The sequence below is a fragment of the Sphingobacterium lactis genome (assembly GCF_051951495.1).
GTDB classification, from domain to species: domain Bacteria; phylum Bacteroidota; class Bacteroidia; order Sphingobacteriales; family Sphingobacteriaceae; genus Sphingobacterium; species Sphingobacterium lactis_A.
Genome location: NZ_JBNHAS010000001.1, coordinates 57,672 through 173,014, shown reverse-complemented (window position 1 = coordinate 173,014; position 115,343 = coordinate 57,672). Strand labels below are relative to the sequence as shown.

Sequence of the window (115,343 nt, the reverse complement as noted above, 5' to 3'; positions counted from 1 at the left end):
ATGGCGATTCCTGAAGCAGATTTATTATCTAAAATAAAAATCACACCTATCACCTCAGAGGTTGACCCATACTACAACAGACTTGTTGGCTATTGGCCAGGTATGGAAGGTTCAGGAAAAACCCTTTCAGATGTTACAGGAAAATCTGCTCCATTTAATTTAATGGGAGCTATCAACTGGGCATCTTTCAGTGACATTTCACCGAACATTTCTCCTGCTATCTCTCCATCTGCATTTCGTGCAGTACCAAACAATGTTGATATCCCAACCATGATTTACTCATGGATGAATATCGCCATTCCACAGAATTGGGGATTAATGGGTAAATTTTATATTCCATCGATTACATTACCTAAAGATTAACCGACCATGAAAAAGAAAAATTATCTCTATAGCTTATTACTAATTACCTCGCTACTGGGTGTTTCCTCATGCGATAAATACGGTTATTTTGTTCCAGATGGTTATCCAGAATATGATGGTAATACGCCTGGCGGGGTCATAGACACCAATATGAAGCAAATTGACAAGTCCATGTATGCTAAAGCTCGTGTATTCCCTGGTTTAGTTGATCAATCTGAACCTCGTGTACAGAATGCTAAGTTTACCTTAGACTTGAATTTCACCAAACAGACCACACAAAACCTGAAAATTAATGTGGCTCCAGAGCCGCAATTTAGTACTGGTTATTACGCTGCACCGGGTGAATTAATTAAGATTGAAGTCCCTGAAGGTATTGAAGGATTAACCGTTCAGATCGGTGGACATACGGATAACTTAGGCGGAAAATACCCTCTATTGCGTGATCCAGTAATCTACATGCGTCAGCGTCTTTATGCCGGTGCAAACTATGTCAGAAACCTATATGGTGGTACCATCTATATTCGTGCAGATAGAGCATATGCAAACCCTGTAGAATTTACCATTACCAATGCCGTAGTATCCCCTGACTTTGTATTAGGTCAAAGTACAGATGCGGATTGGGTGGCTAAAGTAAAAGCATCAAAAGTTCCTTGGTTAGAATTACGAACAAAACGTGTGGTATTCCTTATCCCACGTGATCGTGTAATTAAAACGTTCAGTTCACAAGAACCTTTTACCAATCCAACTGCGGTCTTGACAAAATGGAATGATGTTTTTGATCATGACTTCAACGGATGGATGGGTCTATCTGATGATGCTGCAGACGAGAGAGATCGCAGTCCTCAAGGTGCTTGGCGTGGTGTATTGGATATTCAATTATCAGCAGGATATGGCCACAATGGTTTCCCATTTGTTGGTTTAAATGATGCAGAATGGTTTGGAGCTATGACAAGTTTGAATTCCATTACTTCTAGTAGAGGCATGTGGGGATCTTACCATGAGTTTGGACACAACTGTCAACAACCAAGTGTGTGGTCATGGAGTACTTTAGGCGAAACAACCAATAACCTTTTCAACTTCAAAGTAGCTAATCGTATTGGTGCAGATTACAAAGTAATGCACCCGGCGGTAACCAGCGGATTTCCACAAGCAATAGCTTATGCAAGTACAGTTGGTGGATCTAAAAACTTTGATGCCGATGCGGCTATGAATGACCCATTCAAACGAATGACTCCATTTGTACAGATCTTTGAAAAATTCGGATACGGTGCCATGACGCACTTATATACGGAAGCAAGACATGCACCTCGTGGAAATCCGAATGATATTACGAAGCATAATTGGGTCTATGAAAAGCTTTCTGACTATGCAAAAGTAGATTTATCACCATTCTTTGATGCTTGGGGAATCAGCTATAGTGATATCGTGGCTCAACGTGTAGCATCAAAATATCCGCTGTTGAAAAAAGCAATTTGGGAATATAACCCATTGACTAAAACTGGTGGAAATAATGATATCGTTTATAAAACCTCGGTAACCTATGTGAGCTGTCCAGCTCAGGAAGGTTCTGTCGCTAACTTAGTAGATGGAGATCCAAACACTTACTACCACTCCAAGTATAGTAATATCGGACCTACAGAGTCATATCCCTTCTCCTTTGTCTTGAATGCAGGTGCTAATATGCCAATCAAAGGGATATATTTTAATGCTCGCCCTGGAGGTAACAGACAAGGTGACGGTAAGGAGTTCGAGGTTTATTACAGTCGGAACAACATAGATTTCACCATGGTTGGAGCTGGTGTATTACCAAACAACAATAGTCGATTTGAATATATCTTCCCGAATGGTAATATCAATGCAAAATACTTCAAAATCATCGTGAAAAATGGTTATACCAACAACGCATATGTGGTATTTGGAGAAATGAATTTAATAAAACCATAAAAACTTGCATGAAGAGCTGTTGATTAATTTCATCGATCAGCAGCTCTATTTAAACAGCTATTCAAATGAAAATATATAATAAAATTCTAACCAGTATTTGTCTACTTTCCGCAATTGTAATTGCAAGCTGTACTAAGTATGACAATCCTCCTCCCGTGTTTGAGGAACTGAAAGATATGACAAAGGCTCAACGTAAGGTACTTTTGATCAGTATAGATGGGCTAAGCGGTCCAATGCTCGAAAAAATAGCACCCCCTCAGATTTCTGCCCTAAAGAAAAACTCCAAATATGCCTTCAATACCATTAGGACAGAAACTCCAGCAGCGGGTTGGGCATCTATATTAACGGGAACTGCCTTGGCAAAGCATCAAATTGTCAATAATGACTTTGAAAGAGATCAAAACGACGATAACCATGAACATGGAGATGTAACTTCCTACCGTAATGTATTGGACTATGTCACACAATACAAAACGGTAAAAACTGCTATGGTCTCGCCTTGGGATGAACTACGCAATTATGTTAAAGTGGCCGATTTTGCACCCGTTGTCAATACAGATCAAGCGGTTAAAGACAGTACAGTCGCACTAATTAAAAACAATAAAAATTTAGGAACCATCTATGTGAACCTAAGAGATGTTGTAAAAGCAGGCGATCAAGGCGGTTATTCAGAAGAGAACAGCAGTTTTAAAGCTGCAATATTAAAATCTGATGAATATGTTGGTGAAATCATCAATGCCATGAAAGCAAGGGAAAGCTATGCTAGTGAAGAGTGGCTAGTGATCTTGACTACGAATTTGGGTAAACATAATTCTGATATTGACGATGGATTTATTATGCTATATAATCCATTATTCAAAGAATTTAAATTAGAGAAGTCAGGTTTCAATCCAGTCCAATTCGACAATAAAACTGGACGAGCTACGCTACATGATCCAGATAAACGTTATGATGCAGGAGAAACGAAAAGTTTTACTGTACAAATGGATGTCAAATTCAACAACCCTGTTCCAAATGGTTATTCCAGTTTCTTTAGCAAGAGTACGAACTTAGGAGGTCAAAACATCACCGGATGGCAATGGAACTTCTACCCAAGTGCTGGTGAATGGGCGGCAACTGTCGGTGGTACGAGTAATGGTGGAAGTGGTAAACAACAGATCACTGCACCGAATAAACCGGGCACAGGTGTTTGGAGAAATCTAATTATGACAGTGGAATATGTGAATACCAGCACCAGAAACTTAAGTTTATACATGGATGGAGTACATCAGGTAACTGCAAACATCAGTTCGAGAAAGAGCTTAAGCAGTATAGAAGATCTTCGTATTGGACATCGCCCAGGGGATAATGATGTACCAACGAACTTTTCAGCAGCTAACTTAACGTACTATAATACGGCTTTATCGGCTGCAACAATCAAACAAAACTTTGGCCTTAAGGATATCAGTAAACACCCTAATTTTGCCAATATCATCGGTTATTGGCCAATGGATGAAGGTACTGGTAGTCAGTTCTTCACAGGTATCCCAGGAGCACCAAACTTATCCTTGTCAGGCAAATACAGCTGGCTAAATCTTGGAGAGAATTATCCTTCAGGAACTGTAAATCTTCCTGTAACATCCAATATTTCAATCCCTACTACAGTCAATGATATTGCTCCATTAACCCTTTATTGGATGCGAATTGATGTATTGAGTGATTTTGGTATGGACGGAAACTCCTACCTAAACAATTTTGAACTGGAATTCTTAAAAGATTAAGGGCTGTTTTATTAGTGGTTTAATGATTGTCCCAATTTTCTAATTTTTAGATTCCTTTTCAAGAGCCCCTCTGTTTTCAGTCAACCGAAACATTGGGGCTTATTTTATGCTATCCTATCCTTAATTAGGAATGGCTACTAAATATTCTGACATTCCTATTTACATCCATCAATCTCTATATTCCAAGAGGTCTCCCGGTTGACATTCTAAAACTTTACAAATTGCCTCTAAGGTGTCGAATCGAACCCCCTTGGACTTCCCTGTTTTCAAGATCGACAAATTGACTGTAGTTATTCCTAGTTTATCGGCTAAATCTTTACTTAACATCTTTCGCTTCGCAAGCATAACATCTAAATTGACAATTATTGGCATATATATTTTAAGATCTTGATTGATTTACAAATTTAAGCCTTGTAAATCCTAATCCAAAGGAAATAAATTAAATTTTATTAAAATTATTAATAAATTTTAAAACATTATTAAGCGTATAAGTTTCAAAATAACAACCCAAAATTAAAACAAGCATCAACACAATTCTGTATGACAAAGTCAATTTCCTAATTAACAGGATACAACAAATTCACACAGATAGCCAATTAATACGAGCAAGCAATTAGCCAATGAAATAAAAGAAGAAAAATACAATAAGACTAATTTTCAAAAATTAGCTCAAAATACAGTAGAATTATATCTACAATTTTTAAGGCTCTGCTAAAACGAATTGGGCCTTTCTATTAACATTTATTTTCCAAATAAGAATCCATATAGTAAATTAAAGTTAATTTAAACAAACAATAAAGAAAATACATTTAGTATTCTAATCCAAAAAAGTTACCTCATTTTAGGTATCAAGTTATTTAATTTGATAGCTTCAACCCTTCATTTTCTCTGAGTATTAAATCACAAAAATTATTTATTCTAATTCAATAGAATCTTCTCACAATCAGCCAAAAAATAACAACCTGATACCTTCAAAAACCCCAATTTTTCCCTATTTAATATGCCAATTATTATATCGATTACAGTTGAAAGTTAAAAATCTCATTAAATGAATTCCTTAATAATACTTCCAAAAGTTTATTCAAATATTAAATAAACATCCTCTCCTTTAAGAGTCTATTAATAACAATTTTTAATGAACTCAATATTACTGTAGATTAAAATATCCTAATAATTAATAATAAAAGTTTAAACTTACACTACAAATAGGAGACAAACAGCTACAAAAAGTGACAGTCCTCATTTTTAACGGTTAAAAATTACCGAAAATTGTATCAGTTAATCACACGTTAACAGCTATTATTTTAGAATACAATTTCATACTAACGATGAAAAAAATCAGTAATCAGGGGATTTATAAATCGCCGACCATTCAGATGATCAAGATCTATACAGAAGAAGGCTTTGCTGCTGGATCTGCAAAGGTTTACCCACAAGACAATAAAAACAAAGTATATGAAGAGTGGCAAGATCTACCGGATGACAATCGTAATATAGATTGGTAATTCCGCAATTATTATTTTTTAAACTCAAACAATCAATTCGATTACAGTCAATGAAAACGAATAAATTTAATTTTAATAAATACAGCCTCTTATTGGTTTTAGGCTTTATTTTCTTTAGTTCATGTAATAAAGACGTCGAAACTGCTGTTTCAAAAGGTGATAGCCAGGTAATGGTTTCATTGGCATCTTTTGAATTTGAAGATGAAGATGTTTCTAATGAAGGTGAAAAACAATCCAGAAGTAACGGATTATCTGCTAAGACACAAACATTAGCTTATGGAAAGGACATGAAAATGGAGGTTACCCTTGAAAGGGATAGCACTTCGATGTACAATGCCCCTAGACCTCGTGGGATGAAAGCTGCTGCTGTAACTAAACCACTTGAACCGGGTGTACAATATAAACTTTTGGTATATAATCAAGATGGAAGTTTTGTTGTAGAAAAGCTATATAGTTACGGTAATGAACAAACTGAAGCTCCTATTTTATTGGACGCAGGAAAAACCTATATTTTTGTCGCTTTTTCTATTAATGATAAGACTAAAGTGCCTGCAATTTCTGGGCAATCAAAGTTATCCACAGCTACCATTCCAAATGTCAATACAGCTCTAATGTATTTTTACAAAGAACTAAAATTAGTTGATGGAACCAATTTGTTAAATGTTGTATTAAAACATCAGTTCAGTGCAGTTACTACCAGTTTAAATATGAATCCGAATATGACAGGTGCAATTACGGAAATTACCTCACCGATGTTTACACCAACTAATTCAGCTGCTAGCTTAAAATTAAGCAATGGTGCATTGACTTATGGAGCACAAAACACGACAGCAATTACATTTCCTAAGCTTACAGGTGGTGGTCTCCGATATATTAAAAGTGAACAAACTTTTATTATCAGTCCAAACACAACTACTGCAAAGTTGAATTTCGGAAAATTAATTATAGATGATGAACCGAAAAGTAATTATTCAATTGAAAATATAAAATTCGTACCTGGAGCCCGCTATAACTTAAATATTACGTTCCAAGCTTGTACCCAGGATGTTTCTGGTGCACAAGGCTTAAATTGGGATTTTCCGTATAAAACAGATTGGTATGGAAGAACTTATATAGAAAAAGATGGTCAACGTTATTACCGTGGTGATGTTATTGATATGACTATTACTGCTCCAGCAGCTGATTATGGTTTTGTTTTTGACATGACTGAATTAGATAACTCCATGAACATGGAGCTGAATGGAATAAAGATGGCTACACAAGAGATTCAATTTGAAAAGGGGGCATCTTCAGCTCAAAACATACGATTCAAAGATGGAAGTTATTTCCAAGGAGTGAACGTTGAAGGTGGTACCGTTCCAGCAATTTACAATCTAAGAGGAGCACAAGCTACCCCTATAGTCAAAGTTGTGATCAGTAAACTGGGGGAAGTAAGATTGTTTGCATCCAAAGTAAACAATGGACCTCTTTACGAATTAGAATTATTCAATGGAAATACTTTTAACACATTCGTATGGAACAAAACTGGTCAAAATGTTGTGAAAATCACACAAAAAGTCGATCAAAAGACAGTTCTAAAAGGTTATGGATCGGGTAAAACTAAAATACCTTGTAATATATAAGTAACTAACTTTGTAAATACGATAAAAGTTTACTTTACATGTATTAAAAAATAGAGGGGCGATTATTTCGCTCCTCTATTTTTTTTAGTGCAATAATGCTTGCTCCCAAATTCCAATATCGTCTTATTTTCCGTTGATATTCCTTTGGTACACTTACGGAATTTATTAGGATTTCATATGCATCTTGTTCGGATCTCGTTCGGTCGGAACCGAACGAGATCCGAACAAGATCCGAAGGAGTTCCGAAGGAGATCCGAATAAGTGTCGAAGAAAACTATGGAGAAGACAGTTTGACAACAGAAAAAAGACAACAGAAAGGATGTTCGAAATAAAACAATGTGTAAAGAAAAAATACATGAATTCTTGTTTAAATTCTAGCTCTTTCTAGGCCCTTTTTATATCTTCCTCTTACTTATACACATCCCATTCAGCAACACTCAAGGTGTTATCCCCTCCTGCAATTTCAAGGGCTTCAACCTTTACATATCTAGCTTGAACATACTTACCAAATCGGAAGGTGCGTGTTGAGGGATCATTAATCAAATTGCCGAATTCAAAGATGCCAATGGTCTCCCAGTTCTTTCCATCCAGGCTTGAAAGTAATGTACCTTTCGCTAGCATGCCTTTTGTGTTTTGTTTTTGTGGGGTGTATGCAATAGCTGAAATCTGCTCCTTCTTACCTAGATCCAAAGTAAAGGAATGTGTATCTGTAGAAGGTAGAGATTTCCAATAGGTTTTATCATTCTCATCAAATAGAAATTCTCGCTTATATTTTGGGTCTTCAGAACTAACTTCCATTACCTTCCAGCCATTTTTAATCAATCCTAATTCCTTTTGACTTATTACTCCTCTATCACCATCGTTGGAAATGGCTATTGCCTTAATTTCCTTTACATCACTAGTAAATGGTCCGGTATATTTTGATGATTTTTCATTCGGAATTGAACCATCAGTGCTGTAATAGATATGATAGTTAATTTTCAGGTTTTCCAGACTATTTTGTCCATGGGGTTTCCATCCAAAATCATGTTGTTTTGGTGAAATGCTAATCAAACCTGCGGCATTACGATGAACACTTAATTCTGGTGGTCGGCTGTGCGCATAATAAGCTCCTATTTCGGCTAAAACAGGGATAGCACGGCTTTCTAATATTCTTAAGCGGAACTTCTTAGCCTGAATTTCTTGAAATCTTAAGATTCTTTTATACCCTACGTTACTGGAAAGTGCAATTTCCTTCCATTGCCCATCGACCCATGCATCCAGCACAAATCGTTCAATCCGCTCCCCATGTTTATCTATTGCTTCTTGAATGACAAATCGATTCGTCAAAATTGGTTTTGCGGCCTCTAAAATAATTTCACCTGTATTTTGCTTCAAGCTATAATGACTTGATAATTTACCATCAACTAAAGCAGAAGGTAATTTTCCTTTCAAAAGTAAATTCTTAGAATAGGTATTTCGAATTCGGTCACCGACTTCTTTTAAAACCCTTACATCCTCATCGGAGAATTTTCCTTCGCGATTTGCCGGTACATTTAGCAGAAAAATAGAGTTGCCTCCTACTGAACGCTCGTAAATATCAAACACGTCATCCGTACTTCTGACCTTCTGAAATTTGTCATCACGATAAAACCATCCTTCTCGAATGGAGGTATTTGTTTCTGCCGGTTGGTAATGAAGATATTTGGCATTTGCTAATTGCTTTCTACTGCCTAAATCCTCTTCGCGCATATCCTTATGCGCTGCTAAGCCATGCGGATCGGCTTGGAATGGAATAACATTCCATTCTGTTTGTCTTGTTGCTCCTGCCTCATTGCCGCACCATCTTAAATCTTCCTTGCCAAATATTATGGCCTTAGGCGCCAGGGTATGAATCAATTCACGCCAGGCAGGATAATTATATTGCTGGCCGCCTTTTGTTTTGGGATGAGCACCATCAAACCATACTTCATGGATTGGACCATATTCCGTCAGCAATTCAAATAATTGATTAAGAAAGTACTCATTATAATCATCCAGTTCGAACTGGAAAGTCTTTTTGTTAGCAAAAGGTCGACCTTCTATTTTGCGGGGTATGGTTCTTAATGTGGCTTTACTCAAGTTTCCATATAATCCTTCAGGATTTTCGATTTGGTAAAGATCAGCTGGAGATAGATATACACCTAATTTTAGTCCATATTTCTGACAAGATTTAGCAAGGTCTTTCATAATATCACCTTTCCCATCTTGAAATCCAGTAGACATGATTCCTTGTTTGGTGTATCGACTTTGCCAAAGTACAAAACCATCATGATGTTTTGCTGTGAATATCACTTTTGTAATCCCAGCAGTCTTCATGCTCGCGCACCATTGATCGGTATCTAAAGTTTTTAGATCAAATATTCGAGGATCTTCTTTCCCGTCTCCCCACTCCATTTTAGTAAAGGTGTTTGGCCCAAAATGAATAAAACTGATAAATTCATCTTGAAGAGCCTGATATTGAATAGCAGTTGGCACTACATGAGCAGCCTTTTCCAATAGTTTTTCAGGACTATCCTGCGAATCAATAGCATAAGTATTTTTTAACGGTAATGTATTTCCAGGAAGGATGTTTTGCGCATGTACAATAGGTAAGCCTATTCCTAATAAGGCAATTAAGGTTAAGCGAGATTTCATCGTATGATAATTAAACTAAGCATGAAAATAGGTAGATGGTTAGAAATCTACCTTATGAACCACAGCTCGATTCGACATTACACAGCAAATCCTAGAATTTGATTAGTCGAACAAGAGCACAACAAAAAGGAAAAAGGGTTTAGGTTGTTATGCTTTATTTTGAACTCATCATTGATGATGTGGTTCATAAGATAATTTCTAAGTGTAAAGCTAGAAAATAGCACTTTTAAAAAAGTACACTATTTTACCCATTTAATAAACTTTATTACCATGTCATACATAACAATATTTTAAACAATCTAGAAACAAGCGTCTAAAACAGTTAAAAAGAGTAGAATTAGCTCAAAAAAGATCGTTTAGAATGTTTTATTTCCTAATTTTAAAGAATATGTCTACAGAAATTGTACGCTTAGAAGCTGTAGAGAAGATCTACCAAACTGGGGATAATTACATCACTGCACTGGATAAAACCGATTTGGTATTCGAATCGAATAAGCTCACGCTAATTATGGGTCCTTCAGGATCTGGTAAAACGACGCTATTATCAATTGTTGGTTGTATCATCTATCCGACCAAGGGTAAAGTCTTTTATAAAGAAAAGGAAGTAACGAAACTGTCTGAAGATGAATTGGCGGATTTACGATTGCATGAAGTTGGATTTGTGTTTCAGCAATTCAACTTAATAGAACCATTGAATGCTTTGGAGAATGTAGCACAACCTTTAATACTACGTAATATTCCAAAAAAAGAAGCAAAAGAAAGAGCAGAAGGTGCTTTAAAAGCTGTTGGTTTAGAGGATCGAATGGGCAATTTGCCTAAGAAATTAAGTGGTGGTCAGAAGCAACGAGTAGCCATCGCACGGGCCTTAGTTGGTAATCCATCCATGATTCTCTGTGATGAGCCAACCGCATCATTGGATGCAAAGAGTGCAGGCATCATCATGCAAGAATTAAAAGAGTTAGCGGAGGAAGGCAAGGCCGTAATCATCGTCACTCATGACCTTCGATTAAGAAAATATGCAGATCGTGTAATTTATGTGGAAGAAGGTAAAGTTTCAAATACCATTAAAAATGAAGAAGATTATAAATAAACAATTCATATATATAGTAATACTACTTTTTACGTTTTCAGCTTGCAAAAACAAGGAGAAGGATAAGCTTCAAAAGAGTAATGAACAGATCCTAAAGGAAGTAAATGAGGTATTAGGTATTGGTAAAGTTGTTCCTGAGGCGGGCTGGCAACAAGTTTCCAGTACAGAATCTGGAACAATACAAGAGGTATTAGTAGAAGAAGGCGATTCAATTATAAAGAATCAAGTATTGATACGCCTGAAACCTAATTTAGAGAACCTTGATATCGAAGAGGCAAAGGCAGCTTTGAATCGAATAGTAGCCAGCAATCAAATTGATGTCAAAGATTTAGAGCGTGAGGAGATCAAATCAAAACAACTGAAAGAACATTACGATGTTTCTAAACGACTAGTAGAGAAAGGAGCCGAAACGCAGGAAGTATTAAATGACGACCTTCGGAATTGGCAAATTCAGGATAAACTTGTATCAGGACTGAAAGCTAAATTAAAGGCAAACCAGGCAAGCGAACAAGAACAAATCATCAACATTAAAAAAAGTAAAACCAACTTAGAGAACAGGCAGATTCTAGCCAGTGCATCGGGAATAATAACGGAATGGAATGCCGTACTTGGTGAATCCATTCAAGCAAATAGTATTTTAGGAAAAATAGCTGACCCAAGCCATTTAATTATAGAAGCAGAAGTAGATGAGCTGTTTGCTGACCGACTGGTATTAGGTCAACAGGTTAGATTGACTGTAGTAGGCGGCGGAAAGCAATTAGCTATGGGTAAAATAAGCTATTTAAGCCCTACACTTTCGAATAAGTCTATTCTCTTTGAGTCAGCAAATGAAGGTGAAGACCGTCGAGTAAGAAAAATAAAAATCAGCCCAGATCAGCTCAATAATTTGATTATTAATGCTAAAGTGGAGTGTCACATTAAACTATAAGAAACATGTTATTATTGGCATGGAAATTCATTCGGTTTGATCGAGCAAAAAGCATTGGTATTATTACAGCTATTGTAATAAGTATCTTTTTGATTGGTCAGCAATTGAGTTTACTATTCTTTTTAATGGGGCTAATGGGTAATCTAGTTGGCAATGCTCCAGCAGCAGATGATCAAGTTTGGGTCATTGAAGGTCAAAGTAGGAATATCAATTCGATAAATGCCATTGATGCCCGACTTGTACAAGAAATAGCCTCTTTGCCTGGAATAGCAAAGACAGAACCTATTGTCCTGGCTCCTGGACAAGCTACCTTCTTAGATGGTAAGACAGCAGGAATAACGTTAGTTGGAGCTTCAGCACCTGGATTCTTAATGGGCCCTATTGAAAGCCGGATTGAAGAAGGAAATATTGAAGATCTCATGCAGCCATATAGCGTTTCTGCCGAATATTTTAATGCGCAGACTTGGGAAACGGATTTGTTCATTGGGAAGCCTATAGAAATCAATGGAAAAAGTGCCAAAGTAAGTGTTATCACTATGAACGCACAAGCATTTGGTGCTTCATTTATGTATACAGACATCAAAAATGCCCGTCATTTTGGCAATGTTCCCAATTCGCAGGTCAGTATGATCATGGTAAAATTGAAAGATAAAAAGCAAAAAGAAGAAGTCATACAAACCATTAATCAGATATATCCTCATTTAAGGGCTTGGGATGTTCAGAAACTTAAGAACTCCACAGTAAAAGAAATATTAGTTTCTTCAAACATGGGGATGAGTTTTGGCACTTTAGTCGTTTTTGCAATGATATCTGGTTTCTTTATTATCGGTTTGACTTTATATTCTTCTGCATTGGACCGTATTAAGGATTATGGGACACTAAAAGCTATCGGAGCTAAGAAAGGCTATGTCAATAAACTTATTGTAGCACAAGCTTTCCTATATGCCTTCATCGGGTATGCCATTGCCATGATGCTTATTTATGGTTTTAAATTTGGCGTCGCACAAAGTGGATTACAAATTAATGTATCGTTTTTATTTGCTTTATTTTTACTCATACTAACGATGATTATATCTATCGGTGGTTCTCTATTTGCTGTTCGGAAAATAGCAAAGTTGGAACCAGCCTCAGTATTTTAAACATGAACAGAATTATTGTTTACATATTCGCAATTCTACTCATTCCAGGGTATAGTCTGGGGCAATCCTTAAGTATTGAAGAATTATGGCAGCAGGCTAAAACAAGTTTAAGCTCTCAGCAAAAGAGTGTAGAACTTGATGCGAAAAAACAAGAAGAACTTATTTTGCGCAATAATCGCATGCCATTAATCTATGGCGATGTTAATCTACAACGCAATATCATCATACCCACTACCCCTGTCCCTGCTATCGCTTTTGACCCGAATGCACAAGAAGGTGCAATACTTCCCTTAAAATTTGCTACAAAATGGAATTCCCGTGCAGGAGTACAATTGGAGTGGGATATTTTTAACCCGAGCAAAAATGCTGATTTAAATAAAGCTAAAATTGAAACGAAGCGAGCAATTTTGAATCAAGAACAAGCTTTAATCCAATGGAAGAAAGATGCTACATTAGCCTATAGTGCCAGTATTCTGGCCAGTGAGCAATATAAATTGGCTTTTGAAGATTCCCTGACACAAGCATCTTTGGTACAAATCATCCAAACACGTTTTGAAGAAGGCCGCGAAAAACAAACAGATTTATTCGCTGCCATTCAAGAAATGGAACGTAAGGTTATTCAAAGGCATGAAGCATGGGCAGTATTAATGGAAACAGACCTCGATCTAAGAAAGATGTTAGACAATCAAAACTTGACGCATTTAAGTTCTGATTTATCCAGTATTCAAAACCTCTTGGAAAAGGAAAGATTTCCTGATCAGCAATTAGAATTATTGCTGTTAGATCAACAATTAGCAGTATACGAAATTAAGGAGACCAAACTCTCCAAACTTCCCACTATTACGCTTAATGGCTTTTTTGGAGCTCAATTCTTTAGCAATGAATTTTCTCTATTTGAAAGAAATCATTGGTATGGAAACAGTTTCGCAAATGTAGGAGTCAAACTCCCTATATCGGCCTATTTCACCAATTCTGCTTCGGTTAAGAAATCGCAATTACAAGAACAATTAACGGTTTTGAAGATTAGGGAACAAGAAATTGAAGATGCGACTAAAGATAAAAAAACAGCATCTAAAATCTGGGCTGCAAAACAAAAGATTGCAGGTCTACAAAAAATTGTTGATCTAGCAGATAAAGAAAAAAACCTGCAACTTGAAGCTGTACAAATTGGTAGAACAATACCTAATGAATATTATCAAGCGAATCAAAAATGGAATGCAGCAAAGAAAGAATTGTGGCAGGCAGAATATGATTTGATACAGGTATTAGTGGAGAAATAACAACAATTCATAGAAATGGAAAAAGCTCAATATGTTGAGCTTTTTGTGTTTTGTGGAACAACTATTCTTCATAAAGTCGTTCTGCGCTAATCCCCATGTCTATCAATTGCTGGATTAGTGAAGCACCCAAAACATTAATTCCTCGAATGGATAATAAATATCCATCAATGTAAGGTGCAATCTGCCATTCATTAACATTATGGTATCCTTCCATAACATTTTTTACTTGCGCCAGCTGAGATTGGGTAGCGGTCATGATCTCGATTTTTAAGCTTTCCATGATAATATTCTCCTTTGTAATAAATAATAGTGGTCTTGTCTAATTGAGTAAACCGGATCCAAAACCAATCATACTCAACACCTTAGCGTACTTTAATTTATTAAAAAACCATCAAGCCCACAAGAAAGTGTGAAAAAAATTACAATTGTATGCAGATTCAGTTTTTTAAAATAATATGAACTAAAAGCGACCGAAGTGCATTCTACTATTGAAAACAAAAGGAGAATTATTATGGAATCATTAGATTTTAAAGGCAGATGGGATATCATCAAAGGCCGGATTAAAGAAGAACATCCTGATCTAACCGATGAAGATTTAACATACGAAGAAGGTAAAGAGGAAGACGTATATGGACGTTTTCAGCAACGTTTTGGTAAATCAAGAGAAGAAATTCAAGACTGGTTTAATAAGTTAGATAAACGTTAAAATTTAGGAGTAAGCTTGATGTGAAAGTTGCAAGGCTAGAAGATTCTTCTAGCCTTGTAATGTTATGTTAAAAAAGCTCATCCTTATCTTAGGACTGAACAGCCATTTTTACGGCTAAAATATGTTTACAAAGTCCTCTTTTACCTTGATGATTGGTAAACCAGTTGCAGGTACAGCGACTTTGATCTCCTTGTATGATAACCGTATGTTTTACACCTGTTCCTTCTACCCTAGCCTCTATATAATCTGGCGATTTTTTAATAAATTCTACAGCTTCCGTACTGAGTAATTTCTTGGCATTTTTTAATCTCGGATTTAAGGATAATATCCTTTCCATCTTGAAAGGCAATCGGCGGTAATAATGCTGATGTTGGGCTAAGTCATAACCTAATAAGCCAATAGATGAAAGTGAGCCAGTAAGTGTATCCATGCTGGCAAAATCAACATCATGCTCAATAGATAACATGGTTGGGTCAAACAGCTCATTGGATTTCAATAGGGAATTAACCGCCATTACCCATTCATCAGGCACTGCTTGAATCATATTTTCCAAGACATTACCTTCACCAGAGAATCCTCGATAACTATCAGGAGAAAGCGATAAGGTTAAGCGCATATTGCCAAATTCAGCTACAAAGGAACAGCTTTCACCATTCGTTTCTTGGTAGACAATTAGTTGTTGTATGTATGGTAAAATGCCTTCCAATAGGCGTAGTCGTTGAATGCCACCAATACGTACCGCATCTTTGCTAGCGATTGGCGAAAGAACAAATCGATTAGCGCGTTGAAGTAAGTAAAACTCCCCTTTGACATTCCCCTTGGGTAAAGCTTGAAATAGTTGAATAACCTGAATCTTATTCAATCGAAATTTCTCTTCCATCCCTGCTAGATATAATTGTACGGATGTTAAGCCTTTTATCCAACGAGGTGGCAAGGTTACTTTTTTCTCCTTTATCCTGCCTTTATCGGTACTAATGGAAACATCTTTACTACCCACACCTAAGACCATTTTCTCCGTTTTCTTTACAGCATTTAAGGCATTTAGCATGGGCTCATTGAAATCTACATTGGTAGTTCCGCTAGCTAAAAACTCGCCATCAATGGCATCCTCAAGCAAATCCAATCGAGCATATACGCCATTGCATGAGGAAAAACCCTCAAAGCGTATCTGATCAGTACCAGCTGAAACAATCGGATCACGAAGGCTTGCAGGTATAGGGCCAAAACTTGACCGTACAACTTTGGATAGCGTAAGTAGACATTTAGAACTGGTTAATGGATCCGTTAAATTCCCCCAAAAGAAACAAGGCACATTATTTATCTCCGTAATCTCTGCCTGATGTGCTAGAACCAATTGTTGAATACCAGACGTTTGTTGTAAGCTGGAGTGCTGTTTATAGGTTATATCAAGATCAACTGTTGCCATAGTAATTATTTTAATATTTTCTTAAGTAGACTGTTTAGTGATTTGTAAGCCTCAAACTTCTGAATACTGGCTTTTAGCTCATTAGTTAATGGATAACTTTCCTTCTGTTGCAGATCGAAGAAAATCTCTATCAATTTCTTGAAGTTGGTAGGCATAGTTTCTTTAACTTGTACACCTTCAAAGACTTGACTTAAGATCAATAGAAGGGCATGATTGTGTTTGCTGGAGATATCCTTTACTTGCGAAAGTACATCAGCAAAACGTCCTAAAGGTCCATAATCATTATTTAGTAAGGTAATTAAATGATCAGCAAAACTTTCATTCGGTAATCGATTGGACTCAATTATTTGAATCAAAGTTTCAACAGCGTGAGCCCTTACCTCCTTTTCTAATGCAAAACAACTACAAGCTAAAAACAGACAACTTTGTTTATCAATATTATAAAAAGGATAAAGCATCTCTCGAAGCATATACTTGGCATCTTTAAATCCCCAAGTCGACAAGGTATTATAGCAGGTATTATAAAACAAAGCCATAGCCTCTGCATTTAAGGGCATGACGCTATGAACAAATTGTGTATCCAACCCATGAATATAATAACCTATGACACCCTTCTCACCTCTGAAGTAAATATCCTTGCTATACAGAAAGGTATTAGGATATTTTTCATGCTTTGGAAACTCCAATGTTAATTTATAACCATCAATTGTCATTTCATTCTTTTTGGTTGAGTAGTTATACACCTGATGGTAGTCTGGTAGAAATTCTATCTTTGGACGGAATGGTTTAATTGCGAAGGGAGCCTTTGCCAATCGGTGACCTTGAAATTCTTCAAAGATACCTTCAGGATATTGACTTCTAGCCACCGTTGCCCACACACCTGACATAAACACATCGGCTTCGTCGCCCACAATATTCTTTAACCAGGATGATTTGTGAAGCTCCAAATCATCTGACAATCCAAAACTATATTGTAAAACAGCCTTTATTTGTTCATTCTTTATTTGCTCCAATTTATTGTTTAAGCCATCCACTTGTTCTCTTGGACATCTGCTCAGAGCAATTGCTAAATCTAATAAATCAATTGGCACAGCAGCCACTTGATAGGCTAAAACACGATCTACTAGGACCTCAGGGGCCACCCAAAAAGGGGCATGTGATGGCAAGCTCAATAAAGGTAAGCTTATCCCCTTAGCAATTCTATCTTGTATAAGAAAACCAAGGTCATTAAAGGAACCAACTACTTTAGAATAGTTGTAATATTGTTCTTGAAAATATTTAGGTGCATTTGGTTTATAATAGATTTGAACAAAATTCGATACGAATGCCTGAAAAACTGTAGATGAATTGTTATTGTTAGTCAACTGCTTGATAAATGGTTCAAGTTGCTTTTTATAGTCTTCTGGAAAGTTAGCATAATTCATCATCCATGCATTCATCAAGATTTCAATTTGAACAAAATCCACTGAATGAATGACTTCTCCTACCTTAAATAATATCTCATTCCAATCGGTAGGATAGTTTAACTCTTCCTGTAACCGAATAACAGGTTCAGGTGCAAAGGTATAAGTTTCCTTTTCTCCAGGATTCAATATTGCTAATAGCTCCTCTTCGGTATAAGAGGTATCATTAGACTGCATTAAGTCTTTTAAATCCGTGCTAATGGAACCCAGCATCTGTGAAGAATAGAGCATTAATTTTTCAGACAGCTCTGAAGATGCTTTTTTCTGATGTTTCAAGATAAACTTAGCGGCTCGATCTTGTAAACCTAAATCAGGTATCATAAAAGTATCAGCCACTAAATCGATGATAGATTCTGTATATTCTGGTCTAGTCTTTAATAGCTTATCAAATTGAATAATTAAGGTTTTCACCCCGGTTTTAATATCCGTCCGCATGAAGACTGGTTTTACCCAGTTTATGAATTCTTGCAAATCAAATTTTGGATGTGAAATAACCGGCTTGAGAAGATTAATCGCAAAGTTTATAGGGGCATTATGATCTGAATGGAATAGTGGAAAAACCTGATGTTGATGATTAATCACATCATCATCATTTTCTAACAATCGTTTAATCAAATCTCTATAGTAAGATTTTAAATTATTATTCCAATCCTTAGTCTGGATCTCTAGGGAAGATGAAATAATAAATGTTCGATCAATTTTGTTTTCGGCAAGTAATCTATCAAAGATCAGATCCCAAAATAAGATTTGTTTTTCTTTCTCATATTCATAGAGGTAATAACTATTTTGAATAGCACTTTCATAGTTAAATATCAATGGCACATCACGAGTATAAAAAGTCTCATCTGCTATTAGTCGGTCAAGGATGCTATCTAATACCTTTGGGTTATTGGATAAACGGAAATTCTCCATACTACGGACATAAATTTCTGGGTCATGTTGTAAATGACCAGTATCTTCCAACTCACGAAATCCATAATAGTCAAAACTTAACCATTCATTCTTTCGCATTTGGTCCTTCATATAGGCTGTAAGCCAATCAGGTTTGGCCCAATCCAGAATATCCTGAATATCCTTATCCTTGTAGGTTTTTATTATATCAAATATTTCTGTCCATGATCCAGTATCTGTTTGACTAAATGAGGCAAGAGCAATTGCTGCAATCCATCGTTGTTGTTCATCTGTACCACGTTGCCCCCAGGTATAGCGTTTATCTATTAAATATTGAGGTTCTGCCTTTAAATCTATATAACTCAAGTAAAAACGTTTTGCGGCTTTAATCTCTTTCTTGATAAATTCCATATTTCCCTTCCCGTACTCCTCCAAGAATGGGATGATATCTGCTATGATGGGACGTTTAATTAATTCATTAAACTTATTACGAACCTCTTCCTTACTATATTTCGAAGAACTAGCTTTATTGTTGGATTTAATGCTTGTGCTTTTCTTCTCCGTCAAATCAACAGTACCATCCTCAGAATAACCTTTTTTGGTTTTTTCAGCTATCAGTTTCTCCGCATCTTTAATACAAGCTTCTTCGGAATCAAAGCTTTTAGTTTTACTTTGACCATCAGTACCATTTCTTCCATAAGTAACGGTGTGCTGTACACCATCAGTTTGAATCTCCCAGAATTTATCGGAATTTCCATCAATGTATTTTAGATGCTTGAACATGTAATTGATTATTTGGTTTCTATACTACTAAAGATAACGAATTCACGCATCCTGAAAGTATTAAATCACAACTTTTTTTCCTTCAAATTAAGATTTGTTTAAAACAAAACTTTACAGAACATACTGAGCATAAAGTTGTTCTAACATTAATCACCTTAATAATTAAAACACATACGCATGAATAACAAAATCAACATGAAATATAGACCGAATAGTAAAATAGGATTAGGAGGCGTGGCTTTAGGAAATGGTTTTGCAGAACATAATGATCAAGATTGTTTAGCGGTTATGGAAGCCGCATGGGCTGCCGGAGTACGATATTTTGACACCTCTCCGTGGTATGGTTTAGGCATCAGCGAACACCGCATGGGCATGTTTCTGAAGGACAAAGCAAGGGATCAATTTGATCTTTCCACGAAAGTAGGTCGAATATTAGAACCACATGAGGACTTTACGAAAGAAGGACTGATGTGGAAGGGCAAAATGAACTTCACTTATCGATATGATTACACGGCAGAAGGAACTCGAAAAAGTGTAGAAGATAGCCTTCAAAGGATGGGGCTTTCATCTATTGATATGGTATTCATTCATGATTTATCTGAAGACAATCCCGATTTAGGTAAAAATTGGGAACATTATTTTGAAATTGCTCGGACAGGCGCCATGCCTGAATTAATCAAAATGCGAGAGGAAGGAATAATTAAAGGCTGGGGATTAGGTGTGAATACCATTGAGCCTATAATAAAAACAATGGAAGTTTCTGACCCGGATATTTTCCTTTCTGCTTGTCAATATTCATTAATCAAACATGAGGATGATTTACATCAGGTATTCCCTGAGGCAGCGAAAAAAGGGATTTCAATTGTTGTTGGAGCACCATTATGTGCGGGATTTTTAGCCGGCCAAGACCGCTATCTATACAATGGGGATTTCCCTGCTGGTGTTAAAGAAAAACTTGCCGCATTAACAGCAATTGCAAGTGAACATGATGTTGACTTGAGAACTGCTGCTTTACAATTTGCTGCAGCACATGATGTTGTTTCAGCAGTCATACCAGGAGCAAGTTCTGCAGATCAAGTGGAAGCGAATACGTCCTCCTTTCATATTAACATACCTGGTGAATTTTGGGACAAACTAAAAAGAGAAAAGTTAATTGATGAAAATGCCCCTACTCCTAAAAAGAAGTGAGGGCATAAAATTATTTAATTTTTTCAAGTTTACTTATTTATTTGCCTGAATCCTTCTTCTTCTCTTTGGGAAATACATTGGGTTCAGGCATTTCATTTAATTGATCTACTTGAGGATCAACTCCTGCTTCCGCATCTAAATCTTGCTTCTTATTCACTTTTTCAATTACAGATGTTAAAGCCTTTTGTTTCTTAGCACGGCTTTCCTTTTGTATTCCTACATCCTTATTTTCATTTTTGGTCGCCATAATTTTCTTCTCATTGATGTTCATGTAAATGAACAAGATTAAATCAGAATCGTTGAATCAAATTTATTTTTTATTACTTTCCTGATCTTGTAATAAGCTGGAAAGCAATTCATCCAAACAAATGGTCGCATAGGTTGATTCATGATCTGAATAGGCATACGGTAATATCAAATGATTATTATGGATGATCTGCCCGCACGAATAAAGCACATTAGGAACATAGCCATTTCTTTCTACCTCTGTAGCATATAGTAGGGGTTGTTTTAGTTTCCCGATCACTTTACTTGGGTCTTTTAAGTCCAACAACATCGCACCAAGCGTATATTCCCTCATGGGTCCCACCGAATGGGTTATAACTAACCAACCTTTCTCTGTTTCAAGGGGTGAGCCACAATTTCCTACTTGAATAAATTCCCATGGATATTCAGGTTCAGAAATCAGAATGACTTCCTCCTCCCAATTGGTTAAGGATTCCGAATAAGTGATGTAATTATTCTCTCCGTCAATTCTACATAACATCGCGTATTTGCCATTTATTTTCCGAGGGAATAGAGCCGATCCTTTATTTTTGATGTTGCCATTTAGGGGTTGAATTTTAAAGTTCACAAAGTCTTTAGTGGAAAGTAGTTTTGGCAAAATAGAAATACCATCGTAAGCTGTATAAGTCGCATAATAAGTAGCTTTTCCTTTGTCATTAAGATATCGAACAAATCGAGCATCCTCAATACCGTTCTTCTCCGTATCACTTATTGGAAAGATAACACGTTCAGAAATAGAGGTGTCTAAGGAATAAGAAATATCATAATGGGAGGATGCTAGCCAGAGCATTTGCTGCATGAGAATTTGACCATTTGGAGTTAGTTCATTCTCCAGTTTAATTTCCTTCACATAACGAACTAATTCATCATAAATGAACGTATCAGCTAGTTTATTTTCGACTACTTGATAAATTTCCTCCTCAGGTTTATGCAATTGAACCAATTTCTCCAAAAAGTCCTTCTTCTTATACCGGTGATTTTTGATATGCTTTGGCTTTTCTAACAAAATACCGACTTCATCTAACTCAATATTGAGATTTTTATCGATAATTCCTGAACGAAATACAATAGATGATAAATGTCCCTCTCCTACAGCTCTGAAGCTTAGAACAATTCGACTTTCTCCCTCTTGAATCTGTGACTGATCTGGAGATAATACGATGGAAGGATTAAAATATGCTGCAGCCTCTATAGAATATTCCATAGTAAAGTAGGAACCTATCAGCATTTTATCGACATTACTGAGTTTAGTTTTATCAATCTTTAATTCCTTTAAGGTCGGTTCCATTAGGTTATAATTACGCTCTAATACATGTAAAACACTACGATGTCTCCGTGCATAATTGCGTAGAATCTGTGTTATTAGAAGAGTTTTATCCTCTTCAGACATTGCCATAACCCGTTTAACTATTTTTACAGAGCGTTCAGGGGATAGATTAAATCGTCTTGCTAATACACGATCTAATTTTGGTCTAAAAAATATATTTTTCCTATTGATTGTTATACCCATATTTTAAGTGTTTGAACAAGCACGCTTTATATTAATAACGGTAAATTCTTCAGGATGTTTAGCAATTGTCATAAAATTTAATATTTCTCCTATTCATTGAACAAAAACTACCACCAACTGTTCATCAAGCAAGAACCAAGAAACCCTTGGTTATTTGAGAAGGAGAAAAAAATGAGAATACTAATTATTGGAACGTATTTACCTAGGCAATGCGGTATTGCCACTTTTACACATGATCTATATCAATCTTTAATTAATAACAATCAACAAGTAGACATTCTGGCTATTCAGAACGGTACGGAAGGACATTTCCCAAAAGAGGTTGTTCAGACCATAGAACAGCAAAACAAGCAAGCTTATTCTGATGCTGCACGATGGATTAATAAGCAACACTATGATGCCTGTATCTTGCAACATGAGTTTGGAATATTCGCAGGTGATGCTGGAAACTATATTCTTGATTTAGTCAAAGAAATAAAAGTTCCATTAATTACCAATCTCCATACGGTATTAGAAAAACCGAATGCTCATGAGTACACCGTTGTTCGGGAGTTAGCACAATATAGTCGTAAGATAACTGTCATGACCCAAAGAGCGATAAACATGCTATCTGAGGTCTATGAAATACCTGCTGAACAATTGCATTTAATTCCACATGGTATTCCTGAATTTAAAATTTCGGCGCAAGAGGCGAAGGAATATTTAGGATTGGAAGATAAGACAGTTATGTTATCTTTTGGTCTTTTAGGTCGTGGAAAAGGATTTGAAGTGGCAATAGATGCTATATCTAAAATCAAATCAGACAATTTTGTTTATATCATTTTAGGAGCAACACATCCCAATGTTCTGTTACAAGAAGGTGAGAGCTATAAAAATGGACTTATGCAACAAGCTGCAGATTTAGGATTGAATGGCAAAGTAATATTCGTCAATAAATATGCTAGTGAGAGTTTACTTCATACGTATTTAAAGGCCTGTGACTTGTATGTAACCCCTTACCCTAATGCTAATCAAATGAGCAGTGGAACTTTAACCTTTGCATTAGGTGCAGGTGCAGCCGTATTATCAACCCCTTATTGGTATGCTAAGGATCTATTAGCAGATGGTCGTGGATGTTTATTCGATTTTAATAATCCCGATAGTTTAGCCGACTGCATCAATAATTTATTGGATAATCCTAAATCCATGAAGGATTATCGTAAGAAGGCTTTAAAGTTTGGAAAATCCATGTCCTGGACTAATGTAGGCAAGAAACAAATTAAACTCATTCAAACAATTACTACTACGAAAAGTGTAAAAAAGTCGGTGGTTAAGGAATTAAATTCCTTAAAAAATATAATTCAACCTATTAACATTAAGTTGTTGGGACAAAAGAGTGCCATCAACCATTAAAAGGAGAAAAACATATTGGATTTACAGCTTATAGACAGCCTGTTGGATGATTTCACCAATCAAGTACCAAAACTTGACTTAAGTTATATCAAACGATTAACAACTTCAACTGGAATTATTCAACACGCTTCATTTAATATTCCAAACTACCATCATGGTTATTGTTTGGATGATAATGCTCGAGCATTATTGCTGCTCTGTATGGCAAACAATGCTAAAGAAATAGAAACAGATACAGCATTAATTTCCTGTTATCTATCCTATATACATTATGCTCAAAATTCAGACGGTTCCTTTAGGAACTTCATGTCGTATGATCTTAATTTTTTGGATAAGCAGGGTTCTGATGATAGTCTTGGAAGAACCATCTGGGCATTAGGTACTGTCCTTGCTTCAGATACGCTTTTTGCCTTTCATCAGATAACCCAAGAAATATTTAACAAGGCTTTACCACATCTAATTGAGTTAAAATCGCCAAGAGCAGTAGCTTATGCAATCTTAGGGCTTGCAAATTATTTGGAAACCCATCCAAATGATGAACATGTACTTGCGGAAATATCCACACTATGCCATTTTTTAGCCTTAGAATTTAAAGTCTGTGCAGACGATGAATGGGCATGGTTTGAGGAGATTATCTCTTATGACAATGCCATTTTGCCTTTAGCAATGCTGAAAACCGCCAGAATCCTAAACAATGAGGAGTGGCTAAATATTGGATTGAAGAGTTTTACTTTTTTGGATCAGATAATCTATCGTAAGGAATATATATCTACCATAGGAAACCAATCTTGGCATGCTAAATCGAAAGATATTAGCGAATATGGCCAACAGCCAGTAGAAATCCCAAGTATCCTATTGCTATACCAAGAGATGGATAAAATAAAACCTTCCAACAACTGGCAACTAAAAATTAAATTAGCTTTTTTATGGTACTTGGGATGGAATGATAAACAACTAAGTCTATATAATCCAATAGATAAATCCTGCTATGACGGATTAGAAGATTATGGTGTTAACCAAAATCAAGGTGCAGAAAGTAATATTGCTTTTTGGATGTCCTATTTATTAATAAAAAGTAATATCAGCACTTAATTTCTCGTCATCAATTCATAAATGGCATAAATAATTGCCATAATGATGATAGCTATAATAATCGTTGTTCGAATATTTAAAGCCGCTGGCTTATCATCCTTTTCTTCTTTTACCACCTCTGGAACCTCATTGGGATCTACAGAATCAGCAGCATTGATGCGTTCTTCTTCTTCATGTTCCTTTTTCATATCTTCTTAGTTTAATCTATAAATAGAACAAATAGATACACATATTGTTCGGTGGGTTCCTCAATTAGGGTACTAAACAAGAATAATTGTATGTGCCTTTTAAAAACAAAAGGCATGTCTTATGAACATGCCTTCTGATTATTTCTTTATGAGATTTAATGTGCTTTTGGTTTTGAACCTATCATTTTCTGAAACAGGGTAACTATTGCTACCACAACTAAACCTGCAACTAATCCAACTCCAAACTCTTTCACTATACTTGGAATATTTGGTAACAAATGATGGAAATAATCAATATTATGTACAAATATACCTCCGGACACTAACAATAGCGCAATAGTACCAATTACAGCCAAAGCTTTAATAATGATAGGTAAAAGCTTTACTAAAGCATTTCCTACAGCATTTCCAAAACCTTTATTGTTTGATTTTTTAATTAGACTATAGCCAAGGTCATCCATACGAACAATTAAAGCAACAATACCATATACCCCAACGGTGGCAATAATAGCTACTACAGAAACTGTAACAATTTGAATGGCCATTGACTGATGCAGTTCTTGAACAGCCCCCAAAGCTATAATTACAATTTCCACGGATAATATAAAATCAGTGGTAATAGCAGACTTAATCTTTTTATTTTCAGCTTCCTCTCCCTCTTCTTCTTGCTCCTTTACAACTTCTATCGCTTTTTTCTGTCTATGAAAAATATAATGAATAATCTTTTCCGCACCTTCAAAGGCCAAGTAAAAACCACCCAAAATCAAAATATACTTTATTGCTACAGGGAAAAAGATATTTAGCAATAAGGCAATCGGAACAATGATAAGCTTATTGATGAAGGAACCTTTGGTAATTGCCCACAGAACCGGTATTTCTCTAGATGCTAAGAATCCAGTAGCTTTTTCAGCATTTACTGCCAAATCATCTCCTAAAATTCCAGCTGTCTTTCGTGTAGCAATTTTTGCTGCTACCGAAACATCATCCATTAATGCTGCTATATCATCTAGTACTGCAAATATCCCTGAGGCCATATCGTTATTTTTCCCCTAAAATAAAACATCTAATAGAAATTATAGCCTTGCAATTCCTTTTTTTATGAAATAATTTAAGATTTCTCATATTATACTAGACTTATTATACACATATATTAACCCTTACTTTCAACATATTCTATCCAATTGAAACTGTAAACAGTTAAAAACTAACCAAGAAACTTATATTTCTAGGTTTATGAGTATTTCTGTATTTTAGATAAAAAACGAATATGTGTTATCATACCGGTTCTCCTTCCAAATCTGACCTTAAGAATAAGTACCCCAAGAAAAAGGTGGTATATGAACTCGATAAGGAAATCTTTCATGTGTCTGGATTCACTAGACCCTTTCTTCCCGTTACCCTGAATAAAAATTCGAATACCATAGAATCAGCTCGTTGGAAGTTAATCCCCTTCTGGGTGAAGTCCGAAGAAGATGCAGCCAAATATGCAAACACCTTGAATGCGGAAGGTGAAAGCATCTTTGAAAGAGCATCTTATAAAAATTATATCAATTCGAATAGAGGATTACTTTATGTCACTGGGTTCTATGAACCGCATCAGGTAAAAGGTTCCAAACAAACCGACAACTATTTCATTTATGCTCCTGAAAAAAAGATTCTAACCTTAGGTATTGTGTATGCTGATTTTTTAGATCAACAAACAGGTGAAACCTATCCCACTTTTTCCATCATTACAACACCAGCAAATCCTTTATTGGAAGAAATCCATAACGTCAAGAAACGAATGCCTTTAATCATTCCTGAAGAAAAACAAGATGAATGGTTATTTGCAGATTCTAAAGAACGAATACAAAATTTAATAAAACCTTACGAAGGTGCACTCGGAAGTCATCAAGTCTATCGCGTTACTGCTGCTAGAAATGAAGATACTAATATAACCGAAATACAAAATCCAATTTAACAATTAGATAATTAAGTGTTTATCTATTTATTTTTTAACATATGTAAAAGATTATCAGCAGTGAATAGCGGATTTTTGTGTCGCATTCAAAGTAATAATATACTGCTGCCCTAAAATGTCCAATCTATTTTTAGGGCAGCGCTTTTTAAACAAGAAACATGAAAAAGTACATTTCTAGAATTTCGACCTTAAAACTACTTGCTGTATGGATCATGGTCATGATCTTTATGTTCTTCTCTAAGCAGATAACAGGTCTTTACAGCCAACCCATCATTGCTATTGCACTCTTTCTAATAGTATTAGGCACCATCATTACTGCCGCCTTTGCTGTTGTAAAAGAAGCAGATGTATTGGCGCATAAGCTTGGCGAACCTTACGGCACACTGATCTTAACTTTATCCATTGTTTCCATTGAGGTTATTTTGATCGCTGCGATGATGTTTGGACCTACTGAGGCTCCAACGATTGGAAAGGACTCCATCTTTTCCGTGATGATGATCATTATGAACCTGGTAACTGGACTCTGTTTGCTTTTAGGAGGACTTAAATATGGTGAACAAGAATATAATGCGCCAGGTTCACTAACCTATCATGGTATGATTATCATGCTGGCGGGTATTGCTATGATGCTTCCCAATTACATTGTCGGTCAAGGGAATGGTGAGTTTAGCCAAGTACAGGCAATCAGTATTTCTCTAGCTGTAGTTGTTGTTTATACTGTCTTTTTAGTTTTTCAAATGAAAGGCTACAGACATCTTTATATGCAACCTGCTGTTGGTAGCATGGAAATCAAATTTAAGGAAGCTAAAGCAGCTCAAGCAATAGAGGCGATTGCTGAAGACAAAATCTCAAAGGCTGAGTTGTTAAGCAGAACAGTAATCTTGTTATTATGGATTTTACCAATTGTATTACTATCTCATAACTTAGCTAGCTTAGTTGATTTTGGTATTACAAGCATGAACTTACCAACCCAATTAGGTGGAGTATTAATTGCCATCATTGTATTTACACCGGAATCAATTACTGCTGTAAAAGCAGCTTTGAACAATGAATTTCAACGTGCTATCAATCTATGTCATGGTGCCTTTGTATCTACTGTGGGATTAACAGTGCCTTGTGTGCTTACCATCGGTTTGTTAGCTAATAAAACCGTGCAATTTGGTATGACTGGACAGGAAACAATTCTTTTCATCATTACTTTGGTGCTTAGCTTATTTACTTTTCAAGGTAAAAGAACGAGTCCTATCTTTGGTGTCATGCAATTGATGTTGTTTGTGATTTTCGTACTGTTAATTTTCCAACCATAAGCATATAAAATTTATAAAGGGTTTTATTGTTGACAATAGGTTGTCAATATGGACCATTCCTTTGAATCATAAAATATAGAATTATGAACAACACTAGATTACCAGAGTTTTATTTGATAGGAACTAAGATCAAGACTTCAAATCAAAACGGCCAAGCCATGAAAGATATCCCAGCTTTATGGGAACAATTTATGCAAGCCGATATGCCAAATAACATCCCAAACAAGGTTGATCAAAATATATACTGTGCTTATACCGATTATGAATCTGATTGGCAAGCTCCGTATACCTGTTTTTTAGGATGTAAAGTGAGTAGTTTGGACGAAATACCTGAAGGTATGCATGGCCTAGTAGTTCCCGAATCAGACTATTTCATCAAAATAGTGGAACAAGGAATATCGGGTGAAATAATAGGTAATGCATGGAATGAAATCTGGCAGAGCGACCTAAAAAGAAAATATACGGTTGACTTTGAAGTCTATTATGAAGAGTCCTGTCAGACTGATCAGGCTAAATTTGAAATCTACATTGCCATTTAAATAATAAAGCTCCAAGACTAAAACCTTGGAGCTTTTTATTTTTGATTAACTTTCTATTAATCTCGTCTAAGCGCCTCTAAAGGTGACTTATTTAATACCGAAAGGCTATTAATTAAACCTACTGCTACGGTTAAAAAACTAACCAAGAAAATAAGTAAGGATAGAAACATAAGATTAGGTATAAAACTCGTTTTAAAGACAAATAGAGCCAGTAGATTACTTGCCATTAAAGCAATAACAATTCCTGTAAATGCTGCTAATAAGCCTAAGAATAAATATTCAGCAATAGTAATCCAATAAATCTGTTTCCTGCTTGCACCTAAGGTCCGCAATAATACATTCTCCTTAATTCGTTGAAATTTACTAATTCGTACGGAGGCTATTAAGACAATGATACCAGTCAAGATGCTAAAACCACCAATAAACTGAATGATAAAGCCTATCTTATTCAATATATCATTTAGAATAGTCAAAACAGCATTCATGTCCAAGACAGATACATTGGGAAATTCGGTTACTATCTTTTGTTGGAATGCAACAGATTTTGCTTCACCTTCAACCTTAGTCATCATCAAATAAAACTGAGGAGCTTGGTCGATACTTCCCTTAGCAAAAACCACCCTGAAATTAGACTGAAACCTATTCCAATCCACTTGACGGATACTACTTACTTTTGCAGGAATCAGTACCCCTTGAACATTAAAAAGTAATTTATCGCCTACTTTTGCTTTAATGTTTTCTGCGTAATTCTCATCCAAGGAAACAGAAGCTGTATCATTCGCAGCAACCTTTCCAATCCATTTTCCAGAAACTACTTGCTCTGATTTACTCAAACTATCCCGATAAGTAGCACGTATTTCACCACGAAAAGCTCGACCTGATTGTTCAATCGTTGAGTCAGCAACTACATCCTTTAAAGTAACACCATTTATATTTTCCAATTGCATGGTCACAATGGGCACATCTTCCACAATTTCATATCCTTCTTGATGTGCCAATAGCTTTAAGGAGTCCCTTTGGGAAGGTTGGATATCAAACATCAACATGTTTGCATTATTTTCTTCAGCAGACAGAGCAACTCGTTTCATCAGCATGTCTTGTACTAAGAACAAGGTCGCTATTAAAGCTGTTCCCAATCCGATGGAGACTAAGAGAATAACGGTTTGGTTGTTTGGTCTATACAAATTCGATAAACCTTGTCTCCAGACATAAGACCAATTTTTCGGGAAATAACGGCGTATTAAAAATGTAAATCCTTTAGCTACACCAAATAGTAAAAAGAAGACCAGCAGTAAACCAAATGTAAAAGCTAAAGTTTGCATCCAATTATCCATTTGCATTCTGGCAAACAAAAGGATAAAGCCCAATATGGAGGCATAAATTAAAATGACCCAACGATCCAATTTTTTCTTAGCATCTTGATCATTCATCCGTAAAGAGTTCAAAGGAGTTACATCACGTACGGATAATAATGGCGCTAATGCAAATAAAACTGCGATTACTAATCCTATGCTTACTCCTTGGAAGATCGAGGTCCAAGATATGGAGGTGGAAAGTTCAACAGGCAACACATCCTGCAATACCAATGGAATAAGATATTGCACTAATGCACCTAAAACTGATCCTATCAGCCCTCCCAATAAACCTATTCCTGCAAATTGAATTAAGAAAATAAAAAATGCTTGTTTAGCCTTTGCTCCCAAACAGCGCAGGATGGCCACAGAGAGTAATTTCTCGCGTACATAGATCTGAACAGAACTCGATACCCCAATACAACCTAACAATAAAGCCACGAAACCTACCAACTCCATGAAACTTGCCATGTCGGCAAAAGATCTACCTGTATTTTCTTTCGTGCTTTGAATGGTCGACCCTCTTAACTGTAAAAGTGTTAATCGATCCTTCCATTGCTCCATTTTTTTATCAATGCCAAAGTTTGCCGGCAATTTGAAATAATAATGATATTCTATTCGACTACCAACCTGTCTTAATCCCGATTCTGATAATTGATTTAAAGGAACAAAAACACTTGGCGCCATACTACTTGCCAAGGCAGTCTGTCCAGGTTGTGCATGTATGCTGCCCAGAATTGGAAATCTACTTTTCCCCAATTGTGCTTGATTACCGACCTGTTCTTGAAATTGAAGTAATACCGCATTTTCAATATATAACCCTTGTTTCTTGCCAAAGGCACCATAAGAATCCTTAGGGCTGGTTTGAACTTCCCCATAAAAAGGGAATTGCCCATCCACAGCTCTTACCTGAACAAAACGGGAACCTCCAGACTTCTCAAATTGAATCATGGACATAAAGCGTTCTTCTTTGGCAAAGTCTTCACTTAGCAATTTAAGCGAATCAATAAACTTCATTGCCTCTTCAGAAGGTTGTTTTCGGCTTTCTATCTCCAAATCAGCACCTATTAGCTGAGCAGCTTGTTGGTCAATATCCTTTTTAAGATTTTCATTAAAAGAATTCATAGCCACCAAGGAGGCTATACCAAGAATAATAGATGAAATAAATAAAAATAATCGACCTCTATTTTTGCGGCTATCCCGCCAGGCCATTAGGAAAATCCACCGCCAATTCATGCAATTCTTCCTCCTTTTATTGGAATAATCTGTTGCGTCTTAGCTGCCAGATCCAAATCATGTGTTACTATGACTAAGGTAGTTCCGGACTCCCTATTCAACTCAAACAGCATATCCTCAATGCTTTGACTTGTTTCAGCATCCAAGTTACCAGTAGGTTCATCCGCAAACAATATTTTAGGTTTATTGGCAAATGCTCTAGCTATTGAGACGCGCTGTTGCTCCCCACCAGATAGTTGAGAAGGATAATGACCTGAACGATGACCTAGACCTACACGATCTAATAAGTCCTTAGCAGTCTGTTCTTGTACTTTTATTCCGCGTAACTCCAAAGGGACTAATACATTCTCCAAAGCAGTTAATGTGGGAAGTAGTTGGAAATTTTGAAATACAAATCCTACATGTTCATTACGGATAGCTGCTAATTTATCCTCATTTAAACCTGTTAATTGAATACCATTTAAATGAATTGTTCCGGAGGATGGTTGATCCAAGCCAGCACAAAGACCGAGCAATGTCGTTTTCCCACTTCCTGAAGGTCCCACGATGGATACAGTAGCTCCCTCCTCTATTTCAAAATTAATATCCTGTAAAACCGGAATTGATGTCCCACCTAACATAAATTGCTTAGAAACATGGGATACTTGCAGAATCTTTGTTGCCATAAACAATAAATGTAATGCAATTTTTCAATAAATTAGAAGAATGAAAAAGATTGCAGCACCCTTCCTGATATGTTTTACATTCATATTATTTACTTATTGCGGGAATCCCACAAACAACAGCAACAAAGACCCACAGGATTCAGTTCCTGAAAGCACTCCCAACCCCAAGGATAGTTCAAGAAACATATTATTCTTCGGAAACAGTCTTACAGCAGGCCTCGGTCTGAAAAATATGGAAGAAGCTTTCCCCAATCTTATTCAAAAACGTATCGATTCATTAGATTTAGGTTATACCTGTATAAATGCTGGATTGAGTGGTGAAACAAGTGCTGGTGGTAAAGATAGAATTGATTGGTTACTCAAACAGCCTATTGATATTTTTATTCTCGAATTAGGTGCTAATGATGGATTAAGGGGCATAGACCCTACAAGCACCTACAACAACCTCGCGACTATTGTCGATAAGGTTAAAGCGGCCTACCCAGATTGTAAACTTGTTTTAGCCGGTATGAAGGTTCCGCCAAGTATGGGCGACACATACTTTAAGCAATTTGAAGATATCTTCCCAAGACTTGCAAAGGAAAAGAATATGACACTTGTTCCATTTTTATTAGACGGTGTGGCTGGCATTAGTAAACTTAATCAACAAGATGCTGTTCATCCGACAGCTGAGGGCCAACATATCCTTGCGGATAATGTTTGGAAACATCTAAAAGGATTATTGTAGAAATAATAAAAAAAACAGGCGTAAGGATAAACCGAACGCCTGCATGTATATTACATTTTGAGACAACTATTTCAACATAACTCTTGAGGAAGCACTGCCAATGTCTACTGTTGGAAATGCTTGATCGTAATCAATCACAACATCTGTAGAATCCACAGTACCATTACCATCGGAATCCCAATCTAAAGCAACATAATAATGAACCTTATCCGTGTCCTTTATCTCTGGTTTAATTAATGATTTATGATTCGCAGGCAAATCAAAATTCACGGTAAATGGTAGACTCCTGGTTTCAAAGTTCACACTCGCAACCTCGGTAGCAGGAACATCTGCTACTTGGTCAGGAACAGCAAAAAGAATAGCCTTTCCTGCCTTATTTTTGATCTCACCATTTGAATTACCCACGAACTCAACGGTTACTTTGGTTGATTCTGCATCGGCTGACTTTGTTTTCTGCTGGTTCATACAGCTCATAAAAGCTAGTGAAGAAACCATTAATACTGCGATCGTTTTTTTCATATCTGTGTTTATTTAAGACTAAAATAAGTAATTTTTTTATTATACATTAATATTATTAATTATTTAACACTCTGATTTTCCAAAACCACTTTCATTTCACACCATCAGTTCAATTTCTGTTTATTCTTGTGAAACTTCTTCTTCTAGGTATATTTGCAACAAATTAGAGCACATGGCAATTTTTCAATTAGGCATACCTAAAAATATCAATTATAAAACGGAAATCCTTGCTGGACTGACGGTTGCCATGACTATGATCCCTGAGTCCCTTTCCTTCGCTATACTTGCTGGTCTATCACCTATTACGGGCTTATACGCAGCATTTTTAATGGGTTTAATAACTTCTATCCTAGGAGGACGACCAGGAATGGTATCTGGAGGTGCCGGTGCTACGGTAATTGTATTAATAGCCTTAGCTGCCCAACATGGCGTGGAATATCTTTTTGCAGCGGTTGCTCTTGCAGGTATATTTCAAATATTAGTGGGTGCCTTCCGACTTGGAAAATTTGTTCGACTTATCCCACAGCCTGTCATGTTTGGATTCTTAAATGGATTGGCAATAGTCATCTTTATGGCGCAAATGGAACAGTTTAAGGTTCCTGTTAATGGGGTCATGCAATGGATGTCAGGAGTACAGTTATTCATTATGCTGGGCTTAACAGCCCTAACCATTGCTTTAGTACTTATCGTTCCAAAAATCAGCAAGGCTATCCCCTCTTCGTTGATCGCTATCTTAGTTGTTTTTGCGCTCGTTCAATTTTCAGGAATTGAAACAAAGAAGGTCATGGATATTGCTTCTGTATCCGGTTCTTTCCCAAGCTTTCATATTCCACAGGCACCATTTACTTGGGAAACACTAAGTATTATATTTCCCTATGCTTTAGTTATGGCTGCAGTAGGCTTGATTGAATCGCTCCTGACCTTAAGTATGGTTGATGAACTGACTAACAGCAAAGGGAATTCCAATAAAGAATCCATTGCTCAAGGAACCGCCAATATCATCAACGGCTTTTTCGCTGGAATGGGTGGCTGTGCCATGGTAGCACAAACGCTTGTCAACATCTCCGCAGGTGCTAGAACTCGATTATCATCCTTTATAGGAGCCATTACGATATTATTCGTCATCTTAGTTGCAGCACCATTCATCGAACTCATACCCATGGCTGCTCTAGTCGGTGTTATGATGATCGTTGCTATCACCACCTTCAAGTGGGGATTTCTACGGATGTTCAATAAAATGCCAAAATCCGATATGTTTGTAGGTGTCCTAGTGGCAGCGATTACAGTAGTACTTCACAATCTAGCACTTGCTGTCTTTGCAGGTGTAATAGTTTCTGCTCTTGTTTTCGCGTGGGACAGTGCTGTCCGAATCCGAGCACGAAAATCTGAGGATGAATTTGGAAATAAAATCTATGAAATCTATGGTCCCCTATTCTTTGGCTCCAGCAGTCATTTCCTAGATAAATTCACACCTGAGGAGGATCCAGAACGTATTATCATCGACCTTAAGGAATCTCGAGTTGTAGACATGTCTGCAATTGATGCACTCCATAAAATCAGTAATAAATATGCGCAAATAGGGAAAACCGTTGTGCTCAGACACCTCAGCGAAGATTCCATCAAACTCCTCCAAAATGCCAAAGGCCTTATTGAAGTCAATATACAAGAAGACCCAACCTATAAGGTAATGCCAGGGAAGAGGTGAGAGACCGCTACGCTGTTAGATATGAGATGTGAGATATTAAGAATGTTTAGATATTATGGCTTTGTATAAGCGGTCGAAGCATGCTTCGACCCTACAGTTATATAGTCTCGAAACAATAACATCACGATTGTATGTAGGGGCGATGCATGCATCGCCCGCCAAGTTATTAAGTGGAAGATCTATAAAAACTAATTCGCCAATAGGTCTAATTACTCTGTACTAATTACTTAATACTGCCCGCAGGGCCTAGGCCTCCCCCTACCCAAACTGACCATTAATATAATTTGCAGTCATTTCATTTACGGGATTAGTAAACAACTGTTTGGTTGGGCCTTCTTCTTTCACTTCACCTAAATACATGAATACCGTCTTATCCGCAATACGCTGTGCTTGTTGCATATTATGCGTCACAATAACGATGGTATATTTCTCTTTAAGGTGCATGATTAAATCCTCAATCTTCAAGGTACTTACTGGATCTAATGCCGAACACGGCTCATCCATTAAAATCACCTCTGGACGTAATGCTACGGCACGAGCGATACAAAGACGTTGTTGCTGTCCTCCTGAAAGACGTGTTGCAGGCATTTTCAGATCATTTTTAACCTCTTCCCATAAGAAGGCTTCACGTAATGCCTTTTCAATGATGGATTTATCGTGAGGAAGGTTATTGATTTTTAGGCCATAAGCTATATTATCATAAATACTTTTCGGGAATGGATTAGCCTTCTGAAAAACCATTCCTATACGTTTTCTAATCTCCGTAACGGGAACCGTTCTAGAATACAGATCCAAATCTTCTAATTGTAATTTCCCATCAATCTTCGCATCAGGAGATAGATCATGCATGCGGTTAAAAGAACGCAATAACGTACTTTTCCCACAACCTGATGGACCAATTAATGCGGTGATTTCATTTTCAGCAAACTGAACATTGATGTTATTTAGGACATGTTTCGGTCCAAAACTAATATTTAAATTCTCGGCGGATAGCTTAGTTTTCATTTTTTCTGTACTTGTAACGAATGTAAAATGCGGTAAGATTCAATAGGAATACTACAATGATTAATACTAATGCAGTACCGTAGGCAATAGGTCGAACTTCTTCGATAGATTGGTGCTGCGTAGAAAGCATATATAGGTGATATGGCAAGGCCATAAATTCCTGATTTATAAATCCACTGGTGCCATTGATGTAAAATGCCGCACCCGTAAAGAGTATGGGTGCTGTTTCACCGGCAGCTCTAGAAAGCGTTAAAACCACCCCAGTCAGAATCCCTGACATTGCAGAAGGTATAATCACATCCTTAATGGTCTCAAATTTTGTTGCGCCTACGGCTAATGCAGCCTCACGCGTACTGTTTGGAATACGCATCAGTGCTTCCTCTGTTGTTGTAATAATATAAGGCAAAGACAATAGACCAAGGGTTAGACCTGCGGCAACCAAAGAGGTTCCAAATTGTAATGCTTGAACAAATAATGCCAAACCAAATAAACCATAGATGATGGAAGGTACACCAGAGAGATTACGGATAGATGCTCGGATTGTACGTGTCAACCAACTGTCTTCGGCATATTCTTGCAAGTAAATGGCACAACAAACGCCAAATGGAATAGCAAAAATAGAGGTAATTAAAGTAAGTAAAACCGTACCGATAATTGGCGTAATGATACCACCTTTGGTCATTCCATCCGTTGGAACCTTGGTCACAAAATCCCAAGAGATGACTGCCGAACCTTTGGAAATAATTTCCCAAAGTACAACAACTAAAAAGAAACAGACTAATAGAGTACTTAACAGTAAGGTTCCCCATTCGATAATACTTGAGAACCTAAAAGTTTTATTGCGCATGATATTTTCTAAAGCGGTTAATAAAATATTCACCCAGCATATTTGCACCCAAAGTCATCAGGAATAACACGGTAGCAATAGCATATAGAGCAAAATAATGTGTTGTTTGATAAGGAACTTCACCCATCTCGATGGCGATTGTAGCCGTCATGGTTTTAACCGAGTCAAACATACTGGTTGGTAAGATTGAGGCATTTCCAGTTGCCATTAATACGGTCATGGTTTCACCAATGGCACGTCCAACACCAAGCATCACCGCAGCGATAATACCGGGCGCAGCTGCAGGAATAACCACCTTAATCAATGTTTCCCATTTGGTTGCTCCAACAGCGAAACTCGCCTCCTTATACGTCTTAGGAACAGCATGAATGGCATCCTCAGCAACGGTGATGATAGTTGGCAAGGCCATTACCGCTAATAGGATAGCTCCATTCAAGGCATTTAATCCATTCGACAGATCCGCCATACTTGCAATCCCAGGGCTCACTACAACAATTCCTAAAAAACCGATAACAACCGAAGGAATAGCTGCTAGCATTTCAATCGTAGGCTTCAGAATGTTCTTCAGACGAGGACTGGCATAATCAGCGATGAAAGCTGCAGTTCCAATACCAAGGGGAATAGCAATAACCATTGCGCCAAGGGTTACAATTGTAGTACTTAAAATCAATGGCACCATTCCATATTTAGGAATCTTGCCTGTAGGATTCCATTCCATTCCGGTTATAAAATCCAATGGCTTAACATCTAAAAAGAAAGAAAAGGAGTTGTAAACCAACATCGCTAAAATCCCGCCTAAAAGTGCCAATACCAATAATCCTGTTGCTTTAAAAATATACTTAAAAACAACATCCAAGGTTAATCTTGACTTATATTTCATTTTTTTGGTTTTCTAAGATGTAATAGCCATGGTCAGAAATCAATTTGCGACCAAGGTCACTGCGTTCGAAATTGATAAAAGGACGTACTTTCTCCCAAGATTTAGCAAGAATGAATTGATAGAGCGGGCGTTGGAAAAAGTAAATCCCTTTATTTATTGCAGTTTGATCAAGTGGAGAGACAGGGCCAATGGCATCATTCTCCTTGATCTTTAATATTTTTACACCTTGACTAGCAGAAGGGTCATGGGCAACATAACCAGCTCCAACATAGCCTAATCCAGTTTTATCAGCTTTCACACCCTCCAAGATCTGTGCATTTCCAGTCATCTCTTTGGCTGTATTTGAAAACTCAATCTTTAATTTCTTCTTTACAAATGAATGGGTACCAGAACTGCTCTGACGACCATAAATATTAATAGGCAATTCAAAATTGGCTACTTCTGACCAATTCTTAATCTCCCCAGACAGAATCTTTCCTAAGGTCTTCACATCAATCTCCTCCAAAGGCAAATCCTTATGAACAACAAAAGCCGTGGCATCTTCTGCAAATACAACCGTCTTCACATCAATATTCAACGCTTTAAATTGTTCTTTTTCCTCATCGGAAAGCGGTCTCGATGAATTGGCTATATCCGCTTGCCCATTCATCAAGGAGGTAATCCCTAGTCCAGAACCACCACCAGAAATGGCGATGTTAAAATTGGGATCCAACTTCGTGAAACGTTCCGCCAGATTGACCGCCAAGTTAACCTCCGTGTCGGAGCCCTTCATCTTGATGGAATTCGTATTATTGCTGCAACTAGAAAACAGCAAAATCGTAGTCAGGCATAAAAATGCCCCAAAGTGAAAACTGTATTTTCTCATCTCCACAAAAATGAAAAATCAAGATTAACGTAATGTTAAGGGATTATTAACGTATTGCCTACTTTAGCTCATTATGTTAGAGAAATGTAAAAATTTTATTAAAGTAAGATTAATTCGTTCAATTTTCAGCCAGGTAAGCCCATTTACAACCAAAAGGTCATGCATGATCATTAAAAAATATCCACTGAAATCAATTTGCCTCAACCGTTAAACAAATTAATCTCCCCGCAAACACCTCTAAAAAAACAACAATATTTTTTGTCGACCTCCTTTTCATACTGAGCTTTTTTTCATTTCCACTTTCTGCTCGCTTTTGTCCGTCCTTTCCAACTCAAAGCTAAGGCTATTGTTTACGGTATCCCCATATTGCCCATTCATCACGAAGCTAGCTAAGTGAATTTTCGACTAAATAGTAAATAGTGTTATTTTTGTTTTTATTTAAGCGGTCGAAGCATGCTTCGACCCTACAGTTATGGCGGTTGGGAATCTTAAAATCACAATTGTTTATAGGGACGATTCATGCATCGGCCGCATCTGGACAAACCCATTAAACTCAATCAAAAACCTCATAAAATAAGGCAACAGACTTTAAAAGTTTGTTGCTTTTATTGCATAGTTTGAAGATCCTCCATCGTCGATGGAGGATGACGAGGCCTTGTGTGGGGGAAGAAAGACTCTTCGCTTCGCTCTGAGTTGTAAGTGACAAATCTTCATTTCCACTATAGGTCTAGCTACTAATTACTCTATACTAACTACTATCAAAAAGGGGTTTGCTAGGGGTTGGATTCGAGACTCTAACGGATCTCCTTCGGAACTTGTTCGGATCTCGTTCGGTTCCGACCGAACGAGATCCGAAGGAGATCCATATCAGATCCTTGGAAATTCCGTAGGGTTCTCGAACTCAACCCTAACCAATATCATCCCAATCCCCTACTTAACTCGAATCAAATTAAAGTGGAGAGCATTAGAATACTAAACTTGGCAATTAGTTCTCTCAGGAAAGAAAAAAGGCAAGTAAAAATTGGGATGGGGCAGTAAGAATACTGTGGTTATATTGTTATTCCAGCGCATCTAGCAAAATAAAAAGCTGCTTTTTTGAACAACAATAATTGTTGATCGTAAAAGCAGCTTAAAATCTTCCGTTAAAATAAACGAAAGGAAATAGGAGAATTTACATTGGTATTAGGGTTTAACGATTGACCATCCTTGCTGGTTAAGGATAATCAATTCACCATTACCACTTGGGGTATAACCAATAAAATCCCACAATTGATCTTTAGTGTATTTTCGTTCTTCCAAAGAATTTAGGCATTGAACGACACGTACACCTTTCCCAATTAAGTCTTTCAACTGTTCTTCATAAGGATTTTTTTTCAGCATAACCTCTGTACCACCAGAAAAAGTGACTAGTTCAACTTCCAATTTATCCTTTAATCGAGCGTCTTTCAACAAATTATTGATATTACGGAAGGTTTTTTTCACGATATCCGGGTTATCGGTATCCAATTGATAAACCGCTTTGTAATGATCCTCCGATGCCGTAGCACCAGTATAGTTTTTGTTTTCAGCTAGAAGTTGCTCTTTATCTTGAGCATGCCCTTCATTTGAATATAATCCACCCATCAATACCATAATTACGAGTAATTTTTTCATGCTTTTATTTATTGTTCTCCTTAGTCAGGTCGATAAGTCCTTGTTTTAGTTTTTCAGAACCGAAATCCATCATACCAACTTGTTTCCCTACGATATCGCCATTTTTTGCTAAAATTACGGTCACAGGAATGGAGTTACTCGCCAATTCTTCAGGAAGTTGGGAGTCTAGGGTAAACAGAGGTAAAGTGTATTTGTTTTTCGCCATGAATTGAGCGGCTTTCTCTATATCTTGATCCACTTCAATTGCCATAAATACGATATCCTTTTCATTGGCTAATTCTGTGGAGAGCTTTTGCAAGGATGGCAATTCTTTAATACATGGCGGACACCATGTCGCCCAAAAGTTCATGACTACAACTTTTCCTTTTAAATTCGCCAAGGAAACAGTTTTTCCATTGATATCTTTAAAACTAGCATTCAAACCTTTATTCACTGCTTCTTGCGCGTTTGCCTGTGTAGTTTCTTGTTGTTCTTTCGGTTTTTCACCTTCGTTTTTAGGTTGGTTATTACCACATGACCAGGTCAAGAGCGCTGCAGCAACTAGACCTAGGGTTAAACTCATCTTTTTCATATGCTAAATTTCTATAGATTATTTTACAATTTGAACTATTTGACCATTATTTATTTCTTCAGATGCTTTTTTTACAATCTGATCTTGGGGTTGAAGCGATCCAAAAACCTCCGTTAACTCTGCGGTTTGTTGTCCTAATTTCACAGGAACACGTTCAATTTCCTTGCCATCGATTACCCTTAGAACAAAAATACCCGATTGGCTCTGTATTACGGATGAAGATGGGACAAACAAAGTAGGATGCTCTCGTTTTAATTTTAACTGTACATCGGTATAATCACCACCATTCAATTCTTCTTTTGCATTTGGAACATCAAATTCCAAGGCTAATGCACGCGTTACGGGATCAATTACCTTGGCATTACGTTTTAATTTAGCTTCATAACTTGCTCCGGGCTTGCTTAAGACTGTAAATGCAGCTAGGGTATTATCCGAAACAGATTGTGCATGTACTTCTGGGACGGTCACTTTTAGTTTAAGACGTTTATTCTCGACTAATCTAAAGAAAGGTAATCCTGTATCCCCGATTAAAGCCCCAACAGCGAAATTTCTAGCCGTGATAATTCCTGAAAAAGGTGCACGAATTAAAAGATACTCCTTCAATTGATTGGTTTTTTTATGCGAATATCGGCTTTCTTGTAATGCAGCACTGTCACGCAACATAGCTCCATAAGCTTGTTCTAATTCCAGTTCAGAGACCGCACCAACATTTTTATCCTGTACCTGCTGCAAACGATTATAGCGTCTTTTACTCACCACATAATTGGCATCCAATTGTTGGGATTTGGCTTGATCTGCCGTTGACTGAATATCCATCTCCGGAGCTTCTAACACCGCCAATACTTGTCCTGTCCGCACTTCATCCCCAACATCGACATTAATTCTTTTCACGAAGCCTTTCACCTTGGCATATACATCCAGACTTTCATAAGGATGAAGTTCACCCGGAAGTTTCAAATCGTATGTAGGTTGTTGTTCCAAAGGTTGAACTACCTGAACCTGTAGAGTAGAAACACTTTTCTCCCCACTTTCCTTTTTATCGTTTTCCTTACTGTTCGCTTGGCATCCTGCCAAGAATACTACAGCAGCTAATAATGTTAATATTTTCATTGTTGATTTTATTGTTGATAGAATTTACTAGCCACATCATCTGGATCCAATGAAGGTTCCGTTTGAGCAGCTTTTTTCATAATAAGTCCGAAAATTAATGGTACGATAAGTAGAATAGTAGCCGTAGAGCTTATTAAACCACCCATCACTGCCTGTCCTAAAGGAGCCACTTGTTCTCCTCCTTCTCCCATACCTAAAGCAATAGGAAGCATACCAGCCAACATAGCCATTGCTGTCATTAAAATAGGTCTGAACCTGGATTTGGCAGCTACTAATGCCGAACGAGAAGCTGTTAAACCAATCTTCTTTCGATACCATTCAGCCTGATTAATCAAGAGCACTGCATTGGAAATCGAAACCCCGATGGACATAATCATACCCATATAGGATTGCAAATTCAATGTACTACCACCAATCCATAGCATGATTCCACTACCTGCAATTACTGCTGGAACTACCGATAAGATCACAATGGAAATACGGAGCGACTGGTAATATGCAGACATCATAAAGAAGATAACAACGATAGCAATGGACAATCCAGAAAGAAGACCAATCAATGTTTCCTCCAAAAGAACCAAGGATCCTTCCTTCCAAACACGGACACCTTTAGGAGCCTCGCCTACTTTCTCTAATACTTGATCCAACATCTTATTGGCAGCACCTAAATCTTTCTCGTGTACATCTGCGATAATACTAACATATCGATTAGGTCCTCGACGATTTACCTGAGCTGGTGCATCTTTATAACTGATGCTGGCGATATCTTCCAATAAGGGAAAACTACTTCCCTTTTTCACAGGAATAGCCTTTATATCCTCAATAGTATGTGTCAGATTTTCTGGAACTTGTACCTGAACCTGAAAGACAAGACCTGATTTAGGATCTACCCACAGGTTTTTGTCCGTAAAACGAGTTGAAGAAGTGGTTGCGGATATATTCTTGGAGACCTCTTGTACCGTCAAGCCAAATTCAGCTAAACGGCGACGATCAATTTGAATATCTATAGTAGGATATTTCAATGGTTCTGCGATCTGAAGATCTCGAACAAATGGATAGCTCGCCATCTCCGCCTTTATTTTCTCGGCATGTTTTACTGCAGCCTTCAATTGTGGGGCACTCACTTTTACCTCTACTGGTGTCATTGAACCCTGGCTGATGATTTTCTCCATCAACTCGATCGGTTCGAAATTATAAAGCAATTTCGGATATTTTTTGGTGATATGGTCTCGAACAAACTCTTTGAACCCATCGGTATTCATTCCTAACTTCTTCTTATCTAATGATAATTGAAGGACTGCCTCTCCAGTACTGGAGGTAAACAAGAAAATAGGATTAATCGGATTCGCAGAAGGATGCATTCCAACAAATGCCGAACTGATTTTCACACTTTCATTTGGTAATTCTGCCTGTAAGGATTTTGTTAATGCTTTAACCGTCTCTTCTGTCCTCTCTAGGCGGGTTCCATCCGGCATACGCAGGCGAAGCTGAAAATCACCACCTTCTGATTTAGGCATGATTTCCGTTCCTATAAATCCAATAGTCAGGAAAACCAGAATGCTGGCCACGATCAAATAACTAAAAGTGTATGTTTTTGATTTGGAAAAACGATTCCGCAAATTGAAGACATATTTCGTTGAGATACGGTCTACCAACGATTTTTTCGGCTTTCCTTTAGGTCTATGCTTATGCTTCATAATCCAATTCGCCATAATGGGCACAAAGGTTTGAGAAGCAATAAAAGAAGCTATCATGGCAAAAGCAACTGCCATGGAAAGTGGCATAAACATATCCCGTGGTATCCCTTCCATCATGAAAGCTGGTGTCAATACCGCTAGAATACTTAATAGGATGAGCAATTTTGCTGCTGATATTTCCAATAATGCATCTAGGATAGCTCTGGCTTTGGCTTTTCCCAGTTCCATATGCTGGTGAATATTTTCAATGGTAACCGTTGCTTCATCGACCAGTATACCAATGGACAAGGCTAACCCGGAAAGGGTCATGATATTGATGGTTTGCCCAAAAAAGTGCAAGGTTATGACACTGGATAAAATAGCAATAGGGATGGTGAGGATTACGATGAGGGCACCACGAGGATCTCGCAAGAACAAAAATACCATTAAACCTGTCAATAAGGCTCCTAAGACACCTTCAAAGATCAAATTACTGAGTGAGCGTTGGATATAAACAGATTGGTCAAAGGCATAATTTATTTTCACTCCCTCTGGCAATAAGTTTTCCAACATGGGCAAAGCCTTTTTTAGGTTATCAACCGCATCTAAGGTTGAAGCATCTGGCTTTTTGATAATCGGAAGATAAACCGAGCGTTTGCCATTAATAATGGAATATCCTACTGTTTGGTCAGCTGCGTCCATCACAGATGCGACATCCCCTACTAATACGGTCCGTCCATCTACTGACTTGACGGGAGTCTGTAAAAACTCTTCTACACCCGAAGAAATGGAGTTTACAGGAGCCATCATATTCTTGTCCCCTATCCGCACATTTCCTGCAGGCGAAGGGATAGAGTTCTTGGTAATTGCCAGGGTAATTTCTTCTGGACTAAGGCCATTCGCTTTCATTCTTTGGGGATCGATATTGACCACCAAACTCCGCATATTACCACCGAAAGGTGCCGGAGCGGTAATACCTGGGATATTCACAAACATGGGCCTTACCTTCGTAATAGCCATCGTTTGTAATTCCGTCACGCTATGAACATCCGAGTCAAAGACTAATTGACCTACGGGTAAGGAACTGGCATCAAAGCGTACCACCATAGGTGGCACTGCACCTGCTGGTAGGAATCCCATGGCTCGAGATACTTGCATGGAAATCTCTGCCGATGCTTGAGACATGTCTGTGCCAGGATAAAAGCTTAATTTCATAAGCGTTAAACCCTGCACACTCTTAAAATCCAATTCTTTAACCCCGTTGACAAAAAGTAGAACTTTTTGAAACTCATTGGCCATAAAACCATCCATATAGGCTGGTGAGAGTCCACCATAAGGCATGGCAATGTACATGGCCGGAGATTCGATCTCCGGAAAAATATCAACTTTGACCTTTTTTATAACTGGCCAAGAAAAATAGGCTATTGCTAAAACAAACATCATGATAGCTATAGGCTTGCGTAATGCAAATCTGATTAAATTCATAGTCTATTGCTTAAAAATGATGAAATAAGGTGTTAAAATCTGCCTGATGATAACTCAGCTGAACATACAGCTTCCAATAATCCATGTAGGCATTTAAATTTTGTTTTTCTGTTTGAAGGAGTACATCCTGCACTTGCAATAGTTCAGAAAGATTGATCAAGCCGCCTTCATATCGCGCTTTATAAAGTTGATAAGCATCTTCAGCTTCTTTACGACTTTTATTGGAAGCATCAATTCCGCGTACTGCGGCATGTAATTGGGCTTGAACATTCTGCAATTGACTGGATAGTTCATTATTGATCAGTTCTTTCTCAAGATTAACATTTCTTTGCTGCAATTGGCTACTGCGCTGTTTCGAATTGGATTGCCATAAATCCTGCAGACTCCATGTCAATCCTAGTCCTACATAATAGTTGTTGGCAAAATTGTCATATAATTGACCATAATCCGTTAGGGCTTCACCAGTAGAGGAAATGGTACTACTACGACTTGCTAGACCTCCTAAAAGCATGATTCTCGGCATTTTATCCTTTGCTAATTTCTTCTCTTGCAAGGCCAACATATTAGCTTCTTCATCCTTAATAAGCAATTGCGGGTGCATAGTCACGCCAATATCCTGATGATCGATCAAATTCAGAAAAGGGCTGATATTTTTTGATGCAGACTCCTGAATAGTCTCACCAGTAAATTCATGGAGTAGAAATTTCGCTCCTTCAGCCTGACCTTCCAACAGCGTCAAATTACTATGAACCTGATTTAATGCGGATTGAGCTAATAAAGAATCAGCACCAGGTTTTACTCCTGCCTTTGCTAAGCCTATCGTCAGTTGCAAAATGGATTGGTATCTAGCATTGTGTTTATTAAACCAATCTTCTAGAACCTGTAAATATTGATAGTTTAAGTAGCGTTCAGCAAGTTTCTGCTGAATTTGTATTTCGAATAAGTGTTGATCGGTTTGGCTTTGTTGGATTTGCGATCTACCGATTTCTTTATCCAATTGCTTCTTTCCGAAATTAACGATATCCCAATTCAGCGTACTTGACAGGAAATGGTTGAATATGGGGTCGCTATTAACGGTATTACCATTGCTGTTCATTATACCTGGAAGAGGCAAGAACGTACCTGAGGTTCCTGAAAGGGAGCTTAGCCCTTGTTGAGCTTGTACTTGAACCTGAGGTCGGTATTTAATTAATCGGTCCAAACTATCTTGTTTGGCCATAAGGATCTGTTGCTTTTTAAGGTCAAATCCTTTGTAATAAGAGGCTGTTTTTTCCCATAAATCATGTAATGATTGCCCAAAAGCAACTTGATTTATCAAGATCAATAATAGCCCTATGAAATGTTTCTTTGATAAAAACATAAAGGTCTTTTAACTTGTAGAATAAATAAATAAATAAATAGACTAATTTTTTATCCCGGCTTTTGAGGATGACTTTAGTGAATAACACCTGGTTTTTTAAGATTCAATAGCATTAGGAATCCTCCTTATACAGGCATATAAACTATAAGGTCACTTGATCGAAAATGTTCAAGTAAAGCCAAAAAAATAAATTAGGGGAAGTCTACAGGTTAAGTCTTCTTATCTGAATTAAGGAAGGGTTGCTTTTGAGTTTGGCAGTATTCCAATTTACAAAAATGCTTTCCTGTTGAGGGATGAAAAGCGCTAATAGGAACACGAAACCAAATGACAGCAAAAGCGGTTGGAATTGAAATTCCGCGCTGACGGCCTGGGTACCGTTGTTAAGTTCAATGGCAGAGCTACAAAAATCCGCGAACTGATCCACAGAAGCATCGATACGATGAATTTTGTTGTTCTTTAGTTCGATGTGGGAATCTGGATTGAGACTCTGCTTTATAGAAGCTTTCAACGGACAGGAAGTCAACACAAACAATAGTACAATGCCTAGCACCTTGGCTAGCATACTAAATTGTTGGATGGACTTAAAATTGGTTTCCAGCATGCTACAAAACTAAGGCTAATTAGCTTATAATAAAAATTGTAAGGGTATTTTATTGGATTGTATTCACTTTTTGACGATTAGATTATGTATTGGGTAAAAAAAAATCGGTAGAGTTTTTTTTTCTTACCGATTTATAAAAGATATTTTAGACCAATACTCGTATTTCATTTCGCAGGAGGACTATTTTGTCCTCATTCTCGAGTTTCTTGAGAATCCTGGAAACTACTACGCGAGAGGTGTTTAAATCCATGGCAATATCCTGATGAGTGACGGTTAATATCCGATCGTTGGTCAGGCGGACCTTTTCTTTTAGAAAATTCATGATCCGTTCTTCCATGTTAGAAAATGCCAAATTATCAATTGCACCTAACATTTCATTCATTCGAGAGGAGTAACTATTTAATATAAAATTTCGCCAAGAATTATATTTAACCAGCCAATCATTTAGGAAGTTATTGGGAATCATAGCCACCGTTGTTGGCATTTCTGCTTGCGCACGGATTTCGCTTTTCTTATTTCCCATGCAACATGCTATAGACATGGTACAGGTCTCGCCTTGCGCTAGATAATACAACAGCACTTCCCCTCTATCTTCATCCTCTCGAACAATCTTTATTGCTCCGGTGAGTAATAAGGGCATAGAACGGATATATTGCCCAATATCAACAATTATATCACCTACTTCGAAAGACTTAATAGTAGCAACCGCCTCAATCTCTTCGATTAAGGCGGGCTCTAATATCCCTGTATATGCGGTTTCTATCAAACTCATATACTAATTTACTATTTTACAGTTGGTTTTCCGTTTTTCTTCCAATCTAAAAAACTACCCGAGTAATTGTAAAGATTATCAAAACCGTTCTTCTCTAAGAAGGAGTAAGCGATGGTTGCACGGTCACCGGATTGACATTGGATGATAATGTTTTTATCCTTGATATCCGTAGGTAGATTTTTAATGAGTTTACCGATAAATCGATGTTCCGCACCTGGAATATGCTCTGCCTTAAACTCGGAGTTTCCACGAACATCTAATAATACCGTATCCTCCTTATCTTTCCACTCTTCCACAGCATCTGCATCAACGATCTTCGTTTTCACCAAATTAGCACCATCTAAGTTTGTCACAAAGGCTTGAATATTATCCAAACCAATGCGCATAAGTTTACGGGTTATTTCTTCTTGCGCACCTTCATCAGCGATAACCAGTAACTGATCATCATAATTCAACACCCAACCAGCCCAATTTGCTAAGGCCTTATTGTTTTGAATATTGATGGAACCTTCCACATGTCCTTTGGCAAACTCATCTTTATGACGCGTATCTACTAAAGTTACATCGTTTAATTTTTCTGCTTCCGACCAAGAAATGGTTGGATGCTTCGGCACTTCAACTAATAGCGGACGATCGACCTTATTTAATTTCTTCATCATAGCGAAGTAATAAGGAGCTTCCGGTTGGTCACTTAATAAGTAATTTTTGAAACCTTCATAATCATCTCCAAATTGGAATGCCCAATTTCTAATTTTCTCATACCCTACAGTACTGCTAGGTACAGATCCTAATGCTTTACCACAGGCAGATCCAGCACCATGACCAGGCCATACTTGTATGAAATCGGACAATGCGGTGAATTTTTTCAGGGATTGGAACATCTGCTGCGCACCTAATTCTTTGGTGCCTACCATCCCTGCTGCTTCTTCCAGCAAATCAGGACGACCAATATCACCTACGAAAACAAAGTCTCCTGTAAATATCATTACCGGTTCATCAGATGCAGGATGATCACGTAATAAGAAGCTGATGCTTTCAGGAGTATGTCCTGGGGTATGCATTACTTCCAACGATAGATTCCCTACGTTGATTTTATCGCCTTCCTTAAGACCGATATGAGGAAACTCATATTGCCAATTGTCTCCACCCTCATCAGATAGGTATAACTGCGCACCAGTTGCAGCAGCAAGCTCACGCGAGCCAGCAAGAAAATCTGCATGGATATGAGTCTCTGTAATGTGTGTAATGGTCATGTTATTTTGCTTGGCGATTTCTAAGTAAACATCGATATCGCGTTGAGCATCAATAACAATCGCTTCATTTTTAGCTTGACAGCCTATAAAGTAACTCGCTTGTGCAAGGGTTTTGTCGTATACTTGTTGAAAAAACATTTCTCTCCTTATTTTAGATTTAATAATACAAATTTAATTTCAATTGAGACGAGTTATTGGTGGTTTTTCCAATTAATATATCCGCCTTCTAAGTCAAAAATTTCAGTTGCGCCTAAAGAACTTAAGATCCCTGCAGCCATATTGCTTCGCATTCCTGATCTACAAAAAACATAAATAGGTTTATCCAAATTTATTAATTCCTTCGCGTTTTCAATAAATGCTCGTGAATTTACATCCAGGCAAATAGCGCCATCAATACTTCCACTTTGAAACTCCCCAGCTGATCTTACATCAATTAATTGCACAGACTGATTATTAATTTTTGCCTGAAATTCTTTGTATGCTAATACTTGTATCATATTCGTTTTTTTAAAGTACAAATTTACCCAGAACAATATCTGATATCGGTTACATTTGTTACGTTCGTAAGATTAATGGGGCAACTTATCCTTCATTAAACCATACAAATAGGTACCTAGAATGGCAAATCCTGCTACAATTAGCATGGGATACATACCTGCACCAATAAGCACGAATATAGGTCCAGGACAAGCACCTGCCAAAGCCCAACCTAAGCCAAATAGTATTCCTCCAATTAGATAACGAGGGATTGATTTTGCTTTATCGGCCATACTAATAGGTTGACCTGTCGCATCCTTGGCATTGCTGCGTTTGATAAAATAAAATGCTGTAACACCGATAGCTAGAGCCGTTGCCATAAATCCAAACATATGAAAAGATTGGAAGTTGAACATTTCATAAATTCTGAACCAAGATGCTGCCTCAGCTTTGTACATAACGATACCAAAAAGTATCCCTAATAGGATATAAATAGTTTGTCTCATTGTCTAGAATATTAAAGGGAAAAGTACGTGGACCATGGTAAGACCACCGATAAAAAAGCCAATAACCGCAACTAAGGATGGCCATTGTAAGTTACTAAGTCCTGAAATGGCATGTCCCGAGGTACAGCCACCAGCATAGCGAGTACCAAAACCTATTAGTAAACCAGCTACTGCTAATAGGAGCACATTTTTAATAGATAGCTCACCGAATAACTCGGTTGGTGCAAATGCAGTTCCTGCAGATTCAAAACCAATCGATTTTAACTGTGCAACAGTCTCTTCGGAAATTGCTGGAACTTGATTGGTTGACAAGAAATTTGCCGCTACAAAACCGCCAATAACAGCCCCTACTAGAAAAAGTAAGTTCCATTTTTGGCTTTTCCAGTTAAAATCAAAAAAGCTACAAGACTTTCCAGCACCCATCATGGAACAGATATTTCTGAAGTTTGACGAAAACCCGAAACTCTTTCCTAAAAAAACCAGTGCAATCATGATCAAGGCGACCAATGCCCCTCCCACATACCAAGGCCACGGCCCCAAGATAATTTCCATAGTGTGATAAATTTTATGCAAAGTTAAGAATTAGGACAGGGCAACTAGGTAACCTATGTTACCAAAATATGATTCAAATCATATTTTTCACCTACTGTAACCTATGTAACCAAAACTAAAAAGCATTTCTTTCAATTTTGTACCTAAATTTAGAAGACATGATGGAAATAATAGGATATATCGCTTCAATAGGAATAGGGATCTCTTTAGGTCTTATTGGAGGTGGAGGGAGCATTTTGACAGTCCCTGTGTTGGTATATCTTTTCCATGTTGAGCCACTATTGGCTACGAGTTATTCCTTATTTGTTGTCGGTAGCACCAGTATGGTGGGTGCCATCCCCTATTTTAAGAATAAACTTATAGATTTTCGCACGGCATTATATTTCGGTATTCCTTCTATTATCACAGTCTTCCTTACCCGACATTATTTGATTAATGCTATTCCTGATGAATTGTTTGATGTTGGGGGAATGGTAGTTACCAAGAATATGGCCATTATGCTATTTTTTGCCTTATTGATGTTGTTTGCATCTTATAATATGATCAAATCCAAGGAGATTCCTCAGGAAGAGAAACCTAGTCGTATTCTTCCCTTATTAATACAGGGAGCAGCAGTAGGTCTAATATCTGGGTTGGTAGGTGCAGGAGGTGGTTTTCTCATCATTCCAGCCTTGATAATTTTCGGCCAAATGAGCATGAAAAAAGCTGTAGGAACATCCTTGTTAATTATATCTGCAAATTCATTGATTGGTTTTTTAGGCAAGATGGATGTAGAGGGTATGAATTGGGGATTTATGTTGGGGATATCAGGCATTGCCATTGTCGGAATTCTAATCGGTGCTCGAATGAGCCAAAGAATAGATGGTAAGAAGTTAAAGCCAGCTTTTGGATGGTTTGTCTTGGCTATGGCGACGCTAATTCTGTTACAAGAATTATCCAAATAAAAATTCCTTAAGGTATTTTCACCGAATATAAACGGTCAATCACCGAAAAATAAATTGACTTAACCTATTTATCGCACCAAGTTATGTGCTGTTCGCTTACCTTTGATATACAATTAAACGCGAAAGCATATAGAAATTAAACAAATAAAAACAAAAGAGTTATGTCAATTAAAGAAACATTTACCGTAACGGGTGAGAACTTATTAAAGAGAATTAAGGAATTAATTGCTGAAGGCAATGTGACAAAAATTACCATTACCGATAAAGGCGGAAAAGAAATCATGAATTTCCCAGTGACTTTAGGAGTAATCGGCGTTGTATTAGCACCAATATTTGCTGCAGTAGGTGCGATTGCAGCTTTATTAACGGAGTGCAAAATTACTGTGGAACGTACAGACAAATCTGAAGAAGCTGAAACTACTGAAGCTGCAGAGCCAACTGCAACAGAAGAAAAATCAGAAGGTACGAACATTGAAGTTCACTAAGCTTAAGAATTAATAAATTTTTAGATTTTACAAAGAAAGAGGTCGACACACATGTGTGTCGACCTCTTTTTTCATAGGTTAAATCAGCGATAAAGCATAAAATATCATTCAAATAAATAAAAAAAATGAGGTATGGATACTATATTCAGCCTCCTTTTATTCTAAGAGAGTAAGTTAAATGATTCAGAAGAGCGATTAAGTGAATTGACATATATTTGTTTTATTTTACCAACAAATTTAATAGATCTAGACCGTTTTCATTAATTTCAAAATGCTCTTAATTATCGTAAAGCTATCTTCCCAAATAATAGTCATTGAACCATAGTATGTCTATTCCATAACCTTATTATTCTCATTACAATTTCTTTATAAATTTCAATAAACTGGTCTTTAAAAAATTTGAAGTGACAATTCAAACAACCTTTAATTTTACATTGCGTTTTAACTTTTCAAAATGATTCAGGACATAAAGTATTAAAAACAAATCGAATAGCATTTTACGTCATTCGTTAAATCTAATGGGTGAAATTAAGTAGAAGGCAACAAAACTATGTATAATTCCCTTTCAAAGGCTATATTTGTAAGATGAACAGAGAACTTATTTTGAATGATTATTAAACAAAATAGGTTACAATTTGTTAAGAAAAGGTATATATTACTAACAAAAACAAGAACATTCGCTCGCTTTGAATAGATTTGGCCGTATTGCATTAAAAACTATCCTATGGATTATTGGTTCCGTTATTGCCCTCTTACTATTGGCGATTTTTCTCATTCGTTTACCAGCAGTCCAGAACTATGTAGTAGGAAAAGTCACCACCTACCTTGAAAACAAGCTTGGTACACAGGTAGATATCGGTCACATCAATATAACATTCCCCAAAAAATTAGTCTTAGAAAACGTCTATTTTGCCGATCAATCCAAGGACACCTTATTGGCTGGAGAGGAATTGCGCGTAGACATCAACATGTTCAAGTTATTGAAGAACACTGTTGAGATCAAAGAATTTGAATTAAAAGGTATCACAGCAAAAATTAACCGCACCTTACCTGACAGTACCTTCAACTTCAGTTATATTGTCAATGCTTTCGCTACGGAAAAAGAAAGCACGACGACAGCAGATAGTTCTTCTGCATTAATATTTGACATTGATAAGGTAAATTTCGAGCGAATAAAATTCAAGTATAAAGATGATGTAATTGGAACGTCTGCGGACTTATTCTTAAATAAATTTGACACGCGTATCAAGCGGTTTGACCTCAAGAATAATATGGCGTTTGATATGCCTGTCGTGAATATTGATGGGTTAACAGCGGTTATCAAGCAATGGTCAGTTGCTACAGAGGCAGAAGCCCCGGATGCATCAGATTTCGGTATTTCCGACCCATCTGTTGAGGCAAGTTCTCTCCTACCTGACTTAGGCATTAATACCATAAACCTGAAAAACATCTTCGTACGATACGATGATGAGGCAGGTAATATGAAAACCAAATTTGATATCAAAAATTTGGTTGCCAATGTTGAACAATTAGACTTGAACAAAGAAATTGTCAAATTAAAAGAAATCAAATTAGATGATTCCGAATCGGAAGTTATATTAGGCAAAGTCAACAAGAAAGCTGAGACTACTAGTAGTGATTCCAGTTCCGTGAATTGGGTTGTATCAGCTGAAAAACTTGTAATTGACAAGACAAAATTTTGGTTCCGTGATGATAATCAGGCGCGCACAAAAGGATTGGATTATTTCAATCTAAAAATGACAGATCTGGCTGGGGTAATGGACGATCTCTATTATTCTTCGGACTCGATATCCGGAAAGCTAACCAACCTAACGGTTAAAGATCATTCTGGCTTTAATTTAAAGCAGCTTAAAGGTGATTTTATATACGGAAACCAAGGTGCAACGGTTAAGGATTTATTGATCGAAACACCAAATACCATAATTCGGGATGAGATTATTGTTTCCTATCCTTCTCTTGATGCGGTATCGAAGAATCCTGCTAGTATGCTTATTTCCGCGAATATTAAGAAAAGTCATATTGACATGCGCGATATTCGTTTTCTAGCACCAGACTTGGAAAAACAAGAGGTCATGCGACCTCTTATGAATAAGAAGTTCTACATTGATGGAAAAGTAACTGGAAAGCTTAATGATTTAAGAATCCCAAGGTTTGAATTTAAAACCTTAAAAAACACACATGTGATTGCTACTGCCCATATCAAGGGTTTACCTGATGTGGATAAGATGTATTTAGACATCAATATCAAAAAATTAGTTACAGGCCGTGCGGATATTAATCAACTAGTTGCCCCTTCTCTTCTGCCGGATAGTATTCAATTACCAAGAAACATAAGTCTAGCAGGTACTTTTAAAGGAGGAATGACAGGCTTTGATGCGGATTTAAAATTAGTTACTGAACAAGGTAATGCCACAGTAAATGGTAATTTAAAAATGGGTCGTGACACCACCTATAATGCCTTTGTTACGGTTGATAATTTCAATTTAGGTGAATTCCTTAAACAGGATTCTGTATTGGGTTATGTTGCAGCATCGGCACAAGTAAATGGTACTGGTCTTAATCCGAAGACCATGGTAGCTGATATCACTGGTACTTTGGATCGTTTTGATGCACTAGGCTATGGTTATCATGATATTAACTTTGATTTGACTGCTAACCGTGGAGATATTTCAGGAACGATTAATAGTCCAGACCCTAACCTGGATTTAGACGCCAGCATAACTGCGGATATGAGTGGTCGATATCCTAAGATTTTTGCAGAAATGATGATTGACTCCGTTAATTTCAAGAATTTGAAGTTAATGGACCAAAACCTTAGATACCATGGTAAGATTACTGCTGACTTTGAAACCTTTGATTTAGATCATCTGAACGGATCTCTAAAGGTGGTAAATTCTTCGATTGCGTATAACGATGACCGTTATGTATTGGATACGGTAGCTCTGACTGCTATTGCTGATACCAGCAAAAACACCTTGCTTCTGAGTTCTGAGTTCTTGAACGGTCACTTAACTGGTAAATATAAATTAACGGAGTTAGGTTCATCTATTACGGATATTATTCGAACCTATTATAATCCTTCAAATGATCGTACCGTATTAACTTACAGTCCTCAGCAATTTGAATTCTCTGCTCGCTTAAATAATGCCCGGATCATACGTGATTTCTTGCCCGATTTAGAGCGGATGGACGATATTACCTTAGATGGTACATTCAATAGTCAGGACAGAATGGTTATGGCCAAATTATTGGCACCTAAAATCACTTATGCTGGTACAGAGGTAGAAAATATCGGTTTAGATATTATTACAGCGGATAGTACCTTATATTACAATACCTTGATCGGCCATGTTAAAGTCAATAATATTGAGCTAAATAATACCGTATTAAGTGGTAATGTCGCAAATAATATTCTGGACTTTGGTCTTTGGATTAAGGATAAAGAAGAAAAAGAGCAATACCATCTAGGTGCTGCCATGAATGTGACAGCTAATAACTATAACTTCTCCTTAAAAGAGGATGGCTTAATGCTGAATTATGAGAATTGGGCCATTGACCCGAATAACAAGCTAAGTTTTGGGAAAGATGGTATTCGTGCTACTGCATTTCGTTTAACGAATGATGGTCAGGAACTGACAATTCAATCCAAGGATTCTACCTTGAACTCCCCTATTGATCTTAACTTTAATAATTTCCGTATAGAGACCTTCTCGCGAATGTTGGATTCCGAAAATCTAAATTTAGGAGGTGGAATTAACGGTACTGCAACTGTTTCCAGATTGGAAGCCAACCCTGTATTTGTTTCTGACCTGACCATTGATAAATTCTTCTTTGGTAAGGATACGATCGGAAATGTTCTAGTAAAAGTGAACAACATAAAAGAAAACACCTATTCGGCAGACGTACGCATTACAGAGAATGGAAATGATGTTCAATTAATCGGGGATGTTATTATTCCTGCGGAAGGCGATATGCAGATTGATGCTACCTTGGATTTAAAACCTATTACAGTTAAAACCATTGAAGCATTCAGTTTGGGTAACTTAAAAGGCAGCCAAGGTGATCTGACAGGTTCCTTAAAAATAACAGGAACAACTTCAGCTCCACGTATTAATGGGGAATTGACATTTAATGATGCCATCATCAATGCATCGATGTTAAATTCAAACATGAAAATCGATGGACAAAAAATATATTTCAACAATCAAGGAATTACGTTCCGTCAGTTCAACATTGTAGATTCTAGAAATAATGTTGCAAGGATAAATGGTAGTATTCGAACAACTACTTATACCGACTTTGACTTCAATTTGAATTTAACAACAGATGATTTTGAAGTCATGAATTCTACACGTGCTGATAATGATATGTTCTTCGGTAAGATGTATTTAACATCGAATTTACGTGTGACGGGTAATCTTGACAAGCCAAGGATTGATGGAAATGTCAAGGCCAATGAGCGTACAGATTTCAATTTCATTGTCCCTAATGACGATCCTGGGGTTGCTCAACGCGATGGTGTCGTTAAATTCGTAGATAAAAGCGATACGACGAGAGCAAATGTTTTTGCGCAATTGGATTCCATGACGAAAGTATCAAGTACCTTATCGGGTTATGATATTGCCTTGAATTTAAGTACAGATCGAGAAGCGAAATTCAAGATTATTCTTGATGAAGGAACAAAAGACGCCTTGAATATCCAAGGAGTTGCTGAAATCAACACCAGTATAGACGCTAATGACAAAATCTTTATGTCAGGAACATTTACTGTAGAAGATGGAGATTATACCTTCTCACTTGGACCAATATCCAAAGACTTTAGATTCCAAAAAGGAAGTACAATTACCTGGAATGGAGATCCTTTGGATGCTCGTTTGAATATTACAGCCGTCTATACGGGTAAGTTCGCTTCCCTCGAGTTGGTTCAAAACCAAATCGGATCTGAAAGTCAAAACTTATATAAACAACGTATTCCATTCAATGTCTTGCTAAAACTTACGGGTGAGTTGTTCAAACCGGAGATTAATTTTGATATTGACTTAGATGAGAGCAACGCCATTGTTTCTCAGGATGTAGTAAGTAAGGTAAATATTGCCTTATCAAATATTCGTGAAGATCCGGCAGAATTAAACAAACAGGTTTTCTCATTAATTGCCTTGGGTAGATTTATGTCGGCAAATCCATTCGAAAGTTTATCTGGAGGAGGCGCTGAATCCATGGCTAGAAGTACGGTAAGTTCATTCTTAACCTCACAATTGAATAATTTGGCATCTGACCTCATTAAAGGTGTAGAGCTTGATTTCAATTTAAATTCGGAAGAGGATTACTTAACTGGTAATGCGCAAACACGGACAGACTTAAATGTGGGTATTTCGAAGATGTTGTTTGATGACCGTTTAAAAATTACCATTGGATCTAATTTTGAGGTTGAAGGTAATACTCGACCAGGTGAGAAGGCATCAAACATAGCGGGTGATATATCCTTAGATTATCAATTGTCCAAGGATGGTCGATACTTTGCTCGTGTTTACCGGAAAAATCAGTACCAAGCAACACTTCAAGGTCAGTTTGTAGAAACGGGTATTGGTTTCATCATCAATATGAGTTATGACAAATTCAAAGAGTTGTTCATGAATTCTAAAGCGCTTCAAGAGTACTACAATACGGATACAAGAGGATTCCGCAGAAGGTTTGATGTGGAGCGTATGGAGACTGACACCTTATACCGCGATAGTGTTCGATTGGTAATTCGTGATAGTTTAATGCGTGTTGACCCGGAATTCCGTAAACGAATGGAAGAGCGCCAAAAACAAGAAGAGTTGAAAAAACAACAACAAGATAGTACACAAAATAAACCTGATACGACCGATCGAATAAAAGAGTCGAATCAATCAGCTATAAAGAATGAAGAAGAGGAAGGAGGAAACAATGAAGATTAAGTATCTGTTAGGAACAATCTTTGTTGCCGTATTGGTTACAAGTTGTAATCCGACTAAATATCTTGCTGAGGGAGAAAAGTTTTATACAGGAGGGGATGTAGTCATTCATCATGACAGCATGTCTCAAGAGAATAAGGAAGCATTTGAAAAGTCCTTAGAGGAATCCCTCCTACCTAAACCCAATAGTAAATTGCTAGGGGTTTATTACAAAGTAGGTTTATGGAACATGGGTGGAGGTCCGGACAGTACGAATAACTTTATCCGTAAATGGTTAAAGCGAAATGGCCAAGAACCCGTGAAATTAGGCGATGTAAACCGGGAGTATAATGAGAACTTATTACGTGGGAAAATGGAGAACTTGGGTTTCTTTAATGCACAAGTATCTTCCGACACCTTGATCAAAGAGAAGTATGCTTCCGTTCGTTACGATGCCTATCCTGGAAAAATTTACCGTATCAATAAAGTCGTTTTTGATGTAGATACCACGACCAATTTAGGTTGGCGAATCCATTACCCTAGTAATCGATCCTTACTCAAACCTGGTAATAACTATAACTTGGATGTGATCTTAAATGAGCGAGATCGTATCGATGATGATTTAAAACATAATGGTTTTTATTACTTCAGTCCTGACAACATCCTTGTCGAGGTAGATAGTACCATTGGTGACCACAAGGTTGACATGTATGTAACAGTGAAACCGGAAACACCCGCAAAAGCTAGAGAGCCCCAATATATTGGGAATGTCTACATATTTGCTGATTACAGAGAGACCTCATCCACCAATAGAAGAAGAATACCTAGAAATACAGAGAAGTTTGATGACAAGTATTACATTGTTGACCCCTTAAAGAAACATCGTAAGAAAGTACTTGCCAACCATATTTTCATGAATCCAGGAGAAAAGTATAGTCGTTGGAACCACAATCAAACGATTAACCACCTGGTGAATTTAAATGCTTATAAATTCGTAAAGAATGATTTTGTAGATAATCCAGATTCTACCAATCATTTGGATGTTTATTATTATTTGACACCATTGCCTAGTCGCTCTATTCGTTTAGAATTGATTGGGAAGACAGCTGCAGTCTATAATGGTACAGAGGTTACAGCAAACTGGACGCTCCGTAATGCATTCAAAGGATTTGAAACGTTAAACTTATCGGTTTTCGGAGGATACGAGACACAGACAGGTGGGAATGTCAATCTTAACTCCAGTTATATACGTTATGGAGCAGAGGTTGGAATTACTTGGCCAAGGTTATTATCTCCTTGGAAATGGGCTCCAGTAAGACGATATATTCCTAAAACCTTCTTAAAAGCAGGTTACGAATTTTTGAATAGAAGGACTGCCTATACCTTAAACAGCATGACCTTAAATTATGGTTATGCCTGGAAAGAGAATGAGCAGCGAGATCATAATTTGACCTTAGCGGAAATTATTTATGTGCAACCAAGAGGCATATCAGATGAATATCGGGCCCAGATGGACACCGTTCCTACCTTAAGGCATATTGTAGATCCACAGTTTTCTTTCGGTCCGAACTATGTATTTACCTTTACCAATACCATGGATAACCATAAGAAACACACTTTTTATGCAAAAGCGGGTTTAAATACTTCTGGAAATATCTTAGGTTTAATACAAGGGGCAGACTATAATAGTGGAAAAATAAAACACATATTTGGCACACCTTATTCGCAGTTTATCAAGGCAGAGGCAGATATGCGCCATTATTTGAAGTTGTCAACAAACTCTACTTTAGCATCTCGCTTGATGATCGGTACTTCTTACTCTTATGGTAACTCACGTTCCTTACCTTATTTAAAACAATATTATACAGGGGGTCCTAACGGGCTTAGAGCATTCCGAGCACGTGCTGTAGGACCTGGATCTTCTCTACCAGAGAATATCGGAGAAGAGAACTTCTTTGCTGATCAAACAGGGGATTTTAAATTGGAAATGAATACGGAATATCGTGCTAAGATTGCTGGTATGCTACATTGGGCAGCCTTCATCGACGCAGGAAATGTTTGGCTACAGAACAAAGACGACAATAAACCTGGAGGTAAATTATCGGGTAAATTCCTAAGCGAATTAGCTGTAGGTGGGGGTGTTGGGCTTCGCTTAGACTTGGACTTCTTGATCGTACGTACCGATTTTGCCATTCCGTTCCGAGTGCCCTATCGTCCTACAAATGACCGTTGGGTGTTTAAATACATTGATATTAGGGATAGAGATTGGCGAAGAGATAATTTGGTATTCAACTTAGCAATCGGTTATCCATTCTAATCTTAAGAAAATAGATATTATTAAAAAGAGCGGCAAAATAGTCGCTCTTTTTATGTTATTCATATTATAAATGAGGTATTTCTAAGGCTCAAAACAATAGGTTAGCTGAATAATTTTTAGTAGTTTTAAAGAGTAAACATAAATACCTTAAAAGTATGAAAATAACGGTCGTAGGTGCTGGTGCCGTTGGAGCAACCACCGCAGATAATCTAGTAAGACGTAATATTGCTGAGGAAATTATCCTATTGGATATTAAGGAAGGATTCGCAGAGGGCAAAGCCCAGGATATGATGCAGACTTCTGCCCTATTAGGGTTTGACTCGAAAATCAAAGGCGTTACGAATGATTACCTATCGACGGCGGGATCTGAAGTAGCAGTTATTACTTCAGGTATTCCACGTAAACCAGGAATGACCCGTGAGGAACTGATTGGCACCAATGCTAATATTGTAAAAACGGTTGTTGATAACTTGATCAAACATTCTCCAGATATCATTATTCTTATCGTTTCAAATCCAATGGATACGATGACTTATTTGGCTTTAAAATCATCAGGATTACCAAAAAATAGGATTATTGGTATGGGTGGTGCTTTAGATTCAGCACGTTTTAAATACCAATTAAGTGATAAACTAAATGCTTCGGCAAATGATTTAAATGCTATTGTAATTGGAGGACATGGCGATACAACCATGATTCCATTGATAAAACATGCTACTTGGAATTCAGTGTCAGTTACTGATTTCTTAGATGAAGATGAACAAGCAGATATCGTTAAAAAGACGATGGTTGGAGGTGCTACATTAACTGCATTAATTGGAACTTCAGCATGGTATGCTCCTGGAGCTGCTGCTGCAGCCATGGTAGAAAGCATCGTTAAAGATCAAAATCGCTTATTTACCGCTTCAGTATATTTAGAAGGCGAATACGGACAAGAAGATATAAATATTGGGGTACCTGTCATCATCAACAAAAAAGGTTGGGACAAAATCGTTCCAATGAATCTTTCAGCAGAAGAAGAAGATTTATTCAAAGCAAGTGCAGATGCAGTTCGAAAAATGAATCAGGTCTTATTTGATGAGGGTGTTCTTAAGAAATAGAAACTCTTATATTATTTCAATAAAAAAATATGAAGCTCCAATTTTGGAGCTTTTTTATTTTAAGCCACTTTAGAATTTTGGCAATTAATACCCTCCGATAGTTAACACGAAGGTTAATTCTTAATACATGTTAATTTTAATTTTTCACATAAAGAAATTTATTTTAAATAATTAACTTTGAAGCATGATTAAATACATCTTTTCAATACTTAGCTTTTTTATTTTTATAAGTTTTTTACGAGGTCAAGAAAAACAACTATTAGGGAACCGAGAGATTTCGATCTATAAAGTCGAGATTAAGTCTAAAGAAGGAAATTTCAAAGGGAATCTACTGCAAGTTACACCTCAATACCTATTAATAGAACAAAAGGAAGGTTCTAAAAAGATAGCAGCTGAACGAATAAAAACCATTAAGGTTAAATTCCGTCAAAAGAAAAATGTACCAGTATTCAAAAATATAGCTCAAACCGGATTGGATATTATAAGTGATCCAGAATTTGGACAAACTAGAACTTTACGAGTAGCAGACAAGCCAAATGGTGAACATAACTATATTTCAGAAAATGAGTCACCTTTGGGAGAAAGATTATTAGTTGGTACAGCTGTAGTAACTGGAGCAATAATAGGAAATGAATTAGCCAAATTAGCTCCTCAAGCTAGCATAGAAAAGTTTAAGATCAATTTCTCTTCGGATAAATACTTAGAAAAAATGGATGACTTAGCGATGTATAGTTCCTATTTGCAATCCTCTCCAGAATATGAAACAGTATTAAGAAATAGACTTAAGGCTGCAATGGAAAAGAAAAAATTAAAGATATAGGACCTTGCTTTGATTCCTCGAAGTGTTTTTTACGGTTTTAACTTTGTAAAATATAAACCTGGAAAGCCTTCCATTTCAATTAAAATAATATTAGACTTGTGAATAATTCGAAAATATAAGTTATTCATTTAAGATATTATGCATAAAATCCCCTTTGAACGGATCAATTTACAAGCAGACGGATACCACATCATAACAGAAGTAACGCTATTTGATAAAACCTTTAAGTTAGTCATTGATACGGGAGCTTCGAAGACCGTTTTAGATAAAACGACATTGTTAGAATCGGGAATTGCAGAAGATACCTTTGAAAATACGGATATTTTATCAACTGGTTTAGGGACCAATTCCATGGAAAGTTTTATGCTGACCATTCCAGAAATCAGGTTGCATGACTGGCAAATCAAGAATTTCACGGTGGCTGTTTTGGATTTAAGTTCCATTAATTTTGCTTACAATCAAATCGGATTAGAGCCTGTCATCGGTGTACTCGGAGGGGATATTTTGCAACAATATGGTGCTATCATCGACTATAAAAAGCAGACACTAACATTAAATCAGCGTAAATTAAGCTTAAATAATCGTCGTTGAATATGTAATCGCAAATAGATATAAAAGCCTATTGCGATTAAAATACCACAACCACCCATAATGTAAAGTGTTGATTTTATACCTATAATTTCTGCAATAGCCCCAGTTAACAAACTTCCAATTGGAAATATTCCTTGGAAGGCCATTACATAATAGGACATGGCTCTGGCTCGATATGCAGGTACAGCATGTGTCTGTATGTAGGTATTGATGGATGAATTTTGCATCATCATCGAGAAAGATACAGCTCCTGTAAAAAACAATGCTGAAGGAAGATAATGCGCATAAGCCAATAAAACCAAGGCTACTCCCATTAAAAATGCAGCAAACATAATGCGATATCGAAGATTTTCACCAGCTTTTAATCTTGCCATATTAATAGCACCAACCATAGCTCCTAATCCGGCAGCACTCTCAAACCAAGAAAAGGTACGCTCATTTCCTTGAAATAATTCACGTGCTACAGCAGGTAATAAGGAAGTATATGGAATAACAAGCAGACTGGAGAAGGTTAAAATGATGATAAGTGAAGCAATATGTGGTGATCTTTTGAGGTAATTGAATCCTTGTACAAATCCCTGATAAGCACTTTCATTGGGAACAATGATGACTCGTTCTTTTACATTCATCAGCATTAAACAGATAATGACAGGGATAAAACTGAGGAAATTCAAGGTAAAACAAGCCAATTCACCATATACGGACAATAAAAATCCACCAATTGCTGGACCTACCATCCGAGCAGCATTAAAAATTGAGGAGTTTAATGCAATTGCATTCGGTAAATCACGCCTATCATCTACCAATGACACCAATAAAGCCTGCCTCCCAAGCACATCAAAAGCATTGATTACACCTTGAATGAAACCTAAAATAGATAGGTATAATACCGATTCCATTTTGAGAAATACCACTAATGCTAATAGACCTGCTTGAATCATTAAGCCTATTTGAGTGGTAAAAACAAGTTTATATTTTTTATGTCGATCAACAAATGCACCAATAAATGGAGAAAGAACCAAGGAAGGTAGAAGGGAAATAAAGGATACAAAGCCCAGCCAAAATACAGAATCTGTCAATTTATAGACTAACCAACTAATGGCTATACGTTGCATCCATGTTCCTAAGAGGGAAATGGCCTGTCCAATGACGTGCAATCTGTAATTCGGATAAGCAAAAGATCTGAATATCTGCATTTAACTGAAGGATTCTAAATATATGCGTAAATCGAACTCTAGGAACCGAACAGTTAAAAGTACGGTTTTTTAAGAAGAATTCAGTTCCTCTAACCTTAATACAAATTAAACCATACAATTGTTGCAGAAATATGAATTAAGCACAGTTTTTCATCGTTGAAACATTGTATTTATTTCATTCTTAAAACAATATACCTACCTTTGCATGGTCAAAGCCAATTGGGGTTGACAAAAATTGACAAACATTTTAATCAACATTTTATATCATGAAATTTTTTATTGATACTGCAAATCTTGAACAAATCAAAGAAGCACAAGATTTAGGCGTTTTAGATGGTGTAACGACCAACCCAAGCTTAATGGCTAAAGAAGGTATTTCTGGTGAAGAAAACGTAATTAACCATTATAAAGCCATCTGTGCTATTGTAGACGGTGATGTAAGTGCAGAGGTTATTTCCACTGAATTCGAAGGAATGATCAAAGAAGGTGAAGCATTAGCAGCTTTAGACAGCAAGATTGTAGTAAAGGTTCCAATGACCAAAGATGGTGTAAAAGCGATTAAATACTTCAGTAAAAAAGGTATTAAAACCAACTGTACATTGGTATTCTCAGCAGGTCAAGCATTATTAGCCGCAAAAGCTGGCGCTACTTATGTTTCTCCATTTATCGGTCGTTTAGATGACATCTCTGTAGATGGTTTAGGCCTAATCGAAGAGATCCGTGAGATCTATGACAACTATGGTTTTGAGACACAAATCTTAGCTGCATCAGTTCGTCACAGTGCGCATATCTTAGGTTGTGCTAAGATTGGAGCAGACGTAATGACTGGCCCATTATCAGCAATTTTAGCTTTGTTAAAACACCCATTAACGGATAGTGGTTTGGCACAATTCTTAGCGGATCACGCGAAAGCAGCAGGCAAATAATTGCAGCTTAAAAAAGGATAAATGAAGGCCTCCTATCCCTCAAGGATAGGAGGTTTTTTATACGCAGTATTTTTCGTAATTTTAACTTTATGAAACGTGAGCAAGACAACGAAATTAGCAAAGAAAAATTAGAAGAATATAGCCAACTTTTAAAGGCAAACCAACTTAAAATTACCCAACCAAGACTTCGGGTTTTAGATAGTATTTCGGATAAATCAACTGCCGTATCTCAACCTGAATTGGAGAAGATATTAGGTTCCGAAATTGACCGAGTAACCCTTTATAGAATTCTTGCAAGCTTCGAAGAAAAAGGCATACTTCACAAGGTATTTGACCTCAATGGAACAGCAACATATGCGCTCTGTTCAACCAAATGTTCGGCACACCATCACCACGACCAACACGTACATTTCATCTGTTCGGTATGTAATTCGGTCTTCTGTTTAGATGAAATTTCAGTGCCGAAAATTAATCTCCCTGCAAACTTTAGCCTGCACTCTATTGCTATAAATGCAGTCGGTTTATGTGACTCCTGTCAAGAAAAAGATGCATAAACGCTAATCATATCCCTTCTTTTTTGTCCTACTGTCTATATGGATAGTTTACTATTCCTATACCTAAAAATCATCAAATACGGCAGCTAAAACTACTAAATATTTATATGCTAAAAATTAGCAAATAAATATTTAATTATCTATAAAATAGAATATTAGTAACATATAATAGAATTTTATATTTAACACACAACCTTTAGCAGAACTGCATAAAAAGGCGCGTACAATTATTAATTTACTGATATTCAACTATTTAATGAATAAATACAAGTTAAAATATTTAGCAATATACCTTATAATTAGATAATAATCAGATAATTATAATTGCTAAAATAAACTATCAATACAACAAACATATATACCACTCATTTTCGAACTAACTCTTGTTAGCAATATCATTTTTTGTGTATATTAGTTTCATCAACAACAACGGAGCAGCAGACGAATCTCAAGATGCAGTTTCGAATGATTGGCTCCCACTCCTACCCTATCAAAAAAACAAAAAGAGGTAGCAGATAAAACGCAACTATGAAGTCAAAAAAAGAGAACCCCTACAAAGAAGTCCTTACCCAACTTATCGTCGATATATTTGAAAAATCCGGAAACCATGCTTTGAACTACAAGCAGGTAGCGGCGAAGTTAAACATCTCCGATACGGATGCTAAAGTTGCCATTGCGGACATCTTAAACGACGCTTCGAAATCGGGACTATTCGAACAACCGGAACGCGGAAAATTCAAACTTCGACAGCTTGCTGTTTATGTCACAGGAAAGGTAGATATGACAGCAGATGGTTCTGCTTATATTGTACCTGAAGACGAGTTCGAGAATGACATATATGTAGCCCCGAGAAAGCTTCGCCAAGCCCTCCATGGAGACATCGTGAAAGTCCATATTTACGATCGTAAAAAAGGTCGTAAAAGAGAGGGTGAAGTAGTGGAAATTGTTCAACGATCGAAGACTGATTTCACCGGTACGATTGACATCTCGAACAGCTATGCCTTCTTCCTACCTGATGACAGAAAGATGCTTCATGACATCTTCATTCCGTTGGATAATTTGAATGGAGCAAAGGATGGTGAAAAAGTCGTGGTCTCCATTATCGAGTGGCCGAAGAATGCAAAGAATCCTATAGGTCGTGTAAAATCAGTTCTTGGTAAAAAAGGAGAAAACAATACGGAGATGAATGCTATCCTTGCTGACTTTGGATTTCCATTGGAGTTTCCAAAAGCAGTGGAGGAAGAAGCGAATTCCATATCTGATATCATCAGTGAAGAAGAAATCAAGAAACGCCATGATTTTCGAGAAACAACCACATTCACCATTGACCCTGCGGATGCGAAAGATTTCGATGATGCTATTTCTTTCAAGAAATTAGAGAATGGAAATTATGAGATCGGAGTCCATATTGCAGATGTTTCTCATTATGTAATTCCAGATAGTAACCTAGACAAAGAAGCTTTTGAAAGAGGAACCTCGGTATATTTGGTCGACAGGGTCATTCCCATGCTCCCTGAGCGACTTTCTAACAACCTGTGCTCACTTAGACCTAACGAAGACAAACTTTGTTTTTCGGCCGTATTTGAGCTTGATGAAAAGGCAAATGTGATTGACCAATGGTTTGGAAGAACTGTTATTCACTCTGACCGTAGATTCAGCTATGAAGAAGCGCAAGAAATCATCGAAGGAAAAGAAGATCCTTTATCGGAGGCTATTTTAAAACTTAATGAATTGGCTTTTATTCTTCGAGAGCGAAAATTCAAAAGTGGAGCCATCAGTTTCGAGACAGAAGAAGTAAAATTCTTATTGGATGATAACGGCAAACCTCTTGGCGTTTATACCAAAATTCGGAAAGAAGCACACAAGCTTATTGAGGACTTTATGCTATTGGCAAACCGAAAAGTTGCTGAATACATAGGAAAACAAGGTAAAGGGAAAAATAAATTGACTTTTGTTTACCGATTCCACGATGTACCAAATACAGAGACTTTAACGAGCTTCTCTCAATTTGCATCACGTTTCGGACATCGTCTAAGCTTCAGATCGGATAAGGAGACGGCAAAATCATTAAATCAAATGATGGAGAAGATTGAAGGGTCCAAAGAACAGAATCTTTTAACCTCCCTTGCTATTCGTTCGATGGCAAAAGCCATTTACACGACCAAGAAGGCATCACATTATGGTTTAGCGTTTGATTATTATACCCACTTTACCTCTCCTATTCGTCGATATCCGGATGTTATGGTTCACCGCTTATTGCAATATTACTTGGATGGTGGTAAAAAGGTGAATTCTGAACATTATGAAAAAATGTCTGAACACTCCTCTCAGATGGAAAAGAAAGCTGCAGAGGCTGAACGTGCTTCTGTAAAATACAAACAAGCGGAATATTTACAGAATCAGATTGGAACAGAATACATCGGAATCATTTCTGGAGTTACCGAATGGGGTATGTATGTAGAAATCGAAGAGAACAAATGCGAAGGAATGGTTAGATTACGTGATATCACGGATGATTTCTACACCTTGGATGAGAAGAATTATGCCATCATTGGTCAAAGAAAGAAAAAGGTGTATCAGTTAGGTGATGAAGTTCAAATTAAAGTGAAGAAGGTTGATTTGGATAAAAGACAAATTGACTTTACTTTGATCAGCTAATGCTAGACATTAGGATAAAAGGAAAGCAGCTGCAATTATTTGCAGCTGCTTTCTTTATTTAAGGGAATTCTGTAAAGAATTCTTAGATAATAAAATCAAAAGAATTACTTCAAGATGTCTTGTTGAATACGAGCTAGATTCTTTTTGTTTGATTTAGCAGGTTTGTATAAATCTGCTTTTTTAGACCACTCCACTTCCATTTGATAGAATTCAGCAGGTGGAACAGTTTGTCCAGCTAGCGCGCGTTCTACAAAAAGATTCCATCTGTCCAAATAAAGTGAAGATAATAACCCACCCCATTCTTTATGGGCATAGTCTCTTAATGTAGTTTTAGGGTTGTTATCCGGACCCCAGAACGTTATTTGAGCTTTTGCATTGTACATTGCTAATTTAGCATCTGGTAAACCTTTGCCAAATTGAGTAGCCTGATTCAACCAACGGTTTAATGTAAAGTAGGAATTGCTTTGTAATAATTCATCTTGATCCTTTAACATCTGAATGAACCTAGAGCTGCTTGATTTAATTGTTTCTTGATCTTTACCTTCAATGGCTTTTACCATGTTGGAGTAGGCTAAATCAGCCTTATCAGACATTACTTGCCTCAAGAAATCAACTTTATCGGTTTCAAATGTTTCAGAACCTTTGAAATCCTTGGAAGCAGAAATGAATACAGCAACAGCTTTCTTAAAACGTTCGATATCATAGAATCGCTTACGAGTACCCCATGAAGATACTGGATTTACCTTTAAGGATGGTCTAGCACAGAAAACACTTTCAGATGGTCCTTCTTGATATAATACCTTTCCGTTTTCATCTACTGGGCTATTGTAAACCGTATGGATAAATTCCTTCCAGGCAGCAACTACCTTAGGATTTCTTTTTCCATATCGGTAAACTGTGTAATCTTCAATCCATTTATCAAGATTAGGTTTCTCTGCATGCCAAGCTAAATCCAACATCAGGTCATAGGCAAGAGGATTGTTGTTTATTCCTTCTGGGATAATACCCACACCTTTAAGTGAAGATCCAAATTCACTGTTTTTAGCTCGATAAACCTCATCTATAAAACGCTGCAATCTTCCATACAATCCGTTCTTTTCACCGAAATTACTAACATTAGACCAGATGAAACTGGTTTGATTGTAGCCTTTACGTCTTTCCCAATTATTGGTGTTTTCTCCAAAAAGCTCAATAATTAAAGTATTCTCCTTTTTCAATCCAGCAAGGATTTTGTCTGAAGGATTATTTTGCCATCCTTGAAGAACCCATGTGCTGTTCGGGAAATGCTTTTGCATACTTGTTTGAACTGCTTGAGCAACCTTTGGCACATCTACTCCTGCAGTTTTACCTCCTTCATGAAAAGGTTCTCCACCGAAGTATTTAATATCAGAACCATACAGTTTCTTCAGTTCATCGTAATAGACATCAGCTACATTTTCGAACTGCTTATTCGTTGGAACAATAATTCCTGGTCTTTTGAATTCTGTAAAAACCCAATTACCTTGATCAATTACATCAGCATCAGCAATTTTCTTTTTCAAATCGTGAGGTACCATGCCATAGAAACCTTGAAGAATCGGTTCAATTCCCAATTCATCCATGCGAGCAAGAATTTTCTTTTGAAGAGTTACTTGCTGTTGCATCATTTCATTGCTAATTGGTCCACCCCATCCTTCCAAGTTGCCCATCAACCACCAAGCAGTATACGCTGGCCCTGGAATGAAAGCTTTAGCTTCTTGATCAGAATAGCCTAATTTGATTAAAGTGTTATACCAAACCATTTCGGTTCCAACTGGAGCAAGCATGATATTGACGCCATTTAAAGCCATCCAGTCCAATTCTTTCTCCCAATCTTCCCAAGTATAGAAGCTGAAAGAATAATTGATTGTGCAGTAGTTTAAGGCGTATCTGTAAGGGACAAAAGAAGATTGTGATATCTTTCCATTTGTAAGCGGAAGTTTACTGACATTCTTAATTTGATTTCCCATATGCGAGATACTCTGATGCGCATAATGTTTCACATACCAGTCTAACGCTCTTGAAGCTGCACTAGTAGAAGTTGCTTCAATTTTTAAGCGATTTTGAACAACCTCAATCGTAAATGCATCTCCTTGTTTTTTGTTCTCTAAAGGATTAATATCCACTTTTCCCTTTAGCCAAGGGAAATGACGGCCTGCTAATTCGTATACGGCTTTAAAGTCATTTGCCTGAGATGGCAAATAGATCAGCATGAAAAGTAGGGTCAGCAGACTAAAGATTTTATTCATTTATGTTTATTTTAATATAAATTCAATTCAGCGATTGTTGCGTGAGTTTTACCTTCGTAATCGCTAGAAGTAGTCAATTTAATGTATTGGAAAGTTTTTGCACCATTGAAACTGTAATTCTGACGACCGTTTAGATGACCAACATAGTCAGCTACCTTTGTCCAAGTATTACCATCGTTGCTGATTTCAATTTTAAAATCTTTGATCTTTCCGCCATTTCCTGAATTATCGTGTCTAGTAAGATAAGATAAACCTTGAGCAGTGACCGCTGCTCCTCCTGTACGAATAGTTACATAATGAGGATGTGGTGTCGGTGTTGTCCATGAGGTATGCCAGTAGGTATTATCATTTCCATCTAACATTTTTGCAGGATCAAAACCAGCTTGTTGAGAAGAAAATCCTACAACTTCCCATCCAGTTCTAGCCAACATAGTTCGATCACCAAAATCAACAACAGGTTGATCATTTACGAATTGGTAGGGATAAAAAATACTGGTTTTGGATCCATTCTCATGGTGGAAGAATATCTCCAAGGTATATCCCATATTCGCTTTCGTTCTGAACTCCGATACAGGCATTTTCACGCTGAAGGTATTTCCTGCACCAGGGACAGTAGTAAAAGTAATGGATCTGTAACCCAGTGCATCTTCTGATAAAATATTTTTAAAGGTTATGTGCTTTACGGTATTTGAGGCAGTGTATGTTCCATTTACGACAATTTCATTGTTCTCTACCTTTGCTTGAATGGTATTCACCTTTGCCGTAACAGGTTCATAAAATGTTTTTGTTTCCTTACTGAACACTTGACAGTTATTCAAAATTGCAGCATCAAAATAACTCAAATAGGTAGGCGTTCTACCATAAGTAGAATTCCCATTGCCCATTAAGGTCATTCCAAATTGGGGATCATTTACTTTTGAAGCTGAAGGTCCATTGTGGGGCAAGTTAATACCGTGGCCCATCTCGTGTAGTAATCCACCAATATAAACGGTAGCTTTATAACTAATGTTCCCTTCTTTCCCTAGATTCTCTTGTTTCATGCCTGGATAATCCACCGCATAACATGTTCTTCCAACCCCATAAAAAGGCACTTCATGACCGATCTCTTCGCCTTGATCTAACTTTTTATTTGTTGCAGTCAAAATCAAGAAGTGGTCACTAGTTTTGGCGGATGGATTATCTTGAAAATACTTATTAACTAATTCTTCAATTGGTTTATTCGTAGAGTAAGCAATAGCATCCTCAGGACCACGGATAAGGTGAATCTTAATTCTTGTGTTTTCTTTATTTTTTAAGAGACCATAAGTTTTGTCACCAAAACCCCAATGCTTCATCCATTTAGAAAAGAAGTTCTGACCTTCGATTAAGATTTTAGAAAGTCGTTCTTCATAATCTGGATTCGGGGTAACATTTTTTGGGACAAAATAAATCACGTTCAGATTATATTTATAATCTGAAGAGTAAGTAATTTCTCCTTCCGGCTCTACCGGTGGCTCTGGATCTGGTTTAACTGGATTATCTGTGGTTTTTGAACAAGCGCCCAAAAAGCCAATCAATATCAGTAGTAGGTAGGTTGATTTGATTAGTTTTACAGATTTGTTTAACATCATGGAATATAATTAATTGTGAAATTTATTAAAATCCCTGTTAGTTTGCTGGTGATAGTTTGTGTGATTGAAGCAAGAGCTCCACTGTTTATTTAAGACAAATGTATAAAAATTATCTTTTTATGAAAAAAGATAGCCGCCTAATAGACGGCTATCCGAAATTAATCAAAGATAACCCTAATTACCAGCCAGGGTTTTGTACTAAACTTGAGTTGATCTTAATGTAGTTCACATTGATTGGTGCTAAATATTGCTTAGCATCAAAAATCAATGGTCTACCTGGAAGATTTCTTGGTGTATAAAACGCAGCGATAGTATTACCTTGTGCATTTAAACCGCGCATACCAGTTTTGTTAACCGCATAATCTTCAACCGCTGTTTTCCAACGTTTTCTGTCATATAATGAATGTCCTTCGAACATCATCTCGATTAAACGCTCTCTTTTAACAGCATTCACTAATGCAGTTCCTGATAAATTTGATCCATAAGAAACTTCCAAATTAGGAATCCCGGCACGCTTACGAATTGCATTGATGTATTTCGAACCATCAGCATCTAAGGAACCTAAATAATTCGCTGCAGCTTCTGCATAATTTAAATAAAGTTCTCCTAGACGGATAATTGGGAAAGGATAAGCCGTGATTGCCAAAGCATTAGTCGTAACACTTGTACTTGGGTGAATTCCTTTTTTGATAGCATAGCCACTATATAAATGGTCGATATCATTTCTAGGAACACCATTACTTAAAGTAACACCATTTGTTTCTCCTGGTCTTAGCTTCAATTGACGAGTTTCGTTATTGATTTCATAATCACCACGGTCAAAACCAATATAAGCATAGAACCTAGGCTCACGATTACGGTGCAATCTAATAGTTTCATCACCTGTTGCAATTGTAAATCTATTTTTCCAGTCATAATTTGGATCGGACTCACCTGGCAAACCATTTTTCGAATAGAATAATTCCACAGCATCCAATGTCGCCCCAACACCACCTACCGGAGGGTTTGGTCTCCATCCACGAGGAATAGCCAATGTTTGGAAAGAATATTGTGCTTGAGCTTCCTCCTTAAAGTTGGAGTAACCCCAAATAAGCTCAGAGTTCCAAGGATCTACCATTTGCCAACGTGTATTTAACACCGCTTGTTTAAATGGATCTGTTACAACTGTCTTATCGTATACATACAATTTATTTCCAGCAGACTCAGCCATTTCAATAGCCTTTTTGTTCTCATCCATGGCTTTCTTCCACTTCTCTTTATCAAAAGTTTGTGAAATCAACTGCGTTCCATCAGGATTCTTGAAGTCTGCATAATCCGTATTACCATTGAATAAAGGACTTGCTGCATATAAGTACATTCTAGCTTTTAACGCTTGTGCAATAACTTTAGTTACACGACCAAAATCACCACGAGCTGAAATAATCGTTGGTAGATCTACCGATGCTTCGTCAAATGATTTAGCAATGTACTCCACACATTCATCGTATGGTCTACGAGGTCTGTAGAAATCTTCACCAGTAGCATCTGTTGGAATGGTTTTATCAACAATTACAATTGGACCGTAATTCTGTAAAAGAACATAATGGTAATAAGCAATTAAAAATTTCGCTTCAGCTTTCCATAATTTCTTTTTCGTTTCGAATTCTTCTGAAGAAATGGCAATTGGTGTAGCCTTATCAACGTTCTCTAAGAATAAAAAAGACTGACGAATTCCTTTGTAACATGCTTGCCAAATATCCAAAACTGGTGTTGCAGCTGAATATTCTGCTTGCTGAATACGCAAAAAGCTAAAATATTGTGATCCCCAGTGATATGAGGCTACTGTTTCATTCCCCATAATCCAGCTAAAGTTTGTTCTAGCATCGTTATAACGAGGAATAAAGGAATAACAAGAGTATAAGAAACCTTCTGAGGTTTGTTCGTTACGGAAGGCATCTTCTATACGCGGTGCATCATCTGGTACAATCTCCAAATAATTACAACTAGATAAGGTTAAAGTTGCTGCCGCTATTAAGACTAATAATTTCTTTTTCATTTAAATTTAAAAGTTAAGTTGAGCTCCTACTGAAAATACTCGATTATTTGGATATTTTAAACCATTACCACCACCTAATTCTACATCCCAAAGTTTGAATTTGGAGAATGTCAACAGGTTTTGACCTGCTAGGAAGAACCTAACAAATTTATGGGTGTATCCAAGCTCTGCATTTTTCAGACGTACGAAACTACCGTCACGCATCCAATGCGTAGAGTTAACAAAATTACTGTGCTGATTTAATCCAGTGATTAAACGAGGATACATTGCATCCTGATTTTCTTCTGTCCAATAGTTTCCAACTAAATATTGCATCATGTTAGAACCGTTGTTATTGAACGGATGGATACCTGAGATAAATAGGTTTGTTTTAGCTGCTCCTTGGAAAAAGAATGAAGCATCAAAACCTTTGAATGAACTGGAAACACCAAATCCGTAAACGATTTGTGGAACTGTAGGATTTCCAATGTAAGTCATATCGAACTCATCAATACGGCCATCTTCATTCAAATCCTTGTACTTAAGGTCTCCTGGCATTAAATTTTTGCTCAATTGGTTTTGTGGACCATTTGCAATCTCTTCTGCTGTTTTGTAATAACCTTCAGAAATGTATCCATAACCAGTATTGATTGGTAAACCAATTTGTGATTGGTAAGCCAACTGTTGTACTGGCTCATCTCTATCTAAGATCTGATTCTTAGCCAATGTAAATGTTCCTCTAACATTGACATAAAGACTATTTGCAAAGGTTTTTTGATAACTTAAACTTGCATCAACACCTTGGCTACGAACTTTTCCTAAATTGGCATAAATAGGAATTCCAACCACACCAACTTCAGCAGGAATAATACGACGACTCATAAAGATTTTATTACGATCTTCCGTAAAGTAATCTGCTGTGATGCTTAAACTATTATTTAGTAAGGTAATATCAGCACCGATATTATATTTAATTCCCTCTTCCCATTGAGCGTCTTTGTAACCAATTTTACTAAATATTGCTCCATTTAATTTAGTTTGCCAGTTATCTCCAAACGTATAGCTTGTACCAGCTAAATCTAATTCATCCAAATAAGGGAATCTTACTAATTCATTATTGCTATCATAGACACTTGCATTTCCAACAATACCCCAAGATCCTCTGATCTTCAGACTATTGATTGTAGACTTGATAGGTTCCCAAAAATTCTCATTTGAGATCATATAACCTGCCGCAATTGACGGGAAGAAACCAAAGCGATTTCCTTTCATGAATGCCTCAGAACCGTTGTAACCGAAGTTACCTTCTAAGAAATAGCGAGAATCATAAGCATATGTCAAACGACCTGCTATACCTTGGTTACGAGTAGGTAAAGCCGAAAGAAGAGTAGTAGGATTGTTTGGCGAATAATCACGTGCTAAATAGGCAACCATCGCACTTACATCATGTTTGCCGAAACTTCTACCCCAATCAGCAATAAAGTTTAAGTTTATTAAACGATCACCAGATGATGAGAAAGTAGAAGCCAATGCAGTTGTACCTCGAGTAATGTTACGATAAGTATATTCATATCCTTCATCTCCAGGTTTAAAATCCTTCACTTCATAATAAAATGGCGTAGAGAATCTTCTTTGGTTAGATATAGAATAGTTTTTAAAAGATACTAATCCTTTAAGTTTAAAACCTTCTAACAACCATTTCATATCTTGATTAACCTCAAGAGCTGCAATATTGGTATTTGCAAATGAAGATCTAAAACCTGAAACCATCTGTGCGTATGGGTTATTATAGATGTTACCACCTGAACCCGAAGGGTGTGGACCTCCATCTAAATTCCCAAAAAAGATATGATCAGGAAGAGCAACATTCGGTGGCAAAACTGGTTGGAATAATGCTGGTGGAGCTGTAAACAACAACCCGTATAAATCACCTGTTGTGATATTCGCACCATTATAATCCTGAAGTTGAGAATTCACACGAATTATAGCTTTCGTATTCTCTGTCAAATTCACACCTACGTTAGCAATAATATTATAACGTTTAGATTTGACGTTGTTATCAAAATCATTGAATTGATCTTTTTTCAACAAACCATTATCGTTATTGAAAGTAGCACTTACAAAGTAATCTGCTTTGGAACCACCACCAGCAACATTAAAGTTGGCATATTGGTTTAAAGTTACATCCTTGAATAATACATTGTACCAATCAACATCTGGGTAAGCGATTGGATCTAAACCTTGTCTCGTAGGTTCAATTTTATTAGCAACGTCAAATCTAGGTGCTAAACCACGGTTCGTCAATGCATAATTATAGCCTTCCATATAGTCTACTGCATTTGCTAAGTCAACAGGTTTTGTTGGAGCAGACACCGTATTTTCAACTCGGAAGTTAATTCTTGCTTTATCAAAGTCACCACCACGTTTTGTAGTGATTAACAACACTCCGTTAGCACCACGAGCACCATAAAGTGCAGTTGCAGATGCATCTTTCAAAACGGAGAAGTTATCAATTACTTCTGGAGCAAGGTTATTCATGTCACCAGTAGATGATTCTACCCCGTCGATAAAGATCAAAGGCTGGCTACCACCTGCAAAAGTAGATATACCACGAATCCAAAAGTTAGATCCATCAGCTCCTGGTTCTCCACCACGCTGAACAGCTACAACCCCAGCAATACGACCTGCAAAAGCATTACTTAAAGTAGATGTAGGGACTTTTAGTTCCTTTGAAGAAACAGTAGAAATCGCTCCTACTACTGAAGCTTTTTTCTGTTGACCGAAACCAACAACAACAACTTCATCAACTGCTTGAGACTCGGAAATCAATGTTACGGTAATTGAGCTAGACGTATAAGCAATTCGCTGAGATGTATAACCCAACAACTTAAAGTTCATCTGTGCAGTGTTACTAGAAACGGTCAATGTAAAATTACCACTGACATCAGTTTGGGTAGAATTTCCAGTACCAATTTCATTTACAGTAACGCTTGACAATGGTTGTCCATCCGCATCTACTACTTTACCTGTAAACTGTAATTGTTGTTTTGCAGCTGTAGTTCTATTGGCATCATTTCGTCTGATTACCACAGAATTATTCAAAACAGAGTAAGTGAAAGCTCCGCCTTGAAATACTTTATCAAGCGTAGTTTTCAAACTCTGATCTTTTAGATTCACTGTTGTATTAACATTGGCCAAAATCCCCTTTTCATACACAAAGCGCACCCCTGTTTGTTTGGTAATACTATGTAAAACCTGTTCTACTTTTGTGTTTTTAACTTGAAGGGAGATTTGACCTTTGGTAGATCCGTAGCCCGCAAACATGGAGACTGCGATTAAAAGGCCTGTTAATTTCATCCTTAGTAGTGTTTTCTGAACCCTCCTTTTGCCCTTTCGACCGGACAAAGGAATTTCAGAATAAAATAATTTATTCATAAATTAGTAAAGAATTAATGGTTTAAAACGTAAAACTGAATTCGATCTGTGCAGGGGTATTGGCGTACCTCTGCATTTTTTTTGTAGAGTCTATATCATAATTTATCCTCCTGTATACCTGGTTATTTTTTATTGTATTATTAATTTTTCATCTTCAATGACGTAATCAAAATTGGTTAGTTTCTTTAGAAGCACGCATAACTCCCCAAGCGTAACATTCCGATCTATTCCTCCCATATATTTTTTAGCTCCTAAAGGACGTTTAATCACCAAATCAACTCCATACCAACGTCTTATATCGTCTAAAATTTCTTGAATATTCTTTTCGTTAAAATTGAAGTAGCCATCCTTTATGGCTAAAGCCTCTTCATCATTTTCCGATTTATCCATTTTCAAATGATTTCCCTGAAGCTCTACTTTTTGACCTGCAACTAAAGCGATTTTCGCCTTATTAGAGGTCACTTCGATCTTGCCTTCTGTAAGAATTACTTTTGGCTCTTCGGTATAAGACTTTACCGAAAAGGCAGTGCCGACAGCTCGTACTTCCATTAAATCAGTTTCAACAATAAATGGTCTGTTGGCATCCTTTGCCACTTCAAAGTACCCTTCACCTTTCAATTTAACTCGACGCTCTTTAGTACTGAAGCTTGCTAAATATTCCAATTCCGATTCAGAATTCAACCAAACCTTACTTCCATCACTTAATACCAAACTATAGTAAGAGCGTTTTGGGATATTTAAACGGTGAATTTGATTTTCACTGCCTTCTTTCCTCTTTAGTTTCTGTCCATAAGACAATTCACCACTTTTACCTTCAACTGAATTGAATGACTCATTTAATTCATAAGATCCATCTCCTACAACTTCTAGTTTAGCAAAAGAGGTTCCAGGTAAAATATCTGTGTGTTGTCCAAATTGATTGGTCTTGATCAAATAACTAGGTTCTTGATTGTTTTTCCACCAAACTGCTGATCCAATCCCAATACTTAATAGTAGTGCGGCAATACTGACAATTCTTTTCCAAGGATAAATCTTCCGCTCCTCTTGACCATTATCTTCAATAAGATGATGAAAATCATCCCATTCTTGTTCCACATTTGTCGATTGCGGATTAAAATCAAGAACCACTTGCTGATCCTCAATCATATTTAAGATGATGTCTCGAGATTCGGGATATTTTATTAATAATTGACTCAACTGTTCCTCTTCAATTTTAGACAAGGTATGACCTTTGGCCATAGAGGCAGCTAATTCGGCTAATATTATTCTATCCTGGTTTATCATAATTTAATAGCTAAGTAACCTAGAGTTCATATTTGGGTGACTCTAGAATCAAAAAAAATATAAAAAAAAAGTTAACATGCTGTTTTTTAGACAAATAATTTAAACAACATAATATATAGAATGGTATACAAGAGACGGTTTTTCAATAATCTTAGGGCTCTTTGTCGTTGGGTTTTCACGGTGTTAATACTAATATTGAGCTCAACAGCGACCTCTTCGTACTTTTTGCCTTCAAAATAAATGAGTTTACAAATATGCTGACAGCCTTCTGGCAATTGTTTTATTTCAGCATATAATTCACCCATTACTTCAGATCGGATTAGATTGTCCATCAAATCCAAATCATCAATTTCCTCTCTTGGTAATTGGGCATTTATACGATTTCGAGTTTGATCCTGCCGAATATGATTAAGACAAAGGTTTTTCACCGTTGAATACAAAAAGCTTTTCACAACTAGCTCAGGCTTCATTAAAATACCTTCCTGCTGCACAAGAACCAAAAAGGCGTCTTGTACGATATCTTTTGCCAACTCTTCTGTCTTTACCCAGTTAATGGCAAAAGACTTGAGTCTCAAGAAATAGGTCTTAAACAACCCTTCCACTGTGAGCATAATATCTTATATAAATAAGCGGATTATCTAATAATAATCAGAAAACAAGTTCTGATAATAGCTAGTGTATCGAATTTACTGCTAGTATAACTAATCTAAATTCGTTTAATGGAACCCAATTATCATAGTGTTCTGTTTTTAAAATTACAATAACGCATCATTAAAACAAATAAATAATAGGATTTCTTGTTTAAACTTATTGATGGAGAATGACATTTTGGATTCAAGGGGTAATAAGTAATGTTTCTTAAACTGCATGTATCTTGGAGGGATCACCTTTTAATTTTTTAAAAACTTTAGCGCACAATGCTTTATGAATCAAAAAATCTTTATATCTTTGCGGACTTAAAAATATTATTTTAACAAATAAAAAAGCAAAAACAGGTAAATGCCTACTATTCAACAATTAGTTAGAAAAGGTAGAGTAGCTCTGGAAGACAAGAGTAAGTCTCCAGCGTTGGACAGCTGTCCACAGCGAAGAGGTGTGTGTACTCGTGTATACACTACTACCCCTAAAAAACCAAACTCAGCAATGCGTAAAGTAGCTCGTGTTCGTTTAACGAATGGAAAAGAAGTGAATGCTTACATTCCAGGAGAAGGACACAACTTACAAGAGCACTCGATCGTATTAATCCGTGGTGGTCGTGTTAAAGATTTACCGGGAGTTCGCTACCACATCATCCGTGGTGCATTAGATACTTCAGGTGTGGCTGGCCGTAACCAACGTCGTTCTAAATACGGAACAAAACGTCCTAAACCAGGACAAGCAGCTGCTCCAGCAAAAGGAAAAGGTAAGAAATAATTAAACGGAGGAAAATAAAATGAGAAAAGCAAAACCAAAAAAGAGAATCATTTTACCTGATCCAAAGTTTAATGATGTTCAGGTAACCCGTTTCGTAAACAACATGATGGTTGATGGTAAAAAATCCATCGCTTATTCCATCTTTTACGATGCAGTAGAATTAGTAGAAAACAAAACACAAGAGAACGGTTTAGAGACTTGGAAAAAAGCTTTAAACAACGTAATGCCTGCAGTAGAGGTTAAGTCTCGTCGTGTTGGTGGTGCCAACTTCCAAGTACCAATGGAAGTACGTCCAGAGCGTAAAATCGCTTTAGGAATGAAATGGTTAATCTCTTATGCTCGTAAGCGTGGTGAAAAAACTATGTTCGAAAAATTAGCAGGAGAAATCATTTCAGCTTCTAAAGGTGAAGGTGCTGCTGTTAAGAAGAAAGAAGATACGCATAAAATGGCAGAAGCTAACAAAGCGTTCTCACACTTCAGATTCTAATTTTGAACACAAAGAATCAAATATGATTACACCGACTTTAGATAATAGAAATTTTATTATCAGAGTCGGTGTATTTATTTCAACAATCCTGAAATAACAAAAGCCCTAAGGCTAACTGCAAAAATAATATGGCAAAAGACTTAAAATTAGTAAGAAATATTGGTATCGCTGCACACATCGATGCTGGTAAAACAACCACTACAGAGCGTATTTTGTTCTACTCAGGTGTTAACCACAAGTTAGGAGAAACTCACGAAGGTTCTGCTACTACTGACTGGATGGCACAAGAGCAAGAGCGTGGTATTACCATTACCTCTGCTGCGGTGACTGTATTCTGGAACTACCGTAACAAAAAATATCAAGTAAACGTAATTGATACGCCAGGACACGTAGACTTTACCGTAGAGGTAAACCGCTCTTTACGTGTATTGGACGGATTAGTATTCTTATTCTCTGCTGTTGATGGTGTTGAGCCTCAATCAGAGACTAACTGGCGTTTAGCTGATGGATACAAAGTTCCTCGTATTGGTTTCGTAAATAAAATGGACCGCTCTGGTGCTGACTTCTTGAAAGTTGTAAAACAAGTAAAAGATATGTTAGGATCTGAAGCTGTTGCTTTACAATTACCTATCGGTGCTGAAGACGATTTCAAAGGTGTAGTTGACTTGATCAACAACCGTGGTATCGTTTGGAATGAAGCTGATAAAGGTATGACTTTCACTGAAGTTCCTATCCCTGACGATATGATCGACGAGGTAGCGGAATACCGTGAGAAATTATTAGAAGCTGTTGCTGGTTATGATGAGTCGTTAATGGAGAAATTCTTCGACGATCCTAACTCATTAACTGAGCGCGAAATCCTTGACGCTTTACGTAAAGCTGTTTTAGATAACGCTATCGTTCCTATGGTGTGTGGTTCATCTTTCAAAAACAAAGGTGTACAAACCATGCTTGACTTCGTAATGGAGTTATTGCCTTCACCATTGGATCAAGAAGCGGTTAAAGGTACTGACCCTCGTACTGGTGAAGAGATCTCTCGTAAACCTTCTGAGGCTGAACCATTCGCTGCATTAGGTTTCAAAATCGCGACTGACCCATTCGTAGGTCGTCTATGTTTCGTACGTGCTTACTCTGGTGTACTTGAAGCTGGTTCTTATGTATTGAACACTCGTTCAGGAAACAAAGAGCGTATCTCTCGTATCTTCCAAATGCACGCGAACAAACAAAACCCAATCGAAAGAATTGGTGCTGGTGATATCGGTGCTGTTGTTGGTTTCAAAGACATCAAAACTGGTGATACCCTTTGTGATGAGAAAAACCCAATTATCCTTGAGTCTATGGTATTCCCTGAGCCGGTTATCGGTTTAGCGATTGAGCCTAAAACTCAAGCTGACGTTGATAAATTAGGTATCGGCTTAAGTAAATTAGCTGAAGAGGATCCTACATTCGTTGTAAAAACGGATCAAGAAACTGGTCAAACAGTTATCTCGGGTATGGGTGAGCTTCACTTAGATATCTTAATCGACCGTTTGAAACGTGAATTTAAAGTTGAAGTAAACCAAGGAGCTCCTCAAGTAGCTTACAAAGAGTCTATCAACGGAACTTCTGAGCACCGTGAGGTTTACAAAAAACAATCTGGTGGTCGTGGTAAATTCGCTGACATCAAAGTTGTTATCTCTCCTGCAGATGAGGATTGGGATGTTGTTAAATCTCCACTTCAATTCGTAAATGAGATCGTTGGTGGTGCTATCCCTAAAGAATACATTCCTTCAGTTCAGAAAGGTTTCGAATCTTCCATGAACAATGGTGTATTAGCTGGTTACCCACTTTCAGGTATGAAAGTACGTTTGATTGATGGTTCATTCCACGCAGTCGATTCAGATTCATTATCTTTCGAATTAGCTGGTAAAATGGCTTACCGTCAAGCATTGCCTAAATGTTCTCCAGTATTAATGGAGCCTATCATGAAGGTTGAAGTATTGACTCCAGAAGAAAACATGGGTGATGTAATGGGTGACTTGAACCGTCGTCGTGGTCAGATGCAAGGTCTTGACTCACGTAATGGTGCACAAGTAATCAAAGCATTAGTTCCACTTTCTGAGATGTTCGGATATGTAACGCAGTTACGTACTATCACTTCAGGTCGTGCTACTTCAACTATGGAATTCGATCACTATGCAGAAGCTCCTCGTAACGTTGCTGAAGATGTGATTGCAAAATCTAAAGGAAAAGTTAAAGGTCTAGAAGACTAATTCTAACGAATAAAAACAAACCGATCCCTGATTGTTTATAGCTCTAATCAGGGGTCATTTTAAAATCAAATAAATAAGATGAGCCAAAGAATCAGAATCAAATTGAAATCTTACGATTACAACTTAGTTGACAAATCAGCTGAGAAAATCGTTAAAACCGTAAAACCTACAGGTGCAGTTGTTAGTGGTCCTATTCCATTGCCTACTGAGAAAAAAATCTATACCGTTTTACGTTCTCCACACGTGAACAAAAAAGCGCGTGAGCAGTTCCAATTATGTTCTTACAAGAGATTGTTAGACATCTATTCATCAAACTCTAAAACTGTAGATGCCTTGATGAAATTAGAATTGCCTTCAGGTGTTGAAGTTGAAATCAAAGTGTGATAGATTTCTTTTGAAAATCACAAAAACCCCATCTCTTTCCGAGATGGGGTTTCTTTTTATAATATTCTGGAGATATTTAACTTCATTCTTTTGTTCTTCCTAAAGTTTAAAAGACACATGAAATTCATTCTGGAAAAAATCTAATCAGCCAAACTCCTACTCTATTTAACTCTGTTATCTTCACATATAATCCATATAAATGGAGGAAGTAACCTTATAAATTAAAGTATAATAAAAAAAATAGATGTCCTTTATCAGAACATCTATTTTCTATAAAATATTTGTTGAATCTACCAGAAATTAAAACTGAAATCCTATTCCAACCGAAAACACACGGTTAGAGGTTTTTAAGTCGCTTTCTGTAGATAAATTAGTTAAACCTAAATTATATCCACCATTAATTAAGAATCCATTAGACAATTTATATCCCAACATAAAATTAAGACCAGCATCGATTCGTTCCATGTTTTTATCATCTCCGCTAAATTTGATGTCTTCAGTATCTTCTCCAGCACCCTCTCCTCCTTCAACTTTAGATTTAACTTTACCAGAAAGGTTGAAACCAATATAAGGTCCTGCACCTAAAAACACATTACCAGTACCTGCAGGGATGTAGTAAACTGCATTTACAGGGATTTCTAAAGACATGACATTGATGTTAATAGAACCTTTTACTCCATTGACTTCGCCTTCATATTTCGCACCCTTTCCTTGTAGGGAAAGTCCTGGTTGAACAGAAAAATTAGGCGCAACAGGGATATCGGCAAATCCGGTTACATAAAATGAAGGTAGACTTTTCTCATAGTCCTTTAATTCATCTTCAATAGGCTGCGAATACTTCGCTAAATTTAAACCTGCTTTTAATCCATAAGATACCTGGGCTTGAGCCCCCACAAGCATTAAACATAATGCTCCAATGGTTAATACTAGACTTTTCATAGTTTATAATTGTTTTTGCAAGAAGGCTGAATTACCTATTGCTGCTTAGAGAAGAATTTACAATAGTCTTGCCAAACAATTTGTCAAAAAAAGCAGCCTACAAGCTCTAATAAGGCTTTTCATTGTTGTTTGGCTAACTATTTATTCCTAAAACACGATAATTTCATAAAATTTCTATTAATCGAACTACAATAAGAATAGTGTAGGTCAATTTTAATTTCTTGCGAATTTAGGATATAAAAAAAGGTGTCCCGAACGGAACACCTTTTAATCATGTATATTCTTTTTTTACCTTTAAGGCTATTATTCCTTAGAATTGGAAACCAACTCCAAAAGATAAAGTACGTGTTGAGAATTTGTTATCTGAGTTATCACTAGGGCTCATGTTTGTTAATCCTAAACCGTAACCAGCGTTGATTAAGAAACCATTTCCTAATTTGTAACCAGCTAAGAAGTTAACACCAGCGTCTAAAGGCTTCATGTCTTTGTCGTCGCCTGAGAAGTCGATGTCTGTATCACCTTCAACACCCCAATCACCTAAATTACCTTTTCCCTTTACTTTACCAGAAACATTGTATCCCACATATGGACCTGCTCCGATAAATACATTACCTGTTCCTGCAGGAATATAATAAACTGCGTTTACAGGAATTTCGATAGACATCAAATTAGTAGTGATTGATCCATCAGAATTATCGTTGTTGATTTCATATTTATTACCTTTTCCTTGTAAGGAAATCCCTGGTTGAACTGAGAATTGTGGTGCAACAGGAATATCAGCAAAACCAGTTACGTAAAATGAAACGTTATTTTTTTGGTAATCCTTTGCAACATCTGATTGATTGCTGAATTTACCTAAGTTAACACCTGCTTTTAAACCATAACTTGTTTGTGCTTGTGCACCTGCTGCTAATAATACAACTGCTCCGAATGATAGTAATAATTTTTTCATAGTCTTTTGTTTTTTCTTATTTAAAATGCATTCTCATTGAATACGCTTAGGTACTTGCAAAGTTTAGACCAAAACTAGCAAAATCCCTCGAACACCTATATTAAACACTAATAATCAGCAAATTAAAATTACATTCTTTTAAATATTTACGCTAATACTATTCTAAAAAATAGGGTTAACAATTCGTTTCTCTTTTAAAACAGGGGTTCTAATTAGGTTATGGAGATTGAATTCTCAAATAAAAACAAAAAAGGTTTTTAATATTCAAAAGATAATCCTATTTTTGCATGCCTGTAAGGGTAAAGGGTCGGATGGCCGAGTGGCTAGGCTGAGGTCTGCAAAACCTCCTACAGCGGTTCGAATCCGCTTCCGACCTCGTTTGAACATTAAAAATATTGTTAACAATGGGAGTTACACGTTTAAAAAGAAAAGATAGAAGAAACAAGACTGTTGCACGTGTTGAAGTACAGTTTTTGAAATTAGGACGCAACATTGAACTAGGTTCAAAAAGCAAAATGTCCAAAAACAGCCAAATTACTAAGAACGACGAGATCTTAAACAAATTAGCTGCTGACGCAAAATAAGCTAGCTTTTGCTAAAAAAAAATAAATAAGCCTTTAGATGTTCTAGAGGCTTTTTATTTGTTCAATGAGTTCTTCTACCTTCTTCCGATCACTGAAGATCACATCCTCATCCATTCCTTTTAGGTTGTCATTATGGTAAAGCATTTCTGAGGCTATACTTGTCTTGGCTGAAGCATGAATACTTCTTGCCTGCGTAAAATTCAGAATATCCTTTACATTTTGCGCATGCACCCCAGAACCCGGCATGATTTCAATTCTACCACCTGCTAATTCCACAAGTTCCTGCAAAAGCACCCTCCCCTCCTCTGCTGTATTCTTTTGGCCTGAGGTAAGTATACGGTCGCATCCTAAGGAGATAATGTCTTCAAGAGCCTGATATGGGTCAGCACAACGATCAAATGCCCTATGGAATACTGCCGTCATAGGTTTGGCCAAATTTACCAACTCGTTCATCCTAGGTATATCCACATGACCAGCTTCATCTAAAATCCCTATTACAACTCCATCACATTTCAATTCTTTACACATCTTAATGTCCGCCTTCATCTCCTCGAACTCCTGCTTATTATATAAAAAGTCTCCAGCTCTTGGACGGATTAACACATGGACTCCTATATGAAGCAAATCACGCGTTGTTTTGATTTGACCGTAAGACGGCGTGGTACCGCCATTTTCCAAATTCTGACATAGCTCAACCCGACTAGCACCCGCTGCCTGAGCCTGTTCTGCAGAATAAATAGAATTGGCACAAATCTCTAATTTGATACCGTTAATTTCTTTTTCCATGATACATCAAATATATCCATTTTTAACCCTTCTGTACATCCTTTTTATTTAAGTAACAAATTATCAACAACTTATTAAAAACAAAATAATATATTTATATGTTGATTCTATTGCGAGCATCAAAAATAAGACTGTTATGCCACTTATTTCACGACAAAAACAAGTGCAGATACATCTATCATCGATGTATGAATCGTTACAGGTTAGCGTAGAGAAAATGAAGAAAGAATTGCGTACTCATCGAAGTTTGTATGAGGAAGCCTGCAGTATGCATATAGATTCTGGATTCCAACATGAAAAACTATGGCTGAACGCCGACCGAAACTACCAAAATAAATTTATAGAATTTGAAACGCATTGTTTCCTTCTTGACATCCTCTCCGAATATCGGGACGAGGAAGGCAATTTTATGCACTTAGATGAAATCACACTTAGCCTGGAATCCCTAATTCAACAGTACGTCAAACAAGAGGCTTATGAGATATGTGCCATTATACAGAAATGGCTAGACCATATGTACTCGAGATATCAATTGGTGTAATTGAATTTTATTGTAAAATACATAATGACTCTCCATAACCGAGGGTCATTAGTTATTCTATGGTTATTTTTTTAGAGAAAATACTGGAAGAAGTTTCCAATTTACCAGGACCCTTCAGTTCCTGGGAGAGGGCTCTCCCAGGCAGTCCGAAGGAAATTTAACAGTAAAATTTTTCAACCAATATTAGCCTATTGGTTCTATTAAGAGTTAGTGGCCAAATAGCGATTTTTCTAAACGAGAGATCGGGTGGAATCCGGTAAAATCAAGGTCGGTTGATATATAACCTTCTTTCACAGGTTGCTCCTTAACCAAATCAGTTGTCAGGTACTTTTTATTATCATCAGATAGAATAGTTACCACAACCGCATCATCTCCCATTTCTTCTTTAATTTTTATTGCGCCGATTACATTTGCACCAGAGGAAATACCTACAGCTAAACCAAGCTGTTGAGCAAGTTTCTGTGCCATGATGATTGAATCACCATCCGATGCGCAAATAACCGGATCTAAATCCTCTAACTTAACAATAGCAGGAATGAACTCATCCGAAATCCCTTGAATTCGGTGTGCCCCGACTTTATATCCAGTTGTTAAGGTCGGACTTTCTTGTGGCTCTAATGGATGAATACGGACATTAGGGTTATAATTGCGTAATTGCTTTCCAACTCCCATTACTGTACCTCCAGTACCAACACCAGCAACGAATGCATCCGCTGTCAATCCTTTAGATGCTAATTGCAAGGCGATTTCCTTACCAGTGGTCAATTCATGCGCCTCCGCATTGAATAAGTTCTCAAACTGTCGAGGTAAGAAAACACCACCTTGAGCAGCCAATTCCTCACTCAATTTGATACTTCCCAAAAATCCACCCTCTTCTTTGCTGACCAATTGAATATCGGCACCCATACTTTTGATAATATCGATACGTTCCTTCGATAACCAGTTGGGCATAATGATTTTAACTTGATGGCCCAAAGACTTTCCAATTGCCGAAAATGCAATACCTGTGTTACCACTGGTCGCTTCAACAATCATATCACTTGGACTGATTTGACAGTTTGCATACGCCTTGTACAAAATATACAAAGCCATTCTGTCCTTTATACTACCTGTCAGGTTGTAATTTTCGCACTTCACATAAATCTTCCCTGCCTTACCCTTGTAGTTATATTGCAATTCTAACATTGGGGTATTTCCAACTAGACACCATAGGTGATTAAATCTACTGTCTAATTCTGGAGAAAGACACTTGCTCATTACCAACTCTTCCATCATTGTTTTGTTTGTTTAATAGGTTTTAATATTGTTCACAAAATTCCCAATAATCCATAATATATTCAATATGTTAGGGAATATTCAATAAATATTCACACTCTTTTAGCAAAAAGCAAGAAATTATTCGGAAGAATTAACTTAAATTTACCCATTGCAAGAAAATAAACGATTATGGAACTAGATCTAACAGATATCAAATTATTGAAGCTGCTTCAGGAAGATGCGACTATGAGTACCAAAGAAATTTCTTTGAAGCTTCATAAATCCATTGCTGCTGTTCACGAGCGAATTAAGAAACTTAAAAAATCAGGCTACATCAAGAAAACAGTTGCGATTCTTGATCGACAGAAAATAGGTATTGGTTTGATATCCTTCTCTCAAGTATTTCTTAAAGCGCATACCTTTGAAGTTCTAAACGAGTTCGAAGAAGAAGTTAGTAAATTTCCAGAAGTCATGGAGTGCTATCAAATGGCGGGTTCTTACGATTTTATGTTGCGTATAGCAACAAAGGATATGGACACTTATCACCAATTCTTAAGGAATAAATTGGCCGTACTGCCCCATGTCAATACCGTTCAGACCTATTTTGTACTTTCAGAGACTAAAAGCGAAACAGCCTATCATTTTTAATTGATGCTATACTCTGGATCTGGATCTACCCTAAAGTGTGTCCCTCGTGGGCCAAAGCCGGATAATTGGTAAGTTAAACGCAATAAAAACACTCGTGTTACGACATTGCTTCGGGTATCAATAATGGAATTCCCAGAAACCTGACGAGACATCATGTTTCCTTGATTTAGCAGATCATTCACATTGGCCGAAAGTCGCATGACATTATTTTTCAAGAATGATTTCCCTACGCCAAGATTAATCAATAAGGGATTTTGATTTTCAATGGCATAACCCTTATTAATTCTTTTGGAAACTGAAAAGTTCGTAAAATAAGACTTAAACAAAGTCACTTCCCCATTTGTAGAAAGTGCAATATTATGAAGCTCCCGATTTGAATTCAACAACTTTGGATTCTCATTCTTACTCAGGGAGTAATTTGCGCGAGCATTAATGTTGAAATTTTTCTTACGGTAGGTCCCATCAAATTGCGAAGAGAAGGTACGGGTAGTGAAGAAGGTAGATGTTGTAAATTGGGCAATATTAAATACCGGATCTGGCATTCCCATCCCTTGGGACATCTCGGACAATCCAGCAATATTATTATTGTTTACCTGGCTATAACTCAATCTTGAGCTTGCAGAAATTTCCTTCTTATTATATCGTAGGCTTACAGATTGGGAAAAATTCAACCCTTTATTATAATAGGCTTCACTGTTGACATACAGCAATCGGTTAGAAACACCTACATTTCCGGTATAGGAAAAATTAATATTCTTTTCCTTAAAAGGTAAGTTAATGGTGTAGTTCGTATAAGCATTATAGGTCCCATTACCATTTACATAATGAGTTTCTCGTTTATAACTCCCTAAAGTATCCGGGATAATGATCATATTGGTGACCACTTCATTTTGCGTGGTCGAGAAGTTTGCTGATAATTGCAGGTTATTTCCAGATTTTTCTTGTACCAGATTGAAATTAGAACTGATACGGTGTTGGAAAAAAGATTTTAGATCTGGATTACCAATTATGATGTTTTGCAAGTTCTGCGTATTAGGTACTGGCTGTAGTTGTCGATCTGATGGCGTATTATTATTCCCTGAATAATTAATGGACAGGGTTTTCCCTTTCTTAAAAAGTCGGCTATAATTTAATGTAGGCGAATAATTTAAACTGTTATTATTAAAATGTCTATTCTTATCCTTATACTCATTACGAAGAGTAACCGGGCGTAAATTCATCCCAATGGTTAATCGCCCACCCTTACGATTCAAGTTATAATTCATACCCAAACTTTGATCAATCATTAAACTACGCATGTCTGAACTTAAGGAATCCACAAAATGATATTCTTCTGTATTAGAATCATAAACATTCGTCGAAGTACTGTTTGTCATGTTTCGCATGAGTATGAGGTAATTCAAACTTAGAAACTGATTTCTGGTTCGATCTTCTGAAGGCTTATCCAAGTTAAAGGAATAAGAAGTACGAAAGGAAAAAGATTGCGTATGACTATTGTTCTCTAGGTTACGGTTCAGAACAGAATCTTTGAGCAGGTCGCCCGTATTCTGATTGTAGTATAAGGTATTACTTAAAATGGATTGTAAGGATTCATTTCTACTGTCATTGAACGTAATATTCCCTGAAATATTCCGCTTGCCATTATTAAATTTCCGAGTAAGGTTAAGATCGAAGTCTACATTCGGCGAATTACCTGTATTACTGGATACATTGCGAAAACCCTGTTTTTGAACACCCGTTTGATTATTTTCACTGTTGCTATTATTGTTTTGTTTGGTAAATCGAATACTAGCTCTACCATTATAAAACCATACTTTATTTTGATTATTGAGACCCAAGTTCAGATTGTAAGTAGAATTGCCACTATTACCATTACTGAGTGAGCTATTGTAATAAGTCCCCACATCATTGATGGTCTCTACATAGTTTTCTCTAAAATAGGCAGCATCATTCAGAGAACTGCTTATTCCAATATTATAGGACCCTTTCTCTTTAAATTTATTCCGAAAAGAAAAGCTTCCGCCAATTGTCTGGCTCTCTCCTGCTCCATTATTTTCCGTACTATACTGAAGCGAACTGCCAATCTGTTTACTTTCATTGAAATAGTTAATATTGGCATTACCAGAAATTCGATTATTCGTTGCCGCATCAGAAGAAACATAACCAAATTTACCTTTATTCATGCCCGGCTTCGTAACGATATTAATCATTTGGGTTGGTTCACCCGTTTTTTCACCGGTGAAATTTGCTTGGTCACCAAAATCGTCGATCATTTGGATCTTCGAAACAATTCCTGCAGGCAATTTTTTAATAAACTCGGCCACATCGGAGGTAAAGAATCCTCTCCATTAACCCGCAATTTGACAACTGGTTTATCATTCGTCCGCACGTTATACTTCTCGTCAACTTCCATTCCTGGAAACTGCTTAATCAAGTCCGCAACATTATCTCCTTCCTGCACATTGAAAGCCTCGGCATCAAATTCTACCGTATCCTGCATCACCCGAATGGGATTAGGCTTTTTCTTAATCACAATTTCTTCAATCTGAATCGCCGATTCTTTTAATGGAACTTTAACCTGATGTACTTCTTGATTTAAGGTGAGTAGAGTATGGTATGATTTATAACCCATCATACTGACCTCCAGAACAGCCTTTCCAGCTTTTAACTTGGAAAAACTAAATTCACCTTTTTTATTCGTCGAATTGTATAAACTATCTTTTCCTATTACTAAAAGAACCTTAGCCCCTGCAATAGCCTGCTGGGCACTGTCCACAACCGTTCCCTCAACACGAGATTCAACTTGTTGCGCAAAAGCAAAGGTTACTAAACAAGTAAATAATAGGATCAGCGGAAAATGGCGGTACATTTTCATTCAGGCGAAAAAAAAGTTTATTGAGTTGGTTAACATAAAAGTTAGTTGTCTACATAATTAATTTATCACATTTTATGTTTGGACGCCCGAAGATATTCTAAAATCTATTAACTTCCAAGATAAAACCATAACCTTCAAAGATGTTACAAAATGCAAGGTGGATAATATTCCAATTCAATAAATGAATCATTTTCTAACAGCTAATAAATGGATGCATTAATAGCACGAATTCCATAAACTCTTTAAAAAAAATAATTAGCATCTAGCTGCTTTTCATAAACAGGTTTATGTAACGTTTAGAGCTCTGCATTCTTTCGGCTAAACTTTTATCTTTTTGTATAAAACAATCCTCCATTTTCCTTTATTTTGGATATTTTTACTTTGTCTTTTGAGAGGAAAGACACTACTTTCTGCTGTCTTTTGGCTGGTGTCTGACAGTCTCTCCAAGAGGTTTTCTTCGCCACTCCTTCGGATCTCCTTCGGAACTTGTTCGGAACTCCTTCGGATCTCGTTCGGTTAGAAGCGAACGAGATCCGAAAAAGATCCATATCAGATCCCCATAAATCCCCTAAGTGTATCAAACAAAAAAGGCGTATAATGCCAATTCATACTATTTCGAATACCAGTATAGTTGGTATTACCTAGCTAACGTCTAGTTATATAGAATTGGAAGAAAAATAAGCTTAAAAACAGTTAGATGACGATTTATACATTTTAGCCCTACTTATTTCGCATAAACTGCAAGTTCGTTTGCAACATAATTATAGATTAATAGGAAAATTATCATAGTTTATGTAAAGAATATTTAAATTTAGGCGAACCAAATATAAATATCATGGAATTACCTTGGGCGGAGCCCTATAAAGTAAAAATGGTGGAGGAGATTTTTTTATCTACTCCGGAACAGCGTGCGCAGTGGATTGAAGAAGAAGGATACAATTTATTTAATTTAGCTAGTGATCGCGTATTTATTGATTTGTTGACAGATAGTGGTACTGGCGCGATGTCAGACAAGCAATGGGCAGAAATCATGATGGGTGATGAAAGCTATGCAGGCTCGCAGTCCTATTTAAAATTACGAGAGGTCGTAAGAAACACCCTAGGCTTTCCATTCTTCTTACCTACTCACCAAGGTAGGGCGGCTGAAAATGTCTTGTTCAGTATATTAGTTAAGGAGAATAATATAGTCCCTGGAAACTCACATTTTGACACTACAAAGGGTCATATTGAGTTTCGCAAGGCTCATGCGGTGGACTGTACCATTGATGAAGCATTTGACATCAATAACCTGCATCCATTTAAGGGAAATGTTGATTTGGCTAAACTCGAGGAAGTTTATAAAAAATACCCGAAAGAACAGATCCCTTTTTGTTTGATAACAGTTACCTGTAATTCTTCTGGTGGACAACCTGTCTCTATGAAGAACATCAAAGCAGTAAAGGAACTTTCCGATCGATATGGTATTCCACTTTATTTTGATGCTGCTCGATTTGCAGAGAACGCTTATTTCATTCATGAACGCGAAGAAGCATACAAGAATAAAACGATTAAAGAAATCGTAAAAGAGATGTTTTCCTATGGTGAAGGATTCTTAATGTCGGCAAAAAAAGATGGCTTGGTAAACATTGGCGGTCTTTTGGGCTTAAGAAACGAACAACTGTATCGAGCATGCGGGAATATGGGAATCATCTATGAGGGATTTATTACCTATGGTGGTCTTGCAGGTCGTGATTTGGCGGCATTAGCTCAGGGATTAATGGAATCGACCGAATTGCCTTATTTAAAAGCTAGAATTGATCAAGTTGAGTATTTAGGGAATAAGCTAATTGAATTTGGTATTCCTGTTCAAAAACCTATTGGTGGGCATGCCGTATTCGTGGATGCACTAAACTTTTTGCCACAGGTGCCCCGCGAGGAATATCCTGCTCAAACCCTAGCTATAGAGTTGTATAAAGAAGCAGGTGTTCGAGGAGTGGAGATTGGTACCCTTTTGGCCGATAGAGATCCTGAAACCAGACAAGATCGCTTCCCAAAACTAGAACTATTGCGATTGGCTATTCCTCGAAGAACTTATTCTTATAAGCACCTAGATTATGTAGCCGTAGCTTTAAAAAATATCTTTGATCGAAGAGATGAAATAAAATCAGGCCTTGAGATTGTCTGGGAATCAGAAATCTTAAGGCACTTTACCATCTTACTGAAAAAGAAATAGGGATTGTCGCAGATCTTGAAAAAGCTTGTATAGTGGTTATACAAGCTTTTTTTGTTGGGTGTTTTTTATGGAGGGTTGTTAAAGAAATAAATTAACTCCCAGTTTATTTAAAAGATGCTTATTTTTATTTAAGGTTTTTAGTACTAACTCTAACATTTCAATTTAAATGCACTAACGATATGAAACGATTCCTCTTAATACTTACCCTAGTCATCAATTGTATACTCAGTCCTAATTATGTATCTGCTCAAGAGAAGATAGTGGCCGAAGTATTCGATGTAGACCAGATGCTATTCAATGGAAAGGTGAAACGTTATTTTACGTATTCAGAGTTCAAAAAAGTATTTGGCGAAGCTGATAGTGTCAATTTATTAACTGATATACAACCATGTAGTTATATTTTCGAAAATGAGGATGGAAGTAAGGATGCTGGTGATAGTTACTTGTATAAGGATGGATCTACATTTGAAAAGAGTAAAGAGAAAGTTGCTGTAGATGAATTCCGATTTAGTAAAGACAATTTCTTGCTATACAAGGGCAAAAAATTAAATGGAAAAACAAGTCTAGAAGATTTAAAAAAGCTCTTCCCTAATGCCGTAAAATTAATGTATGATTTGAAAGTTTATAATGAAGGAATTTTACAGGTGATTCAATTAAGAGAGGATGAAAACAATGTATCTGATGGTCATATCAAGATATTTATGAAGGACGGATATTTGTATTCCATGCATTGGTGGTTTCCTTGTTAGGAAGGTAAGAATAGATTGGTCTAGTTAAATTAGGCTATTATAGAAAAAAATCTCCCAGATACTTGAACGTATCTGGGAGATTTTTTGAATAATAATTTAAGATATCTGGATTTTCAGATTTTATCCAGCCAAATTATTTATGCGTTTTACAATTTCCCTTTTCGTTTTGATTTTATTTTTCAAGAAGATTTTTCTTACAGGTTTATTGATACAAATCTGTTTGGTATGGTGTAATAACATACGGTACTCTATAACCAACTGCTGAAGTGAACTTAGCGTTTTTAAATATTCTTGATGGAGCGCATCCAACTGCTCTTTGTGAACTTGTAAGTTCTCCAAATTATCATCCAATTCCTCTCCACTATATAGCTCCTCCAACTCCATTATAAAATGGATGAGTTCAGCATGTTTGATCGCATTTATACCACGCATTTGTATTAAAATTATTGATTATTATAGACAGATAAAGGCAATTTTGGTAAAACATCAACACTCCGTTTCCCTATATAAAAGATACATTAAAATCAGTTTTCATTATAAAAATTAAGTATTCCATGAATATCCAAATTTCTGCTATTCAAGTATAAATAATAATACCCTTACCTATCTAAATATGGTTGGATTAAAGAAATAGCATAAGCATTTGTTTTATATTGAAAACGCGAATTAAGATCTCGATTTGCAAAAGGCGGTGGTAACCGAAATCCATCTGAAAGTTTAAAAATTCTTACTTTTTTATATGCTGAAGTCTGAAAATCAAATAAAATTCGACCATTAATTTTTGCTTCAGTTTTATCTTCATTTAAAACTTTAAATCTCCAATTCTTCTTAGGTAATTTAACATTCACAAAATTTAATGGGATATCATTGGTGATATTTCGAATTGTATCAATAACAGTATATTTAGGTTCAATTTCGTTCTGTATTTCACCTTCAACGTCATATATTACGAGATGAATTGGCTTCCCGTCTGGAGAAATTTGTTTATTTGCTCCAAAAAATTTTAATCCAATCATTCCTTCTGGTGGTTCAACGTCTCCCAAAGGATGAGGCCCTCCAATCTGAAGTGTAGAATCAACCATATTTTTATAATAAACATAAAGTCTATTAGAACCATATTTATTTACTATTTTTTGTTTAAAATGCTTTCTTCCATTATCATATTCACCCGATATTTCAATGGAGTCAGCATCTATATAGGGCATTAGATAACCATTTTTTTGGTAATATCTCACATTGTTTACTTCCAAATATGGAATTTGAACACTTTGAATCTGTTCAAAGGAAATAGTTGTAAAACGAATAGAATTATTTATATATTCACCCTTCTTGCAACTAAGAAAACATATTGAAAGTGCGGAGAAAATAAAGATTCCTTGTATTAGTTTCTTCATAATTTGCCAATTTTATTGAAAAGTGTGTTGTATAACAACACACTTTCAAAGTTATTTATTAATAATTTTTTGGATTCCATTGAGTCCAACCTGATGCCCAAGTTGCTCCTTCTGATGGATTAAATGCTCCAGCAAATGTTGTCGAACCATCGCCATAAGCCGGGCCAGCAATTGGTACTAAATTATCTGGATTAAAAGTCGCGGCATTTGTTGTTGAATAAAATATTTTACTATCCAAATCTCCATATAATTGCAAATAAGCTACAGCACTTGCAGTATTTCCAGTACTTTCCTGATTTCCAGTTCCAGGTACTGTATTGATATATGCTGCAGAATAAGCATGTACCACATTATCAGAGAAGTTAGCATTTGGCCCGATATTTTCAAACGCAGCACCTGTTTTGTAACCTGCAATAATGGAATTGGTAATATTTAAAGAAGATTTTCTTCTCCAAAGATTTCCATATTTCAACTTATTTCCTGCAGTAGCATCCGTTTGTCCAATAAAGGTAAAGTTGCTAAGATTTGGTCTTGTGTAAGGTTCAATTTCGGCACTTGTACCGTTATTATCTGACTCTAAACCATTTGAATCAGAAACTCCTTTTGACACAGAGTTCGTAGAATTAGGGTCTTTTAAGGATAATGCATACTGAATGGTTCCAGTATAACCATGATCGAAATCGAAATCATCGTCATCAGTAGATAATGCAATTAAATATTTTGCATTAACTGTACCACCAAAAAACTCAAAAGCATCATCTTTACCCCAAGAAACTTGAATGTTCTCTAAGGTAGTACCTGAACCAACACCACCTAAAGTTAAGCCGTTAATTTCATTGTCTTCTGTCAAATTATATCCAGCAAATTCGATACGAACATATTTTAATGTTCCTGAATTATCACCAGGAATGGAACCACCGTAAGTTACATCAACATCGACAGGTTTTGGAATACCTTCAATACGAACTGTTGGTTCTTGATTTGTAGTAGAATTACCTAAAATTACTATACCTCCAAAATCACCAGGATTACGTTGACCAGCAGCCTTGTCAGAAGTAAAGACGATAGGTTCAGCTGCAGTACCAACTGCCATTATTTTAGCAGTTTTAGGTACAACCAATACACCTTTAATGTCATGAGTAAGATGGGTGATTTCATCGGGATAAGGTTTAGTTACACCAGCAATAAGGTGTGTACCTTCTTGGATAGTTAATGTTTGACCAGGTTGAACAAATGAAACACCATCAATTTTCCAAACTGTGTCTTTAGACAAGAAAGTTTTTAAAATAATCCCCTGGGCATCAACTGGAATACTCGCATGAGGTTTTGATGGTAACCCTGCATTCATATCAGAATTTGGTCCCATTACATTGTCCTTGTTACATGATGCTAAGAAAGCTACTGCAAGTGCCGAAGCAAAAAATAATTTTTTCATAAAAATGAAATTTTAATTAGTTTTGTCGCAATTTATCTCGAACTATGCTGTACACGTAGCGACGTCTCGTTAACAGCGTAGTTTTTTGCAATCTTCTTTTTTATACCTCTTTCTCTTCTTAGTTTTTTTCTTCCCGGGCATTTCATTATGTGCTACGTGGAATGTCTTTGAGATAATTTTATGGTAGCCTAAAAGATGAATTGCAATTATTATTATTCAATAATTCTTTTTTTTTTACTAAAAGCTATATGTCAAGGACAAACCATATCTTCTACCATCCAATTTGCGGTATAGGATAACATCTCCGTCTTCTTTTTTGTACCTATTATCTCCTATGTTTCTATCCACCTCGCCAGTTCGGCCTTTATTATACAACTGATCATTTCGATAATATTGTGTCCAATCATTCAGAATATTTGCCAGGTTTAATTTTGCTTCTAATTTTTTGTTTAAAAATCTTCCATACAATTGGAAATCTAGTAATCTCGGTGCCAATTCGTATTCAACAGCACCTATCCATAAAGCAGTTAAGTTAGTGCGATAGCCCCTATGGTTATAGGTTGCATTAAAACCAAAACTTTCACCCCAATATCCCAATCCTAAGTTTAGCAACCATGGTGATTGACCTAGTAAGGGACGATCTTGGCTTTCTAAGCGTAATTGAATACGTTCAGCTTTAGTCTTTCCATCTACAGTTAACCAATCATATCCTGACATGACCTGAACTTTAGATTTCAACAATGTTCCGTTTGCATAAATGAATAAGTTGTTTAACCATGGTTTATCCGAAAGAAAACTAAAATTCTTACGCACCTCCAACTCTAATCCCAAATTCGTAGCAGATTCCATATTGGTATATTTATAATTGCTCTGATATTCTTGGTATTGAATCAATTCAATTGGGCGGTCTAAGTATTTATAGTATCCTGTTAGGGAAATTATTTCGCCAGGACTTGGATACCATTCAAATCTCAAATCTGTATTATCAACAATGGTAGTCTCTACTTGATCTCCAGAGATATATCCATTAAGTTCGTAGGAGTAAAATGCAAACAAACCTGATTCTCTAAAATCCGGGCGTATTGCTGTTTGGGAAAATGAGGCCCTAAAATTCAAGTTATTTGTAATGGAATAAGTAGCATTTATGGAGGGTAGAATACGAGTTTGTTTATCACCTATGGTTAACATATATGTTTTAAATGGATCAATCAAAGCCTCATTACCCCATTGTTTTTCCACTAATTCTGCTTGTCTATTATTTAAGTCAAAATATTCAAGTCTAGCACCATACACCAAACGTAATTTATCCCATAATTTTTGATCTAACATCACATAGGCTGAATGATTATTCATTTTACCGTCAGCAATTCTACCGCCAGTATTTTCAGCAAGGTAAAACGCCTTGTTTGCACCAAACCCGATATTTTCTCCTGAAAGAATCTCATCATAATTCATCATAATTTTAGGATTTGGAATTTTAGCAGATGGATTAGTTTGGTCATAAGAAGACGTTGCAGGCACCATCCGCAATAAGGATAAATCCCTATTTTTATGAACGCCTTGATATCCTACCTTGATAAGCGTGGTTAAAAAGTCTCCTGACTGAAAAGATTTCGAGAAACTTGCAGCCCAATGGTAATCTTGTTCATTCACATTAGTCCACATTCTTGAATCCATAGATTCAGCTGCATTTGCACTTGAAGCGGGTATTAAAATGTTTGGAGTCTGTAAATAAAGTACCCCATTTATTTCTGTAGTTTCTTTGTATCGGAATCTACGTTCATCTAAAATACGTTGCTTAATATTATTCAAGGTAAACATAGCTTCACCTTTTATTCCCCACGGCATTTGGTATTCCCCATTAATCTGATGTTGTTGAAGAGCCATAGATTCTGGAAGTTGATACTGCTCCTTAAGTCTTTCACCTGGTCCAACATCGTTATAAAATAAACGAATAGCCTCATTAAAATTGTCAGCATATGTCCTAGCATACATATTCTTCAATGTGACTTTAAAACCTGCTCCTTGAAGACCTAAATTTGCAACTGCTCCCATGCTACTATTAAAACGGTATGACGTACCTGCTCCATTTTTGCCAAAACCCACACTGTCCATATAATTTATGCCATGAAGTTGTCCTCTGACATTATTGAATTGAACGATGTTTTGTTCGTTTCTAAAGTTTCCACTAGCCGAAAAACCAAAGCGCATATCGTTGTTCAGATCATAAACTCGACCTAGAGATAATCGTACGTTTTGATTTGGTTGTCCTTTGTATTTATAAAACCTTAAACCATCAACATTCATTTTTTTACTCTGTTCTATGGCATCTAAGTCTTTATAGGTATATCCATCCCTTACCACACGTAGTGGTTGGTTGATAAAGTCTGGGTTAGTCTTATCTCCTAGCGGAATCACATCTCTTGAGATTGCATCTGAGCTCATTTGCCATGTTTGAATTCCTTCAGGTTGTCTACTTTTCTTGTTTTCAAAACCAAAGTATTCAGCTGTACCTCTTTGACCTAAACGATTAAAATCCTTACCTAGAGTTTGGCTATTGCCACCTGTACCAAACTGAAAATTCGTGAAGTTCTTTTCGGGAATATCCAAGGTATTGATGGTTACTTGACCACCGGAGAATTCAGCTGACATATCCGGAGTAGCGGTTTTATTCACGACCACGGAGCTGACCATCTCTGTAGGAATAATATCAAATGCAAAGTCACGACGGCTTTGGGAAGTACTAGGCAGCGCAACACCGTCCAATTGTGCTTGATTATAACGATCGGACATACCACGAACAACCACGGAGCGATTGTCTACAGTAGTAAGTCCTGTTACCCTTTTCAATACTTGCCCCATATCATTATCCGGCGTCCGAGCAATCTGCTCAGCAGAAATACCATCGGAAACAGTTGCCGCATTTTTCTGTGCTGCATAAAGACCTGCTACTGAGGCTTTCTTATAGGTGGTAGTTATGGTGACTTCTTCAATCTGTGCGCTCATTGGCTTCATTGCCACATTTAAACTTGTAAGATCTCCTGCCTGAATTTGAACATCGGAAATGCGCTGCGATTGGTAAGAAACATAACTCACTTGAATGGTATAGCTACCTTCTGGCAGATTCAAGGCATATGCGCCATCTACCGAGGATTCAATAACTTGGTTAGAACCCATTATGCGAATAGTTGCCTTTGCTAAAGGATTACCACGTTCATCAATAATCTTTCCTGCTAATCTCCCAAAGCGCTGTACAGGTTTGTTTTCTAATAAAATGTATCCTCCTACCTCTCGGAAACTGATATTACTACCATTCAAAGTATAGGTTAAAACATCTTTTAATGGTTGATTAACGAATGTTTTATACCTTCCTTTCGCTTTATTGATGTGAATATGGTTGGAATCATATACAAAGGGCACATGTTGTTCTTCCAATGCTTGTATTAATGCCGGAATAGTACTTAGTTTATTCGTGACGGTTACTTTTCTATTAAGCCACTGCGAATAAATTGGGTTAGCCAAAAGGGTCCCACAAAGTGTTGTAATAATCGTAATAAGAATAAAAATAGTTCTCATGAACAATTTCAAATAATGTAAATGGAAATCCATAAATTTGTCTTGGTTTTAAATAAAATCACGTTGGTTTTTTTAATGCTAATGATAAAAGCTTGGCTTTTGTCTTTGAGGTCAATGATGGCAGTCATTGGCCTTTTTCTATGCCCTAGTAGAAAATTACCATATTACCCTCCTTTCTAAATTGATTGTGATGCAATTCGGCGATAACCTTAATTAAGGTTTCTGGTTTCACCTGCTTATTGATAGGAATAGTATAGTGTTGTTGTAGAATATGCTGATTCTTTGTCTGCAATCGCAAACCATAATAGTTTTCAAATTGAACAGCCAGTTCATTAAAAGAAACCTGTTTTAATAGGATCTTTCCATAATCTCTTTCTACTTGATTCTGAATATCGAAGTTTCTTGTTTCAACCTTATTTGTTTCCTTATTCAAGGACAATTGTAATCCTTTGGTCAACTCTGCTAATGGTCCGACTTCATTACTTACCATTACTCGGCCGGTATAAACCGATACAACTTGTTTCGACAATTCAGGATAGGAACTAATCAGAAATGAAGTGCCCTTTACTTGGGTTTTTAATTCCTCTGCATAAACAATGAATGGTTTGGTGCTATCTGGCGCCACATCAAAGAAAACATCGCCACGGATGAGCTTTACCTCGCGAGAAGCTTTATTATAGCTTGCAAAATCAACCTGAATTTTACTAGATGGATTTAAAGTTAAATGCGTTTGATCTGGAAGATCTATCCGAATGCGCTCACCAACCTTTGATTCAAAATACCGGATATCCGCAGTTTCTAAAGTGCTTTCATCAACCTGTTTTACATTCCATATTTTGTATCCTATAAAAAGCCCCAAAACCAATACTATGCCTGCAACAAGTTTATACCAGAGGGGATTAATTCTTCGAATAATAGGATGATTTGAACTTGCATCATAAAATCCAATTTTAGTCCTGATTGACTGTAAATTATTTTCCTTTTGATTTGAGTCCAATATAGGAGCAGATTGTTTATCAAAGGATTGATACCAAGACTCCAATAAATTTTGTTCTGGTTTACTGGCTTCTTTATCCAAGTATCGCTTCAATAACAATTGTAATATTTTTGACTTCATTAATTGTATCCCTCTTTACCTTTAAGTCTGGGGAAAAGTCAAAAAGTACTTCAATAAATTGTTAATGTTTTATGAAGAAATTGTGAAAAGTTTAGTCTGTTTGCTTTTTAGACCTTTTCTGATAAATAAGAAATAAAAACTAGCATAAAAGCTACGTCTAGATTATCGCCAGCTTCCAATACTTTTTTACGGATTCGTTTGTTCGCTTCGTGAATATTATTCTTAACTGTTTGTTCTGATAGGTTCAGTTTGTCTGCTATTTTTGATATGGGATAGGCTTGCCAACGTAATAAAACTACCTCACGCATATTGGCGCTCATTTTGGCCAACTCTTCGTCTACAATACGTTCTAAAGCTAAATAGGTTTCTAAATTATCTGGATTATCCTGAACAAATTGGTGGAGATTCTCCGATAGCGATTCGAATAGGACAGCATGTTTCTGAGAACGATGGAAATAATCAAATACTTTATAACGAGCAGCTCCAAAAAGATATTTTTGAAGGTCCATATCCTTATCAAGACTTTTACGTCGCTCCCATAACTGCACAAAAAGTTCTTGTAATATATCTTCAACAGCATCCATATCCCTTACCCTTTTATAGGTATGCTGACATAAGGAATCCCAATAGGTATTGAAAATTTTAGAATAGGCTGCTTGACTATCTTCTTCTATAAGCAATTGTAAGCTATGCTTCATATTGTATTGAATCTCGGATATTCCCAAAGATAAATTGTACATATTAACCTAATGTTAATAATTCGTTTTATAGAGATAAGTTATTATTATTAACTTTTACTGCTACACTTAAGGAGTTGTTTACAAAAGATTAATATTAAGAAATGACAATTCTATTTAATTTCGTAGAATTCTTTCAATGAATGAAAAGATTATACATCATATTTTGTTTTCTAGGTTTCTTATTTTCCTGTAAGAAAGAAAAAGAAATATTCCCAGCTGGATCTAATGAGGTCATCAATCAATGGATTTGGGAAACAATGAACAGTAATTACTTTTGGAATCAAGAACTTCCGAAAAAGCAAAAGAGTGAACAAGATCCGCAAGCTTATTTTTATTCCTTATTATCCAAACAAGATTACTATTCGACCATAATTCAAAATCAAAATGAAAGTACCTATGGTTACAGTATGGAGAATACCTTTGGATTTGATTTCATAAACTATTCTTCCAATCATGAAGATAAAAACGTGGTAAATCTTGTTGTTCCAGGTTCTTCAGCAGATCAGCTTGGCTTAAAACGTGGTGATCTACTCCTCACCATTAATCAAAAAAACATCATTCAACATAAAGACCCAAATTTCAAAGGATATTTCAAATCACCTAGCCTGCAAGTCTTAAGAAGTGATGGTAAAATATTCCAAATACCGTCAGCATCAGTAGCACAACCTGTCATTTATCACTCAAGCGTACTACAGAAAAACAACCGAAAATATGGATATCTATACCTCAGTCATTTTAACTTCTCCGGCAGTTATGACCTTATCAAAGTGGTTGAGAATTTCAAAGTTCAAGGAGTAAACGAATTAATATTAGATTTAAGATATAATCCGGGAGGTCAGGTATCATTCGCTTCATTCCTAAGTTTATTAATAGCCAAACTGGATAGCAAGGCTATTTTTATAAAACTCAAGGGAAATCAAAAAATAGGACAAACAGAGAAAACCTTTGATGATATCCTAGCTCAACAACCTGATGGGTACACTTTTAAGTCCGATCAACTTCAGAATAAGGGAATAGGCTTTTCCAAATTATTCATATTATGTGGTTCACAGACTGCCTCAGCAGCTGAACTAATCATAAATAATCTAAAACCATATACTGAAATAATCAGTGTTGGAGAACCCAGTATGGGCAAGGATATGTCTAGTATTGTATTTCGCAGCCCAAAGGAAATATTAAATGAAGGTCAATATAGCTGGTTATTGCAGCCTCTGGTTTACAAACTCTACAATGCCCAAGATCAAGGTGATTATACCAAAGGAATCAACCCTACATTTGTTGCTGATGAATTTAGTAAATCAAAGCTTTATCCTTTTGGTAGTATGGAAGATCCATTAATCCAACGGGTCTTTAATTTGGGAGATGGTACTAAAGCACAATTAAGTACCCAGCTGATATCTTTAGATGAAAAGAAGTCAGGAAGTAATTATTGGAAAATAATGGAGATCAAATAGAGATTAATCAATTTAGAATCTAGAAAATTCGAATTAGTTTTTTTTAAAAAAATAATAAACATTATTTACAGTTACTGTAGTATTTCTTTTCCGGTAAAATCAAAAAAATACTCTTTTGTCCCTTTTGTAGCTCTTATCATATTATCAACTACATATATAGTTTCATATATTGCTGGAATTATAACTTTCCCACTTAAATCAATCATTCCAAATCTTCCTTTGTATTTAGGTATTTTGTTAGTAGAGTCTTTAGATTGAAAAAACATCCCTTTTGGACATTCTAAACAAAACCTTGCTACTCCATTGTAAAAAGGATCTACAAATGGGTATTTAGGTTTAATTACAATCTTGCCATGTTCATTTGCAAATCCTATATTATGATCTTTACTTAATATACGAAATAATCCTTCACTTAAATAGTCAGGCCCATTATCAAAAGGTACAACCTCGTACAACTCTTTTCCTTCAAGATTTATCGCCCAAATCCCTTTCTTAAATTTGATTACAAAACCTATTGTTTTAATAGTATCAGTAAACACATGAGGATATTTTCCAAATGGAACAATTATTTCATCCTTTGAATTTTTGTATGCATATATTTCCAAGCCACCAATACTATCTTTGGTAACTTTATAAAGGTATTTAGTGTTTTTAACTTCTTGTGCTAAAGACAATGACAAGAATAAATTTGTTAAAATAAAAACACACACAACTTTGTTCATGTTAAATATTATTTTCATAAATTAATTCATTTTAATAAATACCATTGAATTCTCTATCAAGCTTTTCAAAAACTATTATTGTTGTTTTTCTTTTCATAGTTTTGAATTTTTACATAACAATATTAAGCAATAAAAATCTACTGAAACAACAAATCACATTAACCATTTATTAACAAATCATTTTCAACAGAAAGTTATTCTTGTTAATCTTTGAACCACCCGACAAGGTGTAGTTAAATAAAGATTAATAATAAAAAAGCTCATTTTATTTTGTTTTCTAGGTCTCTTAATCTCCAGTAGGAAGAAGAAGGAAATTTTCCTCGCGGGTTTCAATTAAATCATCAATCATTGGATTTGGGAAATAATGAACGATTATTATTTTTGGAATCAAGTATTTCCTAAGAAACAAAGGGGGGTGAATTTGGTAGAAGCTACCAATGCACAATTAAATACCCAGCGGAAATCGTTAGATAGGAAGAAATCAGGCAGTAATTATTGGCGAATAATAAATATTAATCAACTAAGAACTTAGAAATTCACCACCTCAATTGTCCCTTAACTCCTCTTAAAGACAAATAAGACTTTAGAATCTTTATCATAATCTTTAGGGTCCGCTGCTGCATACCAACCTTCTCCGATACTTACAAAAGTAGCCCATCCTTTCTCTAAAACTATTTCCTTGTCTTCTGCTACATCCGAAAAGTTCATTCCTATACAAGTTTGATCAGCAATTCTGAAATTCTTATCTATTGTTGAAATCAAAACAACTTTTTTGGCTTTATCGACCCCAATTTTATACTGGATTTTATCGACAGTAAGGTCTGCACTCTTTACAAATTGACTAGGTGAAATTAGTATTCTATTGAAGGTATCAATCTTACCTTTCCACGTCTCTCCTATTTGAGGAAGACTTTGAGCCTTGGAAATGCTTGTTAGGAAAAGAATTAATAGAAGAATGTAGGTGGATTTATTCATGATTTGGTGTGAAGTTTTTTATTTAATTCTGGACCTATAAAATATTAAGATTTTGATAATATAAAACTAGCTTAAATAGCTGAATAAATAGACTTTAAATCCTCATTCATCATTTTAATTTTTCACAATTATTTTTATTTAGAATTGCTTAAACAACTTAGGATAAAATATCACAAAACCATATTCATCCACTTCTATTTCTGCTTCAAAATCATTAGGTATGTTTTCAAATTTATATTTACACTCAGCTATTCTAATGTATTTTTGTTGAAGGACTTCAATTTTATTTTCAAGTATATTAAGATAAATTACTTTTATTGTTGTTTCATCTCCAATTCCAATATTTAAATTATTAATTGGAAGGGTATTTGTGAATGGACTTAATGATATATCGATAAAATCGATATTCGAAAACTCATTTCTAATTCCCCTATTGATCTCCCAACTTCCATCGATTTTGTTGCCTTGGATTACACTTTTCAAAGTGTCAACTTGAGCATAAATCTCAAAACTTTGAATCTCCCAATTTAAATTGATTTTTAATGAATAATCGATTGAATAGCTTTTAGTTTCAAACGTTCCAACAATTTTTGAATTAACAAGTAGATAATCATCCTCTTTTTTGACTTTGCAATTCTCAATTGATTTGTAAATTATTCCTTTCCAATTAATTGTTCTCATTGGCCGATGTTTTTGGATATAAATACTACATACTAATCAAAATTCTTATTTTAATTCTCTCCTTCTCCCCTTCTTGTTTTAGACCAATTGGCTGTTAGACAAAATCATTTTTTTCAAAAAAAGATTAGGAGTATTATTTTGTTAATTCTCTGCGGATACGACTTAAGGATTGAGGAGTAATTGATAAATAGGAGGCTATATATTGCTGAGGTACCTGCAAAGCCAACTTTGGGTACCGCTTTAAAAACTCTAGGTACTTTATTTTAGAACTTCCAAAGTTTAGAAAATCATTGTCTTTAATTTTATTTAAAAGGGTAGCCTCCGTAATCGTCTTTAAAAAAATGAAGAAATTAGGAATATTTTCACAGAGCTTATTGACTTTTAACTTATGAATTGTATAGATATCTGTACCTACAACAGCCTGAAATGCTTCACTAGCTGCTGTCCCTGAATAATAGCTCTCCAGATCCACAAAAAATTGATTTTCCTTAAAAAAGTATTTTGTGATCTCATTGCCATTAACATCAGGTTTATAGATCCTGACAATTCCTGAGTTTATAAAACCGATTTCATGTGCAATCTGTCCAACTTCTAAAAAATGTTCAGTGGCATTTAGATTCTTCAATTTAAAATTTGAGGCTATTTCCTCAATATCTGAGTCTGATAAGATAGCCCCAAATCTTAATATAGATTTTAACTTTTCCATTTATTTGATAATACCAATATTCAAAATACTTTTTGCACAATCCAATATCGCATCCTCCTTGGTGATTGGTTTCCAACCTAACACTCGCTTTGCTTTACTGGCATCTATTTTTCTGGTAATTCCCAAATCTAATAAAATCGGTTTCAAGGATGGTTCAAAAAATGCAATAAATCTTGACAAAAAGTTAGGCATTTCGTAATTCTTGATTTTTTTATCCGGATAATTTAACTTAAGAACATTCGCTAATTGTTTCATAGTCATATGACCCGATGAAGCCATGAATCTGTTGCCAGCTGCATGTTTCTTTTCTATCACATCGACCAGCAATTGAGCAACAGAACGTACATCTACAATTTCAAAAGCAATTTTAGGCATTGCCGGCATCTTACCATCCAAAATTTTAATCACAATATTTGCTGAAGTGCCAAAATCTTCTTCTAACACTGGACCAAGCATTGCGCCAGGAAGTATGCTCACCATTTCCATACCTACCCCTTCTCTTTCCATAAAATCCCAAGCTGCCATTTCAGCGATAGTTTTACTCCTTATGTAGGGTTTTGTATCAGTTTTGTTTGTTATATCAGTCCAATTTTCTTCTGTAAAAACTTGATCCATCTCAGCTTTCGTCTTACCATATACTACTGTTGATATGGATGAAACTAGAATTACCCGTTTGACATTATTTGCCTTAGCAGCAGTCAATACGTTCAAAGTACCTTCCTTGGCAGGGATAATTAAATCATTCTCATCCTTAGGTAATTCCCTAGGGAAAGGAGACGCAGCATGAATGACATAATCTTTATTCATAGAAGCTTCTTTCCAAACTTCTTTATCTAATAGCTCTGCCTGAAAAAAACTAAGGTTATGGATATTATCCGTATGTTTTGAGATTATAGATCGCAATGAATCTGCCCTTTTTAAATCCCTGAGAGTGCCTGTAACTTTATACCCTCTGTTCAATAATTCAATTGCTGTATGAGAACCTAAAAATCCACTGACTCCAGTTAGTAATACTTCTTTATTGTTCATAGTTTTCGATATTTTAACACAAAACAAAGTACTTGAACAACCGCGATTTCTCAATTACCAATTGGTAAGTAATTAAAAATTATTAATAGGATTGGCTATAACTGATAGAATTGGTATACTCCCTACTAAATACTAAAAAAGGATTGCCGGCAGGATTGGCTCAGCCCCGCTAGCCCCATACCCATACCCTGAGCCATCCTGTGTGGGGGTGGCCATAAAAAATCGAAGCTTCACCGAAGGTGATCTTTTTTCATTCAGGGGCTTGAGCACAAATAAATTTGGGTCTGCCGCTGAATGAAAAAAGCCTCCCGCTACGCGGAAGGCTTCGATTTTTAGTCGGGGTGGCAGGATTCGAACCTACGACCTCCACATCCCAAATGTGGCGCGATACCGGGCTACGCTACACCCCGATTAGGTATCACCTTTAAAGTGGTACAAATATACAACCTTTTAACCGCTACTCCAATACTACAACACAAACATTAAATTAACATCTTGATTATTTGGACAATAATTTATCTTTACATTCACTTAAACCCAAAATCAAAGGCCAATTTTTAAATTTTCACCTCTAAAACACAATTAACCCTATTATTTGTTAAACCTCTACAGGGCTAAATACGTCAAAAAATTTGGATGCTGACAATAATTAACCGAAGTTTGATTTTTTAAAGAAAGAAGGACATGAAATTCAGTACGGGCTATATCATTCTTATATTTTTTCTAACAAGTTGTATCAATAGTGAAAAGGATAAAAACAAAAATACAGGCGATACAATCGTTGAGAACGGAAAAGAGCATGTGCTTAGCAATGCTGAAAAATTAGAGGATTACATCTTGGCATTAGACTCCAGCGATATCAACTCGGTATCCAAAGCTACTGCTAAATTCAAAGAGTTATTCGACAAGAAAGATAGCCTTGCCAATGATGAGGGTGTAGCCTTGATCGTTGATTACCTGGGCAAAGTTGCCATGTATGCTACTGCCAATGTATTCGATGATAAAAAGAATTACGAATCATTAGTGGACATTGAATTCCATGGTGGAACTAAAGCCGTGCCTGATGAATTCGAATCCCTGTATAAGACCATTAACAGCAATGGATTCCGAGTTCGTCAGACTGAAGGTATGTTTACTTTGCAAACCAATCCTTTTTACCTGCAAGAACAATTCTACCCTTATATTTCCGATAATTTCGAAATCTATCTTCAGCAGTTAGGTCGTGAAAATATGGAAGGATATGCAGAAGATGCTGCTATTGCAATCCCCTATCAATCTTTGGTGCAGCGTGTCATCTGGTGGGAAGATTTTGCCAATGCCACGAAAAATACCGTCGTAGGTAGAAAAGCCAAGGAACAATATAAGCGTTATTTTACAGCACTGACCATCGGCATGGACAACACCCCTGCAATTGAATCAGAACAGATTGCTGCCTACTTCCAAGACGCTTATAATTACCTGAAGGACTTTGCCCCAAACTCCAACAGTTATAAGCGCCTACAGCCTTATATTACCCTATTGGAGCAAGAGAAGATTGAAGAAGCAAAGGCTTTAGTCCCAGGTCTCTTAAACGAATAATACCCAAACAAAACTATTCATGAAAAATCCAATGGCATTAAACGATTTAAGCGGTCCAGCGGATGTCAAATTGTTGGTGGATGAATTCTATCATTCCGTTCAACAAGATGATCTCATTGGCCCTATATTCAATGAGGTTATTCAAGATCGTTGGCCAATACACTTAGCTAAGATGTATCAGTTTTGGGAAAGCATCCTGTTTGACAAAACCACTTATCAGGGAAGACCCTTTCCTCCACATGCCCAACTTCCCATTCAAAAAGACCATTTTGACCGTTGGTTAGCCTTATTTTATCAAAATCTCGATCGCCTTTTTGCTGGACCTATTGCTGAGCAAGCAAGATTTAGAGCCGATAAAATGGCGGAACTCTTCCAAATTAAACTCGCCAACATCCGAAACGATAAATTTCGTCCGCTTTTATAAAAGAAGCTGTATTTTTGCCATATGGCAAGATCCTTATCCAGACCTCCTAAAACTGTCGACCTCCATGCTGAAGCTTTTTTGGCTGACCTCGATAATTATGAACTCAATGAATTATTAGCAGAGAGTCTGGATTATCTAAGGGAGCAATTGGACGCTGCCATTTATTGGTCTTATCCGGAAATAAAATTTATCCATGGAAAAGGCAGAGGAATTCTTCGCAATGCGGTATACGAAGAATTACAACATTATAAAAGCTCAGGAGCAATCAGCCATTATCACCCATCCTATCAAAACGAAGACATTGTAATTGTTGTTATAGGCTTATAATATCCTTATAATACCTTGACGCGATACACCTGGTAAGGATATTTCACTAGATCCTGACCATTGTTCCAATTAGGCAATAATTGCATCTGCGCACAGGAAAAATACAAATACCCATCAGACCCTACTCCCATTGAATCTGGCCATAAAACCCGGCTATCCTGTGTGACAACCTCAAGTTTCCCTTCAGGCGTTAACCTTTTAACCGTGTAATCCAAGGAAGTCGTCAAATAGATATTTCCTTTAACATCGGCTACCAATCCATGGGTTATTCCAACCTCGCCCATATCCTCAACAAAACCCTCCAAATCAGTATCCTTTAGCTTTTCATCAGCCAGATATTTGGTTTCAATGCGGTAAAGATGAGTAGCATTGATGGGTTTAAAATAAAACCATTTGTTATCCTTCGTCAAAGCAATTCCATTTACATTGGATCGGAAAGGCTTCCCTTGTTTATCGCGCATGTCTCGACCTTCATAACTAAGAACCATGGAAGTATCAGCCAGCGTATATTTACTATTTGAAAGTACCGTTCTGCTTTCACCATTTTCAAGATTCAGCACAACGATACCCGCTAAACCAGGATCAGATAAATAGGCTAAATTCTTCTCTGTATCAACCCGAACATCGTTTAAGGCTGACTTATTCTTATCCAAGCTCGGAAATTCAAATCGCTTATTTAGTTTATTCGTTTTTAGATTAAACCCATAAAGTCGAAACCTTCCCTCCTCATCTTTTCCCCCTTCATTTGCAAAAATAGAGCTTGAGGATGCTGGTTTAGAATCTAAAACCCATAAATAATCTTTGGTATCTACGTAGATATCCTGAACGTTGACAAAGTGATCCTCTGACATTCCGGAAGCATCTTGCCAATCCGTATTAGGAAATGCCACTCGTTCGCCATTTACGATCTCCGATAAACCCATAATATAGGGTGCTTTATTCGGAAAGGAGACAAAAACTCGATTGCTGGACGATACGGAAACACCTATGGGTTGAGATTTATCAAATGAAGCAACAACTTCCAATTTCGGATCGGTTATTTGGGCTTGTGTTATCATGGTCATACTAGTAAGTAAGGCTGTAGCAATTATTAAATGTTTCATATAATAAGACTGATTTTTCTATTATAATCCATGATTTCAAGGTTTCTGTATCAGCCCTGCAAGTTCCACAGATTATAAAATACATTTTGTAAATAATAAGCAATGTAACGTAACAAAAACAGCAAAATAGGTTTATTTATTTCGTAATACGCTTTATTTTTGTTATATTAGCAAATATTGATGATTCTACCATCACAATAATCATCGCCGAAAGCTATTTAAATCTTTCAATATTCGTGTTAGTAACTATTAAACAAGGTCATTTGACTATTGTTTAATTTTTCTGCACATCTATATTCCGAAATCGGAATTCTTAGGAACCTTATGGTTCAATTTTAGACTTGTGAAAAACATTACTTCGTTGAAAAACGGAGCGATTAAAACATAAAAAACAAATTAATATATGACAAATTTTAAAGTTGGAATTATTGGAGCTGGCCCAAGTGGTCTAGCGATGTTAAGAGCATTTGAATCGGAACAGAAAAAAGGTAATCCCATCCCAGAAATTAAATGTTATGAGAAACAAGATAACTGGGGCGGCATGTGGAATTATACCTGGCGTACAGGTGTAGGGAAATATGGCGAACCCCTGCATGGCAGTATGTACAAATACCTTTGGTCAAACGGACCTAAGGAATGTTTAGAGTTTGCCGACTATACGTTTACAGAACATTTTGGTCAAGCCATTTCCTCATACCCGCCTCGTGAGGTTTTATTTGATTACATACAGGGCAGAATCAATAAGAGTAATGCTCGAGAATACATCAAATTCAGTACCGTAGCGCGTTGGGTAGATTATATAGAAGATAAAAAGCAGTTTCGAGTTGTATTCGATGACTTGAAGAAAAATGAAACATTTGAGGAATTCTTTGACTACCTAGTGGTTGGAACCGGGCATTTCTCGACACCAAACATGCCTTATTTCGAAGGGATTGACAATTTCCCTGGCGCTGTCATGCACGCGCATGATTTCCGCGGTGCGGATCAATTCATCGGTCAAAAACTCTTGCTTATAGGGAGCTCCTATTCCGCTGAGGATATAGCTGTACAATGCTATAAACATGGAAGCGATGAGGTAACTATTTCTTACCGCAGCAACCCTATCGGTACATCTTGGCCAGAAGGCATCAAAGAAAAACCATTGGTTACTCATTTTGATGGAAATACAGCTTACTTCAAAGATGGAACAACGGAAGATTATGATGCTGTCATCCTATGTACAGGATACCAACATAAATTCCCTTTTCTACCGGACTCTCTACGTCTAAAAACCAAAAACTGTCTGTATCCTGATGGTCTTTACAAGGGCGTAGTTTTCAATGAGAATGAACGATTAATCTTCTTGGGAATGCAAGATCAGTATTACACGTTTAATATGTTTGATACTCAAGCTTGGTATGCGCGCGATTATATGCTAGGTAGAGTTCCATTCCCAGCAAAGGCAGAACGTGATGCCGATATTAAAAATTGGATGGACTACGAGGCAAGTACAGAAACTGGAGCTGAACACGTGGATTTTCAAACAGATTACATCAAAGATTTGATCAGTTATACGGATTATCCAGCATTTGACTTGGATAATGTAGCCCAAATGTTCAAAAGCTGGTTAAAGGATAAGGAAACAAACATCCTGAATTATCGTGACCAGGTCTACACGTCTGTGATGGATGGCACTGCGGCTGAACCGCATCACACCCCATGGATGGAGGAGCTTGATGATAGCCTAAACCGTTATCTTCAAGAAAAATGTGAAGAAGAACGAGAATTGGTATAATATGTAAAGCAGTCTTTTCAAAGGCTGCTTTTTTTATTTTTAGAGAAAAATCACCCTTCACTATTAGTCGTATTTCACTCGTATTAAGCTCCACTTAAACTAGGGTTGGATTCGAGACACTTAGGGAATTTCCTTGGATCTGATAGGGATCTTGTTCGGATCTCGTTCGGTCGGAACCGAACGAGATCCGAAGGAGATCCGAACAAGTTCCGAAGGAGATCCGAAGGGTTCTCGAATCCAACCCCTAGCAAACCCCTAGCAAACTCCTGTTTAATATAGACAACAGACGATAGACAACAGATCTTAGACCTATTGGCGGGATAGAATTTTTTGAATTTAGGATAACGGTCGAAGCATGCTTCGACCCTACAGTTATGGTGGATTGCAACAATAAAATCACGATTGTTTGTAGGGGCGATGCATGCATCGCCCGCCAATTAAATTTATAACCACCACGTCCAACTCAGAACGAAGTGAAGAGTCTGAGCCTTAGGGGCAGTTTTAGTCGATAATATTAAGTAAATAGACCTATTGGCGGGAAAAAAGATTTGCTATTTACACTTCAGAGAGAAACGAGGGTTCTCAATTGTCCTACTAATGTGGGTCATCATTAGATTTTCTGAACAAACTTTAACCTTTGAAAGTGAAATCGGGAAAGAATAAAAAGCCTGCTGAGAGTTTAATTAGTCAGCAGGCTTTCTTATTATTTTGCAGGAGTAATTGTAATCTTGCGGAATTCAATAGGACCGTGATCTCCTTGAATGTAGATAGGTCCTGGTTCGCCTTCCTTGCTATCCAAGGCACCACCAGTGATACCAGGGATTTCCTGGTTACTGATTACGGTTTTGCCATTGGCAACAATGGTTACCAAACGACCCACCAAAGTGATTTCCATTTTTTGCCATTCATTTGGCCCCAAAGCAACCATCTCGTTAGGAGCTAAGAAACCATAAACACCGGCAAAGTATAAAGCTCCAGGATGTCTGTCTTTTGGAGAATCCTCAATTTGAACCTCATAACGACCTCTCAAATACAAACCTGAATTACTTCCTTCTGGATAGCGGAATTCCGTTTCAATTTTGAAGTCTTCAAATTTTTGTTCTGTTACTAAGTTTGCACCGGCAGCTTCATTGGTCAGAATACCATCTTTTACCACCCATTTGTTTTTATCGTTCGATGGTTTCCAGTTGGTTAAATCCTTACCATTGAACAACTCAACAGGAGTTCCCCAAGTAACGGCAGTCGTACGGTTTAAGAAA

At 36.7% G+C, this 115,343-nt stretch carries 96 protein-coding genes and 2 tRNA genes (2 of these 98 cut by a window edge); 44 read left to right on the top strand and 54 right to left on the bottom strand.

Annotated elements, in window-relative coordinates:
- From ACP6L2_RS00720 to ACP6L2_RS00710, 3 genes are all read left to right on the top strand, one after another.
- A protein-coding gene (locus tag ACP6L2_RS00720; protein ID WP_440507395.1) for a LamG-like jellyroll fold domain-containing protein crosses the window boundary here: on the top strand, nt 1-363 show its 3' portion. Its footprint begins 1,374 nt before the window's first position; only the last 363 of its 1,737 coding nucleotides appear in the window; the start codon falls outside the window, past its left edge; its stop codon occupies nt 361-363.
- Nucleotides 364-369: 6 nt separating this feature from the next.
- On the top strand, nt 370-2,307 hold the full coding sequence (locus tag ACP6L2_RS00715) for a M60 family metallopeptidase (protein ID WP_440507394.1): 1,938 nt from the start codon (nt 370-372) through the stop codon (nt 2,305-2,307).
- 65 nt (nt 2,308-2,372) lie between these two features.
- Complete coding sequence (locus ACP6L2_RS00710) at nt 2,373-4,067, top strand: LamG-like jellyroll fold domain-containing protein (RefSeq protein ID WP_440507393.1); 1,695 nt, start codon at nt 2,373-2,375, stop codon at nt 4,065-4,067.
- A 168-nt stretch (nt 4,068-4,235) separates the two neighbouring features.
- Here ACP6L2_RS00710 and ACP6L2_RS00705 read toward each other — a convergent pair whose 3' ends face one another.
- Nucleotides 4,236-4,412 carry a helix-turn-helix domain-containing protein gene (locus ACP6L2_RS00705; RefSeq protein ID WP_440508672.1) on the bottom strand — a complete coding sequence of 59 codons (177 nt, stop codon included), beginning with the start codon at nt 4,410-4,412 and terminating at the stop codon, nt 4,236-4,238.
- 983 nt (nt 4,413-5,395) lie between these two features.
- Between ACP6L2_RS00705 and ACP6L2_RS00700 the strand changes: the two genes are divergently transcribed.
- Nucleotides 5,396-5,572, top strand: coding sequence for a hypothetical protein (locus tag ACP6L2_RS00700; RefSeq protein ID WP_440507392.1), 177 nt, complete (start codon nt 5,396-5,398; stop codon nt 5,570-5,572).
- A gap of 50 nt (nt 5,573-5,622) precedes the next feature.
- Entirely contained in the window at nt 5,623-7,194 is a 1,572-nt protein-coding gene (locus ACP6L2_RS00695; protein WP_440507391.1) for a hypothetical protein, read from the top strand.
- Between the two features lie 408 nt (nt 7,195-7,602).
- Here the strand turns inward: ACP6L2_RS00695 and ACP6L2_RS00690 are convergent, their stop codons facing one another.
- Entirely contained in the window at nt 7,603-9,849 is a 2,247-nt protein-coding gene (locus tag ACP6L2_RS00690; RefSeq protein WP_440507390.1) for an alpha-L-fucosidase, read from the bottom strand.
- Nucleotides 9,850-10,237: 388 nt separating this feature from the next.
- Between ACP6L2_RS00690 and ACP6L2_RS00685 the strand changes: the two genes are divergently transcribed.
- From ACP6L2_RS00685 to ACP6L2_RS00670, 4 genes are read left to right on the top strand one after another with little or no spacing between them, the layout of a single operon-like run.
- A complete protein-coding gene (locus ACP6L2_RS00685; RefSeq protein ID WP_440507389.1) occupies nt 10,238-10,939 on the top strand; it encodes an ABC transporter ATP-binding protein in 702 nt (233 codons plus the stop codon).
- Nucleotides 10,920-11,867: an efflux RND transporter periplasmic adaptor subunit gene (locus tag ACP6L2_RS00680; protein ID WP_440507388.1), complete on the top strand. Its 948-nt coding sequence runs from the start codon at nt 10,920-10,922 to the stop codon at nt 11,865-11,867. Before ACP6L2_RS00685 ends, ACP6L2_RS00680 begins: the two co-directional genes overlap by 20 nt.
- Nucleotides 11,868-11,872: 5 nt before the next feature.
- Entirely contained in the window at nt 11,873-13,006 is a 1,134-nt protein-coding gene (locus tag ACP6L2_RS00675; protein ID WP_440507387.1) for an ABC transporter permease, read from the top strand.
- A 2-nt stretch (nt 13,007-13,008) separates the two neighbouring features.
- Nucleotides 13,009-14,286, top strand: coding sequence for a TolC family protein (locus tag ACP6L2_RS00670; protein WP_440507386.1), 1,278 nt, complete (start codon nt 13,009-13,011; stop codon nt 14,284-14,286).
- A 61-nt stretch (nt 14,287-14,347) separates the two neighbouring features.
- On the opposite strand, the gene ACP6L2_RS00665 is transcribed toward ACP6L2_RS00670, so the two are convergent.
- Entirely contained in the window at nt 14,348-14,566 is a 219-nt protein-coding gene (locus tag ACP6L2_RS00665; protein ID WP_344674436.1) for a hypothetical protein, read from the bottom strand.
- A 231-nt stretch (nt 14,567-14,797) separates the two neighbouring features.
- Between ACP6L2_RS00665 and ACP6L2_RS00660 the strand changes: the two genes are divergently transcribed.
- Entirely contained in the window at nt 14,798-14,992 is a 195-nt protein-coding gene (locus tag ACP6L2_RS00660) for a CsbD family protein (RefSeq protein WP_440507385.1), read from the top strand.
- A gap of 88 nt (nt 14,993-15,080) precedes the next feature.
- Here ACP6L2_RS00660 and ACP6L2_RS00655 read toward each other — a convergent pair whose 3' ends face one another.
- Nucleotides 15,081-16,418, bottom strand: a complete 1,338-nt coding sequence (locus ACP6L2_RS00655) for an SWIM zinc finger family protein (protein WP_440507384.1) — start codon at nt 16,416-16,418, stop codon at nt 15,081-15,083.
- Between the two features lie 5 nt (nt 16,419-16,423).
- Complete coding sequence (locus ACP6L2_RS00650; RefSeq protein WP_440507383.1) at nt 16,424-19,555, bottom strand: DUF6493 family protein; 3,132 nt, start codon at nt 19,553-19,555, stop codon at nt 16,424-16,426.
- Between the two features lie 177 nt (nt 19,556-19,732).
- Between ACP6L2_RS00650 and ACP6L2_RS00645 the strand changes: the two genes are divergently transcribed.
- Nucleotides 19,733-20,743, top strand: coding sequence for an aldo/keto reductase (locus tag ACP6L2_RS00645; protein ID WP_440507382.1), 1,011 nt, complete (start codon nt 19,733-19,735; stop codon nt 20,741-20,743).
- A 37-nt stretch (nt 20,744-20,780) separates the two neighbouring features.
- Here the strand turns inward: ACP6L2_RS00645 and ACP6L2_RS00640 are convergent, their stop codons facing one another.
- Nucleotides 20,781-21,014 (bottom strand): hypothetical protein, encoded by a 234-nt coding sequence (locus tag ACP6L2_RS00640; RefSeq protein WP_440507381.1) that lies wholly within the window; start codon nt 21,012-21,014, stop codon nt 20,781-20,783.
- Between the two features lie 39 nt (nt 21,015-21,053).
- Nucleotides 21,054-22,538, bottom strand: coding sequence for a glycoside hydrolase family 130 protein (locus ACP6L2_RS00635; RefSeq protein WP_440507380.1), 1,485 nt, complete (start codon nt 22,536-22,538; stop codon nt 21,054-21,056).
- Nucleotides 22,539-22,709: 171 nt separating this feature from the next.
- Between ACP6L2_RS00635 and ACP6L2_RS00630 the strand changes: the two genes are divergently transcribed.
- Nucleotides 22,710-23,930, top strand: coding sequence for a glycosyltransferase family 4 protein (locus ACP6L2_RS00630; RefSeq protein WP_440507379.1), 1,221 nt, complete (start codon nt 22,710-22,712; stop codon nt 23,928-23,930).
- Between the two features lie 15 nt (nt 23,931-23,945).
- Complete coding sequence (locus ACP6L2_RS00625; protein ID WP_440507378.1) at nt 23,946-25,022, top strand: hypothetical protein; 1,077 nt, start codon at nt 23,946-23,948, stop codon at nt 25,020-25,022.
- Here ACP6L2_RS00625 and ACP6L2_RS00620 read toward each other — a convergent pair.
- Nucleotides 25,019-25,210 carry a hypothetical protein gene (locus ACP6L2_RS00620; RefSeq protein WP_440507377.1) on the bottom strand — a complete coding sequence of 64 codons (192 nt, stop codon included), beginning with the start codon at nt 25,208-25,210 and terminating at the stop codon, nt 25,019-25,021. The genes ACP6L2_RS00625 and ACP6L2_RS00620 overlap by 4 nt on opposite strands.
- A gap of 155 nt (nt 25,211-25,365) precedes the next feature.
- Nucleotides 25,366-26,244 carry a DUF808 domain-containing protein gene (locus ACP6L2_RS00615; RefSeq protein ID WP_440507376.1) on the bottom strand — a complete coding sequence of 293 codons (879 nt, stop codon included), beginning with the start codon at nt 26,242-26,244 and terminating at the stop codon, nt 25,366-25,368.
- A gap of 233 nt (nt 26,245-26,477) precedes the next feature.
- On the opposite strand from ACP6L2_RS00615, the gene ACP6L2_RS00610 reads away from it, so the two are divergent.
- The 3 genes from ACP6L2_RS00610 to ACP6L2_RS00600 all read left to right on the top strand — a co-directional run bounded on the left by ACP6L2_RS00610 (nt 26,478) and on the right by ACP6L2_RS00600 (nt 29,016).
- On the top strand, nt 26,478-27,170 hold the full coding sequence (locus ACP6L2_RS00610) for an SOS response-associated peptidase (protein WP_440507375.1): 693 nt from the start codon (nt 26,478-26,480) through the stop codon (nt 27,168-27,170).
- A 158-nt stretch (nt 27,171-27,328) separates the two neighbouring features.
- Nucleotides 27,329-28,477 (top strand): calcium:proton antiporter, encoded by a 1,149-nt coding sequence (locus ACP6L2_RS00605; protein WP_440507374.1) that lies wholly within the window; start codon nt 27,329-27,331, stop codon nt 28,475-28,477.
- An 83-nt stretch (nt 28,478-28,560) separates the two neighbouring features.
- Nucleotides 28,561-29,016 carry a GyrI-like domain-containing protein gene (locus tag ACP6L2_RS00600; RefSeq protein ID WP_440507373.1) on the top strand — a complete coding sequence of 152 codons (456 nt, stop codon included), beginning with the start codon at nt 28,561-28,563 and terminating at the stop codon, nt 29,014-29,016.
- Between the two features lie 56 nt (nt 29,017-29,072).
- Here ACP6L2_RS00600 and ACP6L2_RS00595 read toward each other — a convergent pair whose 3' ends face one another.
- Nucleotides 29,073-31,604 (bottom strand): ABC transporter permease, encoded by a 2,532-nt coding sequence (locus tag ACP6L2_RS00595; RefSeq protein WP_440507372.1) that lies wholly within the window; start codon nt 31,602-31,604, stop codon nt 29,073-29,075.
- Nucleotides 31,601-32,269, bottom strand: a complete 669-nt coding sequence (locus ACP6L2_RS00590; protein WP_440507371.1) for an ABC transporter ATP-binding protein — start codon at nt 32,267-32,269, stop codon at nt 31,601-31,603. Before ACP6L2_RS00590 ends, ACP6L2_RS00595 begins: the two co-directional genes overlap by 4 nt.
- 40 nt (nt 32,270-32,309) lie before the next feature.
- Here ACP6L2_RS00590 and ACP6L2_RS00585 point away from each other — a divergent pair, with 40 nt between their 5' ends.
- Complete coding sequence (locus ACP6L2_RS00585) at nt 32,310-32,996, top strand: arylesterase (RefSeq protein ID WP_440507370.1); 687 nt, start codon at nt 32,310-32,312, stop codon at nt 32,994-32,996.
- 66 nt (nt 32,997-33,062) lie between these two features.
- Here the strand turns inward: ACP6L2_RS00585 and ACP6L2_RS00580 are convergent, their stop codons facing one another.
- Entirely contained in the window at nt 33,063-33,515 is a 453-nt protein-coding gene (locus ACP6L2_RS00580; protein WP_440507369.1) for a hypothetical protein, read from the bottom strand.
- A 172-nt stretch (nt 33,516-33,687) separates the two neighbouring features.
- Here ACP6L2_RS00580 and ACP6L2_RS00575 point away from each other — a divergent pair, with 172 nt between their 5' ends.
- Nucleotides 33,688-35,220, top strand: a complete 1,533-nt coding sequence (locus tag ACP6L2_RS00575; RefSeq protein ID WP_440507368.1) for a SulP family inorganic anion transporter — start codon at nt 33,688-33,690, stop codon at nt 35,218-35,220.
- A gap of 258 nt (nt 35,221-35,478) precedes the next feature.
- Here ACP6L2_RS00575 and pstB read toward each other — a convergent pair whose 3' ends face one another.
- The 15 genes from pstB to ACP6L2_RS00500 form a co-directional block, all read right to left on the bottom strand.
- A complete protein-coding gene (gene pstB / locus ACP6L2_RS00570; RefSeq protein WP_440507367.1) occupies nt 35,479-36,225 on the bottom strand; it encodes a phosphate ABC transporter ATP-binding protein PstB in 747 nt (248 codons plus the stop codon).
- The gene (gene pstA, locus ACP6L2_RS00565) at nt 36,215-37,072 is read right to left on the bottom strand and encodes a phosphate ABC transporter permease PstA (protein WP_440507366.1); all 858 of its coding nucleotides are present in this window, start codon (nt 37,070-37,072) and stop codon (nt 36,215-36,217) included. Before pstA ends, pstB begins: the two co-directional genes overlap by 11 nt.
- Nucleotides 37,062-37,952 carry a phosphate ABC transporter permease subunit PstC gene (gene pstC / locus ACP6L2_RS00560; protein WP_440507365.1) on the bottom strand — a complete coding sequence of 297 codons (891 nt, stop codon included), beginning with the start codon at nt 37,950-37,952 and terminating at the stop codon, nt 37,062-37,064. The genes pstA and pstC overlap by 11 nt, the downstream gene beginning before the upstream one ends.
- Nucleotides 37,942-38,817: a PstS family phosphate ABC transporter substrate-binding protein gene (locus tag ACP6L2_RS00555; protein WP_440507364.1), complete on the bottom strand. Its 876-nt coding sequence runs from the start codon at nt 38,815-38,817 to the stop codon at nt 37,942-37,944. The genes pstC and ACP6L2_RS00555 overlap by 11 nt, the downstream gene beginning before the upstream one ends.
- A 1,182-nt stretch (nt 38,818-39,999) precedes the next feature.
- Nucleotides 40,000-40,470 (bottom strand): DsrE family protein, encoded by a 471-nt coding sequence (locus ACP6L2_RS00550; protein WP_440507363.1) that lies wholly within the window; start codon nt 40,468-40,470, stop codon nt 40,000-40,002.
- A 4-nt stretch (nt 40,471-40,474) separates the two neighbouring features.
- Nucleotides 40,475-41,032 (bottom strand): TlpA family protein disulfide reductase, encoded by a 558-nt coding sequence (locus tag ACP6L2_RS00545; RefSeq protein WP_440507362.1) that lies wholly within the window; start codon nt 41,030-41,032, stop codon nt 40,475-40,477.
- A gap of 27 nt (nt 41,033-41,059) precedes the next feature.
- Nucleotides 41,060-42,151 (bottom strand): efflux RND transporter periplasmic adaptor subunit, encoded by a 1,092-nt coding sequence (locus ACP6L2_RS00540; RefSeq protein WP_440507361.1) that lies wholly within the window; start codon nt 42,149-42,151, stop codon nt 41,060-41,062.
- Nucleotides 42,152-42,159: 8 nt separating this feature from the next.
- Nucleotides 42,160-45,312 (bottom strand): efflux RND transporter permease subunit, encoded by a 3,153-nt coding sequence (locus ACP6L2_RS00535; RefSeq protein ID WP_440507360.1) that lies wholly within the window; start codon nt 45,310-45,312, stop codon nt 42,160-42,162.
- Nucleotides 45,313-45,322: 10 nt separating this feature from the next.
- Nucleotides 45,323-46,672 (bottom strand): TolC family protein, encoded by a 1,350-nt coding sequence (locus ACP6L2_RS00530; RefSeq protein ID WP_440507358.1) that lies wholly within the window; start codon nt 46,670-46,672, stop codon nt 45,323-45,325.
- Nucleotides 46,673-46,874: 202 nt separating this feature from the next.
- Entirely contained in the window at nt 46,875-47,273 is a 399-nt protein-coding gene (locus ACP6L2_RS00525) for a hypothetical protein (protein WP_440507357.1), read from the bottom strand.
- A 145-nt stretch (nt 47,274-47,418) separates the two neighbouring features.
- The gene (locus tag ACP6L2_RS00520; RefSeq protein ID WP_440507355.1) at nt 47,419-48,045 is read right to left on the bottom strand and encodes a Crp/Fnr family transcriptional regulator; all 627 of its coding nucleotides are present in this window, start codon (nt 48,043-48,045) and stop codon (nt 47,419-47,421) included.
- 11 nt (nt 48,046-48,056) lie between these two features.
- A complete protein-coding gene (locus tag ACP6L2_RS00515) occupies nt 48,057-49,436 on the bottom strand; it encodes an MBL fold metallo-hydrolase (RefSeq protein ID WP_440507353.1) in 1,380 nt (459 codons plus the stop codon).
- Between the two features lie 53 nt (nt 49,437-49,489).
- Nucleotides 49,490-49,795, bottom strand: coding sequence for a rhodanese-like domain-containing protein (locus ACP6L2_RS00510; RefSeq protein WP_440507351.1), 306 nt, complete (start codon nt 49,793-49,795; stop codon nt 49,490-49,492).
- A 72-nt stretch (nt 49,796-49,867) separates the two neighbouring features.
- Nucleotides 49,868-50,281 (bottom strand): DUF6691 family protein, encoded by a 414-nt coding sequence (locus ACP6L2_RS00505; protein ID WP_440507349.1) that lies wholly within the window; start codon nt 50,279-50,281, stop codon nt 49,868-49,870.
- A 3-nt stretch (nt 50,282-50,284) separates the two neighbouring features.
- Nucleotides 50,285-50,833 carry a YeeE/YedE family protein gene (locus ACP6L2_RS00500; protein ID WP_440507348.1) on the bottom strand — a complete coding sequence of 183 codons (549 nt, stop codon included), beginning with the start codon at nt 50,831-50,833 and terminating at the stop codon, nt 50,285-50,287.
- 158 nt (nt 50,834-50,991) lie between these two features.
- On the opposite strand from ACP6L2_RS00500, the gene ACP6L2_RS00495 reads away from it, so the two are divergent.
- The 7 genes from ACP6L2_RS00495 (at nt 50,992) to ACP6L2_RS00465 (ending at nt 63,026) form a co-directional block, all read left to right on the top strand.
- Complete coding sequence (locus tag ACP6L2_RS00495; protein WP_440507346.1) at nt 50,992-51,777, top strand: sulfite exporter TauE/SafE family protein; 786 nt, start codon at nt 50,992-50,994, stop codon at nt 51,775-51,777.
- Between the two features lie 161 nt (nt 51,778-51,938).
- Nucleotides 51,939-52,262, top strand: a complete 324-nt coding sequence (locus ACP6L2_RS00490; RefSeq protein WP_440507344.1) for a DUF4342 domain-containing protein — start codon at nt 51,939-51,941, stop codon at nt 52,260-52,262.
- Nucleotides 52,263-52,948: 686 nt separating this feature from the next.
- On the top strand, nt 52,949-58,222 hold the full coding sequence (locus ACP6L2_RS00485; protein WP_440507342.1) for a translocation/assembly module TamB domain-containing protein: 5,274 nt from the start codon (nt 52,949-52,951) through the stop codon (nt 58,220-58,222).
- Nucleotides 58,188-60,515, top strand: coding sequence for a translocation and assembly module lipoprotein TamL (gene tamL, locus ACP6L2_RS00480; protein ID WP_440507340.1), 2,328 nt, complete (start codon nt 58,188-58,190; stop codon nt 60,513-60,515). The genes ACP6L2_RS00485 and tamL overlap by 35 nt, the downstream gene beginning before the upstream one ends.
- A gap of 155 nt (nt 60,516-60,670) precedes the next feature.
- Nucleotides 60,671-61,615: a malate dehydrogenase gene (locus ACP6L2_RS00475; RefSeq protein ID WP_440507338.1), complete on the top strand. Its 945-nt coding sequence runs from the start codon at nt 60,671-60,673 to the stop codon at nt 61,613-61,615.
- Between the two features lie 184 nt (nt 61,616-61,799).
- On the top strand, nt 61,800-62,435 hold the full coding sequence (locus ACP6L2_RS00470) for a hypothetical protein (protein ID WP_440507336.1): 636 nt from the start codon (nt 61,800-61,802) through the stop codon (nt 62,433-62,435).
- Between the two features lie 138 nt (nt 62,436-62,573).
- Complete coding sequence (locus ACP6L2_RS00465; protein ID WP_440507334.1) at nt 62,574-63,026, top strand: retropepsin-like aspartic protease; 453 nt, start codon at nt 62,574-62,576, stop codon at nt 63,024-63,026.
- Here the strand turns inward: ACP6L2_RS00465 and ACP6L2_RS00460 are convergent.
- The gene (locus ACP6L2_RS00460; RefSeq protein ID WP_440507332.1) at nt 62,993-64,222 is read right to left on the bottom strand and encodes an MFS transporter; all 1,230 of its coding nucleotides are present in this window, start codon (nt 64,220-64,222) and stop codon (nt 62,993-62,995) included. The genes ACP6L2_RS00465 and ACP6L2_RS00460 overlap by 34 nt on opposite strands.
- Before the next feature lie 266 nt (nt 64,223-64,488).
- Here ACP6L2_RS00460 and fsa point away from each other — a divergent pair, with 266 nt between their 5' ends.
- The 3 genes from fsa to rnr all read left to right on the top strand — a co-directional run bounded on the left by fsa (nt 64,489) and on the right by rnr (nt 68,360).
- On the top strand, nt 64,489-65,148 hold the full coding sequence (gene fsa, locus ACP6L2_RS00455) for a fructose-6-phosphate aldolase (protein WP_440507330.1): 660 nt from the start codon (nt 64,489-64,491) through the stop codon (nt 65,146-65,148).
- An 89-nt stretch (nt 65,149-65,237) separates the two neighbouring features.
- Complete coding sequence (locus tag ACP6L2_RS00450; RefSeq protein WP_440507328.1) at nt 65,238-65,702, top strand: Fur family transcriptional regulator; 465 nt, start codon at nt 65,238-65,240, stop codon at nt 65,700-65,702.
- 528 nt (nt 65,703-66,230) lie between these two features.
- The gene (rnr, locus tag ACP6L2_RS00445; RefSeq protein WP_440507326.1) at nt 66,231-68,360 is read left to right on the top strand and encodes a ribonuclease R; all 2,130 of its coding nucleotides are present in this window, start codon (nt 66,231-66,233) and stop codon (nt 68,358-68,360) included.
- Between the two features lie 104 nt (nt 68,361-68,464).
- On the opposite strand, the gene ACP6L2_RS00440 is transcribed toward rnr, so the two are convergent.
- The 6 genes from ACP6L2_RS00440 to ACP6L2_RS00415 all read right to left on the bottom strand — a co-directional run bounded on the left by ACP6L2_RS00440 (nt 68,465) and on the right by ACP6L2_RS00415 (nt 79,581).
- Nucleotides 68,465-70,627: an alpha-N-acetylglucosaminidase gene (locus ACP6L2_RS00440; RefSeq protein WP_440507324.1), complete on the bottom strand. Its 2,163-nt coding sequence runs from the start codon at nt 70,625-70,627 to the stop codon at nt 68,465-68,467.
- Nucleotides 70,628-70,638: 11 nt separating this feature from the next.
- Entirely contained in the window at nt 70,639-72,237 is a 1,599-nt protein-coding gene (locus ACP6L2_RS00435; protein WP_440507322.1) for a discoidin domain-containing protein, read from the bottom strand.
- 178 nt (nt 72,238-72,415) lie between these two features.
- On the bottom strand, nt 72,416-74,272 hold the full coding sequence (locus ACP6L2_RS00430; RefSeq protein ID WP_440507320.1) for a RagB/SusD family nutrient uptake outer membrane protein: 1,857 nt from the start codon (nt 74,270-74,272) through the stop codon (nt 72,416-72,418).
- 6 nt (nt 74,273-74,278) lie between these two features.
- Nucleotides 74,279-77,608 (bottom strand): SusC/RagA family TonB-linked outer membrane protein, encoded by a 3,330-nt coding sequence (locus ACP6L2_RS00425; protein ID WP_440507318.1) that lies wholly within the window; start codon nt 77,606-77,608, stop codon nt 74,279-74,281.
- A gap of 207 nt (nt 77,609-77,815) precedes the next feature.
- Nucleotides 77,816-78,970, bottom strand: a complete 1,155-nt coding sequence (locus ACP6L2_RS00420; protein ID WP_440507316.1) for a FecR family protein — start codon at nt 78,968-78,970, stop codon at nt 77,816-77,818.
- Between the two features lie 86 nt (nt 78,971-79,056).
- Nucleotides 79,057-79,581, bottom strand: a complete 525-nt coding sequence (locus ACP6L2_RS00415; RefSeq protein ID WP_440507314.1) for an RNA polymerase sigma-70 factor — start codon at nt 79,579-79,581, stop codon at nt 79,057-79,059.
- A 388-nt stretch (nt 79,582-79,969) separates the two neighbouring features.
- Here ACP6L2_RS00415 and rpsL point away from each other — a divergent pair, with 388 nt between their 5' ends.
- The 4 genes from rpsL to rpsJ all read left to right on the top strand — a co-directional run bounded on the left by rpsL (nt 79,970) and on the right by rpsJ (nt 83,506).
- Nucleotides 79,970-80,383, top strand: coding sequence for a 30S ribosomal protein S12 (rpsL, locus tag ACP6L2_RS00410; protein WP_188505550.1), 414 nt, complete (start codon nt 79,970-79,972; stop codon nt 80,381-80,383).
- Nucleotides 80,384-80,402: 19 nt separating this feature from the next.
- Nucleotides 80,403-80,870 carry a 30S ribosomal protein S7 gene (gene rpsG, locus ACP6L2_RS00405; RefSeq protein WP_344674485.1) on the top strand — a complete coding sequence of 156 codons (468 nt, stop codon included), beginning with the start codon at nt 80,403-80,405 and terminating at the stop codon, nt 80,868-80,870.
- Between the two features lie 128 nt (nt 80,871-80,998).
- Entirely contained in the window at nt 80,999-83,122 is a 2,124-nt protein-coding gene (fusA, locus tag ACP6L2_RS00400; RefSeq protein WP_440507312.1) for an elongation factor G, read from the top strand.
- A gap of 78 nt (nt 83,123-83,200) precedes the next feature.
- Nucleotides 83,201-83,506: a 30S ribosomal protein S10 gene (gene rpsJ / locus ACP6L2_RS00395; protein ID WP_013667229.1), complete on the top strand. Its 306-nt coding sequence runs from the start codon at nt 83,201-83,203 to the stop codon at nt 83,504-83,506.
- Nucleotides 83,507-83,806: 300 nt separating this feature from the next.
- Here the strand turns inward: rpsJ and ACP6L2_RS00390 are convergent, their stop codons facing one another.
- Together ACP6L2_RS00390 and ACP6L2_RS00385 are read right to left on the bottom strand one after the other, a co-directional pair.
- Nucleotides 83,807-84,445: a porin family protein gene (locus ACP6L2_RS00390; protein ID WP_440507309.1), complete on the bottom strand. Its 639-nt coding sequence runs from the start codon at nt 84,443-84,445 to the stop codon at nt 83,807-83,809.
- A gap of 310 nt (nt 84,446-84,755) precedes the next feature.
- Nucleotides 84,756-85,397 carry a porin family protein gene (locus tag ACP6L2_RS00385; RefSeq protein ID WP_440507307.1) on the bottom strand — a complete coding sequence of 214 codons (642 nt, stop codon included), beginning with the start codon at nt 85,395-85,397 and terminating at the stop codon, nt 84,756-84,758.
- A 305-nt stretch (nt 85,398-85,702) separates the two neighbouring features.
- Here ACP6L2_RS00385 and ACP6L2_RS00380 point away from each other — a divergent pair.
- Nucleotides 85,703-85,773: transfer RNA gene (locus ACP6L2_RS00380), tRNA-Cys, on the top strand.
- A 28-nt stretch (nt 85,774-85,801) separates the two neighbouring features.
- Entirely contained in the window at nt 85,802-85,981 is a 180-nt protein-coding gene (locus ACP6L2_RS00375) for a spore protein (protein ID WP_344674489.1), read from the top strand.
- A gap of 42 nt (nt 85,982-86,023) precedes the next feature.
- On the opposite strand, the gene ACP6L2_RS00370 is transcribed toward ACP6L2_RS00375, so the two are convergent.
- On the bottom strand, nt 86,024-86,767 hold the full coding sequence (locus tag ACP6L2_RS00370) for a copper homeostasis protein CutC (RefSeq protein WP_440507304.1): 744 nt from the start codon (nt 86,765-86,767) through the stop codon (nt 86,024-86,026).
- A 136-nt stretch (nt 86,768-86,903) separates the two neighbouring features.
- Between ACP6L2_RS00370 and ACP6L2_RS00365 the strand changes: the two genes are divergently transcribed.
- Nucleotides 86,904-87,308: a hypothetical protein gene (locus tag ACP6L2_RS00365; protein ID WP_440507302.1), complete on the top strand. Its 405-nt coding sequence runs from the start codon at nt 86,904-86,906 to the stop codon at nt 87,306-87,308.
- 207 nt (nt 87,309-87,515) lie between these two features.
- On the opposite strand, the gene ACP6L2_RS00360 is transcribed toward ACP6L2_RS00365, so the two are convergent.
- Nucleotides 87,516-88,580 carry a PLP-dependent cysteine synthase family protein gene (locus tag ACP6L2_RS00360; protein ID WP_344674550.1) on the bottom strand — a complete coding sequence of 355 codons (1,065 nt, stop codon included), beginning with the start codon at nt 88,578-88,580 and terminating at the stop codon, nt 87,516-87,518.
- Between the two features lie 174 nt (nt 88,581-88,754).
- Here ACP6L2_RS00360 and ACP6L2_RS00355 point away from each other — a divergent pair, with 174 nt between their 5' ends.
- Nucleotides 88,755-89,213: an Lrp/AsnC family transcriptional regulator gene (locus tag ACP6L2_RS00355; RefSeq protein ID WP_425565285.1), complete on the top strand. Its 459-nt coding sequence runs from the start codon at nt 88,755-88,757 to the stop codon at nt 89,211-89,213.
- Here ACP6L2_RS00355 and ACP6L2_RS00350 read toward each other — a convergent pair.
- The gene (locus ACP6L2_RS00350) at nt 89,210-91,537 is read right to left on the bottom strand and encodes an outer membrane beta-barrel protein (RefSeq protein WP_440507300.1); all 2,328 of its coding nucleotides are present in this window, start codon (nt 91,535-91,537) and stop codon (nt 89,210-89,212) included. The genes ACP6L2_RS00355 and ACP6L2_RS00350 overlap by 4 nt on opposite strands.
- Nucleotides 91,483-92,088: a carboxypeptidase-like regulatory domain-containing protein gene (locus ACP6L2_RS00345; RefSeq protein WP_440507298.1), complete on the bottom strand. Its 606-nt coding sequence runs from the start codon at nt 92,086-92,088 to the stop codon at nt 91,483-91,485. Before ACP6L2_RS00345 ends, ACP6L2_RS00350 begins: the two co-directional genes overlap by 55 nt.
- An 835-nt stretch (nt 92,089-92,923) precedes the next feature.
- On the opposite strand from ACP6L2_RS00345, the gene ACP6L2_RS00340 reads away from it, so the two are divergent.
- Both ACP6L2_RS00340 and ACP6L2_RS00335 read left to right on the top strand, forming a co-directional pair.
- Nucleotides 92,924-94,300 carry a tryptophanase gene (locus ACP6L2_RS00340; RefSeq protein WP_440507296.1) on the top strand — a complete coding sequence of 459 codons (1,377 nt, stop codon included), beginning with the start codon at nt 92,924-92,926 and terminating at the stop codon, nt 94,298-94,300.
- A gap of 179 nt (nt 94,301-94,479) precedes the next feature.
- The gene (locus ACP6L2_RS00335; RefSeq protein ID WP_440507294.1) at nt 94,480-95,049 is read left to right on the top strand and encodes a hypothetical protein; all 570 of its coding nucleotides are present in this window, start codon (nt 94,480-94,482) and stop codon (nt 95,047-95,049) included.
- A gap of 120 nt (nt 95,050-95,169) precedes the next feature.
- Here the strand turns inward: ACP6L2_RS00335 and ACP6L2_RS00330 are convergent, their stop codons facing one another.
- The 6 genes from ACP6L2_RS00330 to ACP6L2_RS00305 form a co-directional block, all read right to left on the bottom strand.
- The gene (locus ACP6L2_RS00330) at nt 95,170-95,481 is read right to left on the bottom strand and encodes a hypothetical protein (protein ID WP_440507293.1); all 312 of its coding nucleotides are present in this window, start codon (nt 95,479-95,481) and stop codon (nt 95,170-95,172) included.
- Between the two features lie 167 nt (nt 95,482-95,648).
- Nucleotides 95,649-96,443: a hypothetical protein gene (locus ACP6L2_RS00325; protein ID WP_440507292.1), complete on the bottom strand. Its 795-nt coding sequence runs from the start codon at nt 96,441-96,443 to the stop codon at nt 95,649-95,651.
- A gap of 58 nt (nt 96,444-96,501) precedes the next feature.
- Complete coding sequence (locus tag ACP6L2_RS00320; protein ID WP_440507290.1) at nt 96,502-97,878, bottom strand: hypothetical protein; 1,377 nt, start codon at nt 97,876-97,878, stop codon at nt 96,502-96,504.
- Between the two features lie 237 nt (nt 97,879-98,115).
- Nucleotides 98,116-101,454: a TonB-dependent receptor domain-containing protein gene (locus ACP6L2_RS00315; protein ID WP_440507288.1), complete on the bottom strand. Its 3,339-nt coding sequence runs from the start codon at nt 101,452-101,454 to the stop codon at nt 98,116-98,118.
- Nucleotides 101,455-101,599: 145 nt separating this feature from the next.
- Nucleotides 101,600-102,571 carry a FecR family protein gene (locus ACP6L2_RS00310; protein WP_440507286.1) on the bottom strand — a complete coding sequence of 324 codons (972 nt, stop codon included), beginning with the start codon at nt 102,569-102,571 and terminating at the stop codon, nt 101,600-101,602.
- Nucleotides 102,572-102,678: 107 nt separating this feature from the next.
- Nucleotides 102,679-103,311 (bottom strand): RNA polymerase sigma factor, encoded by a 633-nt coding sequence (locus ACP6L2_RS00305; RefSeq protein WP_440507284.1) that lies wholly within the window; start codon nt 103,309-103,311, stop codon nt 102,679-102,681.
- A gap of 140 nt (nt 103,312-103,451) precedes the next feature.
- On the opposite strand from ACP6L2_RS00305, the gene ACP6L2_RS00300 reads away from it, so the two are divergent.
- On the top strand, nt 103,452-104,765 hold the full coding sequence (locus ACP6L2_RS00300; protein ID WP_440507282.1) for a S41 family peptidase: 1,314 nt from the start codon (nt 103,452-103,454) through the stop codon (nt 104,763-104,765).
- 71 nt (nt 104,766-104,836) lie between these two features.
- Here ACP6L2_RS00300 and ACP6L2_RS00295 read toward each other — a convergent pair whose 3' ends face one another.
- Nucleotides 104,837-105,487 (bottom strand): WG repeat-containing protein, encoded by a 651-nt coding sequence (locus tag ACP6L2_RS00295; protein WP_440507281.1) that lies wholly within the window; start codon nt 105,485-105,487, stop codon nt 104,837-104,839.
- 337 nt (nt 105,488-105,824) lie between these two features.
- Here ACP6L2_RS00295 and ACP6L2_RS00290 point away from each other — a divergent pair, with 337 nt between their 5' ends.
- Nucleotides 105,825-106,019, top strand: coding sequence for a hypothetical protein (locus tag ACP6L2_RS00290; protein WP_440508671.1), 195 nt, complete (start codon nt 105,825-105,827; stop codon nt 106,017-106,019).
- A 23-nt stretch (nt 106,020-106,042) separates the two neighbouring features.
- On the opposite strand, the gene ACP6L2_RS00285 is transcribed toward ACP6L2_RS00290, so the two are convergent.
- The 5 genes from ACP6L2_RS00285 to ACP6L2_RS00265 form a co-directional block, all read right to left on the bottom strand.
- The gene (locus tag ACP6L2_RS00285; protein ID WP_440507279.1) at nt 106,043-106,462 is read right to left on the bottom strand and encodes a hypothetical protein; all 420 of its coding nucleotides are present in this window, start codon (nt 106,460-106,462) and stop codon (nt 106,043-106,045) included.
- A gap of 138 nt (nt 106,463-106,600) precedes the next feature.
- Nucleotides 106,601-107,143, bottom strand: a complete 543-nt coding sequence (locus ACP6L2_RS00280) for a putative glycolipid-binding domain-containing protein (protein ID WP_440507277.1) — start codon at nt 107,141-107,143, stop codon at nt 106,601-106,603.
- A gap of 133 nt (nt 107,144-107,276) precedes the next feature.
- Nucleotides 107,277-107,849 (bottom strand): Crp/Fnr family transcriptional regulator, encoded by a 573-nt coding sequence (locus ACP6L2_RS00275; RefSeq protein WP_440507275.1) that lies wholly within the window; start codon nt 107,847-107,849, stop codon nt 107,277-107,279.
- On the bottom strand, nt 107,850-108,878 hold the full coding sequence (locus ACP6L2_RS00270; protein ID WP_440507273.1) for an SDR family oxidoreductase: 1,029 nt from the start codon (nt 108,876-108,878) through the stop codon (nt 107,850-107,852).
- A 336-nt stretch (nt 108,879-109,214) separates the two neighbouring features.
- Nucleotides 109,215-109,288, bottom strand: a tRNA-Pro gene (locus ACP6L2_RS00265).
- Nucleotides 109,289-109,562: 274 nt separating this feature from the next.
- Here ACP6L2_RS00265 and ACP6L2_RS00260 point away from each other — a divergent pair.
- The 3 genes from ACP6L2_RS00260 to ACP6L2_RS00250 are packed head-to-tail and all read left to right on the top strand — an operon-like array spanning nt 109,563 to nt 111,207.
- Nucleotides 109,563-110,456, top strand: a complete 894-nt coding sequence (locus ACP6L2_RS00260) for a hypothetical protein (RefSeq protein ID WP_440507272.1) — start codon at nt 109,563-109,565, stop codon at nt 110,454-110,456.
- 19 nt (nt 110,457-110,475) lie between these two features.
- Nucleotides 110,476-110,880 (top strand): group III truncated hemoglobin, encoded by a 405-nt coding sequence (locus ACP6L2_RS00255; protein ID WP_440507271.1) that lies wholly within the window; start codon nt 110,476-110,478, stop codon nt 110,878-110,880.
- 21 nt (nt 110,881-110,901) lie between these two features.
- Entirely contained in the window at nt 110,902-111,207 is a 306-nt protein-coding gene (locus tag ACP6L2_RS00250; protein ID WP_344674500.1) for a Smr/MutS family protein, read from the top strand.
- Nucleotides 111,208-111,212: 5 nt separating this feature from the next.
- Here ACP6L2_RS00250 and ACP6L2_RS00245 read toward each other — a convergent pair whose 3' ends face one another.
- Nucleotides 111,213-112,310 (bottom strand): L-dopachrome tautomerase-related protein, encoded by a 1,098-nt coding sequence (locus tag ACP6L2_RS00245; RefSeq protein WP_440507270.1) that lies wholly within the window; start codon nt 112,308-112,310, stop codon nt 111,213-111,215.
- A 403-nt stretch (nt 112,311-112,713) separates the two neighbouring features.
- On the opposite strand from ACP6L2_RS00245, the gene ACP6L2_RS00240 reads away from it, so the two are divergent.
- A complete protein-coding gene (locus ACP6L2_RS00240; RefSeq protein ID WP_440507269.1) occupies nt 112,714-114,084 on the top strand; it encodes an NAD(P)-binding domain-containing protein in 1,371 nt (456 codons plus the stop codon).
- 703 nt (nt 114,085-114,787) lie between these two features.
- Here the strand turns inward: ACP6L2_RS00240 and ACP6L2_RS00235 are convergent.
- Nucleotides 114,788-115,343, bottom strand: the 3' portion of a protein-coding gene (locus ACP6L2_RS00235; protein WP_440507267.1) for a 3-keto-disaccharide hydrolase. The gene runs 443 nt beyond the window's last position; the window shows 556 of its 999 coding nt (coding positions 444-999); its start codon lies beyond the right edge, outside the window; its stop codon occupies nt 114,788-114,790.

Excerpts from the sequence above, each read along its gene's own strand:
- ACP6L2_RS00715 (WP_440507394.1), top strand. The coding sequence starts at position 370 with ATGAAAAAGAAAAATTATCTCTATAGCTTATTACTAATTACCTCGCTA.
- ACP6L2_RS00710 (WP_440507393.1), top strand. The coding sequence starts at position 2,373 with ATGAAAATATATAATAAAATTCTAACCAGTATTTGTCTACTTTCCGCA.
- ACP6L2_RS00705 (WP_440508672.1), bottom strand. The coding sequence starts at position 4,412 with ATGCTTGCGAAGCGAAAGATGTTAAGTAAAGATTTAGCCGATAAACTA.
- ACP6L2_RS00700 (WP_440507392.1), top strand. The coding sequence starts at position 5,396 with ATGAAAAAAATCAGTAATCAGGGGATTTATAAATCGCCGACCATTCAG.
- ACP6L2_RS00695 (WP_440507391.1), top strand. The coding sequence starts at position 5,623 with ATGAAAACGAATAAATTTAATTTTAATAAATACAGCCTCTTATTGGTT.
- ACP6L2_RS00690 (WP_440507390.1), bottom strand. The coding sequence starts at position 9,849 with ATGAAATCTCGCTTAACCTTAATTGCCTTATTAGGAATAGGCTTACCT.
- ACP6L2_RS00685 (WP_440507389.1), top strand. The coding sequence starts at position 10,238 with ATGTCTACAGAAATTGTACGCTTAGAAGCTGTAGAGAAGATCTACCAA.
- ACP6L2_RS00680 (WP_440507388.1), top strand. The coding sequence starts at position 10,920 with ATGAAGAAGATTATAAATAAACAATTCATATATATAGTAATACTACTT.
- ACP6L2_RS00675 (WP_440507387.1), top strand. The coding sequence starts at position 11,873 with ATGTTATTATTGGCATGGAAATTCATTCGGTTTGATCGAGCAAAAAGC.
- ACP6L2_RS00670 (WP_440507386.1), top strand. The coding sequence starts at position 13,009 with ATGAACAGAATTATTGTTTACATATTCGCAATTCTACTCATTCCAGGG.
- ACP6L2_RS00665 (WP_344674436.1), bottom strand. The coding sequence starts at position 14,566 with ATGGAAAGCTTAAAAATCGAGATCATGACCGCTACCCAATCTCAGCTG.
- ACP6L2_RS00660 (WP_440507385.1), top strand. The coding sequence starts at position 14,798 with ATGGAATCATTAGATTTTAAAGGCAGATGGGATATCATCAAAGGCCGG.
- ACP6L2_RS00655 (WP_440507384.1), bottom strand. The coding sequence starts at position 16,418 with ATGGCAACAGTTGATCTTGATATAACCTATAAACAGCACTCCAGCTTA.
- ACP6L2_RS00650 (WP_440507383.1), bottom strand. The coding sequence starts at position 19,555 with ATGTTCAAGCATCTAAAATACATTGATGGAAATTCCGATAAATTCTGG.
- ACP6L2_RS00645 (WP_440507382.1), top strand. The coding sequence starts at position 19,733 with ATGAATAACAAAATCAACATGAAATATAGACCGAATAGTAAAATAGGA.
- ACP6L2_RS00640 (WP_440507381.1), bottom strand. The coding sequence starts at position 21,014 with ATGAACATCAATGAGAAGAAAATTATGGCGACCAAAAATGAAAATAAG.
- ACP6L2_RS00635 (WP_440507380.1), bottom strand. The coding sequence starts at position 22,538 with ATGGGTATAACAATCAATAGGAAAAATATATTTTTTAGACCAAAATTA.
- ACP6L2_RS00630 (WP_440507379.1), top strand. The coding sequence starts at position 22,710 with ATGAGAATACTAATTATTGGAACGTATTTACCTAGGCAATGCGGTATT.
- ACP6L2_RS00620 (WP_440507377.1), bottom strand. The coding sequence starts at position 25,210 with ATGAAAAAGGAACATGAAGAAGAAGAACGCATCAATGCTGCTGATTCT.
- ACP6L2_RS00615 (WP_440507376.1), bottom strand. The coding sequence starts at position 26,244 with ATGGCCTCAGGGATATTTGCAGTACTAGATGATATAGCAGCATTAATG.
- ACP6L2_RS00610 (WP_440507375.1), top strand. The coding sequence starts at position 26,478 with ATGTGTTATCATACCGGTTCTCCTTCCAAATCTGACCTTAAGAATAAG.
- ACP6L2_RS00605 (WP_440507374.1), top strand. The coding sequence starts at position 27,329 with ATGAAAAAGTACATTTCTAGAATTTCGACCTTAAAACTACTTGCTGTA.
- ACP6L2_RS00600 (WP_440507373.1), top strand. The coding sequence starts at position 28,561 with ATGAACAACACTAGATTACCAGAGTTTTATTTGATAGGAACTAAGATC.
- ACP6L2_RS00595 (WP_440507372.1), bottom strand. The coding sequence starts at position 31,604 with ATGAATTGGCGGTGGATTTTCCTAATGGCCTGGCGGGATAGCCGCAAA.
- ACP6L2_RS00590 (WP_440507371.1), bottom strand. The coding sequence starts at position 32,269 with ATGGCAACAAAGATTCTGCAAGTATCCCATGTTTCTAAGCAATTTATG.
- ACP6L2_RS00585 (WP_440507370.1), top strand. The coding sequence starts at position 32,310 with ATGAAAAAGATTGCAGCACCCTTCCTGATATGTTTTACATTCATATTA.
- ACP6L2_RS00580 (WP_440507369.1), bottom strand. The coding sequence starts at position 33,515 with ATGAAAAAAACGATCGCAGTATTAATGGTTTCTTCACTAGCTTTTATG.
- ACP6L2_RS00575 (WP_440507368.1), top strand. The coding sequence starts at position 33,688 with ATGGCAATTTTTCAATTAGGCATACCTAAAAATATCAATTATAAAACG.
- pstB (WP_440507367.1), bottom strand. The coding sequence starts at position 36,225 with ATGAAAACTAAGCTATCCGCCGAGAATTTAAATATTAGTTTTGGACCG.
- pstA (WP_440507366.1), bottom strand. The coding sequence starts at position 37,072 with ATGCGCAATAAAACTTTTAGGTTCTCAAGTATTATCGAATGGGGAACC.
- pstC (WP_440507365.1), bottom strand. The coding sequence starts at position 37,952 with ATGAAATATAAGTCAAGATTAACCTTGGATGTTGTTTTTAAGTATATT.
- ACP6L2_RS00555 (WP_440507364.1), bottom strand. The coding sequence starts at position 38,817 with ATGAGAAAATACAGTTTTCACTTTGGGGCATTTTTATGCCTGACTACG.
- ACP6L2_RS00550 (WP_440507363.1), bottom strand. The coding sequence starts at position 40,470 with ATGAAAAAATTACTCGTAATTATGGTATTGATGGGTGGATTATATTCA.
- ACP6L2_RS00545 (WP_440507362.1), bottom strand. The coding sequence starts at position 41,032 with ATGAGTTTAACCCTAGGTCTAGTTGCTGCAGCGCTCTTGACCTGGTCA.
- ACP6L2_RS00540 (WP_440507361.1), bottom strand. The coding sequence starts at position 42,151 with ATGAAAATATTAACATTATTAGCTGCTGTAGTATTCTTGGCAGGATGC.
- ACP6L2_RS00535 (WP_440507360.1), bottom strand. The coding sequence starts at position 45,312 with ATGAATTTAATCAGATTTGCATTACGCAAGCCTATAGCTATCATGATG.
- ACP6L2_RS00530 (WP_440507358.1), bottom strand. The coding sequence starts at position 46,672 with ATGTTTTTATCAAAGAAACATTTCATAGGGCTATTATTGATCTTGATA.
- ACP6L2_RS00525 (WP_440507357.1), bottom strand. The coding sequence starts at position 47,273 with ATGCTGGAAACCAATTTTAAGTCCATCCAACAATTTAGTATGCTAGCC.
- ACP6L2_RS00520 (WP_440507355.1), bottom strand. The coding sequence starts at position 48,045 with ATGAGTTTGATAGAAACCGCATATACAGGGATATTAGAGCCCGCCTTA.
- ACP6L2_RS00515 (WP_440507353.1), bottom strand. The coding sequence starts at position 49,436 with ATGTTTTTTCAACAAGTATACGACAAAACCCTTGCACAAGCGAGTTAC.
- ACP6L2_RS00510 (WP_440507351.1), bottom strand. The coding sequence starts at position 49,795 with ATGATACAAGTATTAGCATACAAAGAATTTCAGGCAAAAATTAATAAT.
- ACP6L2_RS00505 (WP_440507349.1), bottom strand. The coding sequence starts at position 50,281 with ATGAGACAAACTATTTATATCCTATTAGGGATACTTTTTGGTATCGTT.
- ACP6L2_RS00500 (WP_440507348.1), bottom strand. The coding sequence starts at position 50,833 with ATGGAAATTATCTTGGGGCCGTGGCCTTGGTATGTGGGAGGGGCATTG.
- ACP6L2_RS00495 (WP_440507346.1), top strand. The coding sequence starts at position 50,992 with ATGATGGAAATAATAGGATATATCGCTTCAATAGGAATAGGGATCTCT.
- ACP6L2_RS00490 (WP_440507344.1), top strand. The coding sequence starts at position 51,939 with ATGTCAATTAAAGAAACATTTACCGTAACGGGTGAGAACTTATTAAAG.
- tamL (WP_440507340.1), top strand. The coding sequence starts at position 58,188 with ATGAAGAAGAGGAAGGAGGAAACAATGAAGATTAAGTATCTGTTAGGA.
- ACP6L2_RS00475 (WP_440507338.1), top strand. The coding sequence starts at position 60,671 with ATGAAAATAACGGTCGTAGGTGCTGGTGCCGTTGGAGCAACCACCGCA.
- ACP6L2_RS00470 (WP_440507336.1), top strand. The coding sequence starts at position 61,800 with ATGATTAAATACATCTTTTCAATACTTAGCTTTTTTATTTTTATAAGT.
- ACP6L2_RS00465 (WP_440507334.1), top strand. The coding sequence starts at position 62,574 with ATGCATAAAATCCCCTTTGAACGGATCAATTTACAAGCAGACGGATAC.
- ACP6L2_RS00460 (WP_440507332.1), bottom strand. The coding sequence starts at position 64,222 with ATGCAGATATTCAGATCTTTTGCTTATCCGAATTACAGATTGCACGTC.
- fsa (WP_440507330.1), top strand. The coding sequence starts at position 64,489 with ATGAAATTTTTTATTGATACTGCAAATCTTGAACAAATCAAAGAAGCA.
- ACP6L2_RS00450 (WP_440507328.1), top strand. The coding sequence starts at position 65,238 with ATGAAACGTGAGCAAGACAACGAAATTAGCAAAGAAAAATTAGAAGAA.
- rnr (WP_440507326.1), top strand. The coding sequence starts at position 66,231 with ATGAAGTCAAAAAAAGAGAACCCCTACAAAGAAGTCCTTACCCAACTT.
- ACP6L2_RS00440 (WP_440507324.1), bottom strand. The coding sequence starts at position 70,627 with ATGAATAAAATCTTTAGTCTGCTGACCCTACTTTTCATGCTGATCTAT.
- ACP6L2_RS00435 (WP_440507322.1), bottom strand. The coding sequence starts at position 72,237 with ATGATGTTAAACAAATCTGTAAAACTAATCAAATCAACCTACCTACTA.
- ACP6L2_RS00430 (WP_440507320.1), bottom strand. The coding sequence starts at position 74,272 with ATGAAAAAGAAATTATTAGTCTTAATAGCGGCAGCAACTTTAACCTTA.
- ACP6L2_RS00425 (WP_440507318.1), bottom strand. The coding sequence starts at position 77,608 with ATGAAATTAACAGGCCTTTTAATCGCAGTCTCCATGTTTGCGGGCTAC.
- ACP6L2_RS00420 (WP_440507316.1), bottom strand. The coding sequence starts at position 78,970 with ATGATAAACCAGGATAGAATAATATTAGCCGAATTAGCTGCCTCTATG.
- ACP6L2_RS00415 (WP_440507314.1), bottom strand. The coding sequence starts at position 79,581 with ATGCTCACAGTGGAAGGGTTGTTTAAGACCTATTTCTTGAGACTCAAG.
- rpsL (WP_188505550.1), top strand. The coding sequence starts at position 79,970 with ATGCCTACTATTCAACAATTAGTTAGAAAAGGTAGAGTAGCTCTGGAA.
- rpsG (WP_344674485.1), top strand. The coding sequence starts at position 80,403 with ATGAGAAAAGCAAAACCAAAAAAGAGAATCATTTTACCTGATCCAAAG.
- fusA (WP_440507312.1), top strand. The coding sequence starts at position 80,999 with ATGGCAAAAGACTTAAAATTAGTAAGAAATATTGGTATCGCTGCACAC.
- rpsJ (WP_013667229.1), top strand. The coding sequence starts at position 83,201 with ATGAGCCAAAGAATCAGAATCAAATTGAAATCTTACGATTACAACTTA.
- ACP6L2_RS00390 (WP_440507309.1), bottom strand. The coding sequence starts at position 84,445 with ATGAAAAGTCTAGTATTAACCATTGGAGCATTATGTTTAATGCTTGTG.
- ACP6L2_RS00385 (WP_440507307.1), bottom strand. The coding sequence starts at position 85,397 with ATGAAAAAATTATTACTATCATTCGGAGCAGTTGTATTATTAGCAGCA.
- ACP6L2_RS00375 (WP_344674489.1), top strand. The coding sequence starts at position 85,802 with ATGGGAGTTACACGTTTAAAAAGAAAAGATAGAAGAAACAAGACTGTT.
- ACP6L2_RS00370 (WP_440507304.1), bottom strand. The coding sequence starts at position 86,767 with ATGGAAAAAGAAATTAACGGTATCAAATTAGAGATTTGTGCCAATTCT.
- ACP6L2_RS00365 (WP_440507302.1), top strand. The coding sequence starts at position 86,904 with ATGCCACTTATTTCACGACAAAAACAAGTGCAGATACATCTATCATCG.
- ACP6L2_RS00360 (WP_344674550.1), bottom strand. The coding sequence starts at position 88,580 with ATGGAAGAGTTGGTAATGAGCAAGTGTCTTTCTCCAGAATTAGACAGT.
- ACP6L2_RS00355 (WP_425565285.1), top strand. The coding sequence starts at position 88,755 with ATGGAACTAGATCTAACAGATATCAAATTATTGAAGCTGCTTCAGGAA.
- ACP6L2_RS00345 (WP_440507298.1), bottom strand. The coding sequence starts at position 92,088 with ATGAAAATGTACCGCCATTTTCCGCTGATCCTATTATTTACTTGTTTA.
- ACP6L2_RS00340 (WP_440507296.1), top strand. The coding sequence starts at position 92,924 with ATGGAATTACCTTGGGCGGAGCCCTATAAAGTAAAAATGGTGGAGGAG.
- ACP6L2_RS00335 (WP_440507294.1), top strand. The coding sequence starts at position 94,480 with ATGAAACGATTCCTCTTAATACTTACCCTAGTCATCAATTGTATACTC.
- ACP6L2_RS00330 (WP_440507293.1), bottom strand. The coding sequence starts at position 95,481 with ATGCGTGGTATAAATGCGATCAAACATGCTGAACTCATCCATTTTATA.
- ACP6L2_RS00325 (WP_440507292.1), bottom strand. The coding sequence starts at position 96,443 with ATGAAGAAACTAATACAAGGAATCTTTATTTTCTCCGCACTTTCAATA.
- ACP6L2_RS00320 (WP_440507290.1), bottom strand. The coding sequence starts at position 97,878 with ATGAAAAAATTATTTTTTGCTTCGGCACTTGCAGTAGCTTTCTTAGCA.
- ACP6L2_RS00315 (WP_440507288.1), bottom strand. The coding sequence starts at position 101,454 with ATGAGAACTATTTTTATTCTTATTACGATTATTACAACACTTTGTGGG.
- ACP6L2_RS00310 (WP_440507286.1), bottom strand. The coding sequence starts at position 102,571 with ATGAAGTCAAAAATATTACAATTGTTATTGAAGCGATACTTGGATAAA.
- ACP6L2_RS00305 (WP_440507284.1), bottom strand. The coding sequence starts at position 103,311 with ATGTACAATTTATCTTTGGGAATATCCGAGATTCAATACAATATGAAG.
- ACP6L2_RS00300 (WP_440507282.1), top strand. The coding sequence starts at position 103,452 with ATGAAAAGATTATACATCATATTTTGTTTTCTAGGTTTCTTATTTTCC.
- ACP6L2_RS00295 (WP_440507281.1), bottom strand. The coding sequence starts at position 105,487 with ATGAACAAAGTTGTGTGTGTTTTTATTTTAACAAATTTATTCTTGTCA.
- ACP6L2_RS00285 (WP_440507279.1), bottom strand. The coding sequence starts at position 106,462 with ATGAATAAATCCACCTACATTCTTCTATTAATTCTTTTCCTAACAAGC.
- ACP6L2_RS00280 (WP_440507277.1), bottom strand. The coding sequence starts at position 107,143 with ATGAGAACAATTAATTGGAAAGGAATAATTTACAAATCAATTGAGAAT.
- ACP6L2_RS00275 (WP_440507275.1), bottom strand. The coding sequence starts at position 107,849 with ATGGAAAAGTTAAAATCTATATTAAGATTTGGGGCTATCTTATCAGAC.
- ACP6L2_RS00270 (WP_440507273.1), bottom strand. The coding sequence starts at position 108,878 with ATGAACAATAAAGAAGTATTACTAACTGGAGTCAGTGGATTTTTAGGT.
- ACP6L2_RS00260 (WP_440507272.1), top strand. The coding sequence starts at position 109,563 with ATGAAATTCAGTACGGGCTATATCATTCTTATATTTTTTCTAACAAGT.
- ACP6L2_RS00255 (WP_440507271.1), top strand. The coding sequence starts at position 110,476 with ATGAAAAATCCAATGGCATTAAACGATTTAAGCGGTCCAGCGGATGTC.
- ACP6L2_RS00250 (WP_344674500.1), top strand. The coding sequence starts at position 110,902 with ATGGCAAGATCCTTATCCAGACCTCCTAAAACTGTCGACCTCCATGCT.
- ACP6L2_RS00245 (WP_440507270.1), bottom strand. The coding sequence starts at position 112,310 with ATGAAACATTTAATAATTGCTACAGCCTTACTTACTAGTATGACCATG.
- ACP6L2_RS00240 (WP_440507269.1), top strand. The coding sequence starts at position 112,714 with ATGACAAATTTTAAAGTTGGAATTATTGGAGCTGGCCCAAGTGGTCTA.